Annotated in this window: 115 protein-coding genes, 1 tRNA gene, 2 pseudogenes and 1 riboswitch (1 of these 119 running past the window's edge); of the genes and pseudogenes, 59 read left to right on the forward strand and 59 right to left on the reverse strand. The window is 47.6% G+C overall.

Features of this window, described 5'->3' with window-relative positions; genetic code table 11:
- Positions 1-780, forward strand: a pseudogene (locus V7723_RS08290) (bifunctional proline dehydrogenase/L-glutamate gamma-semialdehyde dehydrogenase); the annotation flags it as partial.
- A 10-nt stretch (positions 781-790) separates the two neighbouring features.
- Here V7723_RS08290 and V7723_RS08295 read toward each other — a convergent pair.
- The 5 genes from V7723_RS08295 to V7723_RS08315 form a co-directional block, all read right to left on the reverse strand.
- Positions 791-2,047: a glycerophosphodiester phosphodiesterase family protein gene (locus V7723_RS08295; RefSeq protein WP_335683990.1), complete on the reverse strand. Its 1,257-nt coding sequence runs from the start codon at positions 2,045-2,047 to the stop codon at positions 791-793.
- Positions 2,048-2,144: 97 nt separating this feature from the next.
- The gene (locus tag V7723_RS08300) at positions 2,145-3,044 is read right to left on the reverse strand and encodes a DMT family transporter (protein ID WP_335683991.1); all 900 of its coding nucleotides are present in this window, start codon (positions 3,042-3,044) and stop codon (positions 2,145-2,147) included.
- A 15-nt stretch (positions 3,045-3,059) separates the two neighbouring features.
- Positions 3,060-3,758 carry a HoxN/HupN/NixA family nickel/cobalt transporter gene (locus tag V7723_RS08305; protein ID WP_335683992.1) on the reverse strand — a complete coding sequence of 233 codons (699 nt, stop codon included), beginning with the start codon at positions 3,756-3,758 and terminating at the stop codon, positions 3,060-3,062.
- A 191-nt stretch (positions 3,759-3,949) separates the two neighbouring features.
- Complete coding sequence (locus V7723_RS08310; protein WP_335683993.1) at positions 3,950-4,408, reverse strand: CYTH domain-containing protein; 459 nt, start codon at positions 4,406-4,408, stop codon at positions 3,950-3,952.
- On the reverse strand, positions 4,398-5,429 hold the full coding sequence (locus tag V7723_RS08315; RefSeq protein WP_335683994.1) for a metal-dependent hydrolase: 1,032 nt from the start codon (positions 5,427-5,429) through the stop codon (positions 4,398-4,400). The genes V7723_RS08310 and V7723_RS08315 overlap by 11 nt, the downstream gene beginning before the upstream one ends.
- 183 nt (positions 5,430-5,612) lie before the next feature.
- Here V7723_RS08315 and V7723_RS08320 point away from each other — a divergent pair, with 183 nt between their 5' ends.
- Entirely contained in the window at positions 5,613-6,497 is an 885-nt protein-coding gene (locus V7723_RS08320) for a DMT family transporter (RefSeq protein WP_335683995.1), read from the forward strand.
- A gap of 11 nt (positions 6,498-6,508) precedes the next feature.
- On the opposite strand, the gene V7723_RS08325 is transcribed toward V7723_RS08320, so the two are convergent.
- A complete protein-coding gene (locus V7723_RS08325; protein WP_335683996.1) occupies positions 6,509-6,991 on the reverse strand; it encodes a MarR family winged helix-turn-helix transcriptional regulator in 483 nt (160 codons plus the stop codon).
- Positions 6,988-8,142, reverse strand: a complete 1,155-nt coding sequence (locus V7723_RS08330; RefSeq protein WP_335683997.1) for an Acg family FMN-binding oxidoreductase — start codon at positions 8,140-8,142, stop codon at positions 6,988-6,990. The genes V7723_RS08325 and V7723_RS08330 overlap by 4 nt, the downstream gene beginning before the upstream one ends.
- 158 nt (positions 8,143-8,300) lie before the next feature.
- Between V7723_RS08330 and V7723_RS08335 the strand changes: the two genes are divergently transcribed.
- A complete protein-coding gene (locus V7723_RS08335; RefSeq protein ID WP_335683998.1) occupies positions 8,301-9,473 on the forward strand; it encodes an MFS transporter in 1,173 nt (390 codons plus the stop codon).
- Positions 9,474-9,477: 4 nt separating this feature from the next.
- On the opposite strand, the gene V7723_RS08340 is transcribed toward V7723_RS08335, so the two are convergent.
- Genes V7723_RS08340 through V7723_RS08350 form a run of 3 tightly spaced genes read right to left on the reverse strand, consistent with a single transcriptional unit; the run spans position 9,478 to position 13,191 of the window.
- The gene (locus tag V7723_RS08340; RefSeq protein ID WP_335683999.1) at positions 9,478-10,872 is read right to left on the reverse strand and encodes a di-heme oxidoreductase family protein; all 1,395 of its coding nucleotides are present in this window, start codon (positions 10,870-10,872) and stop codon (positions 9,478-9,480) included.
- A 22-nt stretch (positions 10,873-10,894) separates the two neighbouring features.
- A complete protein-coding gene (locus tag V7723_RS08345) occupies positions 10,895-12,124 on the reverse strand; it encodes an imelysin family protein (protein WP_335684000.1) in 1,230 nt (409 codons plus the stop codon).
- A 14-nt stretch (positions 12,125-12,138) separates the two neighbouring features.
- On the reverse strand, positions 12,139-13,191 hold the full coding sequence (locus V7723_RS08350) for a hypothetical protein (RefSeq protein ID WP_335684001.1): 1,053 nt from the start codon (positions 13,189-13,191) through the stop codon (positions 12,139-12,141).
- Between the two features lie 316 nt (positions 13,192-13,507).
- Between V7723_RS08350 and V7723_RS08355 the strand changes: the two genes are divergently transcribed.
- The gene (locus V7723_RS08355) at positions 13,508-15,310 is read left to right on the forward strand and encodes an ABC transporter ATP-binding protein (protein ID WP_335684002.1); all 1,803 of its coding nucleotides are present in this window, start codon (positions 13,508-13,510) and stop codon (positions 15,308-15,310) included.
- On the opposite strand, the gene V7723_RS08360 is transcribed toward V7723_RS08355, so the two are convergent.
- Positions 15,307-16,269 carry a glycosyltransferase family 9 protein gene (locus V7723_RS08360; RefSeq protein WP_335684003.1) on the reverse strand — a complete coding sequence of 321 codons (963 nt, stop codon included), beginning with the start codon at positions 16,267-16,269 and terminating at the stop codon, positions 15,307-15,309. The genes V7723_RS08355 and V7723_RS08360 overlap by 4 nt on opposite strands.
- A gap of 174 nt (positions 16,270-16,443) precedes the next feature.
- Between V7723_RS08360 and V7723_RS08365 the strand changes: the two genes are divergently transcribed.
- The gene (locus tag V7723_RS08365) at positions 16,444-16,965 is read left to right on the forward strand and encodes a molybdopterin-dependent oxidoreductase (protein WP_335684004.1); all 522 of its coding nucleotides are present in this window, start codon (positions 16,444-16,446) and stop codon (positions 16,963-16,965) included.
- 52 nt (positions 16,966-17,017) lie between these two features.
- Positions 17,018-17,650: a histidine phosphatase family protein gene (locus V7723_RS08370; RefSeq protein WP_335684005.1), complete on the forward strand. Its 633-nt coding sequence runs from the start codon at positions 17,018-17,020 to the stop codon at positions 17,648-17,650.
- Positions 17,651-17,664: 14 nt separating this feature from the next.
- On the opposite strand, the gene cobT is transcribed toward V7723_RS08370, so the two are convergent.
- Positions 17,665-18,684: a nicotinate-nucleotide--dimethylbenzimidazole phosphoribosyltransferase gene (gene cobT / locus V7723_RS08375; protein WP_335684006.1), complete on the reverse strand. Its 1,020-nt coding sequence runs from the start codon at positions 18,682-18,684 to the stop codon at positions 17,665-17,667.
- Positions 18,685-18,892: 208 nt separating this feature from the next.
- Between cobT and V7723_RS08380 the strand changes: the two genes are divergently transcribed.
- The 3 genes from V7723_RS08380 (at position 18,893) to V7723_RS08395 (ending at position 21,795) form a co-directional block, all read left to right on the forward strand.
- Positions 18,893-19,420: a peroxiredoxin-like family protein gene (locus V7723_RS08380; RefSeq protein WP_335684007.1), complete on the forward strand. Its 528-nt coding sequence runs from the start codon at positions 18,893-18,895 to the stop codon at positions 19,418-19,420.
- A 461-nt stretch (positions 19,421-19,881) separates the two neighbouring features.
- Positions 19,882-20,382 carry a cold-shock protein gene (locus tag V7723_RS19780; protein ID WP_443024205.1) on the forward strand — a complete coding sequence of 167 codons (501 nt, stop codon included), beginning with the start codon at positions 19,882-19,884 and terminating at the stop codon, positions 20,380-20,382.
- Between the two features lie 222 nt (positions 20,383-20,604).
- The gene (locus V7723_RS08395; protein WP_335684008.1) at positions 20,605-21,795 is read left to right on the forward strand and encodes a CaiB/BaiF CoA transferase family protein; all 1,191 of its coding nucleotides are present in this window, start codon (positions 20,605-20,607) and stop codon (positions 21,793-21,795) included.
- A gap of 27 nt (positions 21,796-21,822) precedes the next feature.
- Here V7723_RS08395 and V7723_RS08400 read toward each other — a convergent pair whose 3' ends face one another.
- Positions 21,823-22,488: a glutamine amidotransferase-related protein gene (locus V7723_RS08400; protein ID WP_335684120.1), complete on the reverse strand. Its 666-nt coding sequence runs from the start codon at positions 22,486-22,488 to the stop codon at positions 21,823-21,825.
- 190 nt (positions 22,489-22,678) lie between these two features.
- Between V7723_RS08400 and V7723_RS08405 the strand changes: the two genes are divergently transcribed.
- On the forward strand, positions 22,679-23,938 hold the full coding sequence (locus tag V7723_RS08405; RefSeq protein ID WP_335684009.1) for a PQQ-dependent sugar dehydrogenase: 1,260 nt from the start codon (positions 22,679-22,681) through the stop codon (positions 23,936-23,938).
- Positions 23,939-24,072: 134 nt separating this feature from the next.
- Positions 24,073-24,396: a GcrA family cell cycle regulator gene (locus V7723_RS08410; protein ID WP_335684010.1), complete on the forward strand. Its 324-nt coding sequence runs from the start codon at positions 24,073-24,075 to the stop codon at positions 24,394-24,396.
- Between the two features lie 8 nt (positions 24,397-24,404).
- On the opposite strand, the gene V7723_RS08415 is transcribed toward V7723_RS08410, so the two are convergent.
- The gene (locus V7723_RS08415) at positions 24,405-24,755 is read right to left on the reverse strand and encodes a DOPA 4,5-dioxygenase family protein (RefSeq protein ID WP_335684011.1); all 351 of its coding nucleotides are present in this window, start codon (positions 24,753-24,755) and stop codon (positions 24,405-24,407) included.
- A 163-nt stretch (positions 24,756-24,918) separates the two neighbouring features.
- On the opposite strand from V7723_RS08415, the gene V7723_RS08420 reads away from it, so the two are divergent.
- Positions 24,919-25,779, forward strand: a complete 861-nt coding sequence (locus V7723_RS08420) for a crotonase/enoyl-CoA hydratase family protein (protein WP_335684012.1) — start codon at positions 24,919-24,921, stop codon at positions 25,777-25,779.
- A gap of 56 nt (positions 25,780-25,835) precedes the next feature.
- On the opposite strand, the gene V7723_RS08425 is transcribed toward V7723_RS08420, so the two are convergent.
- On the reverse strand, positions 25,836-26,621 hold the full coding sequence (locus V7723_RS08425; RefSeq protein WP_335684013.1) for a cupin domain-containing protein: 786 nt from the start codon (positions 26,619-26,621) through the stop codon (positions 25,836-25,838).
- A 219-nt stretch (positions 26,622-26,840) separates the two neighbouring features.
- Here V7723_RS08425 and V7723_RS08430 point away from each other — a divergent pair, with 219 nt between their 5' ends.
- The 4 genes from V7723_RS08430 to V7723_RS08445 are packed head-to-tail and all read left to right on the forward strand — an operon-like array spanning position 26,841 to position 28,679.
- Positions 26,841-27,128 (forward strand): YggT family protein, encoded by a 288-nt coding sequence (locus V7723_RS08430; RefSeq protein ID WP_335684014.1) that lies wholly within the window; start codon positions 26,841-26,843, stop codon positions 27,126-27,128.
- A complete protein-coding gene (locus V7723_RS08435) occupies positions 27,125-27,436 on the forward strand; it encodes a DUF167 domain-containing protein (protein WP_335684015.1) in 312 nt (103 codons plus the stop codon). The genes V7723_RS08430 and V7723_RS08435 overlap by 4 nt, the downstream gene beginning before the upstream one ends.
- A gap of 23 nt (positions 27,437-27,459) precedes the next feature.
- Positions 27,460-28,344, forward strand: a complete 885-nt coding sequence (folD, locus tag V7723_RS08440; protein WP_335684016.1) for a bifunctional methylenetetrahydrofolate dehydrogenase/methenyltetrahydrofolate cyclohydrolase FolD — start codon at positions 27,460-27,462, stop codon at positions 28,342-28,344.
- Between the two features lie 23 nt (positions 28,345-28,367).
- Complete coding sequence (locus tag V7723_RS08445) at positions 28,368-28,679, forward strand: hypothetical protein (protein WP_335684017.1); 312 nt, start codon at positions 28,368-28,370, stop codon at positions 28,677-28,679.
- 28 nt (positions 28,680-28,707) lie between these two features.
- Here the strand turns inward: V7723_RS08445 and V7723_RS08450 are convergent, their stop codons facing one another.
- The gene (locus V7723_RS08450; RefSeq protein ID WP_335684018.1) at positions 28,708-29,916 is read right to left on the reverse strand and encodes an argininosuccinate synthase; all 1,209 of its coding nucleotides are present in this window, start codon (positions 29,914-29,916) and stop codon (positions 28,708-28,710) included.
- Between the two features lie 223 nt (positions 29,917-30,139).
- Here V7723_RS08450 and V7723_RS08455 point away from each other — a divergent pair, with 223 nt between their 5' ends.
- On the forward strand, positions 30,140-30,922 hold the full coding sequence (locus V7723_RS08455) for an SDR family oxidoreductase (protein WP_335684019.1): 783 nt from the start codon (positions 30,140-30,142) through the stop codon (positions 30,920-30,922).
- Between the two features lies 1 nt (position 30,923).
- Here the strand turns inward: V7723_RS08455 and V7723_RS08460 are convergent, their stop codons facing one another.
- On the reverse strand, positions 30,924-31,490 hold the full coding sequence (locus tag V7723_RS08460; RefSeq protein WP_335684020.1) for a helix-turn-helix domain-containing protein: 567 nt from the start codon (positions 31,488-31,490) through the stop codon (positions 30,924-30,926).
- Positions 31,491-31,589: 99 nt separating this feature from the next.
- Here V7723_RS08460 and V7723_RS08465 point away from each other — a divergent pair, with 99 nt between their 5' ends.
- Together V7723_RS08465 and V7723_RS08470 are read left to right on the forward strand one after the other, a co-directional pair.
- Positions 31,590-32,756 carry a benzoate/H(+) symporter BenE family transporter gene (locus tag V7723_RS08465; protein ID WP_335684021.1) on the forward strand — a complete coding sequence of 389 codons (1,167 nt, stop codon included), beginning with the start codon at positions 31,590-31,592 and terminating at the stop codon, positions 32,754-32,756.
- A 39-nt stretch (positions 32,757-32,795) separates the two neighbouring features.
- Complete coding sequence (locus V7723_RS08470; RefSeq protein ID WP_335684022.1) at positions 32,796-33,266, forward strand: GNAT family N-acetyltransferase; 471 nt, start codon at positions 32,796-32,798, stop codon at positions 33,264-33,266.
- Here the strand turns inward: V7723_RS08470 and rlmN are convergent.
- From rlmN to V7723_RS08485, 3 genes are read right to left on the reverse strand one after another with little or no spacing between them, the layout of a single operon-like run.
- Positions 33,261-34,421, reverse strand: coding sequence for a 23S rRNA (adenine(2503)-C(2))-methyltransferase RlmN (gene rlmN / locus V7723_RS08475; protein WP_335684023.1), 1,161 nt, complete (start codon positions 34,419-34,421; stop codon positions 33,261-33,263). The two genes, V7723_RS08470 and rlmN, sit on opposite strands and share 6 nt — an antisense overlap.
- Positions 34,422-34,472: 51 nt before the next feature.
- Positions 34,473-35,063 (reverse strand): invasion associated locus B family protein, encoded by a 591-nt coding sequence (locus V7723_RS08480; RefSeq protein WP_335684024.1) that lies wholly within the window; start codon positions 35,061-35,063, stop codon positions 34,473-34,475.
- Between the two features lie 37 nt (positions 35,064-35,100).
- Entirely contained in the window at positions 35,101-35,640 is a 540-nt protein-coding gene (locus V7723_RS08485; RefSeq protein WP_335684025.1) for an RNA methyltransferase, read from the reverse strand.
- Positions 35,641-35,713: 73 nt separating this feature from the next.
- On the opposite strand from V7723_RS08485, the gene V7723_RS08490 reads away from it, so the two are divergent.
- The 6 genes from V7723_RS08490 (at position 35,714) to V7723_RS08515 (ending at position 42,588) form a co-directional block, all read left to right on the forward strand.
- Positions 35,714-36,739, forward strand: a complete 1,026-nt coding sequence (locus V7723_RS08490) for an asparaginase (RefSeq protein WP_335684026.1) — start codon at positions 35,714-35,716, stop codon at positions 36,737-36,739.
- A gap of 89 nt (positions 36,740-36,828) precedes the next feature.
- Positions 36,829-37,809 carry an NADPH:quinone oxidoreductase family protein gene (locus tag V7723_RS08495; RefSeq protein WP_335684027.1) on the forward strand — a complete coding sequence of 327 codons (981 nt, stop codon included), beginning with the start codon at positions 36,829-36,831 and terminating at the stop codon, positions 37,807-37,809.
- A gap of 5 nt (positions 37,810-37,814) precedes the next feature.
- The gene (locus V7723_RS08500) at positions 37,815-39,053 is read left to right on the forward strand and encodes a class I SAM-dependent methyltransferase (protein ID WP_335684028.1); all 1,239 of its coding nucleotides are present in this window, start codon (positions 37,815-37,817) and stop codon (positions 39,051-39,053) included.
- A 90-nt stretch (positions 39,054-39,143) separates the two neighbouring features.
- Entirely contained in the window at positions 39,144-40,106 is a 963-nt protein-coding gene (locus V7723_RS08505; protein ID WP_335684029.1) for a DMT family transporter, read from the forward strand.
- Positions 40,103-41,029, forward strand: a complete 927-nt coding sequence (locus V7723_RS08510) for a DMT family transporter (protein ID WP_335684030.1) — start codon at positions 40,103-40,105, stop codon at positions 41,027-41,029. The genes V7723_RS08505 and V7723_RS08510 overlap by 4 nt, the downstream gene beginning before the upstream one ends.
- Before the next feature lie 131 nt (positions 41,030-41,160).
- The gene (locus tag V7723_RS08515) at positions 41,161-42,588 is read left to right on the forward strand and encodes an NAD-dependent succinate-semialdehyde dehydrogenase (RefSeq protein ID WP_335684031.1); all 1,428 of its coding nucleotides are present in this window, start codon (positions 41,161-41,163) and stop codon (positions 42,586-42,588) included.
- Between the two features lie 92 nt (positions 42,589-42,680).
- Here V7723_RS08515 and V7723_RS08520 read toward each other — a convergent pair whose 3' ends face one another.
- The 4 genes from V7723_RS08520 to V7723_RS08535 all read right to left on the reverse strand — a co-directional run bounded on the left by V7723_RS08520 (position 42,681) and on the right by V7723_RS08535 (position 45,528).
- On the reverse strand, positions 42,681-43,352 hold the full coding sequence (locus tag V7723_RS08520) for a hypothetical protein (protein WP_335684032.1): 672 nt from the start codon (positions 43,350-43,352) through the stop codon (positions 42,681-42,683).
- 281 nt (positions 43,353-43,633) lie between these two features.
- Complete coding sequence (locus V7723_RS08525) at positions 43,634-44,275, reverse strand: CoA transferase subunit B (RefSeq protein ID WP_335684033.1); 642 nt, start codon at positions 44,273-44,275, stop codon at positions 43,634-43,636.
- Between the two features lie 25 nt (positions 44,276-44,300).
- Complete coding sequence (locus V7723_RS08530; protein WP_335684034.1) at positions 44,301-45,017, reverse strand: CoA transferase subunit A; 717 nt, start codon at positions 45,015-45,017, stop codon at positions 44,301-44,303.
- Between the two features lie 127 nt (positions 45,018-45,144).
- On the reverse strand, positions 45,145-45,528 hold the full coding sequence (locus V7723_RS08535; RefSeq protein WP_335684035.1) for a YkvA family protein: 384 nt from the start codon (positions 45,526-45,528) through the stop codon (positions 45,145-45,147).
- A gap of 120 nt (positions 45,529-45,648) precedes the next feature.
- Between V7723_RS08535 and V7723_RS08540 the strand changes: the two genes are divergently transcribed.
- On the forward strand, positions 45,649-46,410 hold the full coding sequence (locus V7723_RS08540) for a 3-hydroxyacyl-CoA dehydrogenase (RefSeq protein WP_335684036.1): 762 nt from the start codon (positions 45,649-45,651) through the stop codon (positions 46,408-46,410).
- A 3-nt stretch (positions 46,411-46,413) separates the two neighbouring features.
- Here the strand turns inward: V7723_RS08540 and V7723_RS08545 are convergent, their stop codons facing one another.
- A complete protein-coding gene (locus V7723_RS08545; RefSeq protein ID WP_335684037.1) occupies positions 46,414-46,701 on the reverse strand; it encodes a 4a-hydroxytetrahydrobiopterin dehydratase in 288 nt (95 codons plus the stop codon).
- 159 nt (positions 46,702-46,860) lie between these two features.
- Between V7723_RS08545 and V7723_RS08550 the strand changes: the two genes are divergently transcribed.
- The 3 genes from V7723_RS08550 (at position 46,861) to V7723_RS08560 (ending at position 49,315) form a co-directional block, all read left to right on the forward strand.
- Positions 46,861-47,748 (forward strand): hypothetical protein, encoded by an 888-nt coding sequence (locus tag V7723_RS08550; RefSeq protein ID WP_335684038.1) that lies wholly within the window; start codon positions 46,861-46,863, stop codon positions 47,746-47,748.
- Between the two features lie 9 nt (positions 47,749-47,757).
- Positions 47,758-48,351, forward strand: coding sequence for a class I SAM-dependent methyltransferase (locus V7723_RS08555; RefSeq protein WP_335684039.1), 594 nt, complete (start codon positions 47,758-47,760; stop codon positions 48,349-48,351).
- A 67-nt stretch (positions 48,352-48,418) separates the two neighbouring features.
- Positions 48,419-49,315, forward strand: a complete 897-nt coding sequence (locus V7723_RS08560; RefSeq protein ID WP_335684040.1) for a homocysteine S-methyltransferase family protein — start codon at positions 48,419-48,421, stop codon at positions 49,313-49,315.
- Here V7723_RS08560 and thpR read toward each other — a convergent pair.
- From thpR to V7723_RS08575, 3 genes are read right to left on the reverse strand one after another with little or no spacing between them, the layout of a single operon-like run.
- Complete coding sequence (thpR, locus tag V7723_RS08565; protein WP_335684041.1) at positions 49,312-49,887, reverse strand: RNA 2',3'-cyclic phosphodiesterase; 576 nt, start codon at positions 49,885-49,887, stop codon at positions 49,312-49,314. The two genes, V7723_RS08560 and thpR, sit on opposite strands and share 4 nt — an antisense overlap.
- A gap of 12 nt (positions 49,888-49,899) precedes the next feature.
- A complete protein-coding gene (locus V7723_RS08570) occupies positions 49,900-50,937 on the reverse strand; it encodes an NADP(H)-dependent aldo-keto reductase (protein ID WP_335684042.1) in 1,038 nt (345 codons plus the stop codon).
- A gap of 43 nt (positions 50,938-50,980) precedes the next feature.
- Entirely contained in the window at positions 50,981-51,643 is a 663-nt protein-coding gene (locus V7723_RS08575; RefSeq protein ID WP_335684043.1) for an arylesterase, read from the reverse strand.
- 10 nt (positions 51,644-51,653) lie between these two features.
- Between V7723_RS08575 and V7723_RS08580 the strand changes: the two genes are divergently transcribed.
- Both V7723_RS08580 and V7723_RS08585 read left to right on the forward strand, forming a co-directional pair.
- Positions 51,654-52,364 carry an ABC transporter ATP-binding protein gene (locus V7723_RS08580; RefSeq protein ID WP_335684044.1) on the forward strand — a complete coding sequence of 237 codons (711 nt, stop codon included), beginning with the start codon at positions 51,654-51,656 and terminating at the stop codon, positions 52,362-52,364.
- Entirely contained in the window at positions 52,357-54,903 is a 2,547-nt protein-coding gene (locus V7723_RS08585) for an ABC transporter permease (RefSeq protein ID WP_335684045.1), read from the forward strand. Before V7723_RS08580 ends, V7723_RS08585 begins: the two co-directional genes overlap by 8 nt.
- Positions 54,904-54,971: 68 nt before the next feature.
- Here V7723_RS08585 and V7723_RS08590 read toward each other — a convergent pair whose 3' ends face one another.
- Positions 54,972-55,205, reverse strand: a complete 234-nt coding sequence (locus V7723_RS08590) for a hypothetical protein (RefSeq protein ID WP_335684046.1) — start codon at positions 55,203-55,205, stop codon at positions 54,972-54,974.
- Between the two features lie 246 nt (positions 55,206-55,451).
- Entirely contained in the window at positions 55,452-55,796 is a 345-nt protein-coding gene (locus V7723_RS08595; protein WP_335684047.1) for a hypothetical protein, read from the reverse strand.
- A 230-nt stretch (positions 55,797-56,026) separates the two neighbouring features.
- On the opposite strand from V7723_RS08595, the gene V7723_RS08600 reads away from it, so the two are divergent.
- From V7723_RS08600 to V7723_RS08615, 4 genes are all read left to right on the forward strand, one after another.
- Positions 56,027-56,734 carry a Bax inhibitor-1/YccA family protein gene (locus tag V7723_RS08600; protein ID WP_335684048.1) on the forward strand — a complete coding sequence of 236 codons (708 nt, stop codon included), beginning with the start codon at positions 56,027-56,029 and terminating at the stop codon, positions 56,732-56,734.
- A gap of 124 nt (positions 56,735-56,858) precedes the next feature.
- The gene (locus V7723_RS08605) at positions 56,859-58,337 is read left to right on the forward strand and encodes a M81 family metallopeptidase (protein WP_335684049.1); all 1,479 of its coding nucleotides are present in this window, start codon (positions 56,859-56,861) and stop codon (positions 58,335-58,337) included.
- Positions 58,338-58,340: 3 nt separating this feature from the next.
- A complete protein-coding gene (locus V7723_RS08610) occupies positions 58,341-59,657 on the forward strand; it encodes a tetratricopeptide repeat protein (protein WP_335684050.1) in 1,317 nt (438 codons plus the stop codon).
- A gap of 20 nt (positions 59,658-59,677) precedes the next feature.
- Entirely contained in the window at positions 59,678-60,181 is a 504-nt protein-coding gene (locus V7723_RS08615) for an Mpo1 family 2-hydroxy fatty acid dioxygenase (protein WP_335684051.1), read from the forward strand.
- Between the two features lie 45 nt (positions 60,182-60,226).
- Here V7723_RS08615 and V7723_RS08620 read toward each other — a convergent pair whose 3' ends face one another.
- Positions 60,227-60,721 (reverse strand): hypothetical protein, encoded by a 495-nt coding sequence (locus V7723_RS08620; RefSeq protein ID WP_335684052.1) that lies wholly within the window; start codon positions 60,719-60,721, stop codon positions 60,227-60,229.
- 115 nt (positions 60,722-60,836) lie between these two features.
- Positions 60,837-61,211 (reverse strand): DUF2794 domain-containing protein, encoded by a 375-nt coding sequence (locus V7723_RS08625; RefSeq protein ID WP_335684053.1) that lies wholly within the window; start codon positions 61,209-61,211, stop codon positions 60,837-60,839.
- Between the two features lie 147 nt (positions 61,212-61,358).
- Between V7723_RS08625 and msrB the strand changes: the two genes are divergently transcribed.
- Positions 61,359-61,760 (forward strand): peptide-methionine (R)-S-oxide reductase MsrB, encoded by a 402-nt coding sequence (msrB, locus tag V7723_RS08630; protein ID WP_335684054.1) that lies wholly within the window; start codon positions 61,359-61,361, stop codon positions 61,758-61,760.
- A gap of 3 nt (positions 61,761-61,763) precedes the next feature.
- Here the strand turns inward: msrB and V7723_RS08635 are convergent, their stop codons facing one another.
- From V7723_RS08635 to V7723_RS08650, 4 genes are read right to left on the reverse strand one after another with little or no spacing between them, the layout of a single operon-like run.
- A complete protein-coding gene (locus V7723_RS08635; protein ID WP_335684055.1) occupies positions 61,764-62,765 on the reverse strand; it encodes an ABC transporter ATP-binding protein in 1,002 nt (333 codons plus the stop codon).
- Positions 62,762-63,757, reverse strand: a complete 996-nt coding sequence (locus V7723_RS08640) for an ABC transporter ATP-binding protein (protein WP_335684056.1) — start codon at positions 63,755-63,757, stop codon at positions 62,762-62,764. The genes V7723_RS08635 and V7723_RS08640 overlap by 4 nt, the downstream gene beginning before the upstream one ends.
- A 1-nt stretch (position 63,758) precedes the next feature.
- Positions 63,759-64,610: an ABC transporter permease gene (locus tag V7723_RS08645; RefSeq protein ID WP_335684057.1), complete on the reverse strand. Its 852-nt coding sequence runs from the start codon at positions 64,608-64,610 to the stop codon at positions 63,759-63,761.
- Positions 64,607-65,557, reverse strand: a complete 951-nt coding sequence (locus tag V7723_RS08650; RefSeq protein ID WP_335684058.1) for an ABC transporter permease — start codon at positions 65,555-65,557, stop codon at positions 64,607-64,609. The genes V7723_RS08645 and V7723_RS08650 overlap by 4 nt, the downstream gene beginning before the upstream one ends.
- 247 nt (positions 65,558-65,804) lie before the next feature.
- On the opposite strand from V7723_RS08650, the gene V7723_RS08655 reads away from it, so the two are divergent.
- Both V7723_RS08655 and V7723_RS08660 read left to right on the forward strand, forming a co-directional pair.
- Positions 65,805-66,416, forward strand: a complete 612-nt coding sequence (locus V7723_RS08655) for an SCO family protein (protein ID WP_335684059.1) — start codon at positions 65,805-65,807, stop codon at positions 66,414-66,416.
- Between the two features lie 18 nt (positions 66,417-66,434).
- On the forward strand, positions 66,435-66,920 hold the full coding sequence (locus V7723_RS08660; RefSeq protein WP_335684060.1) for a copper chaperone PCu(A)C: 486 nt from the start codon (positions 66,435-66,437) through the stop codon (positions 66,918-66,920).
- A gap of 50 nt (positions 66,921-66,970) precedes the next feature.
- Here the strand turns inward: V7723_RS08660 and V7723_RS08665 are convergent, their stop codons facing one another.
- Positions 66,971-67,798 (reverse strand): FAS1-like dehydratase domain-containing protein, encoded by an 828-nt coding sequence (locus V7723_RS08665; protein ID WP_335684061.1) that lies wholly within the window; start codon positions 67,796-67,798, stop codon positions 66,971-66,973.
- Positions 67,799-67,890: 92 nt separating this feature from the next.
- On the opposite strand from V7723_RS08665, the gene V7723_RS08670 reads away from it, so the two are divergent.
- The gene (locus V7723_RS08670) at positions 67,891-68,847 is read left to right on the forward strand and encodes a CHAD domain-containing protein (protein WP_335684062.1); all 957 of its coding nucleotides are present in this window, start codon (positions 67,891-67,893) and stop codon (positions 68,845-68,847) included.
- Here the strand turns inward: V7723_RS08670 and V7723_RS08675 are convergent, their stop codons facing one another.
- Positions 68,848-69,651: a sterol desaturase family protein gene (locus V7723_RS08675; protein WP_335684063.1), complete on the reverse strand. Its 804-nt coding sequence runs from the start codon at positions 69,649-69,651 to the stop codon at positions 68,848-68,850.
- Positions 69,652-69,722: 71 nt separating this feature from the next.
- Between V7723_RS08675 and V7723_RS08680 the strand changes: the two genes are divergently transcribed.
- Entirely contained in the window at positions 69,723-70,346 is a 624-nt protein-coding gene (locus V7723_RS08680) for an alpha/beta family hydrolase (protein ID WP_335684064.1), read from the forward strand.
- Between the two features lie 7 nt (positions 70,347-70,353).
- On the opposite strand, the pseudogene V7723_RS08685 reads toward V7723_RS08680, so the two are convergent.
- The 3 genes and pseudogenes from V7723_RS08685 to V7723_RS08695 form a co-directional block, all read right to left on the reverse strand.
- A pseudogene (locus V7723_RS08685) lies at positions 70,354-70,899 on the reverse strand (NAD(P)-binding domain-containing protein).
- Positions 70,900-70,986: 87 nt separating this feature from the next.
- Positions 70,987-71,397 (reverse strand): tellurite resistance TerB family protein, encoded by a 411-nt coding sequence (locus V7723_RS08690; protein WP_335684065.1) that lies wholly within the window; start codon positions 71,395-71,397, stop codon positions 70,987-70,989.
- Positions 71,398-71,457: 60 nt separating this feature from the next.
- On the reverse strand, positions 71,458-74,232 hold the full coding sequence (locus V7723_RS08695) for an ATP-dependent DNA helicase (RefSeq protein WP_335684066.1): 2,775 nt from the start codon (positions 74,230-74,232) through the stop codon (positions 71,458-71,460).
- A 103-nt stretch (positions 74,233-74,335) separates the two neighbouring features.
- On the opposite strand from V7723_RS08695, the gene V7723_RS08700 reads away from it, so the two are divergent.
- Positions 74,336-75,925 (forward strand): lysine--tRNA ligase, encoded by a 1,590-nt coding sequence (locus tag V7723_RS08700; RefSeq protein WP_335684067.1) that lies wholly within the window; start codon positions 74,336-74,338, stop codon positions 75,923-75,925.
- Positions 75,926-75,948: 23 nt separating this feature from the next.
- On the opposite strand, the gene V7723_RS08705 is transcribed toward V7723_RS08700, so the two are convergent.
- Positions 75,949-76,794 carry a branched-chain amino acid aminotransferase gene (locus V7723_RS08705; RefSeq protein ID WP_335684068.1) on the reverse strand — a complete coding sequence of 282 codons (846 nt, stop codon included), beginning with the start codon at positions 76,792-76,794 and terminating at the stop codon, positions 75,949-75,951.
- Between the two features lie 158 nt (positions 76,795-76,952).
- On the opposite strand from V7723_RS08705, the gene V7723_RS08710 reads away from it, so the two are divergent.
- The 3 genes from V7723_RS08710 (at position 76,953) to V7723_RS08720 (ending at position 79,675) form a co-directional block, all read left to right on the forward strand.
- Positions 76,953-77,294, forward strand: coding sequence for a DUF952 domain-containing protein (locus tag V7723_RS08710; protein ID WP_335684069.1), 342 nt, complete (start codon positions 76,953-76,955; stop codon positions 77,292-77,294).
- A 5-nt stretch (positions 77,295-77,299) separates the two neighbouring features.
- A complete protein-coding gene (locus V7723_RS08715) occupies positions 77,300-78,367 on the forward strand; it encodes a quinone-dependent dihydroorotate dehydrogenase (protein WP_335684070.1) in 1,068 nt (355 codons plus the stop codon).
- A 285-nt stretch (positions 78,368-78,652) separates the two neighbouring features.
- Positions 78,653-79,675, forward strand: a complete 1,023-nt coding sequence (locus V7723_RS08720; protein WP_335684071.1) for a Fe(3+) ABC transporter substrate-binding protein — start codon at positions 78,653-78,655, stop codon at positions 79,673-79,675.
- A 73-nt stretch (positions 79,676-79,748) separates the two neighbouring features.
- On the opposite strand, the gene V7723_RS08725 is transcribed toward V7723_RS08720, so the two are convergent.
- The 5 genes from V7723_RS08725 to V7723_RS08745 all read right to left on the reverse strand — a co-directional run bounded on the left by V7723_RS08725 (position 79,749) and on the right by V7723_RS08745 (position 84,393).
- Positions 79,749-80,687, reverse strand: coding sequence for an alpha/beta hydrolase (locus V7723_RS08725; RefSeq protein WP_335684072.1), 939 nt, complete (start codon positions 80,685-80,687; stop codon positions 79,749-79,751).
- 16 nt (positions 80,688-80,703) lie between these two features.
- Positions 80,704-81,300 carry a 2-hydroxychromene-2-carboxylate isomerase gene (locus V7723_RS08730; protein WP_335684073.1) on the reverse strand — a complete coding sequence of 199 codons (597 nt, stop codon included), beginning with the start codon at positions 81,298-81,300 and terminating at the stop codon, positions 80,704-80,706.
- Between the two features lie 46 nt (positions 81,301-81,346).
- Positions 81,347-82,459 carry a DUF2336 domain-containing protein gene (locus V7723_RS08735; RefSeq protein WP_335684074.1) on the reverse strand — a complete coding sequence of 371 codons (1,113 nt, stop codon included), beginning with the start codon at positions 82,457-82,459 and terminating at the stop codon, positions 81,347-81,349.
- A gap of 144 nt (positions 82,460-82,603) precedes the next feature.
- Positions 82,604-83,938, reverse strand: coding sequence for a deoxyguanosinetriphosphate triphosphohydrolase (locus V7723_RS08740; RefSeq protein ID WP_335684075.1), 1,335 nt, complete (start codon positions 83,936-83,938; stop codon positions 82,604-82,606).
- 104 nt (positions 83,939-84,042) lie between these two features.
- Positions 84,043-84,393, reverse strand: a complete 351-nt coding sequence (locus tag V7723_RS08745; protein WP_335684076.1) for a hypothetical protein — start codon at positions 84,391-84,393, stop codon at positions 84,043-84,045.
- 174 nt (positions 84,394-84,567) lie between these two features.
- Positions 84,568-84,712: riboswitch (FMN riboswitch) on the forward strand.
- 86 nt (positions 84,713-84,798) lie between these two features.
- On the opposite strand from V7723_RS08745, the gene V7723_RS08750 reads away from it, so the two are divergent.
- The gene (locus V7723_RS08750; RefSeq protein WP_335684077.1) at positions 84,799-85,311 is read left to right on the forward strand and encodes a 6,7-dimethyl-8-ribityllumazine synthase; all 513 of its coding nucleotides are present in this window, start codon (positions 84,799-84,801) and stop codon (positions 85,309-85,311) included.
- Between the two features lie 2 nt (positions 85,312-85,313).
- Here V7723_RS08750 and V7723_RS08755 read toward each other — a convergent pair whose 3' ends face one another.
- The 7 genes from V7723_RS08755 to dctP form a co-directional block, all read right to left on the reverse strand.
- Positions 85,314-86,855 carry an AMP-binding protein gene (locus tag V7723_RS08755; RefSeq protein ID WP_335684078.1) on the reverse strand — a complete coding sequence of 514 codons (1,542 nt, stop codon included), beginning with the start codon at positions 86,853-86,855 and terminating at the stop codon, positions 85,314-85,316.
- A gap of 48 nt (positions 86,856-86,903) precedes the next feature.
- Positions 86,904-88,112 (reverse strand): CaiB/BaiF CoA transferase family protein, encoded by a 1,209-nt coding sequence (locus V7723_RS08760; protein ID WP_335684079.1) that lies wholly within the window; start codon positions 88,110-88,112, stop codon positions 86,904-86,906.
- Between the two features lie 42 nt (positions 88,113-88,154).
- Positions 88,155-89,324, reverse strand: coding sequence for an acyl-CoA dehydrogenase family protein (locus V7723_RS08765; protein WP_335684080.1), 1,170 nt, complete (start codon positions 89,322-89,324; stop codon positions 88,155-88,157).
- A gap of 110 nt (positions 89,325-89,434) precedes the next feature.
- Positions 89,435-90,595: an acyl-CoA dehydrogenase family protein gene (locus V7723_RS08770; RefSeq protein ID WP_335684081.1), complete on the reverse strand. Its 1,161-nt coding sequence runs from the start codon at positions 90,593-90,595 to the stop codon at positions 89,435-89,437.
- A 61-nt stretch (positions 90,596-90,656) separates the two neighbouring features.
- Positions 90,657-91,958: a TRAP transporter large permease gene (locus V7723_RS08775; protein ID WP_443024207.1), complete on the reverse strand. Its 1,302-nt coding sequence runs from the start codon at positions 91,956-91,958 to the stop codon at positions 90,657-90,659.
- 8 nt (positions 91,959-91,966) lie between these two features.
- Positions 91,967-92,638: a TRAP transporter small permease subunit gene (locus V7723_RS08780; RefSeq protein ID WP_335684083.1), complete on the reverse strand. Its 672-nt coding sequence runs from the start codon at positions 92,636-92,638 to the stop codon at positions 91,967-91,969.
- Between the two features lie 57 nt (positions 92,639-92,695).
- Positions 92,696-93,739, reverse strand: a complete 1,044-nt coding sequence (gene dctP, locus V7723_RS08785; RefSeq protein ID WP_335684084.1) for a TRAP transporter substrate-binding protein DctP — start codon at positions 93,737-93,739, stop codon at positions 92,696-92,698.
- A 349-nt stretch (positions 93,740-94,088) separates the two neighbouring features.
- Here dctP and V7723_RS08790 point away from each other — a divergent pair, with 349 nt between their 5' ends.
- The 3 genes from V7723_RS08790 (at position 94,089) to V7723_RS08805 (ending at position 95,704) form a co-directional block, all read left to right on the forward strand.
- Entirely contained in the window at positions 94,089-94,847 is a 759-nt protein-coding gene (locus V7723_RS08790) for a CbiX/SirB N-terminal domain-containing protein (protein WP_335684085.1), read from the forward strand.
- A 135-nt stretch (positions 94,848-94,982) separates the two neighbouring features.
- Positions 94,983-95,471, forward strand: a complete 489-nt coding sequence (locus V7723_RS19785) for a cold-shock protein (protein WP_443024206.1) — start codon at positions 94,983-94,985, stop codon at positions 95,469-95,471.
- Positions 95,472-95,485: 14 nt separating this feature from the next.
- Positions 95,486-95,704 (forward strand): DUF3126 family protein, encoded by a 219-nt coding sequence (locus V7723_RS08805; protein ID WP_335684086.1) that lies wholly within the window; start codon positions 95,486-95,488, stop codon positions 95,702-95,704.
- A 76-nt stretch (positions 95,705-95,780) separates the two neighbouring features.
- Here V7723_RS08805 and V7723_RS08810 read toward each other — a convergent pair whose 3' ends face one another.
- Entirely contained in the window at positions 95,781-96,725 is a 945-nt protein-coding gene (locus V7723_RS08810) for a cation diffusion facilitator family transporter (RefSeq protein ID WP_335684087.1), read from the reverse strand.
- A gap of 178 nt (positions 96,726-96,903) precedes the next feature.
- Here V7723_RS08810 and V7723_RS08815 point away from each other — a divergent pair, with 178 nt between their 5' ends.
- The 5 genes from V7723_RS08815 to V7723_RS08835 all read left to right on the forward strand — a co-directional run bounded on the left by V7723_RS08815 (position 96,904) and on the right by V7723_RS08835 (position 100,905).
- Positions 96,904-97,935 (forward strand): ArsJ-associated glyceraldehyde-3-phosphate dehydrogenase, encoded by a 1,032-nt coding sequence (locus tag V7723_RS08815; protein WP_335684088.1) that lies wholly within the window; start codon positions 96,904-96,906, stop codon positions 97,933-97,935.
- Positions 97,932-99,173 carry an organoarsenical effux MFS transporter ArsJ gene (gene arsJ, locus V7723_RS08820; protein WP_335684089.1) on the forward strand — a complete coding sequence of 414 codons (1,242 nt, stop codon included), beginning with the start codon at positions 97,932-97,934 and terminating at the stop codon, positions 99,171-99,173. The genes V7723_RS08815 and arsJ overlap by 4 nt, the downstream gene beginning before the upstream one ends.
- Before the next feature lie 275 nt (positions 99,174-99,448).
- Complete coding sequence (locus V7723_RS08825; RefSeq protein WP_335684090.1) at positions 99,449-100,324, forward strand: OmpA family protein; 876 nt, start codon at positions 99,449-99,451, stop codon at positions 100,322-100,324.
- A 73-nt stretch (positions 100,325-100,397) separates the two neighbouring features.
- A complete protein-coding gene (locus V7723_RS08830) occupies positions 100,398-100,577 on the forward strand; it encodes a DUF3012 domain-containing protein (RefSeq protein ID WP_335684091.1) in 180 nt (59 codons plus the stop codon).
- Between the two features lie 251 nt (positions 100,578-100,828).
- A tRNA-Arg gene (locus tag V7723_RS08835) sits at positions 100,829-100,905 on the forward strand.
- Between the two features lie 83 nt (positions 100,906-100,988).
- On the opposite strand, the gene V7723_RS08840 is transcribed toward V7723_RS08835, so the two are convergent.
- Positions 100,989-101,837, reverse strand: coding sequence for a crotonase/enoyl-CoA hydratase family protein (locus V7723_RS08840; protein WP_335684092.1), 849 nt, complete (start codon positions 101,835-101,837; stop codon positions 100,989-100,991).
- A gap of 400 nt (positions 101,838-102,237) precedes the next feature.
- Here V7723_RS08840 and V7723_RS08845 point away from each other — a divergent pair, with 400 nt between their 5' ends.
- The 3 genes from V7723_RS08845 (at position 102,238) to V7723_RS08855 (ending at position 105,280) form a co-directional block, all read left to right on the forward strand.
- Complete coding sequence (locus V7723_RS08845) at positions 102,238-103,428, forward strand: acyl-CoA dehydrogenase family protein (protein WP_335684093.1); 1,191 nt, start codon at positions 102,238-102,240, stop codon at positions 103,426-103,428.
- Positions 103,429-103,460: 32 nt separating this feature from the next.
- Complete coding sequence (locus V7723_RS08850) at positions 103,461-104,993, forward strand: acyl-CoA synthetase (RefSeq protein ID WP_335684094.1); 1,533 nt, start codon at positions 103,461-103,463, stop codon at positions 104,991-104,993.
- A gap of 95 nt (positions 104,994-105,088) precedes the next feature.
- Positions 105,089-105,280, forward strand: a complete 192-nt coding sequence (locus V7723_RS08855) for a hypothetical protein (protein ID WP_335684095.1) — start codon at positions 105,089-105,091, stop codon at positions 105,278-105,280.
- A 52-nt stretch (positions 105,281-105,332) separates the two neighbouring features.
- Here V7723_RS08855 and V7723_RS08860 read toward each other — a convergent pair whose 3' ends face one another.
- From V7723_RS08860 to V7723_RS08870, 3 genes are all read right to left on the reverse strand, one after another.
- Entirely contained in the window at positions 105,333-106,136 is an 804-nt protein-coding gene (locus V7723_RS08860; RefSeq protein WP_335684096.1) for an enoyl-CoA hydratase/isomerase family protein, read from the reverse strand.
- Between the two features lie 102 nt (positions 106,137-106,238).
- Entirely contained in the window at positions 106,239-107,444 is a 1,206-nt protein-coding gene (locus V7723_RS08865; protein WP_335684097.1) for an acetyl-CoA acetyltransferase, read from the reverse strand.
- Between the two features lie 2 nt (positions 107,445-107,446).
- Positions 107,447-108,916, reverse strand: a complete 1,470-nt coding sequence (locus V7723_RS08870) for a hydroxymethylglutaryl-CoA synthase family protein (protein ID WP_335684098.1) — start codon at positions 108,914-108,916, stop codon at positions 107,447-107,449.
- A gap of 475 nt (positions 108,917-109,391) precedes the next feature.
- Here V7723_RS08870 and V7723_RS08875 point away from each other — a divergent pair, with 475 nt between their 5' ends.
- The 3 genes in view from V7723_RS08875 to V7723_RS08885 are tightly spaced (at most 53 nt apart) and all read left to right on the forward strand, a layout consistent with a single transcriptional unit that may run on beyond the window.
- Entirely contained in the window at positions 109,392-111,014 is a 1,623-nt protein-coding gene (locus tag V7723_RS08875) for an acyl-CoA carboxylase subunit beta (protein ID WP_335684099.1), read from the forward strand.
- A gap of 53 nt (positions 111,015-111,067) precedes the next feature.
- Positions 111,068-113,059 (forward strand): acetyl/propionyl/methylcrotonyl-CoA carboxylase subunit alpha, encoded by a 1,992-nt coding sequence (locus tag V7723_RS08880; RefSeq protein ID WP_335684100.1) that lies wholly within the window; start codon positions 111,068-111,070, stop codon positions 113,057-113,059.
- Between the two features lie 29 nt (positions 113,060-113,088).
- Positions 113,089-113,858 carry the 5' portion of a TIGR03084 family metal-binding protein gene (locus V7723_RS08885; RefSeq protein WP_335684101.1) on the forward strand. It continues 25 nt past the right edge of the window, so only the first 770 of its 795 coding nucleotides appear in the window; the start codon lies at positions 113,089-113,091; the stop codon falls past the right edge of the window.

The following is a 113,858-nucleotide window of genomic DNA, read 5'->3' on the forward strand; positions in this document are numbered from 1 at the left end:
GGTGCCGTTGTTGGTGTTCAACCTTTTGGTGGCGAAGGGTTGTCGGGAACGGGACCAAAAGCTGGCGGGCCACATTACCTCCGTCAATTTATGACGGGAAAACGGCCGGAAGGGCAATCTCGACCAATCAATATTTCAGAAGCGGCTTCCCTAGATACCAAGAAGGTCTATGAGATATGTGGAAAAGTAGCGGCGGGGCAACCGGAATGGCAATCTAATCCTAATCGTCGAATTTTTTTGGAAGAAACTGGCCAGAACGTGCAAGGCGAGATCGGGCGGCTCATACAAAACGCACTAACTAAATCGAATAATTATGACCCTTTGCCGCAAGACCTCGAAGGCCCGACAGGGGAAAGCAATAGATTGTCACTTTATGGCCGCGGAAACATTCTTTGTTGCGGTGACGATGCTTTGGGCCACGCGATTATGGCGTTGCTAACCGGGAATGCTGTAATACTGTTGGGCTCGACGGAGCAAACCTTGAAGTTTAAAGAAGCGGTTCTTGCTGCGAGCGCGCCAGACGATTTAGTGCAAATATTGGACATGGATCTTTCCCCTGAATTAATTGAATGCGCTTCCCCTCTCGCGGGCTTAGCACTTTCTGAAACCGGCTCGGAGATACGTGAAATCCGGATTGCTTTATCTAGGCGTCCGGGCGCGATTCTTCCATTGATAACGAATTGTGATGAATGGCAGGATTATGTGATCGAGCGCGCTATATGCATTGATACAACGGCCTCTGGTGGCAATACGGCATTGTTGGCTGCGATGGAAGGCTAATAGTCGCGGGCTAATTCAGTCCCATACAATTAGCATAGTAAGTCGTTGTGGCCGGCCAATCGGAGAAAACGCCCTTTACACCGACATCTTGCGCCAAAACATGCAAAGCAACCATCATATCTCCGTCATTATTGATGGCTTCTTTTACCGTTTTAAAATACCACCCACCGCCGCTTGCCAAAGGTCCAGATCGTTCGAGCGTCCATGTTATGATATCCAGACCGGCCTTCTTTGCTTCAAGTGCGTAGGCAGATGGTATAATTGCACCGTCGTCTGACAAATCTAACAACATCCATAGTGGCGGTGCGATAATTCGCACACCTTGGTCATGAAGTTCCGTCATTGTCGGTTGAAACGTGTTCGGGTCTGCAGGGTTTATGGCATTTCCTCTGTACCGACCATCTAGAAACACAGCTTGCTTGCCAAATTCGGGCTCGTTTTCAATCCAGTAGAGGACATCGTTCAAATCGAAAGATTGCACGAACACGCGGGCGGGGTCGATTTTTGCTGTCTTATAATCATTTACCAATGCCTGGGCATAATTTTGTTGAGTGAAATTACCCTCATAAGGCATGGGGACTGCTGCGGATTTAAGTTCTGGTGTGAATTTTAATCCAAGGGCGTCAATTAGTTTGATGCTTTCACCATGCGTCATCAAAGTCCCATTGGGCGCATACAAGTCTGTCCGCCAATTTGCAGTCCCCTTCAGATACTCCTCAACGGTCGTTGCTCCTGAGTTGGCCCCATCCATCTTTCCGCGGAGGGTCTTAAATTCTGCAAGTGTGATGTCTGATGTGCAGCATTTGGCAGTGGCTTTCCCGCCATTACCATCTGCGGGGCTAAATGGCTGGCTGCATTTTGCTGCTAGCTCGGGCTTGCTGAGGATATCTGTCGTGAGATGCAGATCGCACTGGGAATGGCGGCAGACAAGCTCCTTGTCTTTGGTAAAAGTTGCATCACATTCGATGATGCCTGCGCCCATTCGGGCAGCCGCCAAATAGGATTCTTTAGTGTGTTCCGGAAATTGTAGGGCCGCACCGCGATGACCGATAGAGAAATCTGTCGTGGAAAACGGCCCTGCTTGGCAATTCAGAAGTTGTTCTTTAAGCGGATCGGGATCCATGTCGTCAATCAAGTGAAGCGGGCGAGGTCCTAAATGAACCGCGTTTTCACCGGCATTCGCTTCGGGCAAATTTCCTGGCTGCAGAAAAACGGACATACATCCGAGTAAAATTGAAACATACATTACCGGTTTAGAGAGCAGCATTTTGATATCCTCGTGCAAGAGCAGGAAATTCAACTTAGAACGAAAATGCTGCGCCAAGGTATCACTTTTATGACAATTTGTTGGGGCGTGCCTAAATTCAAGCTTTGCGCCAATACATAAGGATCGGTCCGGCGATTGCACAGGCTAACCCAATAAGAAATAAACTTGAAAGATGTTCGCCTAAAATTACGTAACCGAACGCCGCGGCCATAACGGGTGCGATAGGAACATATATTGCCGCTTGGCTGGGAGACAGTTTTTCAAGTCCCCAGTTGAAAAGAAACAAACTAAATGCTGCGGCAGGGCCAGCCAGATACAGTAACCAGAGCCAGTCATCTGTTGAATATGCAAATAATCCGTCTGGAAAACCTTCAAATAATGCAAAGGGTAAAACCAATAGGCTGCCCGCGGTCATCCCAATCACGGTCAACTGGACAACCGAATGGTGCCGGAGAAGACGTGCCGAAAAGGCGTTATATGTGGCACCACAGCAAATCGCGAGAAAGAACAAAGTTTCCCCGAGCCAGCTTCCACCCGATACTCCCTCTTCAAATGCTTTCTCACCGATGGCTAATGAAACACCGACAAAAGACAGAAGAGCCGCGAATACTTTGAGTATAGTGAGTGTGTCCCGCCCGGCGACCGTAGCAATTAACATGGTCATGATGGGGATAAGGGCGAATATAACAGCGCCACGAGACGCCGTAATGTCCTGCAAAGCGGTGTTAACAAAAATATGAAACAATCCGAATTGTAAAAATCCTAGGAGGATGACAATAAGGATAATTCGCGGGGGAAGTTTCGCTGGTTTTAATCGCCACAAAAAGGGGAGTAGGAGAAGGACAGCAAAACCATATCTTATAAAACCCAATGTCGCGGGACTTTCACTGGCCATCATGATTGAGCGCACGCCGACAAAAGAAAGTCCGAGCATAACAACAGAAACAAGCAGGGCCAAATGCCGTAAGTAAAGTGACGTGGAAGGCTGATTGCTCATTACATTGTTTTCTTCTTATGCAAGGCCCAGTGAGAACATGGTGTAAGCTCCAAGGCCTATTGTCGCGACACCAATTGTCATCTGTAAGCCATTATAGGCCCAGGTCATGGCGTGCGCGGAATAGCTGAGAGGGATCGCGATAACGGCAGATAAAGTGGCCATGCCGACGATCGAACCAAAACCAAACAAAGCGATATACAGTAAACCAGTAAGCGGGCTTTCTATGGTGCCGGCGATGAGCAGGATTAGCGCTGCAGATCCTGCCAAACCATGCATAATGCCAACGGCAAGTACCCGGGTCGAAAAACTTTCCTTGTGACTATGTTGATGAGAAGATCTATTATGGACGCCTTCCCCTCGATGGGAATGCGCATGTATATGAAGGTCTGAATTCTCGTGCTTGTGCAGATGAAAATGGACCCGTTCCTTGATCAAACGCCGTATGACGTCGGCACCCAAAAGAACAAGCATCACTCCAACAGCAAACTCTAACCAATGCGCCATTGTATCTGGGACAGTCTTATCCATTATTATAATTATCGAGCCAACTGCCAGCAATGCAACTGTATGACCAACACCCCAAAGTGCTCCCCGACGCATTGTCTGGCCGATGGATTGGTTACGAGAGGCCATGCTTGCTACAGCGGCGACATGATCTGCTTCCAACGCATGTTGTAGGCCGATGAGAAAGCCGATCGCTAATATTGAAATCATCGAAGAGTCCGTTTTCTTGCACTCGAAGGTGAGGCAGGTTCGTTATTATGAATGCAAGTAAGGAAGCAGGTGGCCTAGCAGTCAGTATAGATTACCGCTAAATACCCGCCAGCAGTTTTTTCAATAACTTACATTAATATACGGCTTCCTATTTGTCTTGGATCTTTCCAAAGAGAAGTCTTGTCTCTTCATTACCTGAACGACATCGCAAGATTACTGTAAGCACGGTCCGAAGAAACCTCTTTTCCGATCCAATTTGGCAATATGAAAGTTGCGTCAAGCGATTCCAGTTCGAGTTCGGCGATAACAGGGATATTGGCAGGGCTATCGAACACATCGACTTCCCAAATTTTGTTGTCGGGTCCTTCCACGATATGTCTCGTTTTTCGAATAATGGATCCAGTCGCGTGATCCATCTGCGCTTCTATATCTTCGACAGGAATAGAATATTCAAATTCGTCTCGTGCCAGAATACTCTCGGAAACTGACGCGTATTTAAGGGTTAGGTAGCCTTTGCCGCCGGCCGTACGAAGGCGAATTGAGGGAAATTGGTCTTTACCGGTCAGGTAAAATTGAGTGATTACAGTGGTGGACAGAGATTTTACTTTCCACGTATCGTTTTTGACAAGAAATTTGCGTTCAATTTCCACCGGTGTCTTCCTTTGTCTGCAAAGTTGAACAACTCGACATCGTATCACCCATCATGGCAAAAATATCAGAAGCTCTGTCTTGATAAGATAGAGTAATTTTTTGGGGAACCTGTGCAATCATTTTGCCATTTTTTTCACGCGCAAATTCAAATGAAAATGGAAAACTTGGATAAAAGCCAATCCGCAGATCAGTGATGCTCAACTTTCCGTCTTGTTCCGCATAAGTGTAAAATCCATCCGTAAACCATTCCAGCCGTTTTACAGAAGCAGGGACCTCTAACATTCCGGGCGCAGATTTCTGACGGGAGGTTGAAACGACATGCTCAATACCACAATTGCCAAATAGACTCATGAAGCCACTTGCGAAACCGTCATCGGATATTCCGGTGACCTGCCAAAGTAATGTATTAAATGGCGTGGGCTGAACATGGATACGCATATTTTCGAAAGCAGGGTCAGCGGCGGCCCGTGAGGCAACAACGGCGTTACCGACGAGACCTATGGCCAGATAAGCGGTGCTGGCGGCGAGCAGAATTTGGTTTGCTCTAAATCCGCCACCAATAGTTTTACGGGCAAAAAACATTGTTAAAACGCCACCAAGCAACAGGAGGGTGTAAATAGGATCGATTATAAAGATGGAGGGATGCGCCACAGGAGGCCCGGCATTTAACGGCCAAAAAATTTGCGTGCCATATGTTGTTAGTGAATCAAGCAAGCTATGCGTTACTAGCGTTAGCCAAATCGTAAGTAGTAGTATCTTCTTGTGCATCCATGTAGAAGGTACGATTTTCCCGATGATAAATGCAATGGCCGGCGTCAAAGCTGTTTGAACGAGAATGGAGTGGCTAAAACCCCTGTGATAGGTCATGTTATCAATGGCATTTCCCAAAGGAATAAAACTATCAAGATCCGGTAAAGTTGCAACAAGCCCGCCAATGAGGAGAGATTTTGCGCCGATTCTGGGGCCCAAAAGGGCACCAGAGATACTCGCTCCTAAAACAAACTGCGTAATCGAATCCATTGACCACTCTCTTTTGTTACTCTGCACAAACAACTGAATTGTATTTTAGACGCGAACCTGAGATAACAAAGCAATAGTATGTTTCTCGCAGCCCTACAAATACGGCGTGGATGCAGTTTCGGCCAATTAAAAACGAACGAATAACCGATTTTCTCCATTCAACTGTCCAACGAAGGCGTTTAAATGACTTTACCTCATGTCGCTCTTGCTCTTGCGATCAGTGTTATCTGGGGACTGACTTTTGTAGCGTCGAAGATAGGATTGGACCACTATTCACCGCTGTTTTTTACTTCTTTACGGTTTTTGTTGGTAGCCGGTCTTTTATTTCCCTTTCTACGGATCGTAAAAGGAAGCATGAAATCGATTGCCTGGATTGCGGTGACAGTGGGCATTTTCCATTTTAGCTTCATGTATTTGGGTATTGAAGCGGCTGGCGGCGTCACCGCTGTTGCCATTGCGAGCCAAATGATTGCTCCTTTTTCATTATTGTTGGCCGTTATTTTTCTGAAAGAAACCATTGGTTGGCGGCGTATTTTGGGAATTATTCTGGCTTTTAGCGGTGTCATGGTACTCGGGTTTGATCCGGTAATTTTTGATCAGCTAGAAGGTGTTGTTCTGGTGACGATTGCTGCTTTGTTCATGTCTGTTGGTCTTGTTCTAATGCGGCAAATAAAGAACGTTGGAACGATGAACATGCAAGCATGGATTGCCGCACTTTCAGGGCCGCCTTTGCTTCTATTATCGTTATCAACGGAAACAGGACAATGGGCTTCAATTCTGGCTACAGATTGGGAAGCCGCTGGCGCCATTGCTTTCATAGTTGTGGTGACCACAATCATCTCACATGGTAGCTGGTATTATTTGCTACAGCGCTATCCGATCGCTACGCTTACACCGTTTGGATTGCTGGCGCCGATTTTTGGCGTAATTTTCGGGGTAATTTTCTTCTCTGAACCTATTTCTGCAAAATTTCTAATGGGTGCCGCAATCACTCTTGTAGGCGTTGCCATTATTAATATGAGAAATGCTGGAAAAAATAAGGTTTTGAGCCAAGAACCAGAATTTTGACGAGAGATAATCTAACGGTTGTCATCCAGAAATATTTTCAATCGATCTAGAAAGCCAAAAAAATCACGTTTCTCCCACTCTTGCCACCCGTCAAACGTATTTTGCATGCCGTGCTCAAGGCGATTTTTAGCCTTAGTGTGGGCCAACTTGCCGGCATCCGTCAAAAATAGTGTTTTGGAGCGGCCGTCCAGCGGGTTTTCTTCTGTCCGCAGAAAATCCTTCGCCAACATTTTCGCGATTGTTTTTGTAATGCCGGGCTGCGGTTGTTGCATGGCGTCAGCTATGCCGGAGACTGTTTTTCCCTCATCTGGTCTATGACTAAAGTGGTTCAGCATAATAAACTGCGGCGGTGGTACGTCAGTACCCTCCAGCAGTTGACGCATTTTGGTATCCGTTAACTGCTGAATTATACCAATCCAGTTGATGATCCGAAAGTCAGTGGAGGGAATATCTGCTTTTCGGTCATACGTAGGCTTTTTATTTATCTCATTCATCCCATGACTATATCAGGCAATTTTCTGCGTGGGGAGGGGGAAACGGCCTCCCGATAGCCTAATCTATAAAACATTTGGACAGTTTCCTGACCGCTTATTTGTAAATGGTTGAGAAAAGCCGTCTGAATTTCTTCCATTTCTGGATACTCTTGAAGCACTTGACTTACCGGGTGCATAGCGACACCTTGCGCCGTGGCCATAAGGTTCATTCGTACATAAGTGCGGCCGATATTGACCTGTGCTGCCCGGCTATTGTCAGTGGTTGTTAGCCACCCCATATTGTGTGTTCCTTCAACCCAACCCATGGCGTAATCAATGCCGCCCTGATAGGCAAGGGTTCCAGGGGTCATAGCTTTCTCTGCCGTCATTAGATCCAGCCGTTTCAACCACCAAAAAAGGGGGCCATTCAGATCAATGCCGTCAGGGCTTTTCGCGATTTCCTCTGCGCCTATCCGCGTTCGCTCGATGCTTTCAAGCAATGTGCGGGGTGTCTTCATTTCCATCAAAACAGCTTGTCGTGCAAACTCTCTAAGTGGTGCGATCGTATCTGCCGTCGCTGCAAACCCCATCTTTTCACCTTCATTGAGAGGTAGGCTCGATAACGCCGCAAGATCTCCTCCCGAAAGATACTTTTCTTCATACCCCTCTTTATTTGACCGTCTTTCCGTGATGTGAGCGAAAAGCGGATCAGAGGTAAGCGTCGTATCTTTGGTCAATTTGATATGCGCGACTGGCGTCGTCGTAATATCAAGTGTCCCAGCTGCTGGTTCTCCTTGTGGGAAAACGGAGATGTCCGCACGGTAGCCTTTTTCGTGTGCAGCGATATCAAGAAGTTCCAAGAAAGTGCCCTGACCAATGAGTATTTGTCTGCCAAACGGATCCGTTTCAGGCAGCAAACGCGTCGGATCTATGAAGAGAGTAATTTCGCTATCTATTGAAAGATCGACAAGCCAAGGTTGCATGTTGTGTGGATTTGGCGCCAGCATTGCATAACTTAACATCCATTCTCTGTCGCCGATGTCGGCTGATGGGCCATTCCAAGGAGCGATTGCGCTATCCGGCATTTGATCGCATCCAGTTAGTGTAAAACCGCCAGCTGCCAACACCAGGCCACTCCCGCCGATAGTTCTTATAAAACTGCGTCTGTTCATAATTTTTCTCCATTCAATATGCATTCCTAAGAATATAATATATAAATTCCTAGGAATGTTAAGTGATAGAGGTCACATAAACTAGTTTTTGAAGTTAGCGCTTTCCAGCACGTGTTGAACTGAATAGAATCTACCCTCGTTCAATGAATGGTTTTTCAATGTCAGAACCGGTAATTTCCAAAACGTCAGCCTATGGCCGGCTTTCTCTGTATTATGTTGCATTCTTCTCCGTGTTTGGAATTGCACTGCCTCTTTGGCCACGATGGCTGGAGCATCATGTGTCGTTGGAATATGTCGGCCTTGTTATGGGGATTTCTTATTGGGCCAAGCTGGTATTTGTACCTGCAACCTCCTGGATGGCTGATAGCACGGGAAACAGAAAAACAATTCTGTTGGCGTTGTCCGTTGTTCTTATTGGCGGTTTAATCTTATTACCCTATCTGAATGGGTGGGTCTTCTACGCTATCATCTGGGGGGCGGCCGGCGCTGCATTATCTTCTGCTATACCGCTTTCCGATGGTCTTACCTTAAGGGCTCAACAGACATTAGGCATAGATTTTGGCCGGGCAAGATTATGGGGTTCATTGAGCTTTATTACTTTTTCTTTACTTGTTGGCTGGGCAACTGATGTTTTCGGTATCGAAGCGATTTATGTGGCGATGGTCTTGACGGCAGTCTTCCTGTTGATTGCAACAATTTCGTTGCCAGGTATTCACACGCCACCTAAGCCCGGTAAGGTTTCTTTTTTTGCGCCTCTCGCTCTTCCGAATTTCCCACTTTTCATTGTCACGGTCGCCCTTCTCTTGTCGACACATGCTGGTCTTTACGGATTTGGATCGATCCATTGGAATAAGCTAGGATTTAGCAATACACAAATAACGGTATTTTGGGTTATTGGGGTTGCCGCTGAAATTGGCATGTTTGCTATTTCCGGCCGATTGATTGCAAAATACGGCGCAATACCGATGATCATCGCCGCTGCGGGTGGCGGCATCGTGCGATGGATACTTTTAGGCCTGGCATCTTCAGTAATTGTTCTGGTTTTTGCACAAATACTGCACGCGCTGACCTTTACCCTCCTCTATATGGCCTTTATCGGCTACATCGCGAAGCGCGTGCCGCCGGCGATTTCCGCGTCAGCACAGGGATTATACGACACCCTCGCGATGGGAATTTTCTTTGGTGTCTTTACAATTGCGGCCGGATGGCTTTACCAAATTGAGGGAGCTTATAGCTTTTACTTTATGGCAGTAATATCTGCCATCGGACTTATACTCGCCTGTGTTTTGCTCAAAAGAGTTCGAGCACATGAGCGTCAATTGTCGGACTAGATTGTCAGAGCGAATTTAGAAATTTTAATAACTGGATGCGCGGCTCTAGGGGCAACAAACGAAATTGTTCTTTTGCCGCCTCCGCCTCGCCGCCATGCCATAAAATGGCTTCCTCGACAGAGCGGGCGCGACCATCGTGGAGGAACCGTGTATGTTTGTTTACTGCTTTCGTCAGGCCTATTCCCCATAAAGGCGGTGTACGCCATTCACGACCCGTTGCGTCAAAGTCTGGTCTGTTGTCAGCCAGGCCCTCTCCCATATCGTGCAAAAGAAGGTCAGTAAAAGGATGAATTGTTTGATTGGACAAGGCGGGCACCGTTGGATGTCGACCAGTTACGAAAGTTGGAATGTGGCAGGAACTACATCCAATAGCGTTGAATAACTCTTCGCCGGCAAGAACATCGGGTGAGTCCACATTACGTCTTGCGGGCACGGCAAGTGTTTGAGTGTAAAAAGTAAGTTTAGCCATAAAATTATCGCTTAAATCTACACCTTTCGCGAGCGCGGCCTGGGAGAGGCAATTCTCTTGTATTGCCGGACAGTTAGCCTCGGGAAAAAGGGTCGATGTCAGGCCAATATCTCCGGCCGCAGCCGCGGCGTTTTGGTGCTGGAGGCTTGCAGAATTTGCTTTCCAGCCAAAGCGCCCAATTTTTTTTGTAGCGGTTGGTTGGTCCCAGACCGTATTTACCCTTCCAGATATTCCGTTTCCCGACTGGTCATCTGGATCAGCGAGAGCAAGAATATCCTCCTCTTTAATGGCTTCAAGCAGACCAAGGCCGAAAACCGGAGGGGCAACACGGGGTGAAATCATGATATCATCGCCGAACGGTCCATAGGCGAGATCCGTAAATCGGTAAAGTGGGGCAGATAGTTGGTAGGGCATACCGTCTGCATAAGACCCTTTCATTTCTTTCGTCTCAATACTCGAGAAACCCTCAGCAGGAACCGACAAAATAGCACGATCATTCAATTGATCGCCATAATGTGGATGAGGTTTTGGTCCGCCAGCCTTGTTCTGACCGGGGACGCTTAACCGTATAAGCATTGATTGAAATTTTTCACCAATTTTTCCTGGCGGACGACCACGGCCATCTCGCAAATGGCAGCCTGAGCAAGACACACGATTAAAAGTTGGCCCAAGGCCATCAAGACTTTTTACAGAGGCAGGGGCCGCAACCCAATTTGTGTTGAAAAGCCGGTTCCCGAAAAAAAAGATGCGGAGATCTTTTCTATTCAAGTTCGCAGCAGGAAGCGAAAACGAGTTCTTGCCGCGTGTCGGTTGAGTTGTCTCCCCACCGGGATAAGGAGTGATCCTCTGGGGCGGGCCTTGTGCCGCCCCAGTAGATACAGTTAAGACCGATAAGCTTGCTAATAAAACAAGTGTCCTGACATGCGTCATCGAAAGATCTCGTTCAAAAAAATTACCCATCAACCGGGACAATAACTTTAACGCCTAACAATTTCCCGATGTCTTTAAGAACATCTGATTGGTTGTGTAATGCATCAATCACAGACTCTGCCGCTGCGCGTTGTGGGCTTCCTTCAGGTGACGCCAGCGTGGCATCGTAGGGATATGGCATTCTTGACATTGCGTCCTCTACCTTGTTGAGGGCAGCTATCATTCTGATGTTTAACGCTGGCGCTAGTTTCGCGACGAGGCTGTCTATTCCTGCGCCGGAAATGTTTCCGTATGAGCCGAAATATACATTGCGGATTCCGCGTTGGTCGTAAATGAAATCATTTAAAGTGTTGTCGGAAAAGCATGATTGTTCGTCTTCTTGGTCACCGCTGTCCAAGCCAGTCGCAATGCGTTCTGCTGCCAGCTCAAATTCGCTCAATGTGGCTAAAGCCGTCAAAATACGACCAAGTGCTTCTTTATCATCCATGGCTTTGAAAGTTGAACCGTAACTGTCCGGATTATCCGCCGACCAGGCAGTGACAAGGGAAGCCAGATCTTCTACCAACATAGTTGTCACAGTTTGCAAGTATATGCGTCTTCGATCATTATTACCTTCTCCCGCTCTGTAATCTTTCCACGAGCGGTTACCAGGGGACGTTAAATTCATGTCTTGCCCCCACAGCAGGAATTCGATGGCATGAAACCCTGTGGTTGCATCTGATTCGTCTTCAACTTGATCCATTGCTCGGATTGTCTCAGCGGATGCTTCAAAAGATACATCGTTAACAAGGCCAGAATTCGCGTTGCCTTCAACATAATCGATAAACGCTTCATTTAGAGGCCATGCATTCAAACGGCCTTCCGGGCCTTCTTCTCCTGTTTCCTCATTGGCATAATCTATTGGCCCTTCATAGAATCGAAACGCCTCTGTTTGAAGGTAACTGACACGGGCATTTAACCAACTGCTTCTTGCGGATTGAAGAGTATACTGAGACGGGTTGGCGAGAAATGCGGCAATTGTTTTTTGCATGACCTGCGAGTCTTTATGCGCCTGCGTGTAAGTTTCGAGCACTAGAGCCGCATAATTGTTCTTAACAGCCAGTGCTGAATAGCTTGGGACATACCCGGCAATTTTGTCACCCAGAGCATAGCTTTCAATATTGCGAACGGGATCCGTTTGCGATGCCTGCGCGCCTGGAGCAAGGGTAAATAACAAAATAGAGAAGGCGGTACCATATAAATACTTATTCATGAGTTTTTGTCCTTTTAAAATTCGAGGGCGTAGGAGACGAGAAGGCCAAGACCATTTGAATTAATTTCTTCTTCTTCAGCGATCCGCCAAGCGGCAGCGACACCGAGGCCCATGTCGAAAACGTAACCCACCGTAAGATCAATAACGTCATCGTCAGTACCCACACCAGCTGTTTCAGTATCTCGGCGTTGGTAAGTTGTCGAGGCCACCCAATTTTCATAGTTTACAGCTACTCCAGCGGTAAAATATTTGGCGGTATCATCTTTTACGCCGCCAGCTCTATCAAAATACGCATACTCTGCAAGGGGAGTGATGGCGATATTTTCACCAATATCGAAGGCGTATTCGAGGCTAATTACGTAACCCAATTGACGATCATCACCTCCTTCACCGGCGCCAAGAGAAGAAAAACCTGCGTGATATCGAAAACCTGCAATTTTTTCTAATTCACCGTCGAGAGCAACAGTAAAAGACGAGAAATCTTCCGTGTTCGCGGGCCCGCCGTCAGATTTGCGCAAAGGGCCGCGTTGTGTTCCGATAGATTTGCTAAGAACACTGGTGTCTTGGAAAAAGGTACTTGCAGAAACTATATGCGTGCCTGCTGCATTAAAATTGATGCCGCCGCCGAAACCGATCATTTCCGCAAGTTCGTAATCTTCATTGAGATCGGTGCCGTAAAGTCCGGGAGCTAAATCCCAGGCGATACCGAAATTGGGGGTAAATTTACCGCCGTAAACGGAAAACCGTTCGGTACCGTAATTAGCCGTCGCGATATTCAGATAGCCACCTAAATCTTTAAAGGCTCGGTCATCCGTAGCATCTTCAACAGGTTCTAAAGTTGCTTCAATGTTGAACGAGAAATTCTGGGAGAGCTCAATAGCTGTACCCAAAATTACAGTAGGGTATAGGTCATTGATTTCAGCAGCCGAGTCGTCGGAGCTATATGTCCAATCATTTTCAACTTCGATGGAAATCTCCCCGGAGAATCTGGGATAAGATTGTTCCTCTGCCTGTACCGCGGTGCACAAACTGGCAGTCGCCGTTAAGACGATAATAACGTGTTTCATTTTTTTCTTTCATTTAGGCGAAAAACCAACCGACATTGAACTTGGCCGGTAAAGCGACCGAGAAATGTTGATCTCGTGCCAGCAAATTGATATCGCTATTGCAAATCATTTGCAAGAAGTAAATAATAATGATTATTAATTGCATATACATCCAGAATTATTGATAGACGAAACTGTTGTATCTGCGCCAGAATTTTCCAAAACGACGACATATTGGGGAGGATTAGTCTATTCAGCGCAATTTCATCGTGCTACGCCAAGGGTTCGGTGGAAATTGTATCTGCATGAATGATTGCGACTGTAATTGGAACAGCTAGTGACCGAAACGACGCACGAAAAAACAGATAATTCAGCGGTTACCGTCATCTATGGTCGGTTGTTGAAGGAATATGTCGCGCCGTATAAAGGGCGGGTCGCACTTGCCATGCTGTTCATGATTGTCAGCGCTGCAACTTCCGCGGCGACAGCATTCGTTATGAAGCCGATAGTCGATGAAGTTTTTTTCGAACAGAATCCCGCATATATCTATTATACTACGGCTGCTGTTGTTGTCATTTTTGCGCTACGTGGATTTTCTTCGTATGGCCAAACTGTGCTGATGGATTGGGTCGGCACAAGAGTGGTTTCCGACATTCAGTTGGCATTATTTAAGAAAATAGTATCGGCGGACCTTGCCTGGTTTCATAGTAATCCAACAGGGAATTTAATTTCCCGGTTTGTTTTTGAAACCAATCAACTCAAAACCGCTGCGACACAGACGTTGGTTGCTCTGACAAAAGATAGCCTAACGGCGATTTTCTTGATTGCGTCACTTTTTTATTATGATTGGCGAATGGCGCTCGTCATACTTATCGCGCTTCCGCCTGGTGCGTTGGCAATTCGCCAGCTGGTAAAGCGTTCGCGCAAAGCATTCCATAAGGTGATGGAACAAACTGCTGATTTTAGTATTTTTTTAGATGAGCATTTTCAAGGTATTCGCGTCGTTAAAGCTTATGGAGGCGAAAAAGAGGCGGAGCAACGAGGGAGAGAAGTGATCGATGAGCGCTTTAAGTATCAATTTAAGGCTCTTCGTATTCAGGCTTCTAGTAGCCCTATCGTAGAAACACTTTCCGGTCTGATTATCGCAGGTGTGATATTTTACGGTGCGTCCAATGTTATTGATGGGCATACGACACCGGGAACATTCTTTGCGTTTATAACGGCAGTTATGCTCACATATCAACCGATAAAGAGTGTTGCGAAGATTTTCCCTCAAATGCAGAATGGTATGGTCGCGGCGCACCGCATATTTGATTTGTTGGACATCGAGTATAATGTTGTAGATAAGCCAGACGCTGTCCCGCTGGAATTTCATAACGGGAGAATAGAATTTGAGGCGGTCAGTTTCTCTTATAATGTAAATGAACCGGTTCTAAAGAATATTTCTCTGAAGTTGGATGCAGGAAAACGTATTGCTCTGGTGGGGCCGTCGGGTGGGGGTAAGTCGACAATTTTGAACCTCATTCCCCGGTTTTATGATGTGAATGATGGGCGTATTTTGTTGGATGGGCAAGATATTCGGGATGTTACGATGGCATCTGTTCGGGATAGAATAGCGTTGGTAAGCCAAGACGTTTTTCTGTTTGATGCGTCCATTCGGGCGAATATTGCGTATGGCAGAGACGATGCCAGTGACGAAGAAATTTTGGCAGCTGCGCAATCTGCGGCTATACATGATTTTGTTTCCGGCTTGCCGGATGGTTACGAAACATTGGTTGGCAGTGATGGTGTGCGATTGTCAGGTGGTCAGAAGCAACGTATTGCAATCGCCAGAGCAATGTTAAAAGACGCTCCTATTTTACTTCTGGATGAGGCAACATCTGCGCTAGATACAGATTCTGAGAGAAAAATCCAGATTGCCTTGAAGGAGCTGATGAAAGGCAGGACATCGCTTGTAATCGCCCATAGATTGTCAACGATTTTGGATGCAGACATGATTAATGTTATCGTTGCGGGTGAAGTTGTCGAAACCGGTACGCATGATGAGCTGTTGATACGTGGTGGTGTCTACGCTGATCTATACAACAATCAATTTGCGTTTGATGACTCTGTGACACCGTTTCCACAAATTCGTAGTTAGACTTCATTCTGAGTTTTTGAAAGACGTTTATAAAAGGCTTCGGTTTCTTTGAGAACGGTTTCAACGGGTAGTGCTTCAATCACGTCACCATCTTTGTTTTCACGAGTAATTGGAATTCCCGATGGCGTACTTGTCAGGCAGAGAGATCGGTCGCCCCATGGCCCATATACTTTCGGTCTACCGATACCAAAAAGTCCAACAGTGGGAATATTGACTGCTGTTGCCGTGTGCATGAGGCCGGAATCATTACCGACAAATAAGGCGCATTGAGAAAGAATGGTTGCCGCTTCCATGGGCGTTGTTTTACCGATGAGATTTATGACATGGTTGTCAGAAAGAGCATTTACTACAGGAAGTGCTTGATCTTCTTCGCCGGGCGCACCAAGTACGGCAATTTTGGCATCTTCCAATATTCCTCCTTCATGCGTCAGAGCTTTAGCCAGGGCGATGTAATTTTCGAAATGCCATTGTTTCTGATAAAAATTTGCGGTTGGGGCAATAGCGAGAATTTTCTTTTTTTCGGCGGCTTTCCCAAGCCATTTCCTACTTTCCGTAATCTGAGACAAAGTTGGGGTAATTTTAGCTGGCAAGGGGGCTTTCTGACCGATGAGCTCAGCATTGGCAATGACTTTATGGATCGAATTGTTGCCACCTTTCCATATGCTCCGATGCCGTGCGGGTAAAAATCCGAGAAGACAGGATCTAAAATCGATGATTCTGTGCCAATAAACGAAACCAAGTTCGATTGCAACTTCGGGCCAATGCATGCTGTAGTGTCGCTTTGTAACGGCTATCACTCGTTCCACGCCAGGAATTGCTTCAAATATATCTTTCGGTATTGCGCCACAGACAACTGTTATTGGAACTTCGGGTTCCTGTTCAAGGAGATAATGGAGCACCCCTGTGGTTAATACGGCATCGCCCAATCTATTTGAGGCAACAAACAAAGTTCGTTTCATCAGCGGTGCCTTTCAAAGAAAAAATGATTTAGAGTGTTTATACGAAAAAGCAGTATTCCACCATAATTTTTCGACTTTCGAGCATTTGCTCATTAATGAAGTCGGGTTTATGGTATAACTTAAAAAAATTGATCTAATTCAGGTCTGCGAGGACATTTTACAGGAGATATGTCGTTGACTAATATAGCGAAATTACAGTCATTTAAGTTTTACATGCAAATAGCGGGGACGGTACTTGCGATCTCTTTGCTGAGTGCACACGCGGCTTCTTCAAATGAAACTGAGGAGCTGCAGCTTACAATTACTGGAAATATCCAATCTGAAAATGGTGCAATTTATTTCAGCCCTGGTGATATGGCCGCGTCTACTCCGACAGATATTGTCACATCCAGTCCGTGGACAAGCGGTAAAACAGTTTTCCGAGGCGTTTTGCTTCGAGATATATTAAAATCGGTGGACGCAAAGGGAACTGTGCTTAAGGCCAGTGCTGTGGACGGATATACGGTGGAGATCCCCATATCAGATGCAGAAGATTTTGATATGATCATTGCCTATCGATTGAACGGTGTCGCGCTGGAAGAAGATGTTTATGGTCCTTTTTGGATCATTTATCCATATGATAGCGATGAGAAATTGGGGCAGGAGAAATACCACGCTCGGTCTATTTGGCAGCTTACCAAACTTGTCATTGAATAGATCAATTATTACCGTACAGCGAAAATGATTTCGAGAATTTTGCGCACCTAAAATGGATCAGGTCTATCAACAGAAAAACTGGTGGCTGATCCGCCATGCGCCGGTGGTGACGGATAAAATATATGGACAAATGGATGTTGTCGCAGATTTTTCTAATACTGGGAGATTAGAAGAGATTGCGCGAAGCCTGCCAGACAAGGCTGTATATTATTCAAGTGATTTGCAGCGGTGTACTCAAACCGCTGCTCGTATTCAATCCCGACGATCCGAAGAGTCGCAAGCCATTGAACAGTTTACTCATTTGAGAGAGCAGACCTTCGGCACGTGGGAAGGGCGATCTTACTCGGAAATTGAGGAAAATGATGCCGACGCCTATGAAGACTTCTGGCTAGATCCAGCTTCTAACACACCTGGTGGCGGGGAGAGTTTTACCGTCATGTCGAAAAGAGTTACGACCTTGCTGGAAGAATGGGTCACGAAGGAGACTGACCGAAATATTGTTGTGAGTGCTCACGCCGGCCCAATTCGAGCAATAATAGGGTATGCGTTAAACCTGACACCGCAAAAAATGTTATCCTTGTCGATTGCACCGTTATCAGTCACTCGGTTGAAATCATTTACTTGCGGAACAGATACAAATTGGCAAATTGATTGTATCAATGATCAGGGTAGTATTCGCAAATAGCTGTTACTAGAAACTCAAGATGAAGATTCAGCACTTACACCGGCATCTGAGAAGCTTGCCATGCCGTTGTGGGTCGCTATCGCACCCTTAATTATACCAAGTGCTAGAGCAGCGCCTGACCCTTCTCCAAGCCGCATCCGTAACGTTAGTAACGGTTCTTTTTCGAGGTGACGCAGCAAGAGCTCGTGTCCTGGCTCTGCGGACATATGTCCTGCCACGCAATGATCAAGAGCAGATGAATTGGCTTTTTTCAAGATTGCGGCGGCGGCGCCTACGACGAATCCGTCGAGAATAACAGGTGTTTTGTTGTGCCGTGCCGCTAAAATTGCCCCTACCATTGCTGCGATTTCACGGCCTCCAAGATGTTGAAGTACGAGAATCGGATCGCCCAGGATATCAGCGTGAAGCGACAGACCAGCATCGATGACGGCAGCTTTCTTCTGAATACCTTCCATTGATAAGCCAGTGCCGGGTCCAGCCCAATCCGCTCCGGACCCTCCAAATACGGCGGCGGAGACAGCGGCGGCAATTGTCGTATTGCCAATGCCCATTTCGCCGACAACCAACAGATCTGTGTTCTGCCTTACAGAGTTCCACCCTGATTGTAAGGCTTCACAACATTCCTCTTCACTCATCGCTGGGCCTTTTGTAAAATCCAGTGTTGGTGATTCCAGAGAAAGCGGAAGAACAGAAAATGAGGCTCCGAAGGCGTCAGCAAGTTGATTTATTGCTGCCCCACCGTTTTGAAAATTTGCGACCATTTGCACTGTTACATCTCTTGGAAACGCAGATATGCCTTGATCACAAACACCGTGATTTCCGGCAAAGACGACGACTTGTGGAGAGGCATAAGTTGGAGGGTGTTTTCCCTGCCAACCAGACATCCATACAGCGAGGTCTTCTAGCCTGCCGAGAGCGCCTGCTGGTTTCGTCAAAACCGCATCCCTAGTGGCAGCTGCACTTGCCGAAGATTTGTCGATAAGCGGTAGTTCGGAAATTAGGGAGCGAAATTTGTCTAGCACGTTAGAAGGCATTCAATTTGATCCGTCTCGAAAGAAACATGTTATTCGGAAAACACGATTACATATTAGGTGCTTGCTTTTGGAAAGCAAATGTTTCGGAGGATTAGTGGCGAGCAAAGAAACAATAATGCTTGTCAAATTTTGGGAAGCATATATTTAATTGGAATGTACATTCCAATTAATGTTAAAATTCGACACGTATTTCAGTAAAGGATTGCAAATGAACACGGACAAACTAGCGCCGGGATCAATATTTCCCGAAGTTATTGTTCCTACCGTTGCGGGTGGGCAAGTCATACTTGGCAAAGCCGGTAGTGACAATGACCATTGGCAATTGGTTGTTGTCTATCGCGGTAAACACTGCCCAATCTGCGCGCGATACTTAACGACCTTAAAAGAGCTTGAAAGTGAATTCGGGGCGCAAGGTGTAGATATCGTCGCTGTTTCCGGTGATGGGATTGAAAAAGCGAAAACACAAGTTGAAGAGGGTGAATTGAGCTTTCCCGTCGGCTACGATTTACAACCTTCTCAAATGGAGGCGCTCGGTCTGTATATTTCTGATCCTCGGTCTCCGCAAGAAACAGATCAACCCTTCGCGGAGCCAGGGTTATTTGCTATCCGCCCTGACGGACAAATTCAAATCATCGACATCTCGAATGCGCCGTTTGCGAGGCCGGATCTGAATTCCATTTTAAAAGGTATCACGTTCATCCGCGAAAAAGGATATCCTATTCGCGGTACGCATTGATTTAAACATACCATAGGAGAGGAGGATTACATACAATTCGTCTCTCCGCATTTTCCACTTTTAATAGTTGCAAATAATAACAAATATACCCATATTGAGAGTAGCGGTCCGGTAATATTTTACGGACACAAGTTAAAATCGAAAAATATGGGGAATTAGCGATATTGTCGATAATCTGTTGATCAGGATCAATGATCTGCTGACCGTTTCTGTATTATAGTCACCTGTTGGACGAATATAGGGATTGGTGAGGTAGATTAACAGATTCTGAAACTGCCGTTTTTGGTTCATTTTTTTCAGTGTTTAATTGGTAGTTAGAAATTGGTTAGCTCGATCGCCTGCCATGCACCCGTAAACAATTAAAAATAGAAATTTCATCAATACCGATATATTTGTAGAAGTGATCGGATGTTAATCGAAATTTCTGTTTAGCGATACTGAAGATTATGGGAATGAGATTGATGCGAGAAGAGAATATTGTAAGGTCAGAAAGTGGAACTTATGACAGTGTCACGTGTAAGGTAAAGTGGTTTAATACATCCAAAGGCTTCGGCTTCGTCCAACCTGACGACGGATCGGGGGACGCCTTTATACATATATCAGTATTGCAGGAGATGAATTTTCAGGGCTTGCCTGAAGGTGCGTCGATCACATGCGATCTTTTTACCGGAGATCGGGGAAAGCAAGTCTCAAAAATTCACTATGTCGGGCCGGCTCCCTTAATGGCGACGGAAGATACCGATTGTGAATTTATTGCTGGCACGGTTAAGTTTTTTAATTCGCAAAAGGGGTTCGGTTTTGTGACACCCGATGATGGATCTCTCGATATTTTTGTTCATATGAAAGCACTCGAGAAATCGGGTTTGGCCCTGCTTGAAAAAGATCAAAGGGTTCGGCTAAATGTCTCTAGTGGGGAAAAGGGACCATTGGCCGAGGCAATAGAACTTATCGATGCGGGCTAAATAAATCTATTGAATAAAGTCGGCAGGGCACTGCAAAGCTCTGCAAATTAGCAAATTAAGAAATAGATGGCACCATCAGCTTGGTACGACATAATCCCAAGATAATTGACAACTAGTGGCGCTAAAAAGTTGCCAACTGTCTTGAGAACGGGCAATCTTGTTCGCGAATCAGGAATCACATCAGCCTGAAATAAATAATAATAAAAATCAGGAGGGAATCTCGTGTCGAACGTTTTATCAGGTATCAGGGTGCTCGATTTTGGGCGCTATATTGCTGGACCTTATTGCGCAACTGTATTGGCGGACCTGGGAGCGGAAGTTATCAGGATTGAAAAGATTGATGGGAGTGAAGATCGATATCTCACGCCTCTCACCGAAGACCAAACCGGTGATGGCGCGTTATTTTTGCAAATCGGACAGAATAAACAAGGAATGACCCTCAACCCCATGAAGCCGGAAGGTCGAGAAATTGTTCAGCGTCTTGTGAAAACCGCGGATGTGGTTGTCGCAAATTTACCAATCGAAACCCTTGAAGCAATGGGGCTAGACTATGACAGCCTGAAAGCGGTCAAGGAAGATATAATCTTGACACATGCCTCGGTATTTGGTGATGAGGGTCCCTATAAAAACCGTGTGGGATTTGATGGTCTCGGCCAAGCCATGTCTGGTGCTATGTATATGTCAGGCGACAATGGGGAACCTCGAAAACTCTACGGCCCATGGGTTGATTTTACAACGGCGATGATGGGTGTTGTGGGCACGATGGCGGCGTTGAAACATCGTGATCAAACCGGCGAAGGCCAGTTGGTCGGAACGTCTTTATTTGGGTCAGCGGTTTTAATCTCCAGCGTTACGTTAATGGAGCAGGCCATGCTCAATATTAATCGTGTTGGGACTGCCAACCGCGGCCAAAACGCGGGCCCGGCAGATACTTTCAAAACAAAGGATGGCTGGGTTTTGGTCCAATCTATTGGATTGCCTTTATTTGAGCGCTGGACAAAATTGATCGGAGAAGATCATTGGTTGACGGACCCCAGGTTTACGACCGATCAGGATCGTGGCGATAACAATCACATACTTTCAGAAAGGATGTCTGAATGGTGCCTCGAGCGGACGACGAAGGACGCAATTGCTGAAATGGATGCCGTTCGTTTGCCTTGTGGTCCGGTTATGACACCTCAGGAAACCTTGGATGATCCACAACTCGCCGCAATGGGGCTGTTGAAAAATGTTCCCTACCCAGGTTTCGAAGACGGTGTGCCGGTAACAGAACTTCCCATAAAAATGTCAAAAACCGATACAAAACTTAAACATCGGGCACCGACTTTAGGTGAGCATACAGACGATATTATGAATAGCCTTGGATATTCTGCCGCGGAAATTGCGGATCTAAAATCCAAGAGAGTTGTTTAAAGCTGTGAAGGGATAGGGCGTTGCCGGTTACGCCGGCAACCAATGATCTAGAAACCTATCCAGCCAGATTTTGACATCTGGATCATATTTTCGTCTGCTTCTAAGCTGAATTTCCTTGGATTGAGCCCCAGGATCGTCAAGCATGTGGGCGGCTTTGGTCGCCCATCGTTTGTTCATCGCTTCCGTTACTTCAGGATGGAACTGAATGCCGTACGCATTCTTCCCCACCCGATACGCTTGATTTGGGAAGTATTCTCCGGTTGCGAGCAATGTTGCATCGACAGGGATGTCGAAACCTTCTTTATGCCATTGATAGGCATTGAGGGGAGCATCAAACAAATGGTTCCCTTCGTCCGTTGGGCTAACACAGTAATATCCTATTTCACGAACACCCTCCGGATGTTCACGAACCTCTGCTCCCAATGCTCGCGCCATAATTTGCGCTCCGAGGCAGATGCCCAAATACGGTGTTTCTGTTTTCAAAAACAGATCAATTATCTTCGTTTCATCACGAATATAGGCTTCGTGATCATCATTGGCACTCATAGGCCCACCAAAAATTACGGCGGCAACGTGATCGTCCATGTTTGTTGGCAAGGGGTCTCCAATGGCCGGAACCCGCATATCCAATTCATACCCACGCGTTCGGATCGCTTCGCCCACTCGGCCTGGATCGGACGTTGCCTGATGCATAATGAGCAAGACTGTATTTTGTGGATTTTGAGACGTGATAAGTTTATTCCGCTGACTTTATGTTCTAAATTAGTATTTTACGTCAAATCTATGTGAACTTTTTTCACAGTTTATCTTTCTTTGCGACGGTGGCAAGCCCATATAGCGTAAATGTATCGATCAATACATTTGATTTTCAGGTGGAGTTGAAATGAAATATTTTTGCAAGCTCTTGATATTTTTATATGTTTCTATGAATTTCCTCGGGCTCTCCGTGGCTTTAGCGCAATCAGCTCTGCCTGCGGATAGTGACACTGTCGGAGCAGAATTTACCATTATTCCCGGTAACCTGCCGAAGCCCTATGCAACAACGGTAGAAGCGCTGCCGCCCCATAAATCGAATGGTAATGTAGAAGGCGAGCTTAATCTTCCGCCAAATTTTAAAGTCGAAGCATTTAGGTCGGGACTAAGCCATGCCAGATGGTTGGAAGTCTTGGAGAATGGCGATGTGTTGGTCGCGGAATCGAGAGCAGGAAAAATAACGTTGCTCCGAGATACGAATGGCGACGGCATTGCTGATGTCAAAACTGAATTAATTTCCAATTTGGATCGTCCTCATGGCATGGCCATAATTGGCGATTGGCTTTACATTGGAGAACCTAAACAAATAAGACGTGTTCAGTTTAGTGTTGGCGATACCAAGATTACGGGGCGGATAGAGTATGTCACAGAACAAGGATCCCTGGGGGACGGCGGTGGCCACTGGACCCGGAACCTTCTATACGATGAAAAAGGTCATGCTTTATATATTTCCATTGGAAGCGCAGCGAATATGGACATTGAGCCTTCTCCTCGTGCGACAATCCAAAAACTCGATTTAGCTACCAATAAATTGGAAACCGTCGCGACGGGTTTGCGTAATCCTGTTGGTATTGATTTTAATCCGGTTACTGGAAAACTCTACACGGTTGTCAATGAGCGCGATGGATATGGCGACGGATTGGTTCCAGATTATTTAACTCATGTTGTTCAGGATGGTTTCTATGGTTGGCCATATGCATACTCTGGAACTATTCCTGACCCAGACTACGCTGAAGATGCGCCAGAAATGGTCGCAAAATCAATCCTACCGGACGTGCTTTTCCGATCTCATTCAGCACCGCTTGGCTTGGTGTTTTATAAGAGTGGTCATTTTCCCGAAGAATATATCAATGACGCGTTTGTTGCCTTTCACGGATCTTGGAACGCCTCAACGCCAACCGGTTACAAAATTGTCCGCGTATCGTTTAACAATGGCGTTCCGACGGGATCCTACGAGAATTTCGCCACCGGTTTCAGAGCGAATGCAACGGAAGATGGAGCCGCGAAAGTATGGGGACGTCCCGTTGGGCTCACTATAGCAAAAGACGGCGCGTTACTCGTTGCAGACGATGTCAGTCAAACCGTATGGCGCATTAGTTATACCGAATAGAGGTTGGTGATCGCGGATATCTATAGACTCAGGCTTCACCTGAGGATATATCAAAGGACCTTTGTGGATAATCTTCAGAGATATTGAAGCGTGAGTCGACAAAAATCAGGAACAGTGAGTGAAGAGATCTAGGCATGAGTTGGACTGAAGAACGAATTGAAAAATTAAACAAGCTCTGGGGTTCCGGGAAAACCGCGGCTGAAATTGCAGAAGAATTGGGCGACGTAACGCGCAATGCTGTGATCGGTAAAGCTAATCGTCTGGGACTGTCCGCGAAAGCGGCGCCGGCGGTTCAAAAGCCGAAGAAAAAGGCTCTGCCGCCGCATCGGGCCTGTCAGTGGCCAATCGGACATCCAGGTGAAGCCAATTTTCATTTTTGCAGCGATGAGGCAATCCCGAGTAAACCATATTGCTTAAAACATTGTAATATGGCTTACCAGAACAAGGATAACAGCTAGGGTTTTGGTTACGTCTGCGTAAACATTTCAAGTTTAAGAGGTAGTTTTTCGCCGAGCCACAGAGCGTTGTCTCTGTGATCCTCCAGATCATTTCCTGTTTCCGGATGAACGAGAATATCTAAATCTTGCCGATTAATCATGAGCCACGGGACAATCTTTGAAAAATCAGCAGCTTCAAAAGCAATTTGATACATGGACGTCGGATGCGGCCCGACAGGCTCGTCCCGCCAGCGCCCTAAGGATACATTGAAGGTTTCGTCTAACTGTTCGCGCAGTACCGAGGCTTTTTCTCGGCTCTGTGCGTCATAATAAATATGCGCGTGATAGCCGCTGATTGTTTGTTCCGCGTTTCTTGGCATTTGTTGCTTCCTTGAAAATCTGCTGGCCATTTCCGGCATATAGTTGTTAACATAATTTCTGTAAGCAAAGTTACAATGATCGATTTGCATCAGCGTAATCTTTGCCCGATAAAATAATAATAAAAGGGCTAATGATGTCCCTTGAAATAAACCGGAGGTAACCGTGTCTTACGAAGAAATTCTGTACGAAGTCGATGACCAGATCCTGACAATTACGCTCAATCGACCAGATAAGCTCAACGCTTTTACGACAGTTATGAGAGATGAATTGATCGATGCATTCGATCGCGCGGACGAAGATGATAATATTCGGGCCATCATTATTACTGGCGCGGGTCGTGCTTTTTGTGCAGGAGCTGATCTCGGTAAAGGTAAGGAGACGTTTAATTATAAAGCGCAAGGCCGCATGGACGATTCCGGATTACATCGCGATGGCGGTGGCCGTGTTACGCTTAGAATGTATGAGAGTAAAAAACCGATTATCGGAGCTATTAACGGACCAGCAGTTGGTATTGGGATCACGATGACCTTGCCAATGGATGTTCGACTGGCATCGGAAAATGCGAAAATAGGCTTCGTCTTCTCACGGCGCGGAATTGTACCGGAAGCGTGCAGCAGCTGGTTCCTACCGCGCCTTGTTGGAATATCTCAGGCATTGCAATGGGTATATTCAGGCCGTGTTTTCTCCGCTCAGGAAGCATTGGACGGAAAATTGGTTAAATCCCTTCATGCTCCTGAAGATTTGCTCAGCGCGGCGAGGGCCATGGCCAAGGAATTTATCACCGATACAGCGCCAGTTTCAGTTGCGCTATGCCGGCAAATGCTCTGGCGTATGTCGGGCGCGGATCATCCCATGGAAGCACATAAAGTCGATAGTCGCGGTATCGCGTATATGGGGCAAAGTCCTGACGTCGCAGAAGGTGTAAGTTCCTTTCTGGAGAAAAGGCCTGCAGAGTTTACCATGAAACCGTCAACGGATATGCCGGATTACTATCCGTGGTGGGAAGAGCGTAAATTCGAATGATTGTTTTTGGATTTTAAGAGTAGCCTTCGCCGTTAAAGGCGAAAGCTGCTCGACGGCTAAAACCCAAAAGGGTCCGCTCCGCGATACGTGTTAAACGATACAGGTGCGTCGCTCCAGACTAGAATATGGCAACCGAAATTGCTGGTTAATTCGACTTCTGTTTCCGGTGCCAAGGTTATGAATTGATTTGATTTTCCTGGAACACCGCCTGTCACCAGATCACCGGCGATGATAAAAATATCCTGTTTTTCGACCGTTGAATAGCTCGGGATCTTGGCACCTGGGTCAAGATGTAGAGACGTCATGCGGAAATCGTGATTTGTTTGCGTGTAATCGTACAATACTCGTTGGGTGACACCTTCTGGCATATCAAGTGAAGGGATTATATCGAGCAGCTTGTACGGTACGACAATAGGATCTCTCGCTGCCGCAATTTCCGGAAACTGATCGCGATGAGCGCCGGGATGAATGGCTGACAATTGTTCGTCTTTCATCGGATATTTACTCGACCCCTCAAGACGTGAGACAATCAAAACACCCTCGTAAGAAAAGGCGTCATGCGTGTCGCCGGGCGGATTGATACCTACGCAGCCTTGCGTGAAAGTACCTGCATAGTCCGTCACGGATCCACTTAAGATATAGCTAGCGCCAACATCTTCATGCTGATGTAAGCCACTTTCGGCAAATGCATCAAATCGGAACAAGCCTAGAAATTTTCCGCTGTCGAGGTCAACGCGAGCCGGTTTGTAAAATAACCCTTCCTTGCCCACATTCACCCAGTCCGTCGAGGCCATATCAAAGACATCGATTTTTGCTTTTTTTATTGCGCCGTGCGAAGTCATTCGAATACGTCCTGTAATAGAATCTTTCGAAGAAGCTTAATACGGCTATTAAACATTTGCATGGAAAATCTGATCTGGCCTAAATTCACCTCATGCAGCTGTCGTCATATTAAGCTTCGTCCAAGGGCACACATGGATGTCAATAAACTGCAGTCTTGTCTTGCTCTCTTGAGGTCGGACCATTAAATGTAGATGATCTTCAATCGAACAGGTACACACATGGATTCAATACTCTTACTAGTCAGTTCTGTTATTTCGATTTTTATTTGGCTTTTGATTGCGAACGCCATTCTAAGTTGGCTTGTCGCGTTCAATGTCGTGAATACAAGTAACCAGTTCGTTGCGTCAGTCGGGAATTTTCTATATCGGATTACGGAGCCTCCCTTGCGTCCGATCCGTAAAATTATTCCAAGTTTTGGTGGATTGGATGTTTCGCCTATTGTCTTGATTCTATTGTTGATTTTTTTGAGAAATCTTATGTTTGAATATTTGCCAACGATGGTATGACACCCTATGTCCGCAGTGATGACAAAGGAGTATTGCTCAGTATCCGGCTTTCACCCGGAGCATCCCGAAATCAGATAATGGGGACCAGTCTTGATGCAACGGGGAAGTCTTCAATCAAAATTAGCGTCACGGCGCCGCCAGAAAAAGGAAAAGCAAATTTGGCATTAATAAATCTGTTGGCAAAATTTCTTAGGCGACCGAAATCGGATTTTGAAATTGTTACTGGCACGTCGAATAGAAGTAAGACAGTTCGTATCGTGGGAGATTCTGCTTACATTGAAGCGGAATTGGCCCAAAAATTGGATTAATATTGGGTGATAAGGGTGAGTAAATGACCGCAGATATTATTGATGGGAAAGCGTTCGCCGCGAACGTACGTGAGCGCGTCGGGCGGCAAGTTGCTGTTCTCAAATCTGAAAACAATTTGACGCCTGGATTAGCTGTTGTCCTAGTTGGAGAAGATCCTGCGAGTAAGGTCTATGTCCGAAATAAAGGCAAATCGACTGCAGAAGCGGGAATGAAATCAGAGGAGATACGCCTAGATGTTTCCGCGACACAGGAAGAGGTCCTGAGCGTTGTCACGAGATTAAATGAGGATCCGTCAATACATGGCATTTTGGTGCAATTACCGCTTCCGAAGCAAGTTGACGAAATGGCCATTTTGGATGCCATTGATCCGGCCAAGGATGTCGACGGTTTCCATGTAATCAATACGGGACGCCAGGCGGTGGGCTTGCCTGCAATGGTGCCTTGTACTCCGTTGGGCTGCATCATGATGCTCAAAGATAAACTTGGCGAGTTATCCGGGCTGAATGCGGTTGTTGTCGGTCGGTCAAACATTGTTGGGAAACCGATGGCGAGTTTGCTATTGGCCGAAAGTTGCACCGTTACAATCGCGCATTCACGAACTAAAGATCTGCCATCTGTTTGCCGGGGTGCGGATATTCTTGTCGCGGCAGTTGGGCGACCTGAAATGGTCCGGGGGGATTGGATCAAACCGGGTGCAACAGTTATAGACGTCGGAATTAATCGAATTGAAAAAGACGACGGAAAAACCAAACTGGTTGGTGATGTTTGTTTTTCGGAGGCCGTCGAAGTCGCAGGGGCTATCACGCCTGTACCTGGTGGTGTTGGGCCGATGACCATCGCTTGTTTATTGGCAAACACCGTTACCGCGGCATGTCGGCAAGCCGGGATAGAAGAACCGGCCCACTAAGAGAATTGAAAACGGAGCACGAAGTGAGATTCCCACCTCAAATGATTGCAAAATTCTTTAAATTTGTTGGCGTAGGTGCGTTGACGGGGATTGTTTTTGCCGTTGTTTTCTTTGTGTTGCCCGCGGCAGGCCTCTTATTCGCGGTGAATGCATTTGCCTTGGATTGGGATATGCGCTGGGTACCGTCGGTGGGAATGATCATGGCCCTGGGCGCATTCTGCGGGGCAATTTTCGCGGCCGTGTTATTCGTCAAAGATCAATACACTCCCTACGTTGAGGAGGTACCGGACTTCGAAGCCGATGCTGAAGATCCAGATTTTGATGATTTTCGCTAAAAGATGAGGGGGCGACGCCCCCTCTGTTTTACGATTTCTGCCGGTGTAAGAGACGTAGGCGGAGGGCGTTCAGTTTAATGAAACCCTCGGCGTCCCGTTGATCATAAACAGTGTCTTCTTCAAAAGTTACATGCTCCATGGAATATAGAGAATAGGGGCTTTTCCGTCCAACAACAGTAGCGCGACCCTTGTACAGTTTCAGGCGAACTGTTCCTGCGACCTTTTCCTGACTTTTATCGATGAGCGCCTGTAACATATCCCGTTCAGGCGAAAACCACAGACCGTTGTAAATCAGCTCTGCATAGCGTGGCATGATATCATCTTTGAGATGCATGGCACCGCGGTCCAACGTGATCTGCTCGATACCGCGATGGGCTTCAAGCATGATCGTGCCTCCCGGGGTTTCATAGATACCGCGAGACTTCATTCCGACAAACCTGCCTTCTACCAAATCAAGGCGACCAATCCCGTTATCACCCGCAAGTTTATTGAGGGCAGTCAGCATGTCTGCGGGACTTAACCGTTTGCCGTCGAGGGCTACGGGGTCGCCTTTTTCATATTCGATTTCGATATAAGTCGGCGTATTCGGTGCGTCTTCTGGGGCAACAGACCGCGTATATACATACTCACCAGCTTCTTCCCACGGATCTTCCAACGCCTTCCCTTCTGCGGAAATGTGGAGCAGGTTTGCATCAACAGAGAACGGAGCTTCTCCGCGCTTGTCTTTTGGAATAGGTATTTGGTTCTTTTCGGCAAATTCAATAAGCTTCGTACGCGAATTCAAATCCCATTCGCGCCAGGGAGCGATGACCTTGATATCGGGGTTAAGTGCGTAATATCCCAGCTCGAACCGGACCTGGTCGTTGCCCTTGCCTGTCGCACCATGCGCGACAGCATCTGCGCCGACTTCACGGGCGATTTCGATTTGACGTTTTGAGATAAGCGGCCGGGCAATGGCGGTGCCCAAAAGATATTGTCCTTCATACACGGTATTTGCCCGAAACATGGGAAACACAAAGTCGCGGACGAATTCTTCTCGAAGATCCTCAATAAAGATATCTTTGATACCGAGCATTTCTGCTTTCGCGCGAGCTGGCTCCAATTCGTCGCCTTGGCCTATATCGGCTGTAAAAGTTACTACTTCACAGTTATACGTAGTTTGCAGCCATTTCAGGATCACAGATGTATCCAAACCGCCGGAGTAAGCCAATACGACTTTTTTGATGTCTTGTGACATGACGCATACCTTTAATGGGAATCTATAATGTGCATAAATTTTCAGCGCGCAACCTAAGGGAAAAGCGGGATTGCCGCAAGAGGCAGTATGCTTTGGAGGGCACATTTAAATGCGCCGAATATGGCAAATTTTTTCCTTTTCAAAAATTCACTGCTAGTCTTAATTCTGGCTAGTGTAAATTTCCACTTCGATATGAATTTAATAAATAATAAAAGGACTGAAAATGCAGTTGGAACTTGGTGGTAAAACGGCCCTCATTACGGGCGCGTCGCAAGGCATTGGTGAAGGTATTGCCAAAGCTTTCGCAGATGAGGGGGTGAATCTGCATTTAACCGCGCGAAATATTGATAATCTTGAACGTATCAAATCGGAGATTGAGGGTATTTCGGACGTGACCGTAATGCTTCATCCTTTGGATATTACACAATCAGGGGGATGCGCAGAACTCGCTGAGCAAGTTGGTGATGTCGACATTCTCGTGAATAATGCCGGAGCGATCCCAAGTGGCAATCTATTTGATATCGACGAGGCGGCATGGCGGCAAGGCTGGGAGCTGAAAGTGATGGGTTACATTAATATGTGCCGATTATTCTATGCAAAAATGAAATCAAAGTCTGAGGGCGTAATCATCAACAATATTGGCAACGGCGGCGAAGTTTTCGATCCAGAATATATAGCAGGCACCACGGGAAATGCGAGCCTTATGGCTTTTACACGGGCGCTGGGCGGAAGCAGTTTGAAAGACGGTATTCGTGTCATGGGCGTTAATCCAGGGCCAGTAAAGACAGAGCGGATTATTACAATGTTGAAGAAAAGGGCTTTATCGCTTCTCGGTGAGGAAAGCAGATACATGGAGCTTGTGGAGTCTTTTCCAATGGGCAGGCCTGCACATGTCGATGAAGTAACAAGTCTAATTGTCTTTTTAGCGTCGTCCCGGGCTGGATACTCTACGGGTAGCATCTATACGGTTGATGGTGGCATTTCTTCCCGGCGGTCTATCGGATGATTTAAGGTCGTCTTGGATAGTGAATGATGGTCATGACAACGGCTGTATCCAGACCTTTATTCCGGTAACCATGCGGGCGATCACCACGAAATCGTATGGATTGCCCAACTTCTAGTTCGCGCCAGGTTTCGTCAGCGAGGATCTCTAATTTTCCGGCAATTACGGTAATGATTTCTATTACGCCCGGTTCGTGAGGATCCGATAATCTTTCATAATCGGGGCGAAAGGACAATTCCATATATTCGAAACCAAGGCGCTGTTCAAACGGAAAAAGCGGGGCGACCGCTAGTCCATCGGCGGACTTGTTTTGTCGAATGCTATTGGCGGTTCTAACTAAGGTTTCTGTTGGTCCTTCTGATATCTCTTCGATGAGAGAAGAAATCGATACCTCAAACCCCGTCGCAATCTTCCATAAGGTTGCGGTTGTTGGATAAGATTCACCTCTTTCAATTTGCCCCAACATGGCTTTACTGACACCCGTGTGGCGCGCCGTCACATCCAAACTCCATTTTCGGGATTTTCGCAAATGCTTGAGAGCATTCGCAACATGGTCATTCGGATCCGACATATTTTGATCTCTTTTTTAAGCTTGTGCGTTATAACGTACAAATGTTAAGGTGATGCGAATTATACGTTATAACGCACAATCGGAATGTGAGGTAGCTCTATGCTCCGTTTCTTTTCACCCTCTTTCATCTCAACCGGATTTGTCGCAGTTCTTGTTGGATATGCCGGCGCCGGCGCCATAATTTTTCAGGCAGCCAACGCTGCGGGAGCTAACCCTGAGCAGATCAGTTCTTGGCTCTGGGCCTTAGGTGTTGGGATGGGTGTTAGTTCGGCATGCCTAACTCTCTGGTACCGACAACCGATACTCATCGCATGGTCGACACCAGGAGCGGCGTTGCTGGTGACCAGCCTACCCGGTGTTCCAATGAGCGACGCCATAGGGGCTTTTCTTTTTTCTTCGTTTCTGTTGACAATTTGCGGTGTGACAGGCTGGTTCGAGAAAATTATGAATGTCGTACCGCAATCTTTGGCGGCGGCGCTTTTAGCGGCGGTTTTATTGAGATTTGGTCTGGATGCATTTGTTGCGCTGGAAGCTGATTTTTCTCTCGTCGGAATAATGCTGGTTGTTTACCTCCTGACCAAGCAATTACTCCCAAGATATGTCATTCCGTTGACTTTTTTGTCCGGAATAATTGTCGCAGCGCTGCAAGGGAGTTTGGTGGGGCTATCTCTGGATTTGACGTTTACCACGCCAGTTTTTGTAATGCCGACATTTGATTTTGCCACATTAATCGGCGTCGGAATTCCTTTATTTGTTGTTACCATGGCATCGCAAAATGTACCCGGATTGGCTGCCCTTAGAACTCATGGTTATCAAGCGCCGGCCTCTCCGCTTATCGCCTGGTCCGGTGCGACGGGGCTCGCTTTAGGGCCTTTCGGCGGGTTCGCCTTTAATTTGGCGGCAATTACGGCGGCCATGTGTATGGGTAAAGAGGTTCATCCTGATCCTGAAAAACGTTATCTCGCAGTACTGTGGGCTTCTATTTTTTATACAATGGCCGGGATATTCGGTGCCGCGTTGACAGGATTGTTCATTGCCTTCCCAGCCGCATTAATTATGGCCATCGCTGGCCTTGCCTTGCTATCCACCATTGCAAATAGCCTGGAAGTCGCATTGCGAACAGAAGCGGAGCGTGATGCGGCAATTTTGACATTTGCTGTTTCAGCTTCGGGGCTAACATTACTTTCGATTGGTGCCCCTTTTTGGGGATTATTGTTGGGAATGGCCGCCTATTTGTTTAAAAAACGGCCCTCGACATCCAAGTGAACATGCTAGGATTAATTCATTATAAGAATGGATTGAAAGATGCTGACAATCAAAACTTTAAATAGAGAATTTGATAATTGGGATGCGTTGCTTGTGCTCATCCATGGCGCTTTTACTTATATGGAGGACCGGATTGATCCACCCTCATCTGTCCATTCGCTTGATAAGGATGCACTTAGGAAAAAAGTGGCGGAAGAAATTGTAATTGCTGCCTATGAGGATCGAGAACTGATTGGGTGTTGTTTCTTGAAAGAGACAGGACGTAAGAACTATCTTGGAAAGATGGCAGTTGACCCTGCCTTACAAGGGGTCGGAGTCGGTGAGAAATTACTGAAGGCCGCGATAGATTTAAGTAAAAACGCGGGAAAATCGGCTTTGGAGCTGGAAACCCGTGTTGAACTGACTGAAGTTCATGCCTTTTTTCGTCGCTTTGGGTTTTCTCAAACTGCAGAAACGTCTCATGAAGGATATAAAAGGCCCACAAGCATTACAATGCAGATGAATCTATAGGGATACTGCTTGAGTTGACCGTCGCTCCGATGCCCGAATTTTGGTACTTTCCGATTTCAGCTGACCACAAGCCGCCATAATATCGCGACCGCGCGGAACCCGTACCGGTGATGAGTATCCCGCGTCATTGACGATTTTGGCAAAACGATGAATAGCGTTATTGCTGGAACATTCATATTGCGTACCGGGCCACGGATTGAAAGGAATCAGATTAACCTTTGCTGGAATATCCTTGAGTAAGCGGACAAGTTCCCGAGCATCTGCAGGGCTGTCATTAATATCCTTCAGCATGACATATTCGAACGTGATCCGCCGGGCATTGTTGCTAGAGGGATACTCCCGACATGCTTGCAGTAGCTCTTTGATCGGATAGCGTTTGTTGATCGGAACCAACTGATCGCGAATCTCATCCGTTACGGCATGTAAGGAAATAGCGAGATTGACGCCCAATTCCTCACCACATTGATGAATTTTAGGAACAACGCCGGATGTCGAAAGAGTAATCCGTCTTTTTGAAAGTGAAATGCCCTCGCCATCCATGATTATTTTAAGGGCTTTTGCAACATTGTCATAGTTCAGGAGAGGCTCTCCCATTCCCATCATGACAATGTTGGAAATCATGCGTTCGCCTTTTGGGCTCGGCCACTCGCCTATTGTATCACGGGCAACGAGCATTTGAGCGATAATTTCACCGGCGGTGAGGTTCCGTACAAGCTTCATAGTGCCCGTATGGCAAAAACTGCATGTCAGAGTACATCCAACCTGGCTAGAAACGCAGAGGGCGCCTCGATCCTCCTCCGGAATATGAACAGATTCTACTTCCTGCCCATCCGGGAATTTGACTAGCCATTTACGAGTGCCGTCGGCCGATTCCTGCAAGCTCGTTACTTCCGGCCGTTCTGCCGTAAATTGGTCAGGCAACCGGCTGCGCATTTCCTTGGAAATGGATGTCATGTCATCAAAATTGCTGGCACCGCGATGATATAACCAATGAAAAAGTTGACGGGCCCGCATCTTCGCAGGCTTAGCGTCTTCGCCCGCGTCAACAAGTGCTGCAGCGATTTCTTCGCGCGTCAATCCAATAAGGCTTTTTTTGATGGCCAGCAATTCAGGTTGGCGATCAACAGCCTCTACATCTGGAATCAAAGGATTCATTCGGCATTCAATCTAATTCTAAAAATGAGGCTTATACTCTCGTCAGCACCCTCAAGTACAGCTTTTTCTAATCTGCTTGTGAGCGGCCGTAAAACCTTGCAGCGAATAGCTGTCGGTCGTCAATGTTCCGCGCGTAGATTTGCCCTTTACAACAAGTTTCGATCCACCGCGCATCGCACTTACTAATTTGGCGTCACTTTCCCCTTCAGGAACCCAAGCAACATCATTATTGGTCGCCAATACAAATTTTCGATTCCCAACTAAAATATCAACGGTGGATTTCTCCATATAGGAATAACCAGTAATATGGCTGACTTCTTCTTTCGAGGATGAAGCCGGGCGGTAGGTCACCATCAGATAAATGTCGTCACGATTAACACCTTTAGGTGTCGATTTATTCGGGCGAGACAGCATATAGCATAGTTTTTTGCCGTTTTCGACCCAACTATAAGCTTGCCAGTCTTTAAATGTTCCGAGTGGCTTGGGGCTTTTTTCTTGAGCAAGAGCGCCACTGGAAGATACAAAAACGTAAAGTAGCAGCGCTGACAATATCAAAATAGATTTATTCATAATGCCAGAATAACGGTTTGAATTTAAATTTGCCAGTTGTTCGTTGATCAATTTTTGGTCACCATTATTCATTCAAATTAGTCCCACTCAAAAGATTTATCAGGTTTTTCTATCCATCCGGTCGGCGCTTAATTGGCGCTCCTTGAACATGGTCCTCCAGCGGAATAGGCTTTCCAAGTTCGCCGGTCGGACGTTTGGCGTATCGTCCATGTGTTACAATTCGATCATACATAACGATCGCGCCGGCGGTTGCAACATTCAAACAGAATTTTGTCGGAATTTTGATAAAATAGTCACATTTATCCTGTAATTCTGGGGAAAGGGAGCCGCGCTCTTTGCCCAGAATATACACCGCGCTGATAGGATGAAAAAAACTTGGTAGCTCTATCGCTTCATCGAGGAGCTCAACACCAACAATTTTGCACCCTTTGGGTAGCTTCATATCGTCGAGGTTCTCAAAATCATACCAAGGGATATTTTTAGGTGCGACACTGGTATCTGATCGAGCTTTCTTAACGGAATATTCTGCGCCTATTGTAAAAACGAAGCTGGCGCCAAAGGCGTTTGCTGTCCGAAACAAATTGCCCGCATTCATTGGTTTACTAATGCCTTCAACGCCAACACCAAAATATCCCCGAGATCCTGTCATTTTTTTGCTATTCCGCTGTTACGAATCCTGTTAAAAGCCGGTCACGATTATATCCAAATTTCCAGGCTTATACATGATTAATTATTCTTCTTCCGATTTCGCAAGTAATCCTTTTACGGTCACTGTATCCCGTGGCCCCATTGTCGAAAGTCACCATCACGTTATTGCGGCTATTTCGGATGCTGACGGGAAGCTTCTTCGAAGTTGGGGCGATGTGAAAAATGCTGTTTATTTGCGGTCGGCCATTAAACCGTTGCAAGCGTTGCCTCTCGTTGAAACGGGCGCCGCAGATGCGTTGAACGTCACTGAACAAGAACTTTCCCTTGCCTGTGCATCGCATAATGGCGAGGCCTCTCATGTGGATGCTGTGAGAGATTGGTTGAAGCGCATTGGTTTAGACATTGGCGATCTCGAATGTGGTACGCATTGGCCAAAATATGAGCCAGCTGCGCTAGAGCTTGCGAGTGCAGGCTTTACACCAACGGCCGCCCACAATAATTGTTCGGGTAAACATAGCGGCTTCTTAAGCACCGCTATACATATGAAAGAGGCCACCCAAGGTTATATAGATCTGGATCATCCAGTGCAGCAACGGATTGTTAAAGTTCTGGAGGATTTTACGGATCTTGATTTGAGCCGGGCACCAATCGGGATAGATGGCTGCTCCATTCCGACTATTGCCATCCCGCTTGAAAAAGCAGCCTTGGCAATCGCCCGATTTGCGGATCCGTCTAAGTTGGAGACAGATCGGGCAATTGCTTGCCGGCGTATCCAAACTGCTATCGCCAAACATCCTCATATGATTGCAGGTACAAATCGGCTTTGTACGGCACTGGATGGCGCAGCCCGGGGGGCGGTGATTGCAAAAGTTGGCGCGGAAGCCGTTTATCTTGCAGCGCTGCCGGAACTGGGACTTGGCATCGCATTGAAATCCTTGGATGGTGCAGATAGGGCTGCCGAGGTTGCCCTTGGTGCATTACTAGATGATCTCGGTGTCATGACCGACGATATTCATAAATCGGCAGATCCGTATTTTCATCCGATATTGCGGAACCGTAATGATATTGTCGTTGGCCATCTGAAAGCTGTTTTTGACTAAATCGCACCTCCGCCAATTGACCTTGGGTTTTAATCAGGGTTAAGTTTGTGCATCGCAATAAAGAAAAAGAATGAAAAGTGGAATAAAAAATGAAAGCGCTTGTTTGTAAGGAATTTGGTACTCCAGATATCTTGGTCATGGAAGAGGTCGATAAGCCCGCTGTGGCGCCGGGTATGGTGATTATCGAGGTTCATTCCGTGGGATTAAATTTTCCGGATACGTTAATGATTGCCGGTAAATACCAGTTCAAGCCGCCATTTCCCTTTTCACCCGGAATGGAATGTGCCGGAATTGTCATTGAAATTGGTGAGGGTGTAACTAACGTTGCTGTTGGTGATCGTGTCATGGCGAACCACGGTGTTGGCGGATTTGCCGAATATGTTTTGGCCCCGGAAGATGGCACATACAAAATTCCCGATAACATGCCATTTGATAAGGCCGCGGGCTTTCCGGTGACCTACGGTACGACATATCATGCGCTTATCGATCGGGGAAGCCTGCAGCCGGGTGAAGTTCTGTTGGTTCATGGCGCGGCGGGTGGTGTAGGACTAAATGCGGTAGAGCTTGGCAAGGCATTGGGCGCAACAGTGATTGGTACTGTTGGATCTGATGAGAAAATGGATATCGTTAAGCAATATGGTGCGGATCACGTTATCAATTATTCTACCGAAAGCATCCGTGATCGTGTCAAAGAGTTGACAGATGGTAACGGCGCTGATGTCATTTATGATCCGGTCGGTGGGGATGCGTTCGACCAATCCATGCGGTGTATTAATTGGAATGGCCGGCTGTTGGTGATTGGCTTCGCTTCAGGTCGGATTGCAGAACTGAAAACAAACATAGCGCTTCTTAAAGGATGTTCCGTTGTGGGTGTATTTTGGGGAGAGTTTGCCCGTCGCCATCCGGATCAGAACCGGGCTAATTTTCAAGCAATGCTTGATATGGTTAGAGAAGGCAAAATTAATCCTCATGTTTCTATGCATTTTCCGCTGGAAGAGGGAGCCGCTGCGATGCATGCGCTCCTATCACGCAAGTCCACCGGTAAGGTTATCATCACCGTAAAGGATTGATATCGATGGCAAAGGGTAGGGGACGGCGTGATAAAGCTGTAAAGCGCCAATATGAAGAGTATCCCTACCCGCCACGCGATCCGGCGGACGAGCATTCTCGGCTTATTGAAGGTAGCCCAAGCCATCTTGGCGAATTAAATCACTATCTTTATTCGGGAAAGCGTGACTTCTCAAAACCCTTTCGGGCGTTAGTTGCGGGCGGAGGAACCGGTGATGCCGCCATCATGCTGGCACAGCATCTCAGCGATCATGGTGATCGGGGGACGGTCACGTATTTGGATCTGTCATCGGCTAGCCGCGCTGTTGCGGAAAGCCGAGCCAAAGCACGTGGTCTAGAAAACATGGTATTCCACACGGGCTCGTTGTTGGAATTGCCGGAAATGGGATTTCTCCCTTTTGATTATATTGATTGCTGTGGTGTGCTTCATCATCTTGAGGTGCCTGAAAGGGGTTTGCAGGCCCTTATTTCCTGCTTGGCGGAAGATGGTGGGCTAGGCCTTATGGTCTATGCAACACTAGGCCGCACCGGCGTATATCCAGTTCAAAATGCGTTAAGGTCGATGGCTGCAGGGAAAACGCAATTCGAGCAAGTAAAAATTGCTAAAGCATTGATTGGATCCCTTCCTGCTTCAAATTGGCTTAACAAGAATAACTATCTGGGCGATCACAAACTAGGTGAAGATGCCGCATTATTTGATTTGCTTTTACACCCTCGAGATCGCAGTTACCTTGTACCGGAATTATTGGCATTGCTCCAAATGTGCGACGTAGGTTTAGTCGAATTTATTGAACCCATCCGTTACCGGCCTGAGACCTATTTGAAAGACGATAGGTTGTTGAAGTTAGTCAGGAGCATGGGGACAGCTGAGAAAGCGGCCTTAGCAGAGAACATATGCGGATCTCTTAAGACACATACTGTCTATGCAAAAAAATCTTCCAACACCGCGGATACTGTCGCGAAATTCAATCCAGAAATGATCCCGACCTTAAAGGACCGTAATCCTGAATTGCTTTTCAAAGCATTCTCTGCGCGTTCCGAACTTAATGTTGGCTTTGACGGTGAATCGCATTCTTTCAAGGTGCCAGATGGCGCTGCTGAATTTGCGGCTCTTATTGACGGAAGGAGAACTCTCGGTGAAATGCAAAAACATTTCGCTTTGAATTGGGGAAAATTTCGAAACCGTTACGTACCTATTTATACTTTGTTGAACGGCTTGAATTTGCTCTGGCTGCAGTCTTCATAACTTTTCGGTTTCGGCTTTAAATTGAAACGCAGGGCAGGATTGCAAAATTAGTTCTTTATGTTCAAAAACGGGCATCCTATTCTGAGATTCATGTCGTCTGTCCGCTTACTCCTCAAACCATTTCTTGCCGCTCCGCCCGTCTTTCAAGCCGCTTGTTTAATGATATTGTCCTGTTTCGTCCTTTCGCTTATGGGCGGGCTTATCCGTACGGTAGCGGATAGCGGACTACCCGTGTTCGAAATTGTTTTTTTGCGGAATGTCGCGGGACTATTATTTATCCTGCCCTGGTTTTTAAAAAATGGATTTAGTTCCTTAAAAACCAATCGACCGTGGCTTTACGGATTTCGAAGTATCGTTGGCTTTTTGTCCATGTTCACGTGGTTTTATGCGGTAAGTGTTTTGCCGCTAGCGGATGCGGTTGCATTGAACTTTACCTCTCCGATTTTCGGCACAATTCTGGCCATTTTTGTTTTGAAAGAAATCGTTGGAATCCGCCGGGGACTGGCGATGGTTGTGGGTTTTTTAGGGGCAATGATCATTCTGAGACCAGGGTTAGAGGAAATGAGCCTTGGCGCATACGCCGCCATATTCTCGGCCATGACAATGGCATGCGCCGCAACATGTGTGAAAATACTCTCGAAGACAGAAAGTACGACTTCCATTGTGGCCTGGACACAAATTATGATTTTACCTATGTCCTGTATTCCTGCCTTGTTCGTCTGGCAGATGCCGACGATGGATCAAGTTCTGATAATTCTTGGTATCGGGTTCCTGGGCACCATCGGCCATCTGTGTTTTACCAAGGCTTTCTCGCTGGTTGACGCGTCGATTGTTATGCCCTTCGACTTCTTCCGTCTGATTTTTTCGGCGATTGTTGGTTTTCTGTTTTTTATGCAGGAGCCAGATATTTACACCTATATCGGCGCGGCCGTTATTTTTAGCTCATCCATTTACATTGCCATTCGGGAATCGCGGGTGAGTGCGGCTGCGGCTCGGGAAAAAGAGGCGTTGGCGCACGCCCTTGCTGATACGACTTTGGGATCCGGTAGATGAATATGCGCGCCGCGGGTCTCCGTTGGCTTCGCGTCTGGCATACCATTCCAGCGAATGGACAAGGCGCGCTTTGGATGTTGCTCGGGGGTCTGTGTTTTTCTTTCATGGGAATTGGCATCAAGTTTCTTGGTGAGGGCATGGACAGTTTCCAAATCGGATTTCTACGCGCTTTGTTCGGTTTGATCGTTATTCTTCCCTTCGCTCTTCGACATGGAACTGCACCGCTTAAGACGAAAGTTTTGAAATTGCACATTATGCGTGCGCTGGTTGGTGTCACAGGAATGCTCTGTATTTTCTATGCGATTACACATTTACCGCTGGCGGATGCAGTTGCGTTAACCTTTACCCGCCCCTTATTTCTAATCGTTCTGGCCGTCCTTTTTCTGGGCGAGCAAGTCAGGTGGCGACGCTGGTCCGCGACAGCAGTCGGGTTTCTCGGCGTCTTAGTTATGGTACAATCTCAAGCCGAAATTGAGTTTGCTGCCATTGTCGCTTTATTCGGGGCATTGATGGTCGCTTTGGTTTCCGTCTTCCTGAAAAAACTAAGCGCAACGGAACGACCGGCAACCATGATGTTTTACTTCGGGATCATGGCATCACTTTTTTCTCTTGGGCCTGCTTTGGTTGTTTGGGTTCCACCCACCTGGGAAGACATTGCCGTATTGTCGGTATTGGCCTGTTTTGGATCCGGTGCAAATTTCTGTGCTATTCGCGCCTTCTCCATTGGCGAAGCAACAGCAGTCGCCCCGTTTGACTATATGCGTCTGATTTTTTCAGGTATTCTCGGATTTCTGATTTTCGCTGAAATCCCCGACATTTGGATGGTTTTAGGAGCTTGTATTATTGTCGCGTCGAGTTTGTATATCGTGCGTCGTGAGGCGGGAATAGGTAAATCCAAACGCCCACAACTCCCCGATACCTAGGTCCCAAGTCGGTATTGTTAATGTTGCCTATGGACAAATTTACGGGCATAACTCACTTTCAATAAAGAATATAAATGTGCTGCTAACAAGACGATTTGTTAACAGACAACCACATGAGAGAAGGTTACTGAATGTACATAGATGGTCAATGGTGCAGCGCGGATAACGGCGCAGTTTTTGATGTTTTCAATCCTGCAACTGGTGAGACAATAAAATCTGTTCCAGCTGGCGGAGCTGGGGATGCAAAGAAAGCAATCGCAGCAGCAGAAGCCGCTTTTGTAGATTGGTCTAAGACAACAGCATACCAGCGGTCGGCATTTCTATATAAAGCCTATCAAATAATGCTTGAGCGGAAAGAAGACCTTGCCCGCATTATGACCGAAGAGCAGGGGAAGCCTCTGAAGGCGGCACGCAATGAAGTGCAATATGGTGCTGATTTTCTGTTGTGGTACGCCGAAGAAGCCAAACGGGTCAATGGAGAAATCCTGCCCTCCGCGCGGGCCGATCAACGATTTATGGTAATCCGTCAACCGGTAGGCGTCGTAGCGGCGGTGACCCCCTGGAATTACCCCATTTCAATGATCACCCGTAAAGTAGGACCGGCTTTGGCTGCTGGGTGCACTGTTGTGTTGAAGCCAGCGGAGGCAACGCCACTTTGCGCAATTGCCATGTTCGAGATTTTTGAAGCGGCGGGTCTTCCAGAAGGCGTTGTCAATCTTGTTACGGCATTGGATCCTAAACCTATTGGTACGGAATTTACGACTAACCCGGCAGTGCGCAAATTAACTTTCACCGGATCAACCAACGTTGGCAAGATGCTGGCCGGTGAGGCTGGAGCCCAGATGAAACGGATTTCGTTAGAACTTGGCGGGCACGCACCGTTCATTGTCTTTGACGATGTTGATCCGGCCCATGCGGCAAAAGGCGGATCTTTGGTGAAGTTTTTGAATACGGGACAAGCCTGTATTAGTCCCAATCGGTTTTTCGTCCATAGCTCTGCATATGATCAGTTTGTCGCGACGTTTACGGAACGCGTTCAAAAGATGAAAGCCGGGAGTGGTTTTGACGAAGGCGTAGCCATTGGACCGTTAGTGAATCAAGCGGCGATTGACAAGGTTGACCGGCAAGTAACTGATGCCGTGAAGAAAGGGGCGGAAGTTGTGGCCGGCGGGTCCGTTTTGCAATCAGATGGTCTCGATAAAGGGCATTTCTATGCGCCAACAGTGCTGGCGAATGTCACGCCAGATATGCTGATTTACCGGGAAGAGACCTTTGGCCCTGTCGCGCCAATCATTAAGTTTGAGACAGAAGAAGAAGTATTACAGATGGCCAATGATACGGTTTATGGCCTTGCAGCCTATGTTTATACGCGGGATATCTCGCGTGCCATGCGGATGTATGAAGGATTGAGGTTCGGTATCATCGGGATCAATGACATAAACCCGACATCCGCTGCTGCCCCCTTTGGTGGGATGAAAGAGAGTGGCCTGGGCCGGGAAGGCGCGAAAGACGGGATCCTCGAATATCTCGAAACCAAGTTGGGCGGTTTCTCTATTTAGGGTCTCCGTGACAGCTTTACGTATTTAAAAAATACCGGCGTTCCCATACTCAATGAGATTATGCCGGTATTTTAAGGCGATATAGCAGATATCTACGCATTCTTTCGTTTGCGTCTCCAGCCCATTATTCCAAGGAGAGTAATTCCGGCGCCGTAAAGCGGGAAGGCTGCAGGTAGTGGGACAGCGCTGATGTTCAGTGGACCGCCGCCATTGAGGCTTGTCTGTTCTATTGAGAAGACGTTATTCAGAGATTTGTTCCATTGCGTCCAATCCATGGTCGGCCGGGCTTTCTCAATAAAAGAGAACATGTAATCACCGGCGCTCAATCCTGAAATATCGACACCTTGCCAACCTGTGACCGGACCGCAAGAATTACAGTTCTTGATATAAGAATCGGCAAAAATTCCGACCAATGGGCCAGAGCCCCGAACTGATCCGCTTGCATAAAAATTATTTACGCCGTCAACCAGGCCCAAAGGTTTGCCCCCGTTACCGTTGTACTGGCTTAATGAAAAGGCCTCTGTAACGGAATCAAAAAGCGTTCCGTTGACGCCTGTTAATCTAAGACTTCCTTCCATAGGAACATTTCCTGGTCGTCCAAGATGATTGTAGTTTCCAACCCAAAATGTCAGCTCGCCCGGATTATCTGCAGGTACAAATCCAATTGAAACTGTGTGTGCTTGAGAGGAAGAAGAAACGCCAATCAATCCAATAATTGCAGCTGTTAGGCCGAGAATTGATTTTTTCCCATATATGTTTTTCATAATTAATGCTCGCTTTGTTCAATGTAAACGATGAATACATCAATAACTTCGCAAGAGGCATGCCACATAAATTCAGGGATCAAAATTTTTAGAAATGGCTGTTTTCTGCCGAAAAATAGAAATCCCTAAATAGCAAAAGGCGTAAAAGATTTTGTTTTTCTCACAATGAATTTCACATTGAGAAAATAGACATCGAAAAAGTGATTATGATGGAGCGGTGAAGAGAGGCCCACGCGATATCATTGAAATCGATAATCGCGTGAGAATAAATCTTTGGCTTGCTAGAGAGCCACCTCAAAAGAGGCTTCAGTATTGGCCTGGACTTCTTCCAATGTGACACCCTCGGCAAGTTCGATTAGCTTCATGCCAGCGTCGCCTGATCGATCAAAGGTAAACACCGCTAAATCGCTGATTACCATATCAACAACATTTTTACCTGTTAAAGGCAAATTACAAGTTTTAAGAAGTTTGGGCTGACCTTTAGCGGTGTGTTCCATCAAAACGATGACCTTTTTCACGCCGGCCACCAAATCCATGGCACCGCCCATGCCCTTGACCATTTTGCCCGGGATCATCCAGTTCGCCAGATCGCCATTTTCGGCAACCTGCATGGCACCAAGAATAGAGAGGTTGATGTGACCACCTCGAACCATTGCGAAAGAGTCCGCGTTGGAGAAATAGCTGGTTGTCGGAAGTTCCGTGACGGTTTGCTTGCCTGCATTAATCAGATCGGCATCCTCCTCCCCCTCATATGGGAAAGGGCCCATGCCAAGCATTCCGTTTTCGCTCTGCAACTGGATTTCCATACCTTCAGGGATGAAATTCGAGACAAGCGTCGGGATTCCAATTCCAAGATTAACGTAAAACCCGTCTTCTAGTTCCCGGGCGGCGCGCTGCGCCATTTGATCTCTTGTCCAAGCCATTTTATCTGTTCCTTTGCGTGATCGGTCAGGCGACCTGGGTTCTGGGGCGGGTTGTCCGCTGTTCGATATGCTTCACCGGATTGGGTACATGTACGATGCGCTGGACGAAAATTCCGGGAACAACGATATGATCGGGGTCGATTTCGCCCGGCTCCACCAGATGTTCGACTTCTACAATGGTTATCTTGCCGGCGGTTGCCATCATGGGGTTAAAGTTACGCGCCGTTTTACGGAATACCAGATTACCTTCCTTGTCGGCCATATAGGCATGCACAAGTGCGATATCTGCTGTAAGACCCCGTTCCATCACATAGTCTTCACCGTCGAAGTTTTTGATTTCCTTGCCTTCGCTGACAAGTGTCCCGACACCGGTTTTCGTATAGAAGGCCGGAATACCCGCACCACCTGCCCGAATTTGTTCAGACAAAGTTCCTTGCGGCGTAAAAACAACATCCAGATCGCCGGCGAGGTACTGTTCCGCAAAAAGCTTGTTTTCGCCCACATAAGAAGAAATCATGGTGGCGATCTGCTTGCTTTCCAGAAGAACCCCAAGGCCGATACCATCAACGCCCGCGTTATTGGAAATTACGGTGAGACCGGTTGTTCCCGAATCTTTAACGGCATCGATGAGAGTTTCAGGAATTCCACACAATCCGAATCCACCGGACATCAGGGTCATTCCGTCCGTTAATAATCCGTCAAGCGCAGCCGTCGCATCGGCATAAATCTTACGGTCACTCATTCAGCAAGCTCCTTCTTGGCTAACCGGGTTGGGTCAGTATGCTAGCTTTATAACAAATTTATGCTGCTTTGCACAATTTTTTGAATTTGGTTGGAATAATATTCAAAATCAACCGCTTGTAGTATGCTCAAGCGTCGGAGTCGGCGGTTTCTTTTTCAAGGAAGGCGTCGGCTTTGTTACGATGTTCATCGGTGATGTGTCGATTTACCATTGTCATTGCCGCGATCAGGACGCTGGCATCATCGGTGAAGCCCAGACCGGCAATAAAATCGGGAATGACGTCGGCTGGCATAATAAAATAGGCCAGGGCGCCAAACAGGATGGCTTTCACAAAAGCCGGGCTTTTGCCGTCAACCGCGCAGTAGAAACTTGCCGTTACATCATCTGCAAACGGAATTTTACCCACATTACGACGGAGTTTCTGCCCAAACTCCCGCATGACAAGCATCTTGTCATTTTCGAGCTTTTCCGTATCAAACGCGGACATATCGTCGTCGGATTGTTTCGTCATGCCTTGTATATGCCTCTCTTGATTGCTGAATGCAACAACCCGCGTCTTCACTTTTTCTGTTCGGCCGTGTAAGGAAGGCAGCAGAATTCTGGATTTAGATAATAACAATTGGAGAAAAAGATGGATATTTCAGAAAAAGCGGCAATTGTCACGGGCGGGGCGTCCGGGCTCGGCCAGGCGACCGCTAGAAAGCTGGCGAAAGCCGGTGCGAAAGTCGCTATTTTTGATATGAATGCCGATGCGGCAGAAGCGATTGCCGCGGAAATCGGTGGCATAGCCTGCGTTGTAAATGTGTCAGACGATGCCTCAGTTGAGGCGGCCTTCGAAAAAGCCCGCGCCGCCCATGGCCCGGCCCGTATTCTGGTTAATTGCGCCGGTATCGGCCCGGCTGCAAAAACCGTTTCCAGTCGTGGCATGCATCCATTGGACAAATTTGAGCAGGTCATTGCGGTTAATCTGATCGGCACCTTTAATTGTCTGAGGCGGGCGGCCGATGACATGGCGAAAATGGATCCTATGGATAGCGGCGAGCGCGGCGTCTGTATCAATACGGCGTCTGTGGCGGCGTATGATGGTCAAATCGGGCAAGCCGCCTATGCGGCGTCGAAAGGTGGTATCGTTGGCATGACGTTACCGATTGCTCGGGATCTGGCCTCCGTCGGCGTACGGGTCATGACCATTGCTCCGGGGTTGTTCGAAACGCCTTTATTGAAAAGCTTGCCCGACGACGTGCAGGCGGCCCTTGGTGCCAGTGTTCCGTTTCCAAGCCGTCTGGGATATCCAGATGAGTATGCCTCATTAGCCCAGCAGATTGTTGAAAACCAGATGCTGAACGGCGAGGTTATCCGTCTTGATGGGGCTATTCGCATGGCGCCGAAATAACGGTCAGGCGGCTGCGTCCATAAATTTTGCCAGTTTGAAATCCTTGTCACTCACGCCATCGACATCGTGGGTGGCGAGGGTAACCTGGACTTTGTTATAGACGTTGAACCATTCCGGATGATGATCCATTTTCTCGGCTTTCATGGCAACCCGGGTCATAAAGGCAAACGCCCGATTGAAGTCTTTGAAGCGGAATTCCTTCGAGATGGCGTCCCGCCCGACGACCAGTTGCCAACCTTCGATCTCTTGCAATCCGGCCTGAATTTCCTTGAGTGTGAGTTTGCCGGTCATATCTTATTTCTCCTCAGCTGTATTTGAATGGGTGTCACAGACGACCTCTTTCCAGTATAAGCGCATTGAGAGAGACTATGTCGGTGCTGTCTCAAGAAGTCCAGTAATCCGGCAATCGAAATGAGGCCAAGATCGTCAAAGGAAAAAGCAGTTAGGTGCATGACAAAAATTAGCGAAGCAAGCCGCCAATGGTGGCATGAAGAAACAGAAGGCGTGGCCTTCACCCATGCGCTCGATATGACGCTTTTGCATTCGGAACAAAGCCCGTTTCAGAAAATCGAGATTTATGAGCATGCGATTTTCGGACGGATCCTTACCTTGGACGATCTTGTTCAAGCCTCCCATGCCGATGAGTTCATGTATCATGAGATGGCGGTGCATGTCCCGTTGCTGGGACGCAAACGGGTGAATGCGGAAGTCCTCATCGTCGGGGGCGGGGATGGCGGAATCCTCCGTGAAGTTTTACTGCATGATTTCGTCACCCGAGTTGTGATGGTCGAAATTGACGAGCGGGTTGTCGAGCTATCAAAAGAATACCTCGCCATCAATGGCGATTATGAGGATCCTCGCGTAGAGCTGATTATCGGGGATGCCGCAGAATATATGCGCGACGCGCGCAAGGAAAACGATCAGTTTGATCTGATCATCCTTGATTTGAGTGAACCCGTCGGCCCCTCGGCGAGCGTGTTCACCCGGGAGTTTTGTCAGAATTTTTCTGCTTGTATCAAAACAGACGGGGTTGTTCTCGACAGCGACAGTATTTTTGTTGGCAAAGATCGGGCCTATTTCCTGCAGGAGCTCTGCGGTGACAAGGATCAAAACCTGGTCTCCATCATGCAGTCAGATAAACTCTTGCCCCATGCGGCGGCCTACCGCTCCATCGTTCAGCTGTATCCGGCGGCGGAATTCGGGTTTTTCCTGTATAGTCATGATGGATATGATTATTCTCAGCCGGTGAAGGCGCATACGGGCCGTCATTATAATGCGGAACTGCACAGTGCGTCTTTTGCCTTGCCGACTTGGTGGAAGACGAATCTGGGTTTCTAGGGTCATGGCATGAAAACAACCGAACTCATATGCGATTTCGTTGGCGGTGCCGTCGGCCATCGCCGTCGCTTCGGTGGCGGTAAACAACAGGATTTGCCCAAGGCGCTGGGGTTTCGCGGACGGGTTATCCCGACTATTATTGATGCAACGGCGGGCCTTGGCCGCGATGCGTTTCTTTTGGCGTCGCTGGGGGCCAAGGTCACTTTGATTGAAAGATCTTCGGACGTCCATCAGCTGTTGTCTGATGGGATGCGCCGTGCCGCCGGAACCAATGAGGAATTGGCAGAAATCATTGGCCGGATGCATCTGATCCATGGCGACGCCCGTGTTCTGCTCCGTGACCTCGCACCCGAAACAGTCTTGATCGATCCCATGCATCCGCCTCGGGCCAAGTCAGCGCTGGTGAAAAACGAGATGCGGTTGTTGCGGGATCTGGTCGGTCATGATCCGGATTGTGCAGAACTGCTCCAGACTGCGCTGGACACCGCCTCCAAAAGAGTGGTGTTGAAATGGCCACGACGCGGGGATCAAATTCCGGGATTTCCCGCGCCCTCGCACCAAATTGTCGGTAAATCGACACGCTATGACGTGTTTATGCGCTAGCGATACTGTACGCGTGGTAAACTGGGCCTTATCTCGCAGCCTTTTGGTTTTATGAGAAAGGTTTAAAATGACAGATATAATTCTCCTTGATGGGTCAATTGGCCAAGAGATTGTCAATCGATCGGAAGGTCGGGCAACCCCTCTGTGGTCAACAGCGGTGATGATGGAACATCCACAAATTGTTGCAGATGTTCATTTGGACTATTTCAAATCAGGCGCAACAATTGCCACGACCAATACCTATGCTGTGCTCCGCGATCGGTTGAAGCCAGCAAATTTGGAAAATCAGTTCGAGCGATTGCAGGAAAGTGCCATTTCGATGGCCGAGCAGGCCAGACAAACCCATGGCTCTGGGCGAATAGCGCTGTCACTCGGTCCTTTGGTCGCGTCGTACCAGCCGGAGACATGTCCGGCCCCGGAAGTTGCGGAAAGCTTGTATCGCGAGATTATTTCAAATTTGGCCGCGCGCGCAGATATTATTGTGGCGGAAACCATGTCGTCGCTCCGACAAGCTGAAGGGGCGCTGCGCGCCCTGCAAGGTTCTGGAAAACAGAATTGGGTGGCGATAACCGTTGATGATTTCGATGGAACGAAACTCAGGTCAGGCGAGTCCGTACGGGATATGCAAAACTTGCTGGATCTGTATCGACCAGACGCCATTCTGGTAAATTGTTCGCGGCCGGAAGTCGTCGCCGCGGCCTTGGATATTATCAAGGAATTCGGCATACCTTTCGGGGCTTACGCCAACGGGTTCACCGGGATAACTGAGGAGTTCCTGGTTGAAGCACCGACGGTTGACGCTCTGCAGGAGCGGGACGATCTTGGGCCTCGAGTTTACGGGGATTTTGCCATGACTTGGGTGGCGCAAGGAGCAACAATCATCGGTGGGTGCTGTGAAATCGGCCCTGATCATATAGCCGATATAGCCCGCCGTTTGACGGATGGCGGTCATTCCATCTGCTAGTCGCCTAAACCCGATGACGGCGATAACGGCACCTCGATCGGATCGAGGTCGAATATAACTTCTTCATTGTAAAGGGCGCCTGAGGATGCGAGATGACTGGAAAACAGTGAAAAATTGTTGACCGGTACGGGTTTTATTTTGAATAAGGCATGATCGGTCAAATAGCTTCTGACCTTCTCATAAGGCGATTTATGGACCCGGGCCAGAGTGATATGAGGCCGAAAGCGCCGATCTTCAATCTTGATCCCAATCGATTCAATCGCCGTGACAATTTTATGATGCAACAAGGTCAATGTTTCTAGATTGCGGACGCCTGCCCATAAAATGCGCGGGCGTTTGTTGCTGCCAAAGACACCCACATCCTCAATATCCAGATAAAAAGCCGGATGCGTTAATTTTCCCAGCGCCGTGGAAATCTCCAGAAGATCCGGTGGCTGAACGTCCCCGATAAAAGCCAGGGTGACATGGAAATTATTGTCGGAAATCCAGCGAGCATCCGGAATACCACCGCGCAAGACGGCGATGTTATCTTTCACCTCTTGTGGTAATGCGATGGCAACGAAAAGGCGCATTTGGCAACTCCTTTACGGACAGGGATAAGGGTGCATCATATGTATTTTATCAATTTCCGCGATGATGTCATCGGAGAGTTCCAAATCAATGCTGTCAATATTCTCTTTCAGTTGGTCGAGCGTTGTTGCGCCGATTATGGACGATGTTACAAATTGCCGGCTATTGACGAAGGCAAGGGCCATTTGAATGGGGTTCAGGTCATTTGCCTGAGCCAAGGCAAAATATTTTCCGGCCATTTCATCGGCGAGATCGGTCGTGTAGCGTTTAAAGCGATCATATACCGTATGCCGTGCGCCCACCGGTTTGGCACCGTTCAGGTATTTCCCCGACAAGACACCCATGGCGCTCGGAGAATAAGCCAGTAAGCCGCATTGCTCGCGGATGGATACTTCAGCCGAACCAACCTCATATGTCCGGTTCAACAGGCTGTATGGGTTTTGCACGGACGCCATTCTGGGCAGGTTATGTTGCTCGGCTAAATGCAGATAATGCATAATGCCCCAAGCGCTTTCGTTGGAGATGCCAATCTGCCGGATTTTACCGGATTTGACGAGATCTCCCAGAGCAGTCAGCGTTTCTAGAAGTGGTGTGTCGTCTTCATTCTCCACATGCTCATAGCCGAGCTTTCCGAAATAATTGGTGGAGCGTTCCGGCCAATGCAGTTGATACAAGTCGATATAGTCTGTCTGCAGATTTTTCAGGCTTTTATCAATGCCTTCTTCCAGGTGACGCGCCTTCAGCTTGGTCGGTTCGCCGCGAAAATACAGCGTGTCCGTCGGACCAACAGCTTTTGACGCGATGATCACCTTGTCGCGGGCTTTTCGCGATGTGTGCCAGCTTCCGATATGTTTTTCGGATAACCCTTGCGTTTCTTCACGCGGCGGGATGGGGTACAGTTCGGCAGTGTCGAGAAAATTAATGCCCATATCCAGGGCCAGATCCATTTGCGCATGGGCGTCGGCCTCGGAGTTTTGCTCTCCCCATGTCATGGTGCCCAGACAAACAACGCTGACGTCCAGGTCAGAGCGACCCAGTTTTCTATATTTCATACTATTTCCTATATTATGGAGTTGGGATCACGGCAAACCGGTCCTAGTTTTCGATGAAGCGCTGCACATAGGGCAACATGTTATTGACAATGATTTTAACGCCTTCCGCATTGGGATGTATATAGTCACTTTGATTAAGGGCGGGGTCGGAGGCCACATCTTCCAGAAAGAACGGGTAGAAGTCGGCCCCGTATTTCTCCGCAAGATCCGGAAAGATCTGGTCAAACTCGGTGGTATAATTTGCCCCCATATTCGGCGGCGCCTTCATGCCCGTCAGCAAGACAGGAATATTTTTCTCCTGCAGGAGAATGAGGATTTTTTCCAGATTATCCCGCGTGATTTCCGGCAGGATGCCCCGCAAGGCATCATTGGCGCCGAGTTCCAGAATGACAAAGTCCGCATCATTGCCAAGGGCCCAGTCCAGTCGTTGCAATCCGCCGGTTGTCGTATCGCCAGAGACGCCCGCATTGTCGACAACGACATTCAAGCCCTTTGCCTGCAGCGCGGCTTCAAGCTGCGTTGGAAAATCCTCGCCTTGCGGCAACCCATAGCCGGCGGTCAAACTGTCACCAATAGCAACAATTCGGACAGATTTTTCGGCATATGCATCACATATACCGTAAAAAATGATCATAAAGAGGGCAAATATGTTGATAATTGACAACTGACCGCCATATGCCAAAGTCAGGCCTCGTTTATTTTGCATTGGAATACTATTGCCTCAAGAACCTATCATCTCGTTAAAAGACATTCATCTCACACTTAAGTCAGATGCCGGCCCTGTCAATATCTTACGTGGTATAGATTTGACTGTACAGGTGGGTGAGACGGTGGGCATTGTCGGTCCGTCTGGCTCCGGCAAGTCGACCTTGATGTCGATCATGGCCGGTTTGGAGGTGCCCACGTCCGGTTCCGTCCTGATGGCCGGAGAGGCGATCGAAAAACTCGATGAAGATGCGCTGGCGAGATTTCGCCGCGAAAATATTGGCATTGTTTTTCAGTCCTTTCATCTGATACCAACCATGACAGCTCTTGAGAATATCGCCATTCCACTGGAACTGGCGGGCCGGGCAGACGCCTTCGAGGTAGCAGCTGAAAAACTCGCGGCCGTGGGCCTTGCGGACCGGTCGACACATTATCCGTCCCAGCTTTCAGGCGGTGAACAACAACGGGTCGCCCTGGCGCGGGCGGTGTGCACCAATCCGAAAATTTTGCTGGCCGATGAACCGACGGGAAATCTGGATGGTAAAACCGGGCATATTATCGTCGACTTGATGTTCGAGTTGCATGCACAGCAGGAGGCGACACTCATCCTGATCACTCATGATGATCAACTGGCGCGCCGATGCGATCATCTGGTACGGCTTGAAGATGGCCGGATCGCGTCCATCGAAACCATGGCCGAGCAGGTGGCCGCCGGTGAATAGTCGGACCAATCCTGAAACATTCGCGCTTGCTGTCAAATTTGCCACTCGGGAAATGCGCGGCGGCCTGAAGGGCTTTCGCATTTTTCTGGCCTGTCTGGTGTTGGGGGTTGCGGCCATTGCCGGTGTCGGCACGTTGTCATCGTCGATCACCGAAGGCTTGAAAGCTAACGGGCGGGTAATTTTGGGCGGCGATATAGATGTCCGCCTGATCCAGCGGCCCGTAACGGCCGAGGAATATGATTGGTTGAGCGCGCGGGGCACCATTGCCCAGATTGAAACAACCCGGGCCATGGTCCGGGTGGTCGATAATGACAAACGGACACTGTCAGAGGTCAAGGCGATTGACGAGCTTTATCCGTTGTTCGGGGTCTTCACCTTGTCGGAACAAACGCAAAATGAGCCAGTAGAAAAACTACTGGCTCAAAATGGCGGTTTTTTCGGGGCTCTCGTCGAGCAGGGGCTGATCGATCGACTGTCGTTGCACCTTGGCAGCCAGATCCTCATCGGTGAACTGACCCTGGAAGTGCGCGGTATCATCCAGTCGGAACCGGATAAGGCGTCACAGGGAATGGCGCTGGGTCCCAGAACCATTATTTCCGAAGAGGCGTTGGTCCAGACAGAACTTATCCAGCCCGGAAGCCTGGTGCGTTATCACTATCGACTTGATTTGAACGACACTATTTCGGTTGCCGATTTCCGCGAAGCTGCGGCTCGCGATATGCCCGACGCGGGATGGCGGATCCAGGACGCGTCCAATGGCGCCCCCGGAATTAAACGGTTTGTAGACCGTGTCGCACTGTTCCTGACCCTTGTCGGATTGACGGCCCTCATCGTTGGCGGTGTCGGCGTTGGCAACGCGGTCAGAACCTATCTTGACGGAAAAATAGCCACCATCGCCACGCTGAAATGTCTGGGTGCCAGCAGTGCCTTTATTTTCCGCATTCATTATCTGCAAGTGCTGTTTCTGGCGTTCGTCGGATCGTTTATCGGACTTATTCTGGGGATTGGCGGTGCCATGGTCGCCTCTGGATTCTTGGCGCGGGCCTTGCCGGTGCCGCCAGAAATCACGTTGCAAGCCGGACCGCTGTTCCTGGCCATCGCCTATGGCTTGCTGACGGCAACCCTGTTCGCTATCTGGCCTCTGGCCCGGGCGCGGGAAACTCCCGCTGCCTCGCTGTTCAGAGATGTGGTCTCCCGTCATCGCTGGCCCCGGGCTCGCTATCTCGTGGCCATTGTGGCCGCCTTTGCCATGATGGTGTCGCTGGCAATTTTCACCAGTCAGGAACGCTATTTCGCCATTGGATTTGTGGTCGCCGCATCCTGTATCTTCGGGATACTGATTTTCGTCGGATATGCCGTCCAGTTTGCCGCCCGTAAACTCCCGCGCTCCCGGATCCCGACTTTGCGGCTGGCCATTGCCAATTTATATCGGCCCGGCGCGGCAACGACCAGCGTCGTCCTGTCCATGGGCCTGGGCCTGACATTATTTGTCACAGTCGCCTTGATCGAAGGCAACCTGACCCGGCAAGTACAGGAACAACTCCCGGAAAAGGCTCCGGCGTTTTTCTTCATTGATATCCAGTCGGATCAATTGGATGAGTTTGTCGAAACGGCAGAAGCGGTCTCCGGTGTCAGTGATGTCAATCACGTTCCGAATATGCGTGGTCGTATCGTCAGTGTTAAAGGTGTTTCGGCAGAGCAGTTGACGGTCGCGCCGGAAGCCAAATGGGCGCTGCGCGGGGATCGTGGTCTGACATATGCTGCCACGCCGCCGCCCGGGGCCACGGTTGTCGAGGGCAGCTGGTGGCCTGAGGATTATCAAGGGCCGCCCCTGATCAGCATCGGCCGTGATATCGGCAAGGGGTTGGGGCTGGAACTCGGGGATTCCATGACGGTTAATGTCATGGGCCGGGAAATCGAAGCGAAAATTGCCAACTTCCGCGAGATCGACTGGACAACATTGGCCATTAACTTCGTCATTGTTTTTGACCAGAACGCGTTGGCGGGTGCCCCGCATGGGCATTTGGCGACAGCCCGGGCAGATACGGCGGCTGAGGCCTCTCTGTTTCGCGATATCACCAACAAATTTGCCAACATCTCGGTAATCCGCATGAAGGAAGCGTTGGAAACCGTTAGTCGTATTTTGGAGCAACTTTCGTCGGCCGTGTCGGCAACGTCATCGATCACGCTGGTGGCCGGCATGCTGGTTCTCGCGGGCGCCTTTGCCGCCGGGCATCGCAAACGGGTATATGATGCCGTCATCTTGAAGGTTCTTGGCGCGACGCGAAAAGATATCTTCAAGGTGTTTTTGCTGGAATATGCGTTATTGGGGTTGGTGACATCGATAATTGCCGCCGCGGCCGGCTGGACAGCATCCTATCTGGTGATCACGGAATTGCTGGAAGCCAAATGGATTAATCTGCCGATGACGGTACTGGTGACCATTGTCATCAGCGTGGCGGTAACGTTGGTTTTCGGGTTATTGGGGTCGTGGAATGCGCTTGGGGAAAAAGTGGCGCCAGTTCTCAGGTCGGATTGAGAAGCACCTGACCGCTCCGAAGAGCGATCAGGGAACCAGGAGGAAATGGGAGATTTCCTCAGATTCAATTAGCTTTTAGTCGTTGCTTTTTTGTATTCTTCCTCGGACAATTCACCACTACTGTCCATGTCCGCTGAAGCAAACTGGGCTTGGCTCGTGTCAGGCATGACAACAGCCAATTCTTCGAAGCTGACAGTGCCATTACCGTTTGCATCTACCTCTGCGAATGGAGGCGCTGCAGCGAAAGCCGAAGCGGCCGCAAAAGTTGTCAACGCGGCGGCTGTAATCAGAATCTTTTTCATAATAGTTCTCCAAGTCTTTAAAAATAGGACGAAAGGGAACGGCAAAAGGCCATTATTCCGACAAACGGTCCAACAGCAAATATCTTTCCCGATCTCGTTGCTGGTGTTCGAGAACCAATGTGATGGGGAATAGTGGCCAGAAAAAGCCGCCAAATAGGCAGCTTAAAGGAAATATTGTGTCAATAAATACACCTTATTCGGGTGTAAATGTGAACACCGGTTAGATGCGGGATCAAATGGCAGCCATTAAGACGTGACGTTACATTCTTTCTTTATTTCAGCGATCTTCTCATCCAGCTTTTTATTGTAGTCACCGGTCGCCATTTTGATACGCTTGCCTTCCGTACCGGTAACGATGCCTTCAATGAGGCTGATGGGGATGACAGCGAGAATACCATTGGCAACTTGCTTGCCGGTATAAATTTTTTCGCTTTGCAAGCCCCGAATATCCCCTTCTGCGGTTCCGCAATTAACAGGCTTTTTAATATCGGCTTCCGCCTGTTTATACGCAGCTTTCTCTTTTTCCACCGCGCTGCAGGCGGTCATCGCTGTGGCCAAGGCTAGAAACGTTGCAATGGTGGTAAATTTCATTTTGACCCTCGTATTGTTGTAATTGCGTGCCCAGATATTAGACAGAGCGGTGTATTTTTCGTCAAGTGTTGACTGCTATCCATCTGCGGAATGTTGGATTTGTGCCGTTTGTGCGGTATCCAATCTGGCAGGCCAAGGGAATTAACCTTCTCTTGACGTTGATTTTCCTTGAATTTTTATGGAAAAAATACAATATAACTATTGAAATTAACTCCTTAGAGGAATTCTAAATGGCGACAGACTTTTCGAAGCTTAATACGGCAAGAGCGGGATCCGTCGATCAAGCCGTTCTTGATGAAGGCCTGCGCAGTTATATGCTCAAGGTCTATAACTATATGGCATCAGGTTTGGCACTGAGTGGCATTACTGCCGCGGTGACTGCAAGCAACCCGGCAATTTACAACGCAGTGTTTGGTACACCGTTGCAATGGGTCGTCATGCTGGCACCACTTGGATTGTTATTTGCCATGAGCCGCACGAGTGCGAGCACGACAAAGATCCTGTACTGGGTCATGGTTGCTCTATTTGGCATATCCATCAGCTTTATCTTCCAGATTTATACGGCGGAAAGTGTTATCCGGGTGTTCTTTATCACCTCGGCGACGTTCGGTAGTGCCAGCTTGTATGGCTATGTGACGAAACGCGATCTGACTGGATTTGGCAGCTTCCTGTTTATGGGGCTGATCGGTATCATCATAGCCTCAGTCGTCAATATCTTCATGCAATCCACCATGATGCATTTCGTCATCTCGGTTTTGGGTGTGTTGATCTTCACCGGTTTGACAGCTTACGATACACAGCGGATTAAATCCCAGTATTATCAAGGGCATAGTCAGGAAGTGCTGGAAAAAGGCGCGGTTATGGGTGCGGTTTCCATGTACCTGAACTTCTTGAACCTGTTCATGATGTTGCTTAGCCTGCTCGGCAATCGCAACTAAGACTGTTTCAACGTAATTGAAAAACCCGGCCTTGTGCCGGGTTTTTTGTTGTCTGAATGGCACAGACTGCTAAACTTGTTGGATAACAAACAGCCCTCGCTAATCACAAGAAAGGGACAGCAATATGCGCCTCCTCATCGCCATGATGAAACATGAAACCAATACCTTCTCACCCATTATCGCCGACTGGCAGCGGTTTCAGGACTGGAGCGCCTATCTGGGAGAAGACGCGCTAAAGGCTTATGAAGGCACAGGGATGCCGTTTGGCGCCTATGTGGAACTGGCCCGCGCGGCTGGCGCAGAAATAATCACACCCGTTGCTGCCGAGGCCATGCCCTCCGGCCCGGTGACGGAGCATGCCTTCAACATGATGGCCGACGCCATTCTGGATGCGGTGCGCGGTGGTGTTGACGCCGCCATGCTGGATTTACACGGTGCCATGGTTGCCGATCATACGGACGACGGGGAGGGAACACTGCTCGAGAGAATTCGCGAGATTGATCCAGATTTACCCATCGCAGTTACCCTGGACCTGCACTGTAATCTGACGGACAAGATTATGGATAATTGTACGGCATTGATCGGGTACAAGACGTATCCGCATGTGGATATGTACGAGGTTGGCAAACAAATTGGTGAAGTGCTGCTGGACAGTATGGCCGGTAAAGTCAATCCGGTGATGTCCTGGGGGAACACGCAGCTTTTGAGCCAAACCTTGCGGCAGGGAACTGACAATGAGCCCATGGCAACATTGATCCGAATGTGCTGCGAAGCAGAACAAGAGCCGGGCGTCCTGGCGGCGACAGCCTTTGGCGGCTTTGCCCTGGCCGACATTCGGGATGCCGGGAATTCAGTCATTGTCGTGACCGATGGTGACAAGGCCAAGGCTGATGAAATTCGGGATCGTATTTTGGCCAAAGCCTGGGATCTTCGGGAAGATTTCGTCTATGAGCATACGCCGCTGGAAGAGCAGGTTGCCAAAGCCAAGGAAATGACCGAAGGGCCGGTTCTCTTACTCGATCACGCCGATAATTGCGGATCCGGCGCCACGCAGGATGTGATGACCGTGATTGCAGAAGTGCTCCGCCAGGGGTTGGAAGATGTGGCGGTTGGGGCAGTCTGGGATCCCGCGGCCGTGCAGGAAATGCAAAAATCCGGAATCGGTTCGACCATCACACTGAAGCTGGGCGGGAAAACCGATATGCCGCAAATTGGCGAAGTTGGCGAACCGTTGATGCTGACCGGAACGGTGAAAACCCTGACCAATGGTGAATGGATTGTCCGGGGCCCCATGTATACCGGGGTGAAGGTCTTTATGGGACCGACAGCCGTCCTGGAGACCGAGAATATGGAAATCGTCATTGTGTCCAATCATCATGAACCTTGGGATACCGGGGTCTTTACATCGGTCGGAATCCAGCCAGAATATAAACGCTATCTGATCCTCAAAAGCCGCATTCATTATCGTGCCGGCTTCGCCTCCATTGGTAAGGCGACATTGACATTGGATGGTAAAGGGGTGACCACGTCCGATAATAATCTGCTCCGCTATGAAAAAGTAAGACGTCCTATTTATCCTTTGGATCTGATAAACGAGGCCTGAACCATGCTGAACGACGCCTACGGAAACCCGGTAACGACAAATTCTGCCGACACCATCAAGGTGATTGACGCCTTCGTTGACAGTTATATCGGGTTCGGGACCGATTTCTCCGGTATTTTCGGGGCAGCGGATCGGGATCCGGATTGCGCCATCGCCGCCGCTTATGCGACGTTGCTGGGCCTGTTCGTCGAGACGCCGGCCCGGGTTGATCTGTCGGGGAAATATTCCAAGATGGCAAAAGCTGCCTTTGGCAAAGCCACGGAGCGCGAACAGATCTTTACTTCCGCCGTGTTGTGCCTGCATGCGCTGGACGTTGCCGGTGCTTTGACGCATTTCCGAACGCTGGCCAGTGATCATCCCGGCGATCTTTTTTCGGTCAAGCTCGGCCAGAACACTTATTTCAATCTTGGTGATGATGACGGGCTGCTCTGGTTGATCAATCAGGTGTTCGATCGGCATAAAGACTGTGCTTACGCCTATGGCATGCGAGCTTTTGGCCATGAGCAGCAAAGTAAATTTGCGGAAGCCGAAGCGGATGGCCGCCGGGCCACCGAGATGAAGCGCAAAGAACCCTGGGCACATCATGCCGTTGCGCATGTTCTTCTGACACAGGGCCGCCACGATGAAGGCATAAAATGGATGGCGGATTTGTCCAATGAATGGGAAGATCGAAACAGCTTTATGTTTACCCATAACTGGTGGCATCAGGCGCTGTTCTTTCTCGAACAGGAAGATTTTCAAACACCGTTGAAGCTCTATGACGAGAAAATATGGGGGGTGGACAAAACCTATAGTCTGGATCAGGTCAATGCTATTTCCCTGTTGTGGCGTCTGGAACAGTTGGGTGTCGATGTGGGCGATCGTTGGGCGGATTTGTCATCATTCGTTGCCGATAGAACCCTGATCAATGATCAGCCCTTCTTTGACATGCATTATGTTTATGCTCTGGCGCGCGGTGGTCAGACTGAGGCGCTGGAGGCTTTGATGGCGGGCGCCGAAAAATTGGGCCGCGACGCCCCGAAGCTGACCCGCACCGTCTGGGCCGATGTCGCTGTTCCGTCCATGCGCGGCTATATCTCTCTCGTCCAGGGGGATCACAAAGCCGCTGTTCAGCAAATGGCAACCGCCCAGCCGCGCTTGCAGGAAATAGGCGGCAGTCATGCTCAGCGAGATATGTTCCAGCTGGCCTGGGTGACCAGCCTCGTGGAAGCCGGTGATTTTGATCGTGCGTTACCAATCCTGGAAGCTCGCATCGCGTTTCGGCAAGGTGTTGCCATGGATACGCATTTGCTGGAGAATGCCCGCGCCCGCGCCTCTTAAACGCGCCAGGAGTATGGACCATGAAGAATGACACAGCGGCAGACAACCGGACGAGACGGGTTTTCGCCTTATTGGATGAGTATGGGTCCAGCCATCAAAACCGCACCAACAAACTTATCCACTGGGTTGCGGTGCCGGCGATCTTCTGGACCATCGTGGCGTTGTTGTGGGAAATCCCGACGCCTGCGACCTTCGCCGACATCCCCTATCTTAATTGGGCGACCCTCGCGCTGGCCATTACCGTGATCTATTATGCGATGCTATCTTGGACATTGGCCATCGGCATGGTGCTCTTTACCGTTGCCTGTTTCGGTTTGATTAACGCCTATGAGGCGGCGCCTGTTTTCGGCTTGCCGCTTTGGCAATTCGCCGTTGCGGTTTTCATAATTGCCTGGATTTTTCAGTTTGTCGGCCATAAAATTGAAGGCAAGAAACCGTCGTTTTTCAAAGACGTACAATTTTTGATGATCGGCCCGGCGTGGCTGATGGGGTTCGTTTACCGAAAATTGTCGCTGCCGATATAACAGCGCGGGGTCGCAGATAAACCCGCCACCCCGTCCCGTTAAATGTTAGCTCTTAACCAGCAATTTATAGTCGGGCGTAGTGTTGAGTGGGCAAGAATAAAGATATTCGCCTTCTGTCAACTCGACTTCATAATCAAGTGTCTTACCGGTATCCATGCCACCGCCGGAGATGCTGATTTTACTGATTTTATGGAGCGGATTGGCCCAATTATAATCATGTTCGCGCAACCAGAAGCCCAAAGAATAGGGGACATTCTTATTGGTGACCCGGAAGATGTACTTACCCGGCTTCAAAGTAAGCGTTTCTGAGTCCATCACGCGCATGTCGCCGCTTTTCGCGTTGATTTTCTCGCAATCCGCTTGTTCCTTTGACATATACATGTGATCGGTGCCGTTTTCCGCTTCGACAAACTGGCAAGGTGTTTGCGTCAGTGTAATGATCGTGACGTCGTCTGCCGCAGACTGCGCAGGGCCCGAAAAACCAACGGCCATTGTTAAGCCGGCTAATGCGGCGGTGGTAGTCAGGGAAAGTAATTTCATCTTTTCGATCCGTTTTCGTCTGGTTAAAGAAGGTGCGTTACGATGTATAATTTCAGTGTTGCAGGGGTATTTGCAATTCACACTGTTTCACTGCTGCGTGAGGCCGCGCCAGGTGTTAATCGATTGCCTTGAAACGCATGCGATCAAAAACCTTCAAGACTTGATCCAATGTCTTTCCACGTTTGAGGATCCGTCCGTTTTGCGCGAGCACCGAGAAGGCGCCTTGTTTCGCCGCGAGCCGTGGCTCTTTGTATATTCTGTAGAGCGGTCGATCCGTTGTCCGATGGAAAATGGCGAAAATACAGGTGTTCTTGTCTTGACCTATGGCATAATCGCGCCATTCGGATTTCGCGACCATCTGGCCGTAAACTTGTAAAATTTGGCCAAGTTCAAGTCGATTGAAAAAAACCGGCGCCGGAGTTTGCCCCGTTTGCGACTGCTTCGCAGACCGGGTCAAATGGTGATCGTCGAAACTTACAACCTCACTCATTCTCTCTCCATCTAGCCTCTGGACGATTATTTTCGGCTAAGCTGACGAATTCGTCAAGTTTTGTGACGAACCGTCTTGTATTTTATCGTATATCTATGAGTTAAATATAGTCATCAATCTCGAATGGTTAAAGAACGGGAGACGCAAATGGTTGAGAAAATTTCGAAAAGCGACGCTGAATGGAAAACCCAATTGTCGAAAGAACAATATCGCGTTACACGGAAAAAGGGCACAGAACGTGCTTTTACGGGCCCGTTGAATGAGAATAAAGCAGCAGGTACCTATAAATGTATCTGCTGTGACGAACCCTTATTCTCTTCGGAAACTAAATACGAATCTGGAACAGGTTGGCCAAGTTTCTACAAACCACTTAGTGAAGAAATGGTGGGTGAGGTTGAGGATCGCAGTTTCTTTATGCGACGCGTGGAAGTCGTCTGTAATAAATGTGATGCGCATTTGGGACATGTGTTCCCCGACGGACCCGAGCCGACCGGCTTGCGCTATTGCTTGAATTCCGCGTCGCTGGAGTTTGAGGGTGACGATAAATGATGTTTAATTTTTAACGCTAATTTCCGAGGAAAAATGACATGCGGCCGTGTGGTCTTCTCCGACAGTGGCAAGCGGTGGCTTATCGCGCCGGCAAATATCCTGAACCATGGGACAACGGTCCTGAAAGGAACATCCTTGTCGCTGTTCGGTCTGTCCTGTGACATTTCCACTTAATTTGATACGTGTCCGTTTTACGGACGCGCCGGGCTGCGGTACGGCATCGAGGAGGATACGGGTATAGGGATGAGCAGGCGCCGCAAACAGGTCTTCGGTACGACCTTTTTCAACAATCTCACCCAGATACATTACCGCAACCTCGTCACAGAGATATTCCACCACCGCCAGATCATGGCTTATGAACATATAAGTAACGCCAAAGGTATTTTGTAAATCTTTGAGTAAGTTCAAAACCTGCGCTTGTACCGAGACGTCGAGGGCGGAAACCGGCTCGTCAGCGACGATCAATTCTGGATGAGTGATCAGGGCACGAGCGATCGCAATGCGTTGCCGTTGTCCACCTGAGAATTCATGAGGATATTTTCCTGCGTCAGTTTTCTTCAGACCAACTGATTCAAGGGCTTCTGTCGTCCGCATTTCTTTGTCTTTTTCTGAAAGAGGACCAAGTGCCGCAAGAGGTTCAGCGACAATCCAACCGACATTGTGATGCGGGTCAAGAGAACCGTATGGGTCTTGAAACACCATTTGGAAATGTTGGCGGAGCGGTCGTAATTGATCGAAACTTTTCCCGACAACTTCTGACCCCAAAATTTTAACAGAGCCGGCATCCGTCTCCTCTAGCGCCATAACATTGCGGGCTAAAGTCGATTTACCGCACCCGCTTTCGCCAACTATCCCAAAGCTTTTACCTTTCTGAATGGTAAAGCTCACGCCATTGAGCGCAAAAACATGGCCCGGCGGGGCAAACAGTCTTTCACGAGGCAGCCGATAGTGCCGGACAAGATCCGTAACCTCCAAAACTGGTTGTGAGGGAGATTTTTCTGTCATTCGTAAAGCTCCCCGGGCTTCATGGTGCGGGCTTTATCCAGGTTGTGGCAAGCGACATTGTGGCTGTCGTCGAGACGATTCTGGGGTGGAATTGTCTCCCGGCATTGAGCCGTGGCCAGTGGGCACCGGTCCGTGAAAGTGCAGCCTGAAGGTAAATTGATCAGATCTGGTACGGTGCCGGGAATGGTCACTAAACGGGCGCCTCGACCCATTCCCAGTTTCGGCATGGCCGCAAATAACCCTTGCGTATAGGGGTGAGAGAGTTCATCAAAAATTCGATCCGTTTTACCGGTTTCAACGGCTGCTCCACCATACATGACCATCACCGTTTCTGCGTTTTCAGATATGACGCCCAAATCATGGGAAATCAGGATCAGCGCCATTCCTTCTTCGTGCACCAACCCCTGAATAAGGTCCAGTATTTGATCTTGAATGGTCACATCCAATGCTGTTGTCGGTTCATCGGCAATGAGTATATCCGGCGCGCAGGATAACGCGATGGCAATCATGACACGCTGGCGCTGTCCACCGGAAAGCTGATGCGGATAGTTATGCAGACGTTCCTTCGGGTTAGGAATGCCAACCCGATCCAGCAATGCGATGGTCTCCGTGGCAGCTGCAGCTTTCGACAACCCTTTATGTAAACGAAGTGGTTCCATGATTTGCCGGCCAACCGTATGTACCGGGTTGAGCGACGTCATGGGCTCCTGAAATATCATGGCCATGTTATTACCGCGAATATGGCACAACTCAGCTTCTGATTTTGTCAGTAAGTTTTGACCGTTTAAGGCAATGGTACCGTTTGTTTCACTATGTTCTGGAAGCAGGCCCATAAGCGCTAAAGCTGTCATGGATTTACCGCATCCACTTTCACCAACAATGCCCAAGGTTTCTCCTTTTTCCAAAGAGAAGGTTAAATTCCGCACGGCGCGCGCCGGACCATCATTTGTTGCCAAGGTAACACTGAGATTATCGACATTCATAAGGGCCATATTAGCGCTTCCTCGACAATCGTGGGTCAAGGACATCCCGAAAACCGTCCCCCAGCAAATTAAGACCGAAAACCGCGACTGCTATTGTCAAGCCTGGGTAAATAGCTTGCATGGGATCCAGGAACATCAAGGCCTGAGCTTCGTTCAACATGCGGCCCCAGGATGGGTGCGGCGGCTGTGTGCCAAGTCCGAGATAGGAAAGGGCCGCCTCGGCAAGAATGGCAATAGCAAACAGGATTGTGGCTTGAACGATGATAATCGACAGAATATTCGGCAGGATATGCTCAAATGTGATGCGCAGCTTTCCTTTACCTGCCGCGCGTGCCGCCATCACAAATTCACGTGCCCAGATGGCGTTTGCGGACCCGCGGGTCAGGCGCGCAAAAACTGGTATATTGTAAAGACCGATGGCAAGTATCGAATTGACGCCACCCGGCCCCAATATGGCGGTCAACATTATAGCCGACAATATGGCCGGAAAAGCGAATGAGAAATCACTCATTCGCATAATGATTTCCTCTGTCCAGCCGCGCCGGGCAGAAGCAAGCAGGCCGAGATTGACACCGATCAACAGGCCGATAGAAACGGCGACAACAGCGACGACGATTGAATTCTGCGTTCCGGTCATCAACATGGAAACAATATCACGGCCAAATTGATCCGTTCCCAACCAATGATCCATAGACGGTGGCAGAAAGCGATTGCCAATTTCGATGTCATAGGCGGAACCTGGAGTCCATACCAACGACACCAAGGCACAGATCAACAGGAAACCTGTCATTATTCCGCCAATCACGAAACTTCTGCTCCGGCGGCATCGATTAAAGAGGGAAGCTGAATTATTACCACTCATATGTCATGGGCCTTTAACCGCGGGTCAATAACGGCATATAAGATGTCGACGACGAAATTTACGGTGATAACCATGGTCGCGAGCAAAAGAACAACATTTTCGACAACAATGGTATCGCGGTTGTTGATCGCTTTCAAAACCAATGATCCGAGGCCTGGAATATGAAATACATTTTCGACGACAACGGTCCCCGTCAGCAAAGTAGCAAACTGGATACCACTGACGGTAAGTACCGGAATTAGGGCATTCCGTAGCACGTGCCCCCAAAGGGTTGCCCGCTGGCTGAGCCCTTTGGCGCGCGCTGTACGTACATAATCTTCACGGAAAACTTCAAGTACCGAGGATCGGGTTATTCGGGCCAATATGGCGCCGACGACAGTCGCTAAAGCCAGCGCCGGTAAGAGTAACGACTTCAAGCTTTTGAAGATCCCTTCATCCCACCCCGGAAAGCCTCCAGCCGGAAACCAGTTGAGCTGGATCGAGAAATACAGGATCAATAGGATTGCCAACCAGAAATTAGGCACTGAAATTCCCAATTGACTGAAGCCCATCAAGGTAACGTCCTGGATTTTGTTGTGGTTCGCTGCTGCGTACAGGCCGATGACAAGAGCTAGAACAATGCTGAAAAACATGGCCATGATGGCGAGTGGTATGGTGATCCAGAGCGAATATTCCACCAACTCCCAGACAGGCACTTTGTAGGCATAACTAGTGCCCATTTCTCCTTGAAAGAGACCGGTCACCCATTCCCAATATCTAACCGGCGCCGGTCGATCGAGTCCCAATTCCCGCGTCAAGGCTGCGACCATTTCGTCCGTCGCATCTATACCCAGGATTACGAGCGCAGGGTCGCCTGGTAATATTTCCATTACCAGAAAAATGACCATGGATGCGCCAATCAAAGTTGCTATGAAGGTCAGGAAGCGCTTCGCGAAAAAAATACTCATATTTTGTTTATGCCGGCCAAGGAGAAATGATGCTCAAGTCGGTTATTATTATTGTCAGCGTATCGACAGATACGGCGCTGGTCAATGCTCGATAACGTCCTGCGGTAGTAGCCTGCGGTCAAGTGCCGCAGGCTAATTTTAAGCCTTGTGATTAGAAACCGGCGCGACTAAACATAGGGACACACGCATTCTGCGGGTATTCTCTGACGCGCGGACATTATCCGGTGCGGTGATGTGAGGGTAGTTTATGAACAAGATTTTTGCCTATTGTATTGCGTTTTTCGTTCTCACTAGTGTGCTTGTCATAGGCCTCTGGTCCACTGGCATGCTAAATGTCGGACCATCGGCTAATAAGGGCTCATCGATAATTTCCGGTGCACCTCAGATCGGCGGTAGTTTTGCGTTGATTAATCAAAAAGGCGAGCCGGTCACAGACAAGGATTTCCAGGATAAACTGATGCTGGTCTTTTTTGGGTACACGTTTTGCCCGGATGTCTGTCCGACGGAAGCACAGACTATTTCCGTCGCAATGGAAGAGTTGGGCGATGCCGCGGCCGATGTCGTACCGGTCTTTGTAACAGTTGACCCCGAGCGGGACACTGCATTGGTAATGGATGAGTTTCTCTCTTCGTTTCACCCTTCTTTCGTTGGCCTTACGGGTAGCGAAACTCAAATCAAGGACGTGATGAAAAAATATCGCGTATATGGTCAGAAAGTTGAAGATGGAGACCCAGAATATTATCTGGTTGATCACACGTCCTTCACATATCTGATGGGGCGGGACGGGGCCCTCATAACCGTATTTCGCTACGGTACGACCCCCGAAGAAATGGTTACCAAAATTAAAGAGCAACTATAAACCATCAAGGACAACACGATGAAACTTCTTAAATTGCTGTCAATATTTCTGGTCGCGCTCTTCCTGACAACAGGAATTAGCAACAGTCCATCAGAAGTTGTTGCGGCAGAGAAACACAATATTGTGGTCAAAGATGCGTGGTCACGTGCCCGACCTCCTAGTGCAAAGGTTGGGGGTGCCTTCGTAATGATTATGAATGATGGTGCAAAAGCGGACCAACTGATCGGGGTCAAGTCCCCCATCGCGAAGCGCACAGAAATTCATGAAAGCTTCATGAAAGACGGTGTGATGAGCATGGCGCCTGTCGATGACATTGTTGTTAAACCTGGTGAAAAAATAATGTTCAAGCCCGGTGGCTTACATGTCATGCTGATGGGCCTGACGCAAAATCTAACAATGGGCGAAGAATTCCCTATGACGCTGGTTTTCGAGCATGCCGGTGAAATAAAGATTATGGTTCATGTAAAAGACGCGGGTGCCATGTCAGGTGCGCATAAGCACTGAAATTTGGTGGGCTAGAAGAATGTGAGAGGCGGAGTGTATCCGCCTCTCTTTTATTTGAACTCGGCGGTCGCCGAAACCGCGAGAGCCCCATCTGGCCCGGCAACCCAGACAGTGCATTTGTCTTCGCTTTCTGCCTTGCCCGACAAGGTAAAGGGGGCAATATCAAAAATTGGATTGAAATTCCGAAAAGTGAAGGTCTTGAGAGAGCGACCCATTTTTTCTTCTGCCAATCGCATCAGCAATGTACCAAGCAAGGGGCCATGCACTACGAGGCCAGGGTAGCCTTCTTCCGCAATGCAGTATTCGCGATCATAATGAATACGGTGGCTGTTATATGTGACAGCCGAATAGCGAAACAGCATCACTGGATCTGGTTCGATGACGGTATCCCAGTCGCCATCCGTTGGTGCCAATTGCGGTTGCTTCGATCCGCTATCTGCTGTAGGTGCATCGCGAAAAACGATATCGTGCTCCTCTACGATGCACAGACCATTTTCATTTTTTACTTCATGTTCAACAGTAACGAAGACTAATTTTCCGGTACGGCCTTCTTTTGGCATGATGCTTTTGACAGTGGAGGTTTTTTCAGCTTTTTCACCAACACATAAAGGCGCATGAAAGCTAAGCCTGCTGCCCGCCCACATGCGTCTTGGTAACTCAATCGGCGGAAGGAACCCGCCTTTTGTTGCATGTCCGTCTGGTCCAAGCGTATTTTGAGCATCTGCGGGCAGAAAATACATCCAATGACCGCCCGGTTTCACAATACCTGGAGCGGGTACGGTTTCATTTAGCAAGGCAGCAACGCCGTCCAATTGATGTTGGTAAATCGTTTCAGAATGCGTGATCTGATTGCCAACCCAGTCATTTATGTTATTCATTATTTTTTTCTCTTGGTTGATTTCTTGGTGTCAGGAAGTTTAGCATAGGGGAACATCAAAATTTCGTAAATATTTGAAGCTTGTGATATGTCATGACAACACCGGAACCGGTTTCCAAGCTGATAGCAATTGATTTGAAAGACAATCCGGACGTGGAGTCGGCGGCGAAGCTGATTTTCGGCGAATCCGCCCATCATTTAGAGGCAAATTTCCTGAAATTCCGGGAAACCGGTGACCCAATGGCTTTGATGCAGATACGAATTGGGCTACGCCGGATTCGAGTTGCCATGCGAGTTTTTAAACTCATCATTCCTACTGACATCCGGACTCATTTCAATCGAGAATTCAGATATTTCGGGAATATGCTGGGCGAAGCACGAAACATGGATGTGTTTCTATATGGAATGTTATCTCCGGACATTAAAAAGAAGCAATTGCGTGATGCTTATCTGGAACTGCGGAAACAAGGCGAAAAAGTCTGGAACGGTGAACTAGAAATCATCACGAAGGAAATTGCGGGTGGTCATTTTGAGCGTGTGTTGATGGAGTTTCAGTTATGGCTCAATAGTAACTGGTCACATAAGTTGGGCAAATCAGCCCGCAAGAAAATGGCGTCGTCCGTCGCGTATTTTGCACTTGATGCGATTGAGGAAGGCAATATTGAATTGCTGAATTTAGGACCAGAAGAAGAGCATCATTCCGTTGAAGAGCTGCATGAATTGCGAAAATTTACGAAACGGTCCCGCTATCATCTGAGATTCTTTTCGTCCTTGTTTAAAGAGGGAAAAATAAACGAAGGTTTTGAAATATTGATCAAAATGCAGGATTGCCTCGGCCATATTAATGATGTGAAGGAAGGTCTGCATATCCTTGCAGACTTAAGTAGCCAGTCTGGTGCTAACTATTTTTCTGACATTCTCCTGCTCAATGCTCGAATAATAAAAACTGCGGGAAAAGAAGTAAATCGGTATCTGGATGAGTTTGATCTCTTGTGGGCGCGATACCAAGATTTCTCTTTGAGCGCTGAAGATCTCTTGATCGACGACTAACTACTTTTTTAAAAACGGTAGTGACAACATCCAGAAAACGCTTTGCTTTCTTTTTCCTTGATATTCGTCCAACCCAATTGTCATCTTGTCATGACCTTGAGACGGTGCCGCTGTATAGGTACCGAATATATAGTCCCACCAGGGCAAATTAAAACCAAAATTGTGATTATGTTCGGCGCGGATAACCGAGTGGTGCACGCGATGCATATCTGGTGTGACCATGAATAACCGCATAATCTTATCAAGGGATGGCGGTAGTCCAGCATTGGCATGATTAAACATAGCGATTGAGCTGAGTAAAATTTCGAAAATAATGACCGCGACCACTGGTGGGCCTAACGCTAACACCACAAGGAGTTTCAAAAGCATGGAAAGGATAATTTCAATCGGGTGAAAACGGGCTCCAGTCGACACATCGTAATCTACATCGGCATGGTGCATCTTGTGAAGTCGCCACAAAATGGGAAAGCGGTGGAAAATCACATGTTGCCAGTAAATGACAAAATCCTGCAAGACCACAGCTATGACAATCGCAATCGTCTCTGGCAGATGGATCATATTTAGAAGGCCCCATCCATTCTCTTTGGCGATAACCGCGAGGCCGACGGCGAGAATAGGGAATAGGATCCGAAGTAAAAAAGTATTAAAAAAGGTAATGCCGAAATTATTTGTCCATCGCCAAATTTTAGAAACAGAAGGCGGGCGTTTTGGCGCAAGCGTTTCCCAAAGTCCTACGGCAACTAGCGTTCCGATAAAGAAGCTTAGTCGAATAACCGGTTCATTAGTGGTAATAAAATCGAACATATTGTAATAGGGTCATCCATGGATATGGCTTCGGGTATTGCTTATAAATAGGATAGTTTGTGTGATTAATCATGGATTTTCTTGAAAATGGCGGAAACGTGAACGACGTGCGGATTGTACTGGCCCATAGCGCCGGCGCACCGATGGATAGTTTGTTTATGAATTTTTATGCCGGCTTTCTGAAGACCAGAGGCTTTAGGGTTTACCGTTTTGAGTTTCCCTATATGCAAAGAAGGCGAGAAGAGGGCGGGAGACGGCCTCCGGACCGGCAGCCCGTGCTACTGGATTACTGGAGAACCGTCGTTGCAGATTTGGGCGACCCTGAAAGCCTGATCATTGGCGGCAAATCAATGGGCGGGCGCATGGCTTCAATGGTCGCAGATGAGTTATGTGTTAGAGGACTTGTTTGTCTTGGCTATCCCTTTTATGCCGCGAAGAAAGAAGAAAAACCTAGAACCCAGCATCTCGTGAATCTGAAAACTCCGACGTTAATCCTCCAGGGAAGTCGGGATGTCATGGGTAGTCGCGAAATTGTCTCAAAATATCAGCTGTCTCCAAACATTCTTGTTCGGTGGCTTGAAGACGGCGACCATAGTTTTAAGCCACGGATAAAATCCGGGCGGACTGAGGAAGAGAACTGGAGTGAAGGCGCAGAAAGCATAGTCGAATTTTCGTACTCACTACGCGAAGGCTAAGGTGCAATTACACCGTCGTTATGGCTTCTTGGCCAGCCCCGACGCCTCCGACGTGCCGAATGTCCTGACTTATGGCTTCCAGAAGAGGTAATGCTCTTGCAAAATCTTCTGCACTACCGCCCGCTCGAATTGTTAAATTTCCGCCAAGGGCTTCTAGTTCGGATCCCAGTGCGGGAGCATCCAATCAGGAAGCTCCTTTCTCTTCGACTTGTGTTGCGAGTTGTCTGGTCGTGGCAGCCGATGTCTGGCCGAGATCGATAATCAAAGCACCTGGAGCGAGTTTGGCGAGAAGGCCGTCGTCATCCGTCAGGAATGCGTCAATTAGAGATTGCCTGGATAGCATCAATACAATTATTCCATCTTTGATTTTGCTATTAATTTCATCCGGTGTTCTGCATAAATCGATGGCATCCCGCGCCATTTTGTAGCGAAGCGCTGGCGATCTGCTTGTTGCGTGGATTACCGCTCCCTGCTCCTTTAATCGCCGAAGCACCGGGCGGCCAACATCGCCTAAGCCCAAGAAACCAACTGGTATATCCTGAATTTTTCCCAAACTTCGTCCCTTATTCTTTTTCCTTTTTAAAAGAATATTATAGGAAGCGTGCCATTTGGCAAATGCCTGTTAGTGCAGGATACGACCTTAGAGGCGTGTAAAGCGTACCGCAGCACCACGTTCGATAGCCGCTGCCGTCAAGCGATCAACATCAAGACCATGGCGTAGCATTTCGAGCATACGAAGTTCTTCTTGGCTGAGCTGGCCGTCACATACGGCAATATCACAAGCTAAGGCATACGCCGTATCATAAAGTTTTTTAGGCAGGACGGCCCGGATTTTTGCGATGATATCCTCAAGCGCCTGATCTCCATTGAGCATTTCCACACAAGATGTTGCATCATCTGGTAGATGCTCTTCTTCATATTCAGAAAACATCGGTAGGGTGCGGACAATTTCTCCAATGGTGAAAAGTTCACGGTCTGTCATTTCCTGGTCGGAGGCAGAAACGATAACCATGGTGGTAATCAAGGCAGTATGCATGTTGAGAGTCGTCATACGACAGTATCTCCGGTTCTAGAATAAATTACTCTGTCAGGATATGGGGTTCACCAAGGTTTATCCAATGATATTTTTATTTAATGCCTGTTCTTTTTCCGCGATAAAATTTCTAGTCAATGCAATGGCGTCTTTTAGGCCTAATCGTTGAATTTCAACTTCTGGCGGAAATGCGGAGATAAGCCGCGACGGCATCATACTATCGAGAAGGATAAAAACACCGAAATCATCTTCTCGACGAAGCAATCGACCGTATGCTTGCTTAAGTTTAAGGCGTGTGAGTTTGTCATCATACCGGCTGCCTCCAAAAGCTTTCTTTCGCGCTTTGTGTTTTAAATCCGGACGGGGCCATGGCATGCGATCAAATACAATGAGGCGGAGTGATCGGCCCGGAACATCAACACCATCCCGTACAGCATCCGTGCCAAGCAGAACCGAATTTTCTTCTTCGCGAAAAATGTCTACGAGTGTCGAGGTGTCCAAAGCGTCTTGGTGTTGGGCGTAAAGATCCAGTCCGGCCGCGGCAAGAGGGCCACGAATATTCTCATGGACGGCTCGCAGTCGCCATATGGCTGTAAAGAGACCAAGCGCACCCCCACCTGAGGCAAGACAAAGCTCGCGATAAGCCGACGAGACTTCCTTCATGTGATCTCTGCGAACATCCGTTACGACAATTACTTTTGTTTGCTTGGCAAAATCGAACGGCGACGGTAAATGTACGCGTGCTGGAGGTAACACGAGATGATGCGTCCCTGTTCGCATATCCGCAGATTGCCAACTTTCTGCATCTTCAAAGTTATCCCGTAAAGTTGCAGATGTAATGACGACGCCATGAGATGGCTTTAAGATTGCTTCGGCAAATGGTTCTGTCGGATCGATATAACTGCGGTAGTATCCCAAGTCGAGATCACGGCCGCCAATCCGGTCTATTGCCAACCAATCGACGAATTTTTCAGGTGTTGTGTCTTCGAGGCCTTTCAATACTGCGCGCCAGGGCATTATGGAAAGATTGTTCCTTCGTGAAATACCTTGAACGGCGGCATCAATACGGTGGCGGGTGGCAGTTTCGAGCTCCTCCGCTTCTTCATCCAGCTTTTTCAAAAGTATTTTTGCCAGCGTCGTGAGCGGTGTTGAAAGAGCCTTCAGGGCGCCATCAAGGCGCTGGGCAGACGGTATAATTTCCGGCGTAAACTCTTCTGCTGGGCATTCAACAGAATAAGGACTATCTGGTTGGCCGCATCTCGCTAGTACCTGCCCACGGATATGCACCAGGAATTCTTCCATTGCGCCATTTGGGGTGCCCTCGCGAACGCGGCTCATCCATCCGTCAGACGGCAGTTTTCGTGCGGCTTGGATGGCCTGTTGCAATGCTTCCTGACCCTCTTCATCCTCTCCGATCAGATCCGATAGACGATTTTCTAGACCGCGCATGCGGTTTTTACGGCCGGTATCACTGCCCGCCACCCAGCGGCGTAGCTCAGCTGTTTCTTGTCCTGTAAGATGGGCGGCGAACGCGCTGTCAGCGGCATCAAAAAGATGATGTCCTTCATCGAAGACGTATCGTTTAGGCAAATTTGGATCGTCCGGGCGGGTCGCCGCATTGATCATGACGAGAGCGTGATTGGCAATGACAATGTCTGCCTTACGGGCTTTGCGTGTTGATTTTTCGATAAAGCATTTTCGATAGTGAGAACAAGCAGAATATATGCACTCGCCGCGGCGATCCGCCAATCTTGTAATACGTGATCTCCCCTCCAATTCCATCAACCAACTGGGGAAATCTCCGCCAACCATGTCGCCATCTCTGGTCGCACCAACCCATCGGGCGACAAGCCCAAGAGAAATTTGTTCTGATTTTTGCGCAGCGCCACCTTGCAGCGCTTCTTCAAAATTGAGTAAGCACAGATAGTTTTCGCGACCTTTCCGAACAACAACTTTTTGAGCTTTTTCTTCAGATATGGGGTAAAGACGATCTAGCTCATCATCGATTTGTCGTTGTAAATTCTTAGTGTAAGTTGATATCCAGACAGCGACTCCGTTTTTTTCCGCCCAAATGCTAGCAGGGGAGATATAGCCGAGCGTTTTCCCCGTTCCTGTTCCAGCTTCAGCCAACACAATGTTCGGTGCGTCTGCTTGGTTGCGGGGGACAAAGGCGTGGGAGGTCATTGCACTAAAATCCGCCTGTTGGGGACGTGCTTCTGCGTTGTCTCCCAACAATTCCTTTAAACGCGCTCGCGCTTCAAACTCGCTTACTGCAATATCGTCAGCGGGGGACTCGGGGGCGAAATCGGGCCATTCCTGCAGATTGCTCCATGCATCCAGACCTCCAAATCTAGTTTTATTTTCTGGTAAACCAACGGCACTTAAAACAGAAGGCGCCCAATTCCAGCCGGCCTGGCCCATAACCATGGCCACGGCTGCTGCTGATTTCCTTTTTTTTCCAGTTAAACCGGTTAAATTATTTAGAAGAATATTCATGGCTTCGAATAACGCGAGGGCCTGCTCTTCTGGGTCCGCTGAAGGGATCAAACCAACCGCTTTCGCTAGCCCTCTCGCTGTGGGTAGGCATGTTTCGGCAGGGTGGATGAAAGCATAAAGTTCGAGCAAATCGAAAGCCGGAAAGGGATTGATCCCCAAGCGCCTGGCAATATTGAGCCGATGCACGACAAGGGGGGGCATTTTGTTGACGCGAACGGCCGCCTCGCGGAGATTTGTAGTCTCTATTTCTCCTTCTGCAGATAGCCAAATTGCCTGATTTCCGCTGGCAACCAAAACCGGAACATCAGGAAGCCGAACTTCTCTGTTAGGAGTATTTATTTCTGTATTTCGGTCCATTGTTTCCTGTTAGCCATACTTTTTCAGCGGCGGTCGTTGACGCGATCCATTTGTACGCCTACATTCCGCGCGATTCAAACACTGCGTTTTCTTGGAGATACTCATGTCATCTGACGCCGAAATTGCACTATCAAGCAACTCCTGGGCATTTGTCGAGGCAAAAAAGCTTGTGGACCGTTATGCAAAGGGTGCCCCGGAAAAAGGCTACGTGTTGTTTGAAACAGGCTATGGTCCTTCTGGTTTGCCGCACTTAGGAACGTTTGGTGAAGTAGCACGAACTTCCATGGTACGTCATGCTTTCAGTATTCTTTCGGATATTCCAACTCGGCTGATCGCCTTTTCCGACGATATGGATGGGTTACGTAAAGTTCCGGAAAATGTTCCCAATCAGGATTTGCTGACTGAGAATCTCAATAAGCCGCTGACGGTTGTACCAGACCCGTTCGGTACCCATAACAGTTTTGGCGAGCATAATAATGCGCGCCTCCAGGTGTTCCTCGATCAGTTTGGCTTTGTGTATGAATTTCGCTCATCAACTGACTGTTATAAATCAGGCCTGTTCGATGAAACACTGATGTTAGTACTGGAGAATTATGAGGCCATTATCAATGTAATCCTTCCAACTTTGGGTCCCGAGCGGCGAGCGACATATTCGCCATTTTTGCCAATTTGCCCGCGAACAGGCATCGTTCTTCAAGAACCGATTATCTCTCGTGATGAAGTTGCAGGAACCGTTACATACAAAGACCCTGAGACTGCTGAAATGATAACTGTTCCCGTGACAGGTGGCCATTGTAAGCTCCAGTGGAAAGTAGATTGGGCCATGCGCTGGCACGCACTAGATGTAGATTACGAAATGGCCGGTAAGGACTTGATCGACAGTGTGACATTGTCCAGTAAGATCGTCCACATTTTAGGGAAACGACCGCCTGAAGGTTTCAACTACGAGCTTTTCTTGGATCAAGACGGCAAAAAGATATCTAAATCCAAAGGGAACGGCATCACTATTGAAGAGTGGCTTAAATATGCTTCACCTGAAAGTCTGTCGCTGTATATGTATCAGAATCCAAAGAAAGCAAAGCGACTGCATTTCGATGTGATTCCGAAAGCTGTGGATGAATATTTTACTTTTCTTGCAAAATATCCGGAACAGGAAGCCAAGCAACAATACGCTAATCCGGTTTGGCATATCCACGAAGGTCATCCACCAAGCGAAGGGCTGCCCTTAACTTTCGGTATTCTTTTGAACCTGGCGGCTGTCGTCAATGCGGATGACTCATCTGTTTTATGGGGTTTTATTTCGCGCTATGCGGAAGGAGCGACAGCTGAAACTAATCCTGAGCTGGATAAACTGGTGGGTTACGCGATCGACTATTACAGAGATTTTGTTAAGCCTACGAAACAATACAGGATGCCAACAGATAAGGAGCGGGCGGCACTAGTGCAACTTGTTGCTCTCCTTAAAGAGCTGCCGGCAGAAGCTGAGGCAAGTGAAATTCAGAATCAGGTTTTTCAAGTTGGTAATGATAACGCTTTTGAAAATTTACGAGATTGGTTCAAAGCCCTTTACGAAACGTTACTTGGTCAAAGCCAGGGACCGCGCATGGGATCTTTTATAGCCTTATATGGCGTACAGGAAACAATTTTGCTCATCGATCGGGTATTGGCCGGCGAGGATCTTGGGGCCTTATAGTTGGTAATACGGGCGGCTTGAGGCTAGAGAATCTGATTCTCGCGGGAGAAGTCCATATACATGTCGCGGAGTTTGCGGCTTACTGGTCCGGGTTGGAATTCCGTGTCGTCGACGCGTGTTACCGGCAGAACCTTTCCAAAATTTCCGCTATTGAATACTTCATCGGCCGTGAGAACGTCTTCCTTGGTCATATGGGTTTCTTGAACTTCTATCCCGGCCCGTTCGGCAAGTTTCTTAACTCGACTACGGGTAATTCCGGCGAGGAAACATCCGTTTTCCGCAGGAGTGAAAGCCACGCCATCTTTCACTGTCCATAAGTTAGATGTGGCAAACTCCGCCACATTGTTATTGGAATCCATCAAGATTGCATTATCAAATCCGGCGCGATTAGCTTCCACCAGTGCTCGACCTGAATTGGGATAGAGGCATGAAGCTTTCGCGTCCGTCGGCGCCATGTCGTTGGCAGGCCGTCTCAATCGAGAAAAATGTGCAGTGAACCCATGAGCTTCCGGCATAGGGGTATCATAAACCGCCAAGATGAATTCTGCGGAATCTGGGTCGGGATCTATGAATCCGCCGCGCGCGAAATACATCGGGCGAATATAGAGTTCTGATTCTTTAGGAAGCTTTCTAATTGCTTGTATGCACAGATCCAGGACTTCACCGTCTTCCATTGTCGGATTGTACCCCAAGGCTAAAGCAGATCGGGCAAGTCGCGCACAGTGCAAGTCCAAGTCAGGGGCCATGCCTTGATAGGAGCGAGCGCCATCAAAGACTGTTGATGCCATCCAGAAGGAATGATCCGTTGGTCCTAGAACCTTTGGGCACTCATCGTGCCAATCCCCGTTGTGAAAATATACGCCTGCCATTGCCAACATTCCTCCTAAGATGAGCCATCCTATCTATCAGATAAGCAATATACGGGGCAAGTCTTGTGCAAATGGCGGTCTTAAAAAGATCTTGATTTTGCTGTTCATATCTTCAGGCATCCTGTAGTTTCGCAGAAATTTTAACGGACAAAAGCAAGATGACAACTATCTATCATATGGCCGACAAAGACAGTTGGAACCGGGCGATCGCTGGCGGCTTATACCGGGGTACTGAGAATGACGTGAACGATGGCTTTATTCATTTTTCTACAAAAGATACTGTTGTCGAAAGTGCTGCGAAGCACAGAACCGGTGTCGAGAACCTTTTGCTTTTGTCAGTCGAGTCGGATGAAATGGGTGAGGCACTGGTCTGGGAGCCCGCTCGTGCAGGCGTGCTCTTCCCGCATTTGTATGGCGCCCTCGATCCGACGAAGGTAATTTCTGCCGTAGAACTTCTCCTTGGCGCAGATAATTTGCATGTTTTTCCAGAATTGGTCTGAGAAGAATGTCTCTTTTATACCGTCTTGCAAAGCCTTTGTTCTTCTCCCTTGACGCAGAAAATGCCCATAATCTTTCGATCAAAATACTCAAATCTGGCCTAGTTCCCGGTGCGCCGACGCTTCGCGACCCTATCTTGCGTTCAAAGGTATTTGGCCTCGATTTTCCAACACCCATAGGACTTTCTGCCGGGTATGATAAAAACGCCGCCGTTCTGGATCCACTTGCTCGATTGGGGTTTGGATTTGTAGAAGCGGGCAGCGTTACACCGCAACCGCAAGCTGGAAATCCTAAGCCTAGAATATTTCGGTTGGAATCAGATAATGCGATCATTAATCGATTTGGATTCAATAGCCAGGGATTAATGGTCGCCGCTGGGAACTTCGCAAAACGCAGCAGCACCGGCATTGTCGGCGCAAACCTTGGAGCCAATAAAGACAGCCCCGATCGTATAGATGATTATGTTCAGGGATTGCAAAAATTGGCTCCTCTGGTTGACTATATAACCGTTAATATCTCTTCTCCTAATACTCCGGGTTTGCGGACACTGCATGGAAAGCAGGAGCTTGACGATTTACTTGGCCGTCTTCATGAAACTCGGGCGGAAATGGTTTCATCCGATCTTCGTTCTATTCCGATTTTACTGAAAATAGCACCTGACCTGACAGACGATGACAAATCAGATATTGCGGCCGCTTCCCTTGAATTCTCTCTTGATGGCCTAATAATTAGTAATACCACGATTAGCCGACCGCCGGGTTTGCAAGGAAAACATCTGACGGAAGTTGGAGGTTTAAGTGGCGCCCCTCTTAAATCTTTATCTTTGTCTGTTTTGAAAGATATGTACAAGGCGACAAGCGGGGCTATACCGCTAATCGGAGTAGGCGGGATTGAGACGGCGGATGATGCGTTGGCGCGGCTAAAAGCTGGGGCGTCATTGTTGCAGCTATACACTGCCATGGTATATCGTGGGCCATATATCGCCCATGAAATAAATCAGGAACTTGCGGCGTTACTACGAAAGCAGAATTATTCGTCAATTGCGGACTGCATTGGTGTGGATACACCGCTTTAGTGCCCGTTGGGTGCAAATTTATCGCCTCATTCTAGTCGATAATAATAAAAACCTCTCTTAATAGATTATTGAAAAGATTCGAAAAGTTGGCCGGAAAGATGGCCCGTAAGCGTGTCAATTTCCGTCTTGTTTTTGGCAGCAGAACTAAAAGTATATATTTCAATAAGTTAAAGCGATCATTTTTGAATTAAACTATGAAAGTGATAATGACTTGCAAAAACTATTGTTCCGTATTAAACAGTCTGCATATTAAGAATGGTTTGCATTATCAATTAAGGAAACAAGATGCGCTTTACAACTTCCATGCTGTCGGCCTGTGCGGCTCTTACCTTTATTTCCACTACTGCACCCGCATTGTCGGATGAAGTTAATTTATATTCTTATCGTCAGGAAAGTCTCATTCGCCCAATCCTTGATGAATTTGAAAAAGAAACAGGAACTAAAGTAAATGTCGTTTTTGCGAAAAAAGGTATGTTGGAAAGACTAAAAGCGGAAGGCATGAATAGTCCGGCAGATGTTGTTTTGACCGTTGATATCAGTAGGCTTGCGGCGCATAAGAACGCAGGTGTATTGCAACCGGTGACATCAGAGAAGCTGGAGAATAATATTCCGTCGCAATATAGAGATCCAAATGGCCACTGGTATGGCCTATCCGCTCGAAGCAGAGTGTTTTTTCATTCGAAAAACCGGGTTAAGCCTGAAGAACTATCCACTTATGAAGATTTAGCTGATCCGAAATGGAAAGGACGTATTTGCGTAAGGTCGTCGAACAATGTTTATAATCAATCTCTTTTGGCTTCAATTATCGTTCACCAAGGCGCAGAGGCAGCCGAGAAGTGGGCGCAAGGCGTAAAGGATAATCTTGCTAGAAAACCGCAAGGTGGTGACCGGGATCAAATTAAAGCGGTTGCAGCAGGCGAATGTGATATTGCCATCGGTAATACCTATTATTATGGCAAGATGCAGAATGCGAAGGATCAAGAACAAAGAGACGCCGTTGAGAAAGTCGCATTATTTTGGCCTAACCAGGCTGATCGGGGTGCTCATATCAATATCTCTGGTGCCGCCGTTACAAAATCTGCCAAAAACAAGGAATCCGCTATCAAGTTGATCGAATTCCTTTCAGACGACAAAGCGCAAGCTTTTTACGCATCTTCAAACTATGAATTCCCCGTCAAAGATGGTGTTGAAATTGATGAGACAGTTCAGGGATGGGGAAACTTTAAGGCGGATGAAGTTAGCCTTGATAAAGTTGCCGAAGCCCAGATTGAAGCCGTAAAAATATTTGATAGGGTCGGTTGGCGTTAGCATATATTGCCAGACATAAAAAAGGGGCCGTTCGGCCCCTTTTTTATTGTCTTGATTAGAAGAGCCAAGATTTCTACTGTTGGAAAGCTTGGTTCAGAGCATCAACACCTTCATCGATACAAACGGTTGCCTGATCGAGAACGCCTCCTAGATTAATAAATCCGTGGAACATACCGCCATAGTCAGTATGCTTGGCCTTGCTTCCTTCTGCATTCATGCGTGCCGCATATGCTATTCCCTCATCTTTTAAGGGATCAAAGCCGGCGGTTTGTATTAAGGCTGGCGGCAGGCCAGCGAGACTAGCTGCGCACAACGGTGAAGCGCGCCAGTCTGATAAATCATCGAAACCCATTAGATAGTGTTTTTGAAAATAGACCATAAGCGTATTTGTGAGGAAATAGCCTTCGGCAAAACTTTTGTGGGAATCCGTAGCCATTGTCATATTTGTCGCAGGATAAATTAGCCATTGAAATTTTGGCAAATAGGAATTCTCTTTGAGTGCGTTTAAGCAAACAACGGCTGACAAATTTCCACCCGCGCTATCACCACCTACAGCAATATTCGCCAGGTCTCCCTGATATTTGGCAATATTTTCCGCCGTCCAGTTTAAGGCCGCCACTGCATCAATGACAGCCGCCGGAAAGGGCGCTTCAGGTCCCATGCGATAATCAACGGAAATCACGACAAATGGGCCTTTGTTTGCGACTGTGCGACAAAGTGCATCATGGGTATCAATATTGCCCACGACCCATCCACCGCCATGATAATAAACGAGAACCGGCAACGGACCGTCTATACCGACCGGATGATAAATTCGAATTGGTATATCGCCAAGCGGGCCAGGGATATTCAGATCAAATGTTTCTCCAATTTCGACATCCTTAAACGTTAATGTGGTTGCACGTTCACTATAATCCACTTTAGCTGCTTCAGGTGAGAGTTGGTCTAAAGTAGGTAAGCCCTTATCCTTCGCAATATCCAGGACCCATTTTGCTTGTGGATCGAGAGTCATTTTTGATTTCCTTTTTTTATTGTTTTAGTTTTTTCTCGACAAAATTTAGTCGGTCTTGACCCCAGAAGACCTCCTCCTCAATTATGTACGACGGAGCACCGAAAGCACCCCTTTTGATCGCAGTTTCCGTATTGGCATCATATTCGAGTGAAAGATCAGGATCTTTACTATCGTCAAATAATTTCTGGCCATCCATTCCCGAACTATCTGCTATTTCAATTGCGGTCGTTGCGTCAGCGATATTTTTCTCTTCGACCCAGACGGCACGTAAGAAATTTCCGCCGAGAGAGACGGCATCCAAACCCTGTTGTTTCGCTGCCATGACCATTAACGCCGCTATTTGATCAGAGGCTGGGAAAAATTTTGGATGAATATGAATTGGCAGATCTAATTCTTTTTTCCAACGGACAAGCTCCTGTAAACGATAGTCCTGCCGTTGTTGACTGCGCTTTGCCAATGGTAAACCGCCGGTTTCACTAAAAACACGGCCAAAATTTACGGGAAGAATATTGATTGCCGCATCAGTTTCTGCAGCAATTTTTACAAGTCGATCATGTCCCATAAAAGTCCACGGAGAAACCAGCGTCACATAGTAGTCGATTGTTTTCGTCACTGAACCATCCATCTGAGTTAATCAGGCGCCCGGTGCAGTTTACGGGTTAATATATTCGCTTGGGAAGCAGTTTTTCCATTAACTCTTCTAAGGTTAAATCATCATCCCATTCATATACATGAGCAATTCGGTCAATTAGGCGTTGCTGGAGGTTGTCCATATCCGCACGCGGATGATAGTGCCTTGCATTTCGCTGTTCTTCTAACGTAGTTCGAAAGGCCTCATACAGGTAATTCGGCATTTCAGCGCGATCATATAATCGTCTGAACCCAAGGTAACCCCGGCCAGAGGTCAGAGAGTTCACTCGTTTTTTCGAAATTCCCGAGGCCTCTGCAAGAGCAGAGAGGAAGAAAGACTGATTCCCGGATATCAAGGAGCGTAACATCAGTGTTGCTGTAAGGCGGCCCTCTTTTTGCAAAGATAATGAAGCCTTTTTTTGTTCGTAATCTGTCATTCTCCGGCTTAGGCTTTTCGCTAAAACGCGCTCGCGTGCATTGAGTATCATACGAGCCGATAGAGCATCCGAAAGATGGTCCCCATCCATCAACTCTTTTTTATAGTCTTCAGAGATGAATTCGTAGAGCCGCGCCACCGTATCTTTCGGCAAATTGGACCGTCGCACCAATAATTCTTGAATGATGTCTTCATTACCGAACCGTCGCAAGATATGCTGATAACCTTCCATACCAATAATGGCAGCCTGGTTTTCGAGGCAGGCTTCGACCGCCTCGTAGCACCCCTGCAGCGCAATTTGATCCGTAACTAACAAATCAACTTCTGAGCGGTCGGCAATAGCTATTTGCTTGGCATCATTTGCTGTTTCCAGAATCTCCAGTAAATCACCGTCGGTCAATAATGTAGATGACGCGATCATTGGTAAAGAGACCGCATCAATATCCTGTGCGAGTTTGTGTGCGACCTCATGGCTCAGGAAATCGCATTCTTTCAGTTCCTCGGAAAGGGCCGCGCGGACAGCGGCGTCGATATCAAGGAGGAGGTAATTGATAATTGCGTCAGCCAGAGCAAGATCATCGCGTGACATCGAGATCGACGCATAGTCATGGGCAACCGTGTGGGCGGTTTTAATACGGGTTTTAACCGGCATGTCTGCAAACATGCGCGCGATTGGTCCGCCAGCAATTGATGGTTCAAGCAGCATTCAGGACATCTTGCATAATAAAAAGTGTCCTATTTTATCGTCTCGGACCTGAAGTTTTTATTAATACTAGAGTTAAGGCAAGATTCTTAGGCATAAGCATTTGAAATCCATACAAAATTTATATGGCTCTAGAGATATTGATTGCTATCCAATACCCTTGAGTTCTTTGAATTGTCGTAATGCATAAGAATCTGTCATTCCAGATACAAAGTCGGTGACTTCTAATAGCCAATCATATCGAGATCTCTTCGATGTCACTCCGCCTGGAAAAAGATGCATTAGTACAGAAGAACGCGGGCTCATGACAGTCCCCTCGTTCTGGTGATTTTCCCAATCGAGATTCGCAGAATAAAAGGCCTTGAGGAGCGTTGATAGAATTTCAGCGCCACTTAATTCCGCCTGGATCCGGTCAGGGTGATGATAGATTTCCCTTTTACAAAGCTCTTCAATTTCCACGAACAGTCCAGCTTTAGTGGATTGATGAAGTAAGTCACCCGAAAATTTTCCGGCAAGAATTGCGCCTTCGCAATCCTTAAAAATATCCGATACTTCACCAATCAGCTTTCCAATGCATTTTGCACGCAAATAGGAAACTCGTTCAGAATTTTCGTTGACTTCGGAATAGCGCTTCGGACGCCCTCCATAAATTCGCAACATTAGATCTTCTGTTTCTGCAAATCCCAGACGCCCAAGTTTAAAGCCGTCTTCGATGTCTACGACGGAATAGCAAATATCATCCGCGGCTTCGACCAAATAAGCGAGCGGGTGGCGACTCCAATAATTTTCAGTGCCTCGTCTCAGCAAACCAAGTTCCGTTGCTATTTCGCTAAAAATATCTTGCTCTGACTGCATAATGCCGAACTTTTTCCCGCCGCTATCGTCTGGAATAATGTTCTCGATAATTGAGGTGCGCGGGTATTTCATAAAAGTACCCAAAGTCGCGTATGAAAGACGAAGCCCTCCCACATTGCGCCAATTTTGTAGCTTTGTCAGAATCCTGAAGCCCTGAGCGTTTCCTTCAAACATCTCGAAATCGGCTTTTTGCTCCAGCGTAAGGCCTGTGGATCTGGTTTTCGAACCGGCGCCATTCATAAACCAGTCGCGGATAATTTCTTCGCCAAAATGCCCGAAGGGCGGATTTCCAATATCATGTGCCATGCAGGCGGCGGATAATATATGACCAAAATCTGCGGGGCTGAAATCGCTGCCTTTGAGATGGCGGTCAATAATGACCTGACCAGCATTTGCGCCAAGAGACCGACCTACAGAGGCAGCTTCCATGGAATGCGTTAGACGGGTTCTGACGTAATCACTTTCCGCCAGAGTATGAACCTGCGTTTTATCTTGCAGTCGACGGAATGCGGATGAGAAAACAATTCTGTCTTGGTCTTTATGGAACGGGCTGCGGGAAGCGGTAACAGGGTCGTTATGATCCTGTCCGAAGCGTTTTGTTGAAAGAAGTTTGTTCCAGTCCATCATCGAAGAATTCTATCTCATTAATCATACATACTTGCTAACACGATGTTATCATGTTGGGCTTTTGAGACTAGCCTGTCGTTTGCAAAGGAACCAGTTCTTTGTGGCTAGTTTCCCCAGCCAGGATAAGAAATGATTAGTTCGGCGAAAAGTTCGCGATTGTTTCTGTCCATGGATTGGATAACTTTTGCAAGATCTCCCATGCCGCTCGAGAACACTTCGTCAGCAATGCGGCCATTCCAAAGAGCAACGAGCACCACTAGCATGCGGCGCTGAGCGTGAGAGAGCTTTAAGCCGCCGACGGAGGCCATATCTTCTTTAATAGCATTGATATCTGGGCGCAGAGTAAAGTGGTCCTCCAGCGTGTCCAGACTGCCCTGATCCGTTAGAAAGTATCTTTCCAGTTGATTATAGGTGATCGATTCTTTTACAAGTTTCGTAAATGCTTTCGCGTTCAATGAATATCCCCATTATCTATCACAGGTATGGATAAGGCTTTACGTAGGGTATAATTTACACCTGCGCTAGCTTAAAGGCCGAGTTCGTAGAAAAAAGAACAATTTGTCAGGCACTTCTTGCAATTGGTCTAAAGCGCTTTAGAATAATAAACGATATTCCTCTCTAGATTTGAGGAATGTTCTCAGGGCAGGGTGAAAGTCCCTACCGGCGGTAAGAACAAGTGTATGTTTAAGCCCGCGAGCGCCCGCTTAAGCGGGGTCAGCAGATTTGGTGTAATTCCAAAGCCGACGGTCATAGTCCGGATGAAAGAGAACATGGAATGAGGTGCGATAAGCTGCTTAGGCACGCGATATCCTTGTCCTATCTGCCTTGGGTTTTTGTCAACTTGAAAACAAGGCCCAAAAATGAAAAATAAAAATACTGAAAATGACAATCAGAACCCAAATTCCCCGTTAAGCCATAAAAAAATCGCGATTATACAAGCCAACTGGCATGCCGATATCGTGCAGCAGGCGACGCAGTCTTTTATTGCAGCTCTTTGTGATCAAGGATATCAAGAAGGGATTTTCGATATATATGACGTGCCGGGAAGTCTGGAAATACCGCTGATGTCAAAAAAGCTTTCGGAAACCGGACAATATGATTTGATAATGGCAACCGGCTTAATTGTTGATGGCGGAATATATCGGCATGACTTCGTCGCGAAAACTGTATTGGATGGGATGATGCAGGTCCAGCTTGAAACAGGCGTTCCCATTTTGTCAGTCGTTCTCACACCACATCATTTTCAGGAAACGGAAGCGCACATGGATTTCTTTAGGCAGCATTTTGTGCTTAAAGGCAGCGAAGCTGCCAGCGCCTGCCATATGACGCTTGAGAATATGCAAAATCTTACTCAGCGAAAACTGGCTTCTTGACTTTAAACGATACGTGACTTTTTTTCGCCCCAATATTTGTCTTTTAGAAGCCGCTTATAGAGTTTTCCCGTTGGATGACGGGGAAGCTCTGCTTCAAAATCGACGGAGCGGGGGCATTTGATATGACTGATATTGGCGCGACAAAAAGCTAGCAATTCTTGCTCTAACTCCTCGCCAGAACCGTCCATATTCACAGGCTGAATGACGGCTTTTATTTCCTCTCCAAAATCCTCATTCGGCACGCCAAAAACAGCAGCGTCATACACTTTTGGATGGGTCAGCAGCAGATCTTCAATTTCCTGGGGATATATATTAACGCCGCCAGAAATGATCATGTAACTTTGACGATCGGTGAGGTAGAGGAACCCATCTTTATCCAGATAGCCAACATCTCCCAGGGTGCTCCAGCCTTTGTCATTGTGACTTTCCGCTGTACGCGCCGGGTCATTATGGTAGATGAAATCTTTCCCATCTGAGAAATAAATTGCCCCTGTTTCTCCAACCGATAGTTCTTCTCCATCTTCTCCGACGATATGAAGAACACCGATATATGCACGCCCAACGGTACCCGGATGAGTGAGCCATTCTTGTGGGTCGACAGCACAATACCCGTTACCTTCCGTACCACCATAATATTCACAGAGGATTGGTCCCCACCAATCCATCATTTGATATTTTATTTTTTCTGGACAGGGAGCGGCTGCATGTATCGCTGTCACTAGCGAATTGACATTGTATTTGCGCCGTACGTCTTCCGGTAACTTTAACATCCGGACAAACATGGTCGGTACCAGCTGACTATGAGTTATCTGGTATTTTTCGACGAGGTTTAAGTAGGTTTCAGGATCAAAATTCTCCATTATCACGCAAGTGGCCCCAAATCTCTGGGCACGCATATTGTAGCGCAAGGGCGCTGCGTGATAAAGTGGGGCCGGAGACAAGTAAATAGAATCCTGACTAAATTTGTAGACATTTTTCAGGATGTCGTAGAGGTTATCTTCAGTCCCAATTGCCCGTCCGATTTCCGTTGGCTTGATCCCCTTGGGCCGACCTGTTGTTCCCGACGAGTAAAGCATATCGGCGCCCTCGCATTCGTCGTCAAGTGGTGTATCAGGGAATGTCGATCTGATGTCCTCATATGATTTATAGCCATCAATAGTGCCGTCTACCATTAATCGTGTTTCGACATCAGGTGTCAGCTGAATGAGCTGTTCAGCTAGTTCCGCTTTATAAAGAGATGTGAGGAAGAGCCGGGCACTGCAGTCATTGATGATATAGGAAGCTTCCTCCGCCGTTAGTCGAGAGCTGATGGCAGTGTAATACAAACCGGCACGCTGTGCGGCCCAGCAAATTTCGAAAAAACGAAGATTATTTTCCATTAGAAACGCAATGTGGTCGCCGACTTGTAAACCAAGAGATCGAAAAAAATTTGCCGTTTGATTGGTTCGTTGATCCAGTTGACGGTAAGTAACCGCTTCCCCGCTGCCCGCCATAATATAGGCAGGTTTCTGGGGAACAGTTTTAGAAAATTCACGAATATGCATGGGCTGTTAGCTCTTTTTTTCTCGTTGACACCGTTACATTGTGGCTTCTTACAACCTTGTATGTAAAGCTCCTGAAATTGTCATTTGTTCAATTTCTGTTGTCGAAAACCCTATTTCCTCTAGCACTTCAGAATTATGCTCACCTAAAGTAGGAGCATGTCGGGAGACGCCACCAGGTGTTTGAGAAAAACTTGTTGGTATGCCCGGAAAAACCAGCGGACCTTCGGTTGGATGATCCATAGTTTGCCAGAAATCAACTGCCTTTAAATGTTCATCATCCAAAAGTTCGTCAGGAGTATTTATCGGCACCGCAGGTATACTTGCCGCATCAAGCGCAGCAAGCCATTCTGCGGATGTCCGTGTTGCAACCAACTCACCGAGAATTTGATATACTTCATCGACATTTTCAAGTCGCGCAGTCACGTTGCAAAAGCGCGGGTCGTCCATGAGTTCCGGTTTACCCGCAATATCGAAGAAGGCCTTCCATTGTTTATCCACGTAGGGAAGGACGCCAATCATACCGTCTTTTGTTTTATACGGGTGGCGTTTTGGAGATATTGCGCGTGGATAGCCAGCAGGACCGAGCGGCGGCACGAAATTTTTGCCATACATATGCTCAAGCATATGAAACTGAACCATAGTTTCAAACATCGGAATTTTAATCTCTTGGCCCTCGCCCGTACGTTCGCGATTAAACAGGGCCATACTGACGCTGTAGACGACCGTAAGTCCGGTGGTTTTGTCCGCGATGACAGTGGGCATATAACCAGGTCTCCCCATGAGGGCTGATTGTGTTGCCGCAATTCCGCTGACAGCTTGTATCATATCGTCATAGGCCGGCTTGTTGGCGTAAGGACCTTCCTGACCGAAACCATAGGCGCCGCAATAAATGATCTTTGGATTGACGGCGCAGACGTCTTCGTAGGTCAGTTTCAGGCGCTTTATAGCAGAAGGGCGCATATTGTGGACGAATACGTCCATGCTCTCCAGAAGTTTCAAAAATGCCGCACGACCGTCCTCCGATTTCAAATCGATACAGAGGCTTCGTTTGTTGCGATTAGCATTTAGATAAACAGATGCCATGCCGGGAGATCGGCGTGGCCCAAGGTCGCGTGTTGTATCACCTTCAGGTCCTTCGATTTTAATAACATCAGCACCCATATCCCCCATTATTTGAGTAGCGAAAGGGCCCAGTAAAACTGATGTTAGATCAACGACGCGGACACCTGCGAGAGGACCGGAACTTGGCGTACTCATTTTTCTTCTCACTTATTATTTTTACTAATTTGAGACCTTAGTCTAGTAGGATTTAGGCATGCCCAACGCTTTTTCCGCAATGTAACAAAGAACTAATTGCGGGCTTACCGGTGCTATCCGGCAAATCATAACTTCGCGCATTAATCGCTCAACGACGAATTCTTTGGCATATCCCATGCCGCCATGGGTCATTACGGCTTGCGTACATGCTTTAAATCCAGCTTCGCCGCCCAACCATTTCGCAGCATTGGCATACACCCCTGAATCTAGGCCAGCGTCGTAGTTTGCGGCCGCTTTCATTGCCATTAAATAAGCGGCTTCCAGTTCCATCCAATTTTCTGCGAGAGGATGCTGTATGGCCTGGTTTTTGCCAATTGGACGTCCAAAAACTTCTCTTTCCCGTGCATATTTTGCAGCGCGTTGGAGGGCGTTCATCCCCAACCCAATACCTTCCATGCCAACGAGAACCCGTTCCGGGTTGAGGCTGTGAAGAATGTAATGAAATCCCTTGCCTTCCTCACCTATGAGATCTTCTTTGGGCACAGGCAAATTGTCTATAAAGACTTCATTTGAATCTACGGCTTTTCGTCCCATTTTATCGATAATCCGTACATCGATAAACTCTCGATTAAGATCCGTATAGAATAACGATAGTCCGTCCGTCACCTTCTTGCATTTTTCTTTTGGTGTTGTGCGTACCAACAGCATAATTTTATCAGCTTCTTGTCCTGTTGTTGTCCAAATTTTACGCCCATTGATGACATAATCGCCACTCGCAGTTTTTTCCGCGCGCGTTTCAAGGGCGGTGGTATTCAAACCTGCATTGGGTTCCGTCACTCCAAAACATGTTTTTACTTCGCCTTTGATCAAAGGAGGGAGCCAACGATTTTTCTGCTCATCGTTGCCAAAAACAACGATCGGGTGGGGGCCGAAAATATTAATATGAATAGCGGAAGCTGCTGACATTCCGCCGGATGATTTCGCGACCTCATGCATCATGAGGGCGGCTTCCGTTACACCGAGCCCTGCGCCTCCGTATTCTTCAGGCATGGTAATACCGAGCCATCCATCTGCCGCCATAGCGCTATGAAACTCGAACGGAAAATTACCGGTTCGGTCCGTTTCCAACCAAAATTGATCATCGAAACGGCTACAGAGCCGAGCCACGTTTTCCCGAATGGCTTCTTGCTCTTCTGTCAGTGTAAAGTCCATTTTCCATATCCTTAATCTATATGGTCAAATACTAACATTCATGAATGAATGTTACAATTGTTAATGTTTATGATACTGGTTTGGCAGCATTAGAAATATACGTTGATAGTCTAACTACGTTGATTAAACCTACGGCCCGCATAGGACGCTGCAATATTCACTTTTTGAATATCAATTGTGCCGCCGGCAATACCCCATCCCCAGCTATCGCGAAGCCTTTGCTCCATGCCATAGGATTTGGAATAGCCATATGCGCCCATAACTTGCAACGCAATGCCGCATACTTCTCTGCTAATCTCGTTGGCAAAGCACTTTGCGAGGCTAGAATCACGGACTGACGGCAAGCCGTCATTTGCTTGCTGTGCTGCTCTGTGGATAAGAAGGCGGGAAGCTTCCAGCTTCATTGCCATATCTGCCAATTTTATCTGGATGGCTTGAAAATCAATAATAGCTTTTCCGAATTGCTCGCGTTCCTGCGCGTATTCTAAAGCATAATCAAAAGCTGATTGGGCAATGCCCAGGCACATGGTTGCATTACCACAGCGCTCTAAATCGAATGCCTCCATGAGTTTGCCAAATCCGCCCGCCGGAACGATTTCGTTTTCCAGGGGTGTTTTGACATCGTCAAAAAATATGTCTGCGCTCGGAACGCCGCGAAATCCCATAAGTTGCTCGGGTTCGCCAAAGCTGAGACCTTCCGTCCCTTTCTCAACAAAAACAGCCCCGATGCCTTTTGCCCCTGGGGCATCGGACATACGGCTGTAAACCACATATCCATCAGCATGTCCGCCGCCGCTACACCAGCGTTTTTGTCCAGAAATAACATACTCGTTACCTGTTTTGGTCGCTCGTGTTTTCAAATCGGTCAATGCGGAACCAGCGGCTGGTTCTGACATGCAGACGGCAACGATTTTTTCACCTCGGCAAACAGCCGGAATAATTCGCTCTTTCAAGGCAGGAGTTGCAAAATGCTCAAGGGCACGAACCGGTCCAACGGAACTTTCGAATACGGGAAACGCAACCGCTGCAGAAATTTTGACAAACTCTTCCAAAACCAAAAGAGCTTCGATATTTCCGACACCCATACCACCATATTCGGTGGCAATGTTCATTCCCAAGAACCCAAGTTCGCCGTACCGTTTCATCCAGTCAGTGGGGACGGGAATATTTTTTTCTTCTAGTTCTTTCGCCAAATCGCCAAGTTCAGTCGTAGCAAATTTACGTGCCATTTCCTGCAACTGACGTTGATCATCAGTAAGTGAAAAATCCATTTACCTGCTCCTATTTCTTTTTTTGCTGTTGCTGGAGGCTGGAAGATATGTTTCTGAATCGTTAATTCAGCATCTGCTGAGGCAACCATAAAATCAACGATGGAAATGCGATGAACAAGGCAACGGTTGCTACGTCCGCGATGAAAAACGGTCCTATTCCTCGAAACACATCCACTAGTGGTATGTCCGGTCTGACCCCGTTGACCACATAACAGTTCAAGCCGATGGGCGGGGTGATCAAGCAAATTTCAACCATTTTAACGACAATAATACCAAACCAAATCGGATCATATCCCAAGCCGATAACTGCGGGATATACCACCGGTAAAGTTAAAAGCAGCATACCGATAGCGTCCATAAACATCCCAAGGATAGCGTACCCACAAAGAATGAGGACAATAATTAGCGTCGGTGGCAACGGAAGACCCAGGATCCATTCTGCGAAGGCTTCCGGTAAACCGGAAAAACCAAGGAAACGTACAAAGACTAACACGCCCCAGATGATGGAGAAGATCATCACTGTCAGTTTAGCAGTTTCAAACAAAGCATCTTTCAAGGCTTTAGTCCGCATGCCGTGTAACAAAGCTAGAACGAGAACTACGAAGGCTCCCAATGCACCGGCTTCCGTTGGTGTTGCCCACCCGCCATAGATCGCACTGAAAATAATACCAATAACCGCAACAATAGGGAGCGTGCCGGGCAAAGATTTCATCTTTTCACCCATGGTGAAGCCGCCGACGGGCGGCCCCAGTTTCGGGTTCATTGACGCTCGGCCAACAATAATCGCGGCATAAATGAGGGCAGAGACTATACCCGGAATAAATCCTGCGAGCAGCAAGGCACCGACGGACTCTTCAACAATAATGGCATAAATCACCAAAATGGCACTTGGTGGGATCAATGATGCGAGCGTACCGCCTGCGGCAACTACGCCAGCGGCCAATCTGCGATCATATCCATGCGCCAGCATTTCTGGAATGGCAACACGGCTGAAGACGGCAGCGGTCGCTGTACTGGCGCCCGAGACGGCGGCAAAGCCAGCTGCGGCAAAAACTGTGGCGACAGCTAATCCGCCAGGCAACCATCCGACCCACTTCTTTGCGGCGTCAAAGGCGGCTGTGGTTATTCCCGCATGAAAGGCTAAATATCCAATGAGAATAAACATAGGCAGGACACTTAGGGAATACAGTGTCGATTTAGAATGTGGGATTGTTCCAACAATTCCTGTGCCCGCATCCCAGCCAATAATAGATACGATACCGAGCATACCAACAACGGTCGCGGCGATATAAACGCGCACACCTAAAAATACCATCAGGACTAAAAAGCCCATGCCAATTAGGCCTGATAAAAGGGGGTCCATTTCCATTACTATTTTCCCTTTTTACGGTAGGTTTCGTCAAATTTGGCTTGTTTCGCAGCTTCTTCACCCAGTGCATCTTCAATTTCATTGCGAGCTTGAGCTGTGACATCTTCGATAATCGGTACGGCAATCACTTTTGCATCCGGATAAATGAATAGCCGAGCAAATCCGAGAAACTGAAGGACGAAACGCCCCCAGAGAACACAAAATGCAAGAGGTATTACAAGTTTCGCAGGCCAGATTGGCAATTCGATATCAATGGTGGAATCACCCAATTGAAAAGCGCGCAAGAAATGGAGCCAACTGGTTTCAATTAGAACCGTCAAAACTAGAAGACCAACTAAGGTAGCCAGCGCTTCGAAAAAATAAAGTGGTCGTCTACTGAACTTGGCCATAAACAAGTCCATCCGAACATGACCGCCCAGGCGTTGGCAATAAGCTATGCCGAAAAAGGCAAAAATGACCATGGATTGTTCGATGTAATCGATGTAGCCGGGGACCGGCATATTAAAGAACTTGCGGCCAAAGACCTGAGTCACGCCCAAAAGCATGACGCAAAAAATTGCCAAAGCCGAAACACCGTTCAGGAAATTTTCGATTTTGGAGTACCAATAATCAAAAATGGCGAGGACGGGCCCGGAGGGGGCATGTTGCCCTTTTATCTGGGGTTCAGTTATCATAATGAATTCTTGATAAAAATAAGGAGAGAGCCCGGGCCAGCCGGGCTCTCTATCGTATTATTTGGTAGCTTCAGCAGCTGTTTTGTTGATCAGGTCAAGAAGTTCTTGACCTGGTACGCCCTGCTTATTCATGTCTTCGATCCAATCATCCCAAACTGGCTTTGCGCCGGCTTTACGGAATGCGCTTAGATCTTCAGCGGAATAAACAATGGCTTTGAGGCCTTTAGCTTCCATCATAGGAAGGTTCTTTTTGTCTGCTGCTTCATAAGCAGTAATCAAAGCTTCATACGCTGGAACTTTAGCGTCCAACAGAAGTTGCTGATATTGTTTAGGCAATTTGTCCCAAGCAGGAATATTGACCACAACCGGGCAGTTTACAGCACCCGGTGACAAATTAGCTGTATACCACTCTCCAACTTCCGTCAGTTTGTAGGAAACATGCGCGTAGGTGAAAGGGAAGGAAGCCGCTTCAACTGTACCGCGGGAAAGAGCCGTATATGTCTCTGTCGCCGTCACAGTTGTTGGTACGGCACCAAGTTTCACCATTGCTTTGCCGATTCCGCCGAGTGCGCGGACGCGCATTCCGTTCCAGTCCGCCAACGTAAGCGGTGGTTTGCCAACGCCGGTGAATTCGTACTGTGGAAGTAACGAGCTCATTAGCAAGAAAGCGTCCCAACGTGCGAGATCCTTAACAACTACTGGGTGCTGATAGTACGCATCATGTACGGCAGCCTGAACTCTCAGGTTTGGAAATGGTAGGAATGGCAGATCCAGACCTGTAAGTGTTGGATTTTTCGCCGGATGATAAGGTGAGCAGAACATGGCCATCTGAAAGGCGCCAAGTTTAATGCCGTCAAGATTTTCCCTGGATTTGGATAACGCCTCACCATAATGGATTTTGATTTTGAATTTTCCACCGGTCCGTTCATCAGCCATGTCGCGAAGTGTCTCAATACCCGCCGTGAAAGCACGAGGTTTGCCCCAAACGGACAAATTCCAATTTACCTTTGGTCCGTCAACCATTTCTGCAGCTGTCGCGCCAAACGCGAAACCTGCTACTGCTGTTAAGGCAGCAATAGACGCAATAGTGTTCTTAAACATTTTACTTTGTCCTCCCAAAGAACCATTTGTTGATTACGTTGTTGTTGTTATGATTCCCGCAACATAAGCACGTATCGAAGAGCTTTTCAACGCTATGAGCCAATAAAAATTTAGAATAAATGGTTGTTTGAAAAACCGAAAGCCCAACTAGGATGACATTTTCTCCGCGTTTGCGATAAAATTTGGAAACTGCAATTTCTCCTGTTAGGGAGAGTAGGGCAGGAAGTTTTGTTCATAATTTAAATTTATTGAAGCTCATTGACGTAGAAAGCAACACAATATTGAAAATAAACACCGGATATCCCATAACATATTGGTTTGTTACTCTATTCTCAGGGCTTGATTGAAAATGATACCTACAAGACCTTCTGTGTTGATCATTGCTCACGGCTCATCAGTTTCGAAGGAAGCGCACGAAGCGGCAGAGCAACATGCAGCGACATTACGCCAAAGTAACCGCTATGGCACCGTCGGGGTTTGCTTCTTAACAGAGGCTGACTTGATGCCGAACTTGCCTGATGGTGAAGTATTCTTGCTACCATTCTTTATGAGTAATGGTTTTTTTGTTCAAAAGAAGATTCCCAGTTTATTCAAATTAGTCGACGGGCGCCGAGCGGAGCAAAACAATGTAATTTTACAATGCGACGCTCTGGGCCTTGATCCTGAACTTTCCGGAATAATTATTAATATGGGGCTTGAAGCTTGCGAGCACATGCTCGAAAACCCCGAAGACATACATCTTGTTTTAGTCGCACATGGCTCAGAGAAGTCAAAGGCATCCGCTGACGCAACATATCATCAACAGAAGGCTGTTGAGAAAAGGTCGATTTTTGGCGACGTGACTTCGGTATTTCTCAATGAACAGCCAGAATTGGGGCAATGGCTGATATCACATTCAGATGACGTTAGACCAAAAATTTTGATCGGTTTGTTTGCCGCAGAAGGGCCTCATGCGACGGAAGACGTCCCCGCTGGAATCCATCGCGCGACCGAGGCAATTCCAGAACCTCTGACTATCTGGTATGCGGGAATCGTTGGCACACGTCCTGAAATAGTAAAATTGGTTCAAGATAGCATCACGAGATGCGCGGCTGCCGATAGGCTGTAATCTAAGGAAACTCTTTCTCAAGTCGTTTTTCTGGCTTTTATCGTGTTTTTCAGGAAAAAATGACGGAATAGTTTGAGCTTTGTGCATTTATTGGGTATTGCAAAGTATATTTTAGACAATGAGGTCCTCAACGGAATGAATGATCGTAAACCTACTAAACCAGTTCGTAAAAATATTACGGCAACAGTTAAATTTTTTGATGAGGCAAAGGGATTTGGATTTGTTTCGCCGGCTGATGGATCACCTGATGCGTTTGTTCATATATCAGTGCTTCAAGATACATCATATCAAGAATTTACTGAAGGAATGCGAATCAACTGCGATTTGGCAGACGGCGATCGGGGTCCGCAAGTTGTCGCTATTCATGAGCCAGATGAGGATCAGGAAAGTGAAGCCGCGGCAAGTTTCAATGTTGAAATCGATGGCGTGGTGACTACGTACGTACCAGAACATAAATACGGTTTTGTGACGCCTGATGAAGGTGGAGAAGCCGTGTTTATCCATATTAATATGCTGGAACGGTCCGAAGTCAATATGGATGATTTCGGTGTTGATACTCATGTTAAATGTGTTGTGCGAAAAGGCATTAAGGGTCCAATCGCAGATAGTCTTGAAGTTATCTAGTCTGGCGGGGAAGCATGACAAGAACAGAAACACTACGTGTTCAACGGTATTTGCGCGAACAATTTGGAAATGAAAATTTCATTCTTAAAGAGCGCCGCCCTGCCGATGGAACAGCAGAAGTATTGCTCGGAGATGAATTTATCGGGATCGTATACCGCGATGAAGATGAAGGAGAAGTTTCCTTCGCGTTTCACATGACGATTCTTGATATGGACTTACCGTCGACATCATAGCTTTTGATTGCTTTGTAAATCGACGGTAAAAATTCGCACTACTCTTGAATTGCCGCTAATTCGAAATTTTCTAGAACTATGTCTTTGAGCTGGATACTTCCAGATCCTCGCAATTGAAGTGCTCTAACTGTATTGTTGCGTGATCAATTTCAAACTCGGAGAGCAAATAGCTACTGATTGTCCTGAGGGTTGTTTCTAGGTCTGCTTCGGGTTCAATTTGTACATGCATGGTAACAATAGGCTTCTCGGCCGTTAGTGACCAAGCATGCATATGATGCACATCAATTATTACCGGGAGGTAGGCTATGAGTTTTTCTCGGATTAAACTCATATCCATGTTGTCCGGCGTGCCTTCCAAAAGTATATGACCAGAACGGCGAACTAATGTGTACGCGCTTCGGAGTATAATCACGGAAACCAGGACAGAAAGCAGTGGGTCCGCAGCCATCCAGCCAGTAAGAAGAATTATTATTGCAGCGGCGATAGCGGCAATGGAGCCCAGTAGATCGCCCATGACGTGCAGTAGGGCACCCTGCATATTTACGTTGTCACTGTCTCCTCGGTGCAAAACAAGAAAACCGATTACGTTTACAGCTAATCCAAAACTAGCAATTATCAGCATCGGTCCGGCCAAAACGTCGCCCGGGGTGATTAATCGTCCAACTGCTTCAAAAATTATCCACCCGGCAATAAAGAACAAGGTCACACCATTGGTGAAAGCCGCCATAATCTGAAATCTGTGATAGCCATACGACCGCTTCTTGTCCGCGGGTTTTTTTGCCAAACGAAACGCAAACCACGCTAACCCAAGCGCCGCCGTATCAGAAAGCATATGACCACTATCCGCAATTAGGGCGAGGGATCCAGAAATCAGCCCACCGATCGCCTGGATAACCATGAAACCGCCAGTTAAGCACATCACCCAAAAAATGCGGCGCTCGCTGTCGTCTGTTACCTTTGGTACATGGTCGTGGTCATGAGAGGATGAATTATCCTCCTCGTGAGAATGTGAATGCGTCATGGGTCTTGCTTTGCGAATGAACCTAATGCTGAGTAGACAGGTTGATGACGAGCAATGTCTAGCACAAACCGATAAAGTGTTACGACATTTAAGTGTCACCTTGGATTTATAATGTGAAGAATTACGTGCAATTTGGTAAGCACCAGTTATCAGAACGTAAAAATTGGGACATTTTGACATGACAGTACGCGTAGGCATCAACGGATTTGGTCGAATGGGCCGTCTGTTCCTTCGGGCAGCATTGCAAGAAACGCTGAGCGCCGCCGCCGGACGCGGCTTCGAAGTGGTTCATATAAACGAATTGAATGGCGGCCCTGAAACTGCAGCCCACCTCCTCAAGTTTGACAGTGTTCACGGGCGATTACCGATGTCGGTGTCCTCAGGTGCAGATTTTATTCAGGTTGAAGACAGGAAATTCAGCTATTCCCAACGGGAGAATTCATTAGACGTTCCGTGGTCACAAATGAATGTTGATATCATTGTTGAATGCACCGGGAAATTTAAGGCGCGAGCAATCTTAGAACCTTATTGTTCCGGCAGTGTCAAAAAAGTAATTGTTGCGGCTCCGGTTAAGGATGCTGATCTAAATATAGTCATGGGTGTAAACGACAATCTGTATGATGCAGATATTCACAAGATAATTACGGCAGCATCCTGTACAACTAATTGCTTGGCCCCAGTTATTAAAGTCGTCCACGAAGCAATTGGCATTCGCCACGGCCTTATAACTACTATCCATGACGTTACGAATACGCAGGTGGTTGTGGATGCCCCGCATACGGACCTCAGGCGCGCGCGATCCGCGTTGAATTCACTGATCCCAACATCGACTGGATCGGCCACTGCCATCACGATGATTTACCCCGAACTTGCTGGAAAATTGAACGGAATGGCTGTCCGTGTTCCTTTGTTAAATGCGTCGCTAACGGATTGTGTCTTGGAAACAAAAAGACCCACAAGTGTATCTGAAATTAACCGCTTGTTTGAAATAGAGAGTATGGGCAACCTAGCAGGAATACTTGGTTTTGAAACCCGACCTCTGGTTTCAGCCGATTTCGTAAATGACACGCGATCTTCCGTTATCGATGCTTTGTCTACTTTAGTTGTTGATGAAACCCAGGTAAAAATAATCGCTTGGTATGATAACGAAATTGGATATGTGTGCAGAATGGTCGAATTGGCCGCAAAAGTAGCGGCGGGCCTTGAATGAACGCGGTTCGAGATTACGCATTCGTTACAACTGCATATTGGGGTCTAACAATTACAGACGGGGCGCTCAGAATGCTCGTCTTGTTGCATTTTCATGCACTTGGCTACAGCCCGTTTGAAATTGCTTTCCTGTTTGTCTTTTATGAAGCTTCCGGTGTTTTAACGAATTTGTTCGGTGGTTGGATCGCGGCACGGTTTGGGCTACGAATAACACTTTTTTCCGGGCTTGCATTGCAGGTTTTGGCTCTTTTCATGTTGTCCTATGTTGACGAAACTTGGTCACGAGAATTTTCAGTTTTTTACGTGTTTGTTTGTCAGGGGGTGTCGGGTATTGCCAAGGATCTCACAAAAATGAGTTCCAAATCAGCAGTCAAAACACTTGTTCCTCATGGCTCGACCTCGATGTTATTCAAATGGGTAGCCCTATTGACCGGCTCAAAAAATACGCTCAAAGGTGTTGGGTTTTTTCTAGGTGGATTATTATTAATGGGGTTGGGGTTTCAGTATGCTTTGGTTGCTATGGCGATCGGCCTGCTCGTTATATTTGGCATCGTCCTAGCTTTACTGCAAAATCCTTTTGGTAAAACCAACGTCAAGCCAGCTTTTCGAAAAATTTTGTCAAAAAGTAAGAGTGTCAACTTGATTTCAGGCGCAAGATTTTTCCTTTTTGGTGGAAGGGATGTATGGTTTGTCATCGCGGCCCCTTTGTTTTTTCGGGATATTCTTCAATGGAGCTACGCTGAAATTGGAAGCTTTATGGCATTTTGGGTTATTGCCTATGGCATTATTCAGGCTATTGCACCACGAATTGTCAAGAATTCGCCGGATGGGTTGTCGACTGAAGCCGTCGCTGCAAGCCACTGGGCCTATGGCCTTGCTGCAACACCTCTTTTGCTGGCAGTCATCGTGTATCATTTTCTTCCCGTCGATATAGCAGCGGAGAATATCGATCTGGCTACGTTTCTTCTTGTTTCTGGATTACTTGTTTTTGGTGCGCTTTTTGCAATCAATTCGTCCCTTCATTCATATTTGATTTTGGCGCTGTCTGCAGAAGAGCATATTGCCCTTAACGTAGGGTTTTACTATATGGCGAATGCCGCCGGCCGCCTTGTCGGAACGTTACTTTCTGGCCTCTTCTATCAAATTGGCGGATTATCGGCATGCTTGATCAGTTCGGCCGCATTGATTATAATTGCCGGATTGATTGTACGGAAGATTGATACAAAATCAGTTTTGTAAGTTAACGATTTGCGCATTAAATACTCGAAAAATATTGGTCAAATTTCGAACATCTTTTTTATCTATGTTTAATTTTAGCGATCGCGCGTAAATTAGTTGACTTAAATAGAAACATTCTTATGTCTAACTATTGCTATCAATATTTTTGCGGCTACCCTACTTGGATAATGGCTGTCTGCAATTATTATTGTTTATAAGAGTTTTACGTATTAGTATCAGTTCAGTTACATTTCTTTCTAAAAGATTAACCTTGGTTAGAGGTTGAGGGGATTAAAATGAGAAATACGCTTAAGTTTGCAATTCTAGGGGCAGCCTCGATAGTGCTGGCCGCCTGTGGGGGCAAATTACAACAGGCAGAAATGGTAACCCCAGGGGGCTCGCCATTTCAACAGGCACTTTATGGTGGTTATATGGAGCTTGCAAAAGCTGAATATAACGAAGGTGACTATATTGACAGTGACCGCTTCGCTGAAAAAGCTATGGCCGCTGCCAGAGGTGAAAATGTTGACCCTTATCATCCAGAAGAATGGCATCTTCCCAAGGATCGTGAGCCGGTACTAAATGGCGCACGCGAACGTTTGATGGCCGTTAAAGCCACAGGCGTGCAGGATAAACTTCCAAATGAAGTCGCTAGCGCACAAACAGCGTTTGATTGCTGGGTACAAGAACAGGAAGAAAATCGCCAACCTGATGACATAGCAGCTTGCCGGGATCGCTTCGTAAGTTCCATGGAAGTAATCGACAAAATGATGGCTCCAGTTGCTGTCGTTGTTGAAGAAAAAGTGATTGTTGTCGCGAAACCAGCGATGATGGACGCTAAGTCATTTGAAGTGAACTTCAACTTTGACTCTGCAACACCACTACCAGGCTCAGCTGAAGAAATCGACGCAGCAGCAGCCTATGTCAAACAGTTCAAGAACCCGAAAATCACAATCGCGGGTTACACGGATACAGTTGGTTCCGTTGAATATAATGACAAGCTTGGTGAGCGCCGTGCCGAAGCCGTTGCCTTCATGGGAATGGATATGGGCATTGAAGCAAAACGCATCATTATGCGCAGCTATGGTAAGAAAGATTTGAAAGTTGACACTCCTGATGGGACGGCAAATGCTGCCAACCGTCGTGTGGTTGTTACTGTAGAAAGTAAGTAACTTTGTCTAACTAATATGAGGGACGGCGTACTTAAAGTTACGCCGTCCCTTTTTCTATTTTTGGAGAAATCTCATGATCAAAGTCATTACGTTAGTTCTCGCATCTTCTTTTTTATTGTTCGGTTTAACTGCCTGTGATCCCGAAGTTGGGAGTAAGGATTGGTGCTTGGCGATGAAAGAAAAGCCTAAAGCAGATTGGTCGGCGAATGAGGCGGCAGATTTTGCAAAGAACTGCGTTCTAGCGTCAGACTAAAAAAACAGTCATATCAATCAAAGAAGCCGCCGGGATTTCCTTCAGGCGGCTTTTTTATTCGATAAAGAAATTCGAGCTGTGGCGGGCTAATAAAAAATATACGGACTTAGCTTTAAAAACAGCCGTGATGTTATTCTCCATAGTTTTAGATGCGATTGAGTCATGATTAGGATCAATCGAATGAAATATCTTCATTTCGCATGAACTTTCCCGTTTTCGATAAACAGGCGGTCTGATATATAGGTCACGTCGCGCCCGTAGCTCATCAGGATAGAGCGTAAGATTCCTAATCTTGAGGTAGCAGGTTCGAGTCCTGCCGGGCGCACCATTCATCAAACCGATCATGGTTAAAAGTCTGCAGTGATAGACAGCAGATATTAATTGCGCCAAACGGTTGGACGCTTGCCCTATCTAGCCAATTGATTTTTTGACTGGCGGTAAGTCGACAAAATCACCTGGTCTTTTCTCAGCATTGGCTTTCATTGCTTCAAATATTTCTTCACGTTGAAGCATGCTGGCGTTCCATATGGCGATATAATCGAGGCTATCTGCAATCGTATGATCTCTTGAGTAATTCATCATTCTTTTGCAGCCCGCAATTGCAAGCGGTGCTTTGCTGGCAATATCCGTCGCGACAGCCATGACATTCTTCATCATTTCTGCCTGATCTGCGTACACTTTATTGATCAAACCTGCATCTTTGGCTTCGGTTGCTGGCATCCGGCGACCCGTATAGGCTAACTCACGGGCGATGCCGTCAGCAATTAATTTGGTGATGCGGGGAAAAGTTCCGACATCTGCTGTCATGCCGATATTAGTTTCGAAAATGGTGATAAAGGCATCCTCCGTCGCATATCTCATATCGCAGGCTGTAATCAAGTCAACGCCGCCGCCGATGCAGCCGCCCTGGATGGCTGCAATTACGGGTACGCGACATTCTTCAATGGACGTAAAGGTATCCTGCATGTTCTTTACAGCGGCATAAAAATCAGATCCGGCGCGAATGCGCGCAGCCCGTTGCTCCTTGGGATCGTCGCTCTCTGTTTTCATAAACGAGCTAACGTCCAGACCCGAGGTAAAGTGAGGTCCGGTTGAGGAAATGACAATTACCCTTGCCTTGGCATTGTCATCAATATCTTTAATGATCTCCGGTAATTCATTCCAAAAAGCCGGGATCATGCTGTTCCTTTTTTCAGGGCGATTGAGAATGATATGGGCTATGTTATTGTCGGTTTGAACATCGAAGCAGGTATAAGTCACGGGATTATTCCTTTCTCACAAAAGAGCCGTTTGTTTCTTCTATTATTAGGCTATTTCCACCTATAGATCAAAGATGTTTTACCTTTGATCTGAGTTCCAAAAGGGGTGAAATAAGCTCTATCCATCGATCTATTTTCTGTGTGTAGAGAGCAGTGTTTTCCGAGCACTGATCTTGCATAAAGAGCCCCCGCCGGGCTCGTTGGCTTTTCGCTTGTTGTTTGGCAGTAATTTTGTTCACATTCGTCTAGGGTATTTCATGGCAATTAGCGTTGCGCGGGCACCGTTTTTAGCACCTTATAGGGTATAATTTTCAGATGCTTGCGATAGTATGTATAAATATGAGAGCATTCAATCCGCTTAAACCGGTCGACGCCTAAAAACACCAAAAGGGAAGATGCTTATGGCGATTCAATATGATGATGGCGACAATCCGTTTGATTTTGATCATCGGTATCTGGGACCATACTATACTGAAGATCATAAGGCGTGGCGGGCCACATTGCGGACTTTCGTTGATCAGGAAATCATGCCACACGTTGATACGTGGGATGAGGCGGGAGAATTTCCCCGAGAGTTATACAAGAAGGCGGCAGAGATTGGGTTGCTTGGGATTGGGTATCCTGAAGAGTATGGCGGAACACCGGTTGATGACGAGTTTTTTCAATTGATCACCGCAGAGGAAATGTCGCGTTTAAGTGCGGGAGGAATTAACGCTAGCCTGCTGGTACATAATATTGGACTTCCGCCCATTCTGGCTATTGGCTCAGATAAGATGAAAACCAGAGTGGCGCCTGCGGTTTTGGCGGGAGAGAAAATCCATGCATTGGCTATAACCGAGCCGTCAGGCGGTTCCGATGTCGCAAACATCAAGACGAAAGCAGTCTTGGAGGGCGATCATTATGTCGTCAATGGTTCAAAGATGTTTATAACCGGGGGCATGCGTGCCGACTATTATACTGTTGCGGTCCGAACGGGCGGAGACGGCCGCGGCGGAATTTCCTTGCTGCTCATCGAACGGAATATGCCGGGTTTCACGCGGACATTGTTAAAAAAGCAGGGTTGGTGGGCGTCAGATACCGCGGCACTTTATTTTGACGATGTGAAGGTTCCGAAAGAAAACCTCATTGGCGAGGAAAATAACGGTTTTATTGGAATTATGACTAATTTCAATAATGAACGATTATGGATGGCTGCAAGCTCAAATGGACTGGCGCGAGTTTGCATGGAAGATGCCATTGCCTGGGCGCGTGCGCGTTATACTTTTGGAAAAAGGTTGGCTGATCATCAAGTAATACGGCATAAAATTGCAGAAATGGCGCGCAAAATTAATGCAACACAAGCTTATTTGGAGCAATGCGCTTTGCGGGTTCAAGCCGGGGAGAAACCTGTCGCGGATCTGTCCTTGCTGAAAGTGCAGTCAACATTGACCATGGAATATTGTGCGCGAGAGGCGATGCAAATTCTTGGCGGGGCTGGATATATGCGCGGTTGCCGCGTTGAGCGGATATATCGGGAGGTTCGCGTAATGGCTATTGGTGGCGGTTCAGAAGAAATAATGAGAGATCTTGTCGCCCGGCAAATGGGTATTTAGGAATAAAATAAGAAAAATTGGGAGAGAACATTATGGCTGTATTGCACTACGATTGGCTTGAAGGACATGCGAATAGGGTCCCTGAAAAAACTGTGTGGATTGACCTGCACTCCAACCGATCCTTTACATATGCACAAGCGAACGATCGCAGTAATCGGTTGGCGTTCCACCTGCAAAATAATTGTGGAATTGAAAAAGGAGATCGCGTCGGTGTTCTGGCAATGAACTCCACAGATATGTTCGAAATACAAAGTGCCTGCGCGAAAATAGGCGCTATATTTCTACCGCTAAATTGGCGCCTAACTGTATCGGAGCTGGAGTTTATCATAAATGATGCGGCACCTACAATTATGATCCATGACAGCCAATTCAACAACGTAATAACTGAACTCAAGGATAAAACTAGTTTTAATCAATCGTTGGAAACCAGCGGTGGTGGCGGAGATACAGCCTATGAAGCTGCAATTCGCGATGCTGAATCAAAACCCAACCTGGTTGAAGTAACCCACGATGATGTCTGGACAATCATGTATACCTCCGGAACAACAGGGTTGCCGAAAGGAGCTATTAATACTTATGGCATGACTTTTTACAATGCGGTGAATATGGGCTTTCCAATGGGGTTTACGCCCGATGCTGTAGCCCTCACCATTTTACCACTTTTCCATACGGGTGGTTTGAACTGTTACAGTTCGGTTGCGCTGTATGTGGGGGGCACCACTTTGGTCATGCGCGCATTCGATCCTGCAGAATGCTTGCGGTTAATTGATGATGTGGAAGTCGGTCTTTCTCATTTCTTCGGCGTGCCGGCAAACTATCTGTTTATGAGCCAGCACCCGGATTTTGTTACAACAGATTTTTCCAGGTTAGTATGTGCTGGTATTGGTGGCGCTCCGACGCCTGTTCCGTTGCTTGAAACTTATGAGACACGAGGTATTGCGCTGCAGCAAGGCTACGGTATGACGGAAACCAGCCCTACCGTTCTTGTTCAAGATGCTGCGATGGCTACCGGAAAACCAGGGTCTACCGGAAAGTTGGCCATGAACACGCAGGTTCGTGTGGTGGGTGAATATGGAGAAGATGTGGCGCAGGGCGAGACTGGAGAATTGTGGGTAAAAGGGCCGAATATTACCCCTGGATATTGGAACCGTCCAGAAGCCAATGCGGAAGCTATTACAGATGGTTGGCTTCATACGGGGGACGCGTGTCGCGTAGACGAAGAAGGCCATTATTATATCGTTGACCGTTGGAAAGACATGTATATATCTGGCGGAGAGAACGTCTATCCGGCGGAAGTTGAAAGCATCCTGTTTAAAATGAAGGAAATTGCCGATATTGCCATTATTGGTGTTGCTGATGACCGTTGGGATGAAGTCGGGTGTGCAGTAGTTGTTAAGGCGCCAGGGTCCGATATGTCAGCTGATGATCTGCTTCTTTACTGTCAAGATAAATTGGCTCGTTTCAAGATTCCAAAACATGTCTTATTCATGGATGAATTGCCGCGTAATGCGACGGGAAAAGTACTCAAACGTGTCTTGAAAGATGATATTGGGGATCTCCGATAACACAAGCTAAAACGACTTTACTTAAATAATTGTTCTTTTTAATTGATGATGATGTAATAATGAAAATCATCAATTGAAATAATGGGGGTGAATAAATGTCGAAATTTTTGATTGTCCTTTCAGCAGTTATATTTCTTGCGGCCTGTGGCAGTAACGAGCCAGCGACAGTTACTAATAAAACCGTCGGACAGGAGTTGACTGATCTAAAGAAAGCGTATGACACTGGTACTATTTCTAAAGACGAATATGAAGATCTGCGTGAAGCTATTCTAGATAAAAATAGCTAGAATTCTTTAATCGTTTTTGCCAAGCCTGGATCGCTTGTCTACGTCGCGTAGACTAGCTTTCCCAATTGTAAAGGAGCGGTTCCTTTCTGGTAAAACGGGCAACGGCATCTTTGTTGTAATCAGTATTGAAGCATATGTCTTGTGCGGAGGCTTCCATTTCTAATATTGATTGGGAATCTAGATCCAGGGATTGATTGGTAATTCTTTTCGTCAACGCGAAGGCTTTTCCGCTGGCTAGTTGAAGTCGCTTTGCCAAAATTTGTGCAGCATCTAAAAGCTCGTCTTTGGGATGAATTTCAAAAGCAATCCCGATTTCTTTTGCTTCTTCCGCTAGAACAGGGCGGCCTGTATACATGATTTCTTTGGCTCGCTGCATACCGATCATGCGGGGCAGCACATACATTATGCCGCAATCTGGAACGGCACCAATACGACAGAATACGGAACAGAAGCGTGCTGTTGGCGAACAAAGAATAAAGTCCGCACAGAGCGCGAGCGAAAAGCCGCCGCCATATGCTGCACCATCAACTGCCGCGATAACAGGTACCTCTATGTTCCGAAGGCGCTGTATCCAGTCATTGATGGCGTAAATTCGTTTGCGGTAATCTGCTCCTGGTTCGCCTTCTTTCGGCTGGTTTTTGAGCATGCCCTTGATATCGCCGCCGCCGCTGAAACTTCCGCCGCTTCCGGTTAGAATAACCGCATCAATATCTTCCCGGTTGGTGATTTCCGTGACAAGCCCAGCAAGGTAATCCTGTAATTCTTGGGTAAAAGCGTTCCGCCTCTCCGGACGGGTCATGGTAATTGTGGCAATTCCCTCGACAACATTCATCTCTGCGACATTATTTTCTGGCATTACTTCTTCCCTTTATTTTGTTCTTCGCAGGTTAGGGCCGTAAAACAAACCAACCGGCAAAAGCCGGTTGGAAGAATGTCTCGGCGATCTGAAAGCGAAAAGCTAGGCGCCCTCTTTCCCAACGATTGTTAGTGAACAGACATTTTGATGAGGGAATCCGCCCAGGTTATGCGTCATCCCAAATACCGGTTCCTCACTCCGTTGTCGATCACCGGCTCGTCCATTCATTTGTAAGTACATTTCATAGATCATTCGCAATCCCGAAGCGCCGATTGGATGGCCAAAACACTTAAGGCCGCCATCAATCTGGCACGGTATTTCTCCGTCTGCGTCAAAGAAACCATTCATAATATCGTTTACAGCATTTCCTTCTTCAGAAATGAACAGATCTTCCATTGTTACCAGTTCGGTAATTGAGAAGCAGTCATGGACTTCAAACAAGCTAATCTGATCGCGGGGCTTTGTTATGCCAGCTTCCTTATAGGCCCGGTTGGCAGCCGCCCGTGTCGTGACAAAATGGCTGCCGTCCCAAGAATTATGCTGTGCTTCGCGACCATTTGAAGCAGATAGCTGCATCGCCTTGACGGTGACCAGATCTTTCTTGCCGAGAGCTTTGGCAATTTCCGGCGTCGTCACAATCGCACAAGCTGACCCATCGCTAACGCCGCAACAATCGAAAAGACCCAAAGGTTCAGCGATCATCGGTGCATTCATAACTTTTTCTTCATTGATCTGGTTGCGAAGATGAGCTTTTGGATTTCGCGATCCGTTGTCATGGCTTTTGACCGATATATGGGCCATGGCCTTTTTCATATCTTCTTTGCTAACGTCGTGCTTGGCAGAATAGGCTGACGCAAGCTGGGCAAATGAACCAGGTGCAGAGGCATTGGCCCAGAACATGTCATTGACGGACCCTCTGTTTCGTTGTGGCAAACCGCCATATCCCGTGTCTTTCAGTTTTTCAACACCAAGGGCTAACGCGATGTCACAGGCACCTGAAGCAACGGCATAAACCGCGCCGCGAAAGGCTTCTGATCCACTGGCACAATAGTTCTCGACACGAGTGACGGGGATATTAGGGAGACGAAGGGCCATAGAAAGCGGGACAGCGGATTTTCCAACATGCTCTTCTTCTATACCCGTTCCAAACCAGGCCGCATCGATTGAACTTTTCTCTATGCCAGCATCTTCGAGAGCTTCAATGAAGGCCTCGATCATAAGATCTTCAGCATTGTCATTCCAGCGTTCGCCAAAGCGCGAGCAACCCATGCCAAGAATTGCTACTTTATCTTTGATTCCTGAGGCCATTGTTATTCTCCTTTTTGTGTAGCGGCTACGGGAGTCGCTTTCCAGAAATAGCGCCTAAACCCACGCTTATTGTCATAATCTTTAACGCGGAAGACCATTCGCATCGCCATACCTACTTCAACATCCGATTCAGGCGAGATATCAGTAAAATCGCTCATTAACCGTCCGCCTTCTTCAAACTGAACCATGCCATAATAAGCCGGCGGGTCCGGAGAGTATGTTAGCCGGTCTGCGGTGAACGAATTAACTCGGCCAATGCGATCGGCAAACGGATAGTCTTCCTGGGTATGGACTGCTCCGCAATTTTCGTTCACGCACATATTGCTCTTTGGAAACTGAGCCGTGCCGCACTGGGTGCATTTGCCGCCCAGCATTCTTTGCGCCATGTTCTTGTTTCGGTACAAAGTCGTCAAACCGGTTTTTTTGTCGGTCTCAGCTCGAATGCCTCGCTCAAGATTGATTAAATCGTGAAAGGCCAAATATTTGTTATAGTTTGTCTCTGCATATCGCCGAGCGAGGTAACCTGTGATGCCCATTCGTGGAGCTAAATTGGCGATTTCATCGGTAACTTCAAACAATAAAGCGTCACTGCCTTGTCCAAAGCTTGCCACCAGTATTTTATCACCTGCTTTGTTATTTTGCAGCGCCTGAGCCAACATGACCATGGAATGCGCGGTACCAGTTTCCCCGCAATTGGCTTGCAGGTTGTCGGCAACAGACGCTTCAGGAAAGCCCATTTGTTTTGCCAGGGTTGCGGCAATACGCTTTGCTGCAACTGGAAAGCAAAATGTTGTAATTGTTGATGGATCTACACCACTTTGATCCAAAACGGCGGCAATCGCTGCGGGGACGATTTTCAAGTATCCTTCGTCACGGACCCAACGCTCTTCCCAACTATAGTCATACGCTTCGCCTTCGCCGCGGAAATGATCGACGAAGTCAACGGCTTCAGTATGGCTGGCAAGCAGTTTGGCTATAACCTTACCCTGGCCAACAAGAAAAGCTGCAGCTCCATCACCAGAAGTGAATTCCAACGGACTTGCAGCGCGGGTTTCGCGTTTTTCAGCCGTTGTATAAAGAACAGGATCAGCACTTCCTTTAGCCACCTGTAGCGCGAGCGAGAGCCCGGCGCTGCCGGCGCGTTGGGAGGATGAGAAATCCATGGTCTGAAGGCCGGATTTCAAATTGAGAGCGTCTGCAACAATCCCGGCATTTTGCCGATCGCTAAATGGAAAAGTAGTGGACGCCATATAAACGGCAGAAATTACATCGCGATCCGTATCGCCCAAACAGTCCCGGGCCGCCTCAACAGCCATTGTTACGCTGTCTTCGTCCCAGTTCGCCATTGCTCGTTCACCTTTCGCAAGGCCATTTAGTCCGGGATTAAACCAGCTATGTGCTTTCGCAATTTCGCTGCGCTGTAATCGGCTTTGGGGAATGTATCCACCATAGGCCAATATTCCTACATCCATCTCTTTCGGCTCCTTTTATTCATTATTCTTAGTGCCATTTTATGTTATTCGATGCGGACAAATGCTCATCATTTGTTGCATCTAACCCATGTAATGTATGGGCGCAGTCTAGATTGTGTCTCCGGCAAACACCAGAATTTTTGGCAATTAAACATCCTGATATCTGAGCTCAAAGCTCTGATTCTATTTGGCGAATGTTTTCCATGTAACTGGAATTTGCCATTCGTAATTACAATTTGATACATTCATTCATGAATGATAGTGTTGATTTGAAAAAAAAGCAATCCTCTTTTGAGAGGTCGCTGCTATCCTGATGAACAACAAGACAACAGTAAGTTTGACCTGAGACAAGATCTAGAAATATATAGCGTGAATTTTCGGCGAAAGGCTGTTGTCCAGTCCCTTTTTTCTAACTCTATTCGTATATTCATGTTATCAAGAATTAATAAAAATGAATAAAAACCGGGGGCCCCGAATGACTGCCTTTGCGTCCAAGATCGTAACAACTTCCGACACTTTTTCTACGAACCGGCAAGAGATGCTGTCTCTAATAGATGACCTTCATACATTGAAAGATAGAGCTAAGGATTTGTCGGAACGGCGCCGTCCTATTTTCGAACAGCGCGGACAATTAACGCCAAGGGAACGTATTGTGCGATTGCTGGATCCTGGAATGCCGTTTCTCGAACTGTATGGTCTGGCAAATTATATGGTGGACACGGATGATCGAGAGAAAAGTATTCCCGGCGCCAGTTCCATTACAGGTATCGGTTTTATCAATGGTGTTCGCTGCATGATTTGCGCTAGTGATAGCGGAATTAATGCGGGGGCCATGACACAGAAATCCGGTGAGAAACTTCGCAACTGTCAGGACATGGCGATTGATAAAAAATTACCTTTCGTCCATTTGGTTGAAAGTGCCGGTGCGAATTTGTTGAAGTATCAAGTGGAATCCTGGGCATGGGGCGGTGGCGGATTTCAACGCCTGGCTAAATTGAGTGCTGCGGGCATTCCAACTTTTGTTGTTCTGCACGGGCCGTCGACGGCTGGTGGTGCCTATCTTCCTGGCATGAGTGATTACGTCATCGGGATTAGGGGGCGTGGCCGGGCGTCTTTAGGCGGTGCCGCGTTGGTGCGGGCAGCCACAGGAGAAATTTCTGATGAGGAAGAACTAGCTGGATCGGAAATGCATGCGACGACCACGGGGCTGGTTGAGTATTTAGCAGAAGATGACGCGCACGGATTACTAATCGCTCGCGATATCGTGGGGCGGCTTGATTGGAATAAGAACTGTGTCCGGCCAACGGCTGAGACCTTTGAAGAGCCGATTTACGATCCTGATGAAATTGCAGGCGTTGTTCCAGTAGATTATCGAAAACCTTATGACGTTCGGGAAGTGGTCGCTCGATTGGTGGATGGCTCTGAATTCGATGAGTTCAAGCCTCGCTACGGATCCACACTCGTCTGTCTGCAGGCAAGTATTTTCGGTCATGCGGTCGGTATTGTTGGTAATAATGGTCCTATTGATCCGGACAGCGCCGCCAAAGGAGGCCAATTTTTCCAACTTTGTGACCAAGCAGATATTCCGATCATTTTCCTCAATAATATCACTGGTTATATGGTCGGTAAGGAGTATGAACAGCGCGGAATGATCAAGCATGGATCAAAAATGATTCAGGCTGTCGCCAATGTTCGGGTGCCGAAGCTAACTCTCTATATTGGCGCGAGTTTTGGCGCTGGTAACTATGGAATGGGTGGCTTTGCGTATGAACCAGATTTTCTTTTTGCCTGGCCAAACGCTCAAACGGGCGTGATGGGTGGCGAGCAGGCTGCAACAACCATGGAGCAGGTGGCGCGCGGCGTAGCAGAACGCAAAGGTCTGGAAGTCGACGAAGATGCCTTTGCTGCCCAGAAAGTGCGCCTCATACATCATTTTGATAGTCAAGCAGATGCCTTTTATACATCCGGTAGATTATTGGATCAGGGCGTAATTGATCCGAGAGACTCTCGAAAAGTACTGGGATTTGCTTTGCAAACATGCTGGGAAGCACGAAATCGAACCCTGCGTCCTAACAGTTTTGGGGTTGCCAGATTGTAAGGAAATTGAGCGGAAAAATAAACAAAAGAACCGAAATTGCAGGTTAGATAAAAATGAGAAACTTCCGAAACATATTAGTCGCCAATCGTGGAGAAATTGCCGTCCGTGTCATGCGCACGGCGCAAAATCTCGGCTATAGAACTATTGCCGTCTATTCTGATGCTGATGTCAATGCACCGCACGTAAAGATGGCAGATGATGCGGTTCATATCGGACCGTCCCCGGTCGGGCAATCTTATCTTGATATGGATAGAATTCTGAAAGCGGCGACAGAAAGTGGAGCGGATGCCATCCATCCCGGGTATGGTTTCCTGTCCGAGAATGCCGAATTTGCCCGCGCCTGCGATGCTGCAGGCCTTGTATTTATTGGACCAACCGCTGAGTCCATAGATTTGATGGGAAACAAAGCGGCCGCAAAACGTCGTATGATCGCGGCTGATGTACCGTGTATTCCTGGATATGAGGAGGCAGATCAATCGGACGACACGCTAATTGCGGCGTCCAAGACCGTCGGTTTTCCGATCATGGTGAAAGCTGCTGCGGGCGGTGGCGGTCGTGGGATGCGTTTGGTGATGGAAGCTGCGGGATTACAAGATGCGTTGGCCTCTGCAAGATCTGAGGCTCTCAATGCTTTCGGATCCGACGAACTTATATTGGAAAAGGCAATCTTTGAGCCAAGACATGTAGAGGTCCAAGTGTTTGCGGATAGCCATGGCAACGTTATTCATTTGGGTGAGCGGGACTGCTCTGTACAGCGGCGCCATCAGAAAGTGGTGGAGGAAGCCCCTTGTCCGGTGATGACAGCAGAATTACGGGAGAGAATGGGTGCGGCAGCAGTGGAGGCCGCTCGGAGTATTCATTACAGGGGTGCAGGAACTGTTGAATTCTTACTCGATAGCGGTGGAAAATTCTATTTTCTGGAAATGAATACGCGTTTGCAGGTGGAGCATCCGGTTACCGAACTAATCACTGGCCTTGATTTAGTGGCCTTGCAAATACGAGTTGCCGAAGGCGATTTGCTTGGCCTCGAGCAATCAGATATTTCGCTGACCGGACATGCGATTGAGGTGCGTCTCTACGCAGAGGATACAGCCCAGGACTTTCTACCCTGCACGGGGACGATATCGAAATGGGTGCCGGCAATTGGAGAGGGCATACGATTTGATAGCGGGATAGAAGCGGGGCAGGGTATTTCACCTTTTTACGACCCGATGATTGCCAAAGTGGTGACCTATGGTGAAACAAGGGAAATTGCGCGACATCGGTTAATCGATGCGCTCAAGGAAACAGTGCTTTTTGGTCTGACGACCAATCGTGGCTTTCTAATAGATGTTTTGTCGAAAGACCGCTTTGCAGAGGGTTCAGCGACAACTGCATTTATTGCCCAAGAATTTTCCGACGATGATTTAAAAGTCAATCTCCCGTCACTGGAACAAGCGGCTATGGCTGCTGTCATCCAATATCAGTGCGAACGAGAGAAAGTGCGAGCTAAGGCGATTTTCGGCAATTCTCAGCTACAAGATTGGTCGAGCGGGGGGCGTTTATTGACGCGTTATACATATAGTTGGGGAGATGAGGCCATCGATCTTACAGTCTCGCCGATGCGCGGGGGCACTTACGATGTACGTCATGGAGATACTTCTATTCTCATTGACCTGGTTTCCATAACAAATGATACAGCAACACTCAGTGTCAATGACAGACGTCGCCGCGTGCATTACGATGGATCCCTGGACAATATACTAGATTTCTCGGAACACGGATGCACGCATCGTTTTCGTAATTCGATTGCATTTGCGCAAGATGTAGAAATCGCTGCGGGGAATGGTAGGATTGTAGCCCCTATGCATGGTACTTTGCTGGAGGTTTTTGTGCAAACTGGCGATGCTGTCAAAACAGGGGATCGGTTGGCCGTTTTGGAAGCTATGAAAATGCAACATGATATTTTAGCGGATATTAACGGTGTGGTGAGTGAAGTTGCTGCGCATGCTTCCCATCAAGTTGCCGTAGATGATTTTTTGATCGAAATAGAAGCGGCAGAATAAGTCGGATTAAATATGGTGGGAGGATATTGATGTTAGCAGAAGCTTATGACTTTAGAGATGAGAGCGAAGCTCTTTACGATCTAATCAAGCCCTTGTCAAACGCAGATTATGACAGAGTTACTTTGTTTAGGGACTGGACGATTAATGATGTCCTGCAGCATTTGCATTACTTCAATTACGTAGCAGATTTGACCTTGTCTGATGAGGACGCCTTTGTACAAACTTATACAGAATTAAAAGGTTTGCAGGAAAAATCCGGATCTCTGGTTAAGGCAACAGATGAAATGCTTAAGGGTCTGAATGGGATTGCACTCCGCGACGCTTGGCATGATTATTATCACAAAATGGCAGACCGTTTTTACGCCGCTGATCCAAAACAACGTCTAAAATGGGTTGGTCCTAGTATGAGCGCAAGAAGCAGTATCTCTGCAAGATTGATGGAAACCTGGTCTCATGCTCAAGAAATATATGATTTGCTGGGGACTGAACGGCGAGATGAGGATCGGATCAAAAGTATAGTCGTTATGGGGATTAATACCTTCGGCTGGACATTTATCAACAGAGAAGAAACAGTTCCTAACAACGCCCCTTATGTGAGGCTATTTGCACCCTCTGGAGCAATTTGGGAATGGAATGAAGGCAATTCTGCCGATTTGATTGAGGGCGATGCTGCGGAATTTTGCCAGGTCGTCACGCAAACTCGCAATATTGCCGATACCACTCTAAAAGTAACCGGTGATATCGCGACTCGATGGATGGCTGTTGCCCAATGTTTTGCAGGGCCCCCACGTACGCCGCC

It is taken from the genome of Sneathiella sp., assembly GCF_036960985.1.
Taxonomy (GTDB): domain Bacteria; phylum Pseudomonadota; class Alphaproteobacteria; order Sneathiellales; family Sneathiellaceae; genus Sneathiella.

Excerpts from the sequence above, each read along its gene's own strand:
- V7723_RS08295 (WP_335683990.1), bottom strand. The coding sequence starts at position 2,047 with ATGCTGCTCTCTAAACCGGTAATGTATGTTTCAATTTTACTCGGATGT.
- V7723_RS08300 (WP_335683991.1), bottom strand. The coding sequence starts at position 3,044 with ATGAGCAATCAGCCTTCCACGTCACTTTACTTACGGCATTTGGCCCTG.
- V7723_RS08305 (WP_335683992.1), bottom strand. The coding sequence starts at position 3,758 with ATGATTTCAATATTAGCGATCGGCTTTCTCATCGGCCTACAACATGCG.
- V7723_RS08315 (WP_335683994.1), bottom strand. The coding sequence starts at position 5,429 with ATGGATTCGATTACGCAGTTTGTTTTAGGAGCGAGTATCTCTGGTGCC.
- V7723_RS08320 (WP_335683995.1), top strand. The coding sequence starts at position 5,613 with ATGACTTTACCTCATGTCGCTCTTGCTCTTGCGATCAGTGTTATCTGG.
- V7723_RS08325 (WP_335683996.1), bottom strand. The coding sequence starts at position 6,991 with ATGAATGAGATAAATAAAAAGCCTACGTATGACCGAAAAGCAGATATT.
- V7723_RS08330 (WP_335683997.1), bottom strand. The coding sequence starts at position 8,142 with ATGAACAGACGCAGTTTTATAAGAACTATCGGCGGGAGTGGCCTGGTG.
- V7723_RS08335 (WP_335683998.1), top strand. The coding sequence starts at position 8,301 with ATGTCAGAACCGGTAATTTCCAAAACGTCAGCCTATGGCCGGCTTTCT.
- V7723_RS08340 (WP_335683999.1), bottom strand. The coding sequence starts at position 10,872 with ATGACGCATGTCAGGACACTTGTTTTATTAGCAAGCTTATCGGTCTTA.
- V7723_RS08345 (WP_335684000.1), bottom strand. The coding sequence starts at position 12,124 with ATGAATAAGTATTTATATGGTACCGCCTTCTCTATTTTGTTATTTACC.
- V7723_RS08350 (WP_335684001.1), bottom strand. The coding sequence starts at position 13,191 with ATGAAACACGTTATTATCGTCTTAACGGCGACTGCCAGTTTGTGCACC.
- V7723_RS08360 (WP_335684003.1), bottom strand. The coding sequence starts at position 16,269 with ATGAAACGAACTTTGTTTGTTGCCTCAAATAGATTGGGCGATGCCGTA.
- V7723_RS08370 (WP_335684005.1), top strand. The coding sequence starts at position 17,018 with ATGGATCAGGTCTATCAACAGAAAAACTGGTGGCTGATCCGCCATGCG.
- cobT (WP_335684006.1), bottom strand. The coding sequence starts at position 18,684 with ATGCCTTCTAACGTGCTAGACAAATTTCGCTCCCTAATTTCCGAACTA.
- V7723_RS08380 (WP_335684007.1), top strand. The coding sequence starts at position 18,893 with ATGAACACGGACAAACTAGCGCCGGGATCAATATTTCCCGAAGTTATT.
- V7723_RS19780 (WP_443024205.1), top strand. The coding sequence starts at position 19,882 with ATGCGAGAAGAGAATATTGTAAGGTCAGAAAGTGGAACTTATGACAGT.
- V7723_RS08400 (WP_335684120.1), bottom strand. The coding sequence starts at position 22,488 with ATGCATCAGGCAACGTCCGATCCAGGCCGAGTGGGCGAAGCGATCCGA.
- V7723_RS08405 (WP_335684009.1), top strand. The coding sequence starts at position 22,679 with ATGAAATATTTTTGCAAGCTCTTGATATTTTTATATGTTTCTATGAAT.
- V7723_RS08410 (WP_335684010.1), top strand. The coding sequence starts at position 24,073 with ATGAGTTGGACTGAAGAACGAATTGAAAAATTAAACAAGCTCTGGGGT.
- V7723_RS08415 (WP_335684011.1), bottom strand. The coding sequence starts at position 24,755 with ATGCCAAGAAACGCGGAACAAACAATCAGCGGCTATCACGCGCATATT.
- V7723_RS08425 (WP_335684013.1), bottom strand. The coding sequence starts at position 26,621 with ATGACTTCGCACGGCGCAATAAAAAAAGCAAAAATCGATGTCTTTGAT.
- V7723_RS08430 (WP_335684014.1), top strand. The coding sequence starts at position 26,841 with ATGGATTCAATACTCTTACTAGTCAGTTCTGTTATTTCGATTTTTATT.
- V7723_RS08435 (WP_335684015.1), top strand. The coding sequence starts at position 27,125 with ATGACACCCTATGTCCGCAGTGATGACAAAGGAGTATTGCTCAGTATC.
- folD (WP_335684016.1), top strand. The coding sequence starts at position 27,460 with ATGACCGCAGATATTATTGATGGGAAAGCGTTCGCCGCGAACGTACGT.
- V7723_RS08450 (WP_335684018.1), bottom strand. The coding sequence starts at position 29,916 with ATGTCACAAGACATCAAAAAAGTCGTATTGGCTTACTCCGGCGGTTTG.
- V7723_RS08455 (WP_335684019.1), top strand. The coding sequence starts at position 30,140 with ATGCAGTTGGAACTTGGTGGTAAAACGGCCCTCATTACGGGCGCGTCG.
- V7723_RS08460 (WP_335684020.1), bottom strand. The coding sequence starts at position 31,490 with ATGTCGGATCCGAATGACCATGTTGCGAATGCTCTCAAGCATTTGCGA.
- V7723_RS08465 (WP_335684021.1), top strand. The coding sequence starts at position 31,590 with ATGCTCCGTTTCTTTTCACCCTCTTTCATCTCAACCGGATTTGTCGCA.
- V7723_RS08470 (WP_335684022.1), top strand. The coding sequence starts at position 32,796 with ATGCTGACAATCAAAACTTTAAATAGAGAATTTGATAATTGGGATGCG.
- rlmN (WP_335684023.1), bottom strand. The coding sequence starts at position 34,421 with ATGAATCCTTTGATTCCAGATGTAGAGGCTGTTGATCGCCAACCTGAA.
- V7723_RS08480 (WP_335684024.1), bottom strand. The coding sequence starts at position 35,063 with ATGAATAATGGTGACCAAAAATTGATCAACGAACAACTGGCAAATTTA.
- V7723_RS08485 (WP_335684025.1), bottom strand. The coding sequence starts at position 35,640 with ATGACAGGATCTCGGGGATATTTTGGTGTTGGCGTTGAAGGCATTAGT.
- V7723_RS08490 (WP_335684026.1), top strand. The coding sequence starts at position 35,714 with ATGATTAATTATTCTTCTTCCGATTTCGCAAGTAATCCTTTTACGGTC.
- V7723_RS08495 (WP_335684027.1), top strand. The coding sequence starts at position 36,829 with ATGAAAGCGCTTGTTTGTAAGGAATTTGGTACTCCAGATATCTTGGTC.
- V7723_RS08500 (WP_335684028.1), top strand. The coding sequence starts at position 37,815 with ATGGCAAAGGGTAGGGGACGGCGTGATAAAGCTGTAAAGCGCCAATAT.
- V7723_RS08505 (WP_335684029.1), top strand. The coding sequence starts at position 39,144 with ATGTCGTCTGTCCGCTTACTCCTCAAACCATTTCTTGCCGCTCCGCCC.
- V7723_RS08510 (WP_335684030.1), top strand. The coding sequence starts at position 40,103 with ATGAATATGCGCGCCGCGGGTCTCCGTTGGCTTCGCGTCTGGCATACC.
- V7723_RS08515 (WP_335684031.1), top strand. The coding sequence starts at position 41,161 with ATGTACATAGATGGTCAATGGTGCAGCGCGGATAACGGCGCAGTTTTT.
- V7723_RS08520 (WP_335684032.1), bottom strand. The coding sequence starts at position 43,352 with ATGAAAAACATATATGGGAAAAAATCAATTCTCGGCCTAACAGCTGCA.
- V7723_RS08525 (WP_335684033.1), bottom strand. The coding sequence starts at position 44,275 with ATGGCTTGGACAAGAGATCAAATGGCGCAGCGCGCCGCCCGGGAACTA.
- V7723_RS08530 (WP_335684034.1), bottom strand. The coding sequence starts at position 45,017 with ATGAGTGACCGTAAGATTTATGCCGATGCGACGGCTGCGCTTGACGGA.
- V7723_RS08535 (WP_335684035.1), bottom strand. The coding sequence starts at position 45,528 with ATGACGAAACAATCCGACGACGATATGTCCGCGTTTGATACGGAAAAG.
- V7723_RS08540 (WP_335684036.1), top strand. The coding sequence starts at position 45,649 with ATGGATATTTCAGAAAAAGCGGCAATTGTCACGGGCGGGGCGTCCGGG.
- V7723_RS08545 (WP_335684037.1), bottom strand. The coding sequence starts at position 46,701 with ATGACCGGCAAACTCACACTCAAGGAAATTCAGGCCGGATTGCAAGAG.
- V7723_RS08550 (WP_335684038.1), top strand. The coding sequence starts at position 46,861 with ATGACAAAAATTAGCGAAGCAAGCCGCCAATGGTGGCATGAAGAAACA.
- V7723_RS08555 (WP_335684039.1), top strand. The coding sequence starts at position 47,758 with ATGAAAACAACCGAACTCATATGCGATTTCGTTGGCGGTGCCGTCGGC.
- V7723_RS08560 (WP_335684040.1), top strand. The coding sequence starts at position 48,419 with ATGACAGATATAATTCTCCTTGATGGGTCAATTGGCCAAGAGATTGTC.
- thpR (WP_335684041.1), bottom strand. The coding sequence starts at position 49,887 with ATGCGCCTTTTCGTTGCCATCGCATTACCACAAGAGGTGAAAGATAAC.
- V7723_RS08570 (WP_335684042.1), bottom strand. The coding sequence starts at position 50,937 with ATGAAATATAGAAAACTGGGTCGCTCTGACCTGGACGTCAGCGTTGTT.
- V7723_RS08575 (WP_335684043.1), bottom strand. The coding sequence starts at position 51,643 with ATGCAAAATAAACGAGGCCTGACTTTGGCATATGGCGGTCAGTTGTCA.
- V7723_RS08590 (WP_335684046.1), bottom strand. The coding sequence starts at position 55,205 with ATGAAAAAGATTCTGATTACAGCCGCCGCGTTGACAACTTTTGCGGCC.
- V7723_RS08595 (WP_335684047.1), bottom strand. The coding sequence starts at position 55,796 with ATGAAATTTACCACCATTGCAACGTTTCTAGCCTTGGCCACAGCGATG.
- V7723_RS08600 (WP_335684048.1), top strand. The coding sequence starts at position 56,027 with ATGGCGACAGACTTTTCGAAGCTTAATACGGCAAGAGCGGGATCCGTC.
- V7723_RS08605 (WP_335684049.1), top strand. The coding sequence starts at position 56,859 with ATGCGCCTCCTCATCGCCATGATGAAACATGAAACCAATACCTTCTCA.
- V7723_RS08610 (WP_335684050.1), top strand. The coding sequence starts at position 58,341 with ATGCTGAACGACGCCTACGGAAACCCGGTAACGACAAATTCTGCCGAC.
- V7723_RS08615 (WP_335684051.1), top strand. The coding sequence starts at position 59,678 with ATGAAGAATGACACAGCGGCAGACAACCGGACGAGACGGGTTTTCGCC.
- V7723_RS08620 (WP_335684052.1), bottom strand. The coding sequence starts at position 60,721 with ATGAAATTACTTTCCCTGACTACCACCGCCGCATTAGCCGGCTTAACA.
- V7723_RS08625 (WP_335684053.1), bottom strand. The coding sequence starts at position 61,211 with ATGAGTGAGGTTGTAAGTTTCGACGATCACCATTTGACCCGGTCTGCG.
- msrB (WP_335684054.1), top strand. The coding sequence starts at position 61,359 with ATGGTTGAGAAAATTTCGAAAAGCGACGCTGAATGGAAAACCCAATTG.
- V7723_RS08635 (WP_335684055.1), bottom strand. The coding sequence starts at position 62,765 with ATGACAGAAAAATCTCCCTCACAACCAGTTTTGGAGGTTACGGATCTT.
- V7723_RS08640 (WP_335684056.1), bottom strand. The coding sequence starts at position 63,757 with ATGGCCCTTATGAATGTCGATAATCTCAGTGTTACCTTGGCAACAAAT.
- V7723_RS08645 (WP_335684057.1), bottom strand. The coding sequence starts at position 64,610 with ATGAGTGGTAATAATTCAGCTTCCCTCTTTAATCGATGCCGCCGGAGC.
- V7723_RS08650 (WP_335684058.1), bottom strand. The coding sequence starts at position 65,557 with ATGAGTATTTTTTTCGCGAAGCGCTTCCTGACCTTCATAGCAACTTTG.
- V7723_RS08655 (WP_335684059.1), top strand. The coding sequence starts at position 65,805 with ATGAACAAGATTTTTGCCTATTGTATTGCGTTTTTCGTTCTCACTAGT.
- V7723_RS08660 (WP_335684060.1), top strand. The coding sequence starts at position 66,435 with ATGAAACTTCTTAAATTGCTGTCAATATTTCTGGTCGCGCTCTTCCTG.
- V7723_RS08665 (WP_335684061.1), bottom strand. The coding sequence starts at position 67,798 with ATGAATAACATAAATGACTGGGTTGGCAATCAGATCACGCATTCTGAA.
- V7723_RS08670 (WP_335684062.1), top strand. The coding sequence starts at position 67,891 with ATGACAACACCGGAACCGGTTTCCAAGCTGATAGCAATTGATTTGAAA.
- V7723_RS08675 (WP_335684063.1), bottom strand. The coding sequence starts at position 69,651 with ATGTTCGATTTTATTACCACTAATGAACCGGTTATTCGACTAAGCTTC.
- V7723_RS08680 (WP_335684064.1), top strand. The coding sequence starts at position 69,723 with ATGGATTTTCTTGAAAATGGCGGAAACGTGAACGACGTGCGGATTGTA.
- V7723_RS08690 (WP_335684065.1), bottom strand. The coding sequence starts at position 71,397 with ATGACGACTCTCAACATGCATACTGCCTTGATTACCACCATGGTTATC.
- V7723_RS08695 (WP_335684066.1), bottom strand. The coding sequence starts at position 74,232 with ATGGACCGAAATACAGAAATAAATACTCCTAACAGAGAAGTTCGGCTT.
- V7723_RS08700 (WP_335684067.1), top strand. The coding sequence starts at position 74,336 with ATGTCATCTGACGCCGAAATTGCACTATCAAGCAACTCCTGGGCATTT.
- V7723_RS08705 (WP_335684068.1), bottom strand. The coding sequence starts at position 76,794 with ATGGCAGGCGTATATTTTCACAACGGGGATTGGCACGATGAGTGCCCA.
- V7723_RS08710 (WP_335684069.1), top strand. The coding sequence starts at position 76,953 with ATGACAACTATCTATCATATGGCCGACAAAGACAGTTGGAACCGGGCG.
- V7723_RS08715 (WP_335684070.1), top strand. The coding sequence starts at position 77,300 with ATGTCTCTTTTATACCGTCTTGCAAAGCCTTTGTTCTTCTCCCTTGAC.
- V7723_RS08720 (WP_335684071.1), top strand. The coding sequence starts at position 78,653 with ATGCGCTTTACAACTTCCATGCTGTCGGCCTGTGCGGCTCTTACCTTT.
- V7723_RS08725 (WP_335684072.1), bottom strand. The coding sequence starts at position 80,687 with ATGACTCTCGATCCACAAGCAAAATGGGTCCTGGATATTGCGAAGGAT.
- V7723_RS08735 (WP_335684074.1), bottom strand. The coding sequence starts at position 82,459 with ATGCTGCTTGAACCATCAATTGCTGGCGGACCAATCGCGCGCATGTTT.
- V7723_RS08740 (WP_335684075.1), bottom strand. The coding sequence starts at position 83,938 with ATGATGGACTGGAACAAACTTCTTTCAACAAAACGCTTCGGACAGGAT.
- V7723_RS08750 (WP_335684077.1), top strand. The coding sequence starts at position 84,799 with ATGAAAAATAAAAATACTGAAAATGACAATCAGAACCCAAATTCCCCG.
- V7723_RS08755 (WP_335684078.1), bottom strand. The coding sequence starts at position 86,855 with ATGCATATTCGTGAATTTTCTAAAACTGTTCCCCAGAAACCTGCCTAT.
- V7723_RS08760 (WP_335684079.1), bottom strand. The coding sequence starts at position 88,112 with ATGAGTACGCCAAGTTCCGGTCCTCTCGCAGGTGTCCGCGTCGTTGAT.
- V7723_RS08765 (WP_335684080.1), bottom strand. The coding sequence starts at position 89,324 with ATGGACTTTACACTGACAGAAGAGCAAGAAGCCATTCGGGAAAACGTG.
- V7723_RS08770 (WP_335684081.1), bottom strand. The coding sequence starts at position 90,595 with ATGGATTTTTCACTTACTGATGATCAACGTCAGTTGCAGGAAATGGCA.
- V7723_RS08775 (WP_443024207.1), bottom strand. The coding sequence starts at position 91,958 with ATGGACCCCCTTTTATCAGGCCTAATTGGCATGGGCTTTTTAGTCCTG.
- V7723_RS08780 (WP_335684083.1), bottom strand. The coding sequence starts at position 92,638 with ATGATAACTGAACCCCAGATAAAAGGGCAACATGCCCCCTCCGGGCCC.
- dctP (WP_335684084.1), bottom strand. The coding sequence starts at position 93,739 with ATGTTTAAGAACACTATTGCGTCTATTGCTGCCTTAACAGCAGTAGCA.
- V7723_RS08790 (WP_335684085.1), top strand. The coding sequence starts at position 94,089 with ATGATACCTACAAGACCTTCTGTGTTGATCATTGCTCACGGCTCATCA.
- V7723_RS19785 (WP_443024206.1), top strand. The coding sequence starts at position 94,983 with ATGAATGATCGTAAACCTACTAAACCAGTTCGTAAAAATATTACGGCA.
- V7723_RS08805 (WP_335684086.1), top strand. The coding sequence starts at position 95,486 with ATGACAAGAACAGAAACACTACGTGTTCAACGGTATTTGCGCGAACAA.
- V7723_RS08810 (WP_335684087.1), bottom strand. The coding sequence starts at position 96,725 with ATGACGCATTCACATTCTCACGAGGAGGATAATTCATCCTCTCATGAC.
- V7723_RS08815 (WP_335684088.1), top strand. The coding sequence starts at position 96,904 with ATGACAGTACGCGTAGGCATCAACGGATTTGGTCGAATGGGCCGTCTG.
- arsJ (WP_335684089.1), top strand. The coding sequence starts at position 97,932 with ATGAACGCGGTTCGAGATTACGCATTCGTTACAACTGCATATTGGGGT.
- V7723_RS08825 (WP_335684090.1), top strand. The coding sequence starts at position 99,449 with ATGAGAAATACGCTTAAGTTTGCAATTCTAGGGGCAGCCTCGATAGTG.
- V7723_RS08830 (WP_335684091.1), top strand. The coding sequence starts at position 100,398 with ATGATCAAAGTCATTACGTTAGTTCTCGCATCTTCTTTTTTATTGTTC.
- V7723_RS08845 (WP_335684093.1), top strand. The coding sequence starts at position 102,238 with ATGGCGATTCAATATGATGATGGCGACAATCCGTTTGATTTTGATCAT.
- V7723_RS08850 (WP_335684094.1), top strand. The coding sequence starts at position 103,461 with ATGGCTGTATTGCACTACGATTGGCTTGAAGGACATGCGAATAGGGTC.
- V7723_RS08855 (WP_335684095.1), top strand. The coding sequence starts at position 105,089 with ATGTCGAAATTTTTGATTGTCCTTTCAGCAGTTATATTTCTTGCGGCC.
- V7723_RS08860 (WP_335684096.1), bottom strand. The coding sequence starts at position 106,136 with ATGCCAGAAAATAATGTCGCAGAGATGAATGTTGTCGAGGGAATTGCC.
- V7723_RS08865 (WP_335684097.1), bottom strand. The coding sequence starts at position 107,444 with ATGGCCTCAGGAATCAAAGATAAAGTAGCAATTCTTGGCATGGGTTGC.
- V7723_RS08870 (WP_335684098.1), bottom strand. The coding sequence starts at position 108,916 with ATGGATGTAGGAATATTGGCCTATGGTGGATACATTCCCCAAAGCCGA.
- V7723_RS08875 (WP_335684099.1), top strand. The coding sequence starts at position 109,392 with ATGACTGCCTTTGCGTCCAAGATCGTAACAACTTCCGACACTTTTTCT.
- V7723_RS08880 (WP_335684100.1), top strand. The coding sequence starts at position 111,068 with ATGAGAAACTTCCGAAACATATTAGTCGCCAATCGTGGAGAAATTGCC.